The organism is Streptomyces sp. A01, assembly GCF_059026195.1.
The window spans coordinates 1-104,003 of the sequence record NZ_JBWLKN010000027.1 but is presented as its reverse complement, the minus strand read 5'-3'; the positions used below and the strand labels follow the sequence as shown (position 1 = coordinate 104,003).

At 72.4% G+C, this 104,003-nt stretch carries 81 protein-coding genes and 1 pseudogene; 42 read left to right on the top strand and 40 right to left on the bottom strand.

The annotated features are described in order from the left end of the window. Nucleotides 1–272: 272 nt before the first annotated feature. On the bottom strand, nt 273–962 hold the full coding sequence (locus AC5P1B_RS28975; protein WP_493890882.1) for a GntR family transcriptional regulator: 690 nt from the start codon (nt 960–962) through the stop codon (nt 273–275). A gap of 151 nt (nt 963–1,113) precedes the next feature. On the opposite strand from AC5P1B_RS28975, the gene AC5P1B_RS28970 reads away from it, so the two are divergent. Continuing rightward, nucleotides 1,114–1,944 (top strand): (2Fe-2S)-binding protein, encoded by an 831-nt coding sequence (locus AC5P1B_RS28970; protein WP_493890881.1) that lies wholly within the window; start codon nt 1,114–1,116, stop codon nt 1,942–1,944. 594 nt (nt 1,945–2,538) lie between these two features. Further along, nucleotides 2,539–3,618, top strand: coding sequence for a DUF2637 domain-containing protein (locus AC5P1B_RS28965; protein ID WP_493890880.1), 1,080 nt, complete (start codon nt 2,539–2,541; stop codon nt 3,616–3,618). 371 nt (nt 3,619–3,989) lie between these two features. Here the strand turns inward: AC5P1B_RS28965 and AC5P1B_RS28960 are convergent, their stop codons facing one another. From AC5P1B_RS28960 to AC5P1B_RS28950, 3 genes are all read right to left on the bottom strand, one after another. Beyond that, complete coding sequence (locus AC5P1B_RS28960; RefSeq protein WP_493890878.1) at nt 3,990–4,421, bottom strand: ATP-binding protein; 432 nt, start codon at nt 4,419–4,421, stop codon at nt 3,990–3,992. 206 nt (nt 4,422–4,627) lie between these two features. Then, nucleotides 4,628–6,370 (bottom strand): pyruvate dehydrogenase, encoded by a 1,743-nt coding sequence (locus AC5P1B_RS28955; RefSeq protein ID WP_493890877.1) that lies wholly within the window; start codon nt 6,368–6,370, stop codon nt 4,628–4,630. A gap of 97 nt (nt 6,371–6,467) precedes the next feature. Next, nucleotides 6,468–8,606, bottom strand: coding sequence for a protein phosphatase 2C domain-containing protein (locus tag AC5P1B_RS28950; RefSeq protein ID WP_493890876.1), 2,139 nt, complete (start codon nt 8,604–8,606; stop codon nt 6,468–6,470). Nucleotides 8,607–8,832: 226 nt separating this feature from the next. Between AC5P1B_RS28950 and AC5P1B_RS28945 the strand changes: the two genes are divergently transcribed. Further along, on the top strand, nt 8,833–10,032 hold the full coding sequence (locus AC5P1B_RS28945; RefSeq protein ID WP_493890875.1) for a helix-turn-helix domain-containing protein: 1,200 nt from the start codon (nt 8,833–8,835) through the stop codon (nt 10,030–10,032). A gap of 62 nt (nt 10,033–10,094) precedes the next feature. Next, on the top strand, nt 10,095–10,577 hold the full coding sequence (locus AC5P1B_RS28940; RefSeq protein WP_493890874.1) for a DUF456 domain-containing protein: 483 nt from the start codon (nt 10,095–10,097) through the stop codon (nt 10,575–10,577). A 116-nt stretch (nt 10,578–10,693) separates the two neighbouring features. Here the strand turns inward: AC5P1B_RS28940 and AC5P1B_RS28935 are convergent, their stop codons facing one another. The 4 genes from AC5P1B_RS28935 to AC5P1B_RS28920 all read right to left on the bottom strand — a co-directional run bounded on the left by AC5P1B_RS28935 (nt 10,694) and on the right by AC5P1B_RS28920 (nt 15,833). Continuing rightward, nucleotides 10,694–12,142 carry a dihydrolipoyl dehydrogenase family protein gene (locus AC5P1B_RS28935; RefSeq protein ID WP_493890873.1) on the bottom strand — a complete coding sequence of 483 codons (1,449 nt, stop codon included), beginning with the start codon at nt 12,140–12,142 and terminating at the stop codon, nt 10,694–10,696. A 363-nt stretch (nt 12,143–12,505) separates the two neighbouring features. Continuing rightward, nucleotides 12,506–13,108: an AAA family ATPase gene (locus AC5P1B_RS28930; RefSeq protein WP_493890872.1), complete on the bottom strand. Its 603-nt coding sequence runs from the start codon at nt 13,106–13,108 to the stop codon at nt 12,506–12,508. A 10-nt stretch (nt 13,109–13,118) separates the two neighbouring features. Then, on the bottom strand, nt 13,119–14,219 hold the full coding sequence (rsgA, locus tag AC5P1B_RS28925; protein WP_493890871.1) for a ribosome small subunit-dependent GTPase A: 1,101 nt from the start codon (nt 14,217–14,219) through the stop codon (nt 13,119–13,121). A 252-nt stretch (nt 14,220–14,471) separates the two neighbouring features. Then, nucleotides 14,472–15,833, bottom strand: a complete 1,362-nt coding sequence (locus AC5P1B_RS28920; protein WP_493890870.1) for a YihY/virulence factor BrkB family protein — start codon at nt 15,831–15,833, stop codon at nt 14,472–14,474. A gap of 100 nt (nt 15,834–15,933) precedes the next feature. Between AC5P1B_RS28920 and AC5P1B_RS28915 the strand changes: the two genes are divergently transcribed. From AC5P1B_RS28915 to AC5P1B_RS28860, 12 genes are all read left to right on the top strand, one after another. Beyond that, the gene (locus tag AC5P1B_RS28915) at nt 15,934–16,536 is read left to right on the top strand and encodes a GNAT family N-acetyltransferase (RefSeq protein ID WP_493890869.1); all 603 of its coding nucleotides are present in this window, start codon (nt 15,934–15,936) and stop codon (nt 16,534–16,536) included. A 206-nt stretch (nt 16,537–16,742) separates the two neighbouring features. Continuing rightward, nucleotides 16,743–16,940, top strand: coding sequence for a putative leader peptide (locus AC5P1B_RS28910; protein ID WP_493890868.1), 198 nt, complete (start codon nt 16,743–16,745; stop codon nt 16,938–16,940). A 264-nt stretch (nt 16,941–17,204) separates the two neighbouring features. Next, nucleotides 17,205–18,923, top strand: a complete 1,719-nt coding sequence (locus AC5P1B_RS28905; protein WP_493890867.1) for a nitrite/sulfite reductase — start codon at nt 17,205–17,207, stop codon at nt 18,921–18,923. Next, nucleotides 18,920–19,102 carry a hypothetical protein gene (locus tag AC5P1B_RS28900; protein WP_493890866.1) on the top strand — a complete coding sequence of 61 codons (183 nt, stop codon included), beginning with the start codon at nt 18,920–18,922 and terminating at the stop codon, nt 19,100–19,102. Before AC5P1B_RS28905 ends, AC5P1B_RS28900 begins: the two co-directional genes overlap by 4 nt. Next, entirely contained in the window at nt 19,099–19,806 is a 708-nt protein-coding gene (locus AC5P1B_RS28895) for a phosphoadenylyl-sulfate reductase (RefSeq protein WP_493890865.1), read from the top strand. Before AC5P1B_RS28900 ends, AC5P1B_RS28895 begins: the two co-directional genes overlap by 4 nt. 38 nt (nt 19,807–19,844) lie before the next feature. After that, complete coding sequence (cysC, locus tag AC5P1B_RS28890) at nt 19,845–20,447, top strand: adenylyl-sulfate kinase (protein WP_493890864.1); 603 nt, start codon at nt 19,845–19,847, stop codon at nt 20,445–20,447. Continuing rightward, entirely contained in the window at nt 20,444–21,379 is a 936-nt protein-coding gene (cysD, locus tag AC5P1B_RS28885; protein ID WP_493890863.1) for a sulfate adenylyltransferase subunit CysD, read from the top strand. Before cysC ends, cysD begins: the two co-directional genes overlap by 4 nt. A gap of 2 nt (nt 21,380–21,381) precedes the next feature. Continuing rightward, nucleotides 21,382–22,740 (top strand): sulfate adenylyltransferase subunit 1, encoded by a 1,359-nt coding sequence (locus AC5P1B_RS28880; RefSeq protein WP_493890862.1) that lies wholly within the window; start codon nt 21,382–21,384, stop codon nt 22,738–22,740. Between the two features lie 220 nt (nt 22,741–22,960). Continuing rightward, on the top strand, nt 22,961–24,091 hold the full coding sequence (locus AC5P1B_RS28875) for an aliphatic sulfonate ABC transporter substrate-binding protein (RefSeq protein ID WP_493890860.1): 1,131 nt from the start codon (nt 22,961–22,963) through the stop codon (nt 24,089–24,091). Between the two features lie 42 nt (nt 24,092–24,133). After that, complete coding sequence (locus AC5P1B_RS28870) at nt 24,134–24,928, top strand: ABC transporter ATP-binding protein (protein ID WP_493890859.1); 795 nt, start codon at nt 24,134–24,136, stop codon at nt 24,926–24,928. Then, complete coding sequence (locus AC5P1B_RS28865) at nt 24,915–25,832, top strand: ABC transporter permease (RefSeq protein ID WP_493890858.1); 918 nt, start codon at nt 24,915–24,917, stop codon at nt 25,830–25,832. Before AC5P1B_RS28870 ends, AC5P1B_RS28865 begins: the two co-directional genes overlap by 14 nt. A 13-nt stretch (nt 25,833–25,845) precedes the next feature. Beyond that, nucleotides 25,846–26,616 (top strand): sirohydrochlorin chelatase, encoded by a 771-nt coding sequence (locus tag AC5P1B_RS28860; protein ID WP_493890856.1) that lies wholly within the window; start codon nt 25,846–25,848, stop codon nt 26,614–26,616. A 68-nt stretch (nt 26,617–26,684) separates the two neighbouring features. Here the strand turns inward: AC5P1B_RS28860 and AC5P1B_RS28855 are convergent, their stop codons facing one another. Further along, on the bottom strand, nt 26,685–27,560 hold the full coding sequence (locus AC5P1B_RS28855) for a hypothetical protein (RefSeq protein WP_493890855.1): 876 nt from the start codon (nt 27,558–27,560) through the stop codon (nt 26,685–26,687). 690 nt (nt 27,561–28,250) lie between these two features. Here AC5P1B_RS28855 and AC5P1B_RS28850 point away from each other — a divergent pair. Then, on the top strand, nt 28,251–30,518 hold the full coding sequence (locus AC5P1B_RS28850) for an MMPL family transporter (RefSeq protein WP_493890854.1): 2,268 nt from the start codon (nt 28,251–28,253) through the stop codon (nt 30,516–30,518). A 215-nt stretch (nt 30,519–30,733) separates the two neighbouring features. On the opposite strand, the gene AC5P1B_RS28845 is transcribed toward AC5P1B_RS28850, so the two are convergent. The 5 genes from AC5P1B_RS28845 to AC5P1B_RS28825 form a co-directional block, all read right to left on the bottom strand. Further along, a complete protein-coding gene (locus tag AC5P1B_RS28845; protein ID WP_493890852.1) occupies nt 30,734–31,966 on the bottom strand; it encodes a CDP-alcohol phosphatidyltransferase family protein in 1,233 nt (410 codons plus the stop codon). A gap of 138 nt (nt 31,967–32,104) precedes the next feature. Continuing rightward, the gene (gene mgt, locus AC5P1B_RS28840) at nt 32,105–33,313 is read right to left on the bottom strand and encodes a macrolide-inactivating glycosyltransferase (RefSeq protein WP_493890850.1); all 1,209 of its coding nucleotides are present in this window, start codon (nt 33,311–33,313) and stop codon (nt 32,105–32,107) included. Nucleotides 33,314–33,496: 183 nt separating this feature from the next. Then, the gene (locus tag AC5P1B_RS28835) at nt 33,497–34,780 is read right to left on the bottom strand and encodes an extracellular solute-binding protein (protein WP_493890849.1); all 1,284 of its coding nucleotides are present in this window, start codon (nt 34,778–34,780) and stop codon (nt 33,497–33,499) included. Then, nucleotides 34,780–35,631: a carbohydrate ABC transporter permease gene (locus AC5P1B_RS28830; RefSeq protein WP_493890890.1), complete on the bottom strand. Its 852-nt coding sequence runs from the start codon at nt 35,629–35,631 to the stop codon at nt 34,780–34,782. Before AC5P1B_RS28830 ends, AC5P1B_RS28835 begins: the two co-directional genes overlap by 1 nt. Nucleotides 35,632–35,708: 77 nt before the next feature. Further along, nucleotides 35,709–36,677 carry a carbohydrate ABC transporter permease gene (locus AC5P1B_RS28825; RefSeq protein WP_493890847.1) on the bottom strand — a complete coding sequence of 323 codons (969 nt, stop codon included), beginning with the start codon at nt 36,675–36,677 and terminating at the stop codon, nt 35,709–35,711. A 484-nt stretch (nt 36,678–37,161) separates the two neighbouring features. Here AC5P1B_RS28825 and AC5P1B_RS28820 point away from each other — a divergent pair, with 484 nt between their 5' ends. Next, a complete protein-coding gene (locus AC5P1B_RS28820) occupies nt 37,162–38,037 on the top strand; it encodes a phosphotransferase enzyme family protein (RefSeq protein ID WP_493890846.1) in 876 nt (291 codons plus the stop codon). A 181-nt stretch (nt 38,038–38,218) separates the two neighbouring features. Here AC5P1B_RS28820 and AC5P1B_RS28815 read toward each other — a convergent pair whose 3' ends face one another. The 5 genes from AC5P1B_RS28815 to AC5P1B_RS28795 all read right to left on the bottom strand — a co-directional run bounded on the left by AC5P1B_RS28815 (nt 38,219) and on the right by AC5P1B_RS28795 (nt 43,859). Continuing rightward, on the bottom strand, nt 38,219–38,944 hold the full coding sequence (locus AC5P1B_RS28815) for a 3'-5' exonuclease (protein ID WP_493890845.1): 726 nt from the start codon (nt 38,942–38,944) through the stop codon (nt 38,219–38,221). A gap of 154 nt (nt 38,945–39,098) precedes the next feature. Beyond that, nucleotides 39,099–40,058, bottom strand: a complete 960-nt coding sequence (locus tag AC5P1B_RS28810) for a hypothetical protein (protein WP_493890844.1) — start codon at nt 40,056–40,058, stop codon at nt 39,099–39,101. Between the two features lie 128 nt (nt 40,059–40,186). After that, on the bottom strand, nt 40,187–41,428 hold the full coding sequence (locus AC5P1B_RS28805) for a DUF5919 domain-containing protein (protein ID WP_493890842.1): 1,242 nt from the start codon (nt 41,426–41,428) through the stop codon (nt 40,187–40,189). Between the two features lie 98 nt (nt 41,429–41,526). Continuing rightward, on the bottom strand, nt 41,527–42,864 hold the full coding sequence (locus AC5P1B_RS28800; RefSeq protein ID WP_493890841.1) for a copper amine oxidase: 1,338 nt from the start codon (nt 42,862–42,864) through the stop codon (nt 41,527–41,529). Nucleotides 42,865–43,061: 197 nt separating this feature from the next. Then, nucleotides 43,062–43,859 (bottom strand): Tat pathway signal sequence domain protein, encoded by a 798-nt coding sequence (locus AC5P1B_RS28795; RefSeq protein WP_493890840.1) that lies wholly within the window; start codon nt 43,857–43,859, stop codon nt 43,062–43,064. Nucleotides 43,860–44,088: 229 nt separating this feature from the next. Here AC5P1B_RS28795 and glgX point away from each other — a divergent pair, with 229 nt between their 5' ends. Beyond that, entirely contained in the window at nt 44,089–46,209 is a 2,121-nt protein-coding gene (glgX, locus tag AC5P1B_RS28790) for a glycogen debranching protein GlgX (RefSeq protein WP_493890838.1), read from the top strand. 119 nt (nt 46,210–46,328) lie between these two features. Next, the gene (treY, locus tag AC5P1B_RS28785; protein ID WP_493890836.1) at nt 46,329–49,007 is read left to right on the top strand and encodes a malto-oligosyltrehalose synthase; all 2,679 of its coding nucleotides are present in this window, start codon (nt 46,329–46,331) and stop codon (nt 49,005–49,007) included. 171 nt (nt 49,008–49,178) lie between these two features. Here treY and AC5P1B_RS28780 read toward each other — a convergent pair whose 3' ends face one another. Beyond that, nucleotides 49,179–50,057: a LysR family transcriptional regulator gene (locus AC5P1B_RS28780; protein WP_493890834.1), complete on the bottom strand. Its 879-nt coding sequence runs from the start codon at nt 50,055–50,057 to the stop codon at nt 49,179–49,181. Nucleotides 50,058–50,165: 108 nt separating this feature from the next. Here AC5P1B_RS28780 and lpdA point away from each other — a divergent pair, with 108 nt between their 5' ends. Then, nucleotides 50,166–51,692 (top strand): dihydrolipoyl dehydrogenase, encoded by a 1,527-nt coding sequence (gene lpdA / locus AC5P1B_RS28775; protein ID WP_493890832.1) that lies wholly within the window; start codon nt 50,166–50,168, stop codon nt 51,690–51,692. Here lpdA and AC5P1B_RS28770 read toward each other — a convergent pair. Then, nucleotides 51,658–51,906, bottom strand: a complete 249-nt coding sequence (locus AC5P1B_RS28770; RefSeq protein WP_493890831.1) for a hypothetical protein — start codon at nt 51,904–51,906, stop codon at nt 51,658–51,660. The two genes, lpdA and AC5P1B_RS28770, sit on opposite strands and share 35 nt — an antisense overlap. A gap of 125 nt (nt 51,907–52,031) precedes the next feature. Here AC5P1B_RS28770 and AC5P1B_RS28765 point away from each other — a divergent pair, with 125 nt between their 5' ends. From AC5P1B_RS28765 to treZ, 4 genes are all read left to right on the top strand, one after another. Beyond that, nucleotides 52,032–53,438 (top strand): sensor histidine kinase, encoded by a 1,407-nt coding sequence (locus tag AC5P1B_RS28765; RefSeq protein ID WP_493890830.1) that lies wholly within the window; start codon nt 52,032–52,034, stop codon nt 53,436–53,438. Continuing rightward, nucleotides 53,435–54,118, top strand: a complete 684-nt coding sequence (locus AC5P1B_RS28760; RefSeq protein WP_493890829.1) for a response regulator — start codon at nt 53,435–53,437, stop codon at nt 54,116–54,118. The genes AC5P1B_RS28765 and AC5P1B_RS28760 overlap by 4 nt, the downstream gene beginning before the upstream one ends. Nucleotides 54,119–54,582: 464 nt before the next feature. After that, complete coding sequence (locus AC5P1B_RS28755; RefSeq protein WP_493890828.1) at nt 54,583–55,503, top strand: GNAT family N-acetyltransferase; 921 nt, start codon at nt 54,583–54,585, stop codon at nt 55,501–55,503. A gap of 236 nt (nt 55,504–55,739) precedes the next feature. Next, the gene (gene treZ / locus AC5P1B_RS28750) at nt 55,740–57,482 is read left to right on the top strand and encodes a malto-oligosyltrehalose trehalohydrolase (RefSeq protein ID WP_493890827.1); all 1,743 of its coding nucleotides are present in this window, start codon (nt 55,740–55,742) and stop codon (nt 57,480–57,482) included. A 76-nt stretch (nt 57,483–57,558) separates the two neighbouring features. On the opposite strand, the gene msrB is transcribed toward treZ, so the two are convergent. The 4 genes from msrB to AC5P1B_RS28730 form a co-directional block, all read right to left on the bottom strand. After that, on the bottom strand, nt 57,559–57,966 hold the full coding sequence (gene msrB, locus AC5P1B_RS28745; protein ID WP_493890826.1) for a peptide-methionine (R)-S-oxide reductase MsrB: 408 nt from the start codon (nt 57,964–57,966) through the stop codon (nt 57,559–57,561). A gap of 41 nt (nt 57,967–58,007) precedes the next feature. Then, the gene (gene murC, locus AC5P1B_RS28740) at nt 58,008–59,495 is read right to left on the bottom strand and encodes a UDP-N-acetylmuramate--L-alanine ligase (RefSeq protein WP_493890825.1); all 1,488 of its coding nucleotides are present in this window, start codon (nt 59,493–59,495) and stop codon (nt 58,008–58,010) included. 759 nt (nt 59,496–60,254) lie between these two features. Further along, complete coding sequence (locus AC5P1B_RS28735; RefSeq protein ID WP_493890889.1) at nt 60,255–60,731, bottom strand: indole-3-glycerol phosphate synthase; 477 nt, start codon at nt 60,729–60,731, stop codon at nt 60,255–60,257. Nucleotides 60,732–60,878: 147 nt separating this feature from the next. Further along, on the bottom strand, nt 60,879–61,700 hold the full coding sequence (locus AC5P1B_RS28730; RefSeq protein WP_493890823.1) for a pyrimidine reductase family protein: 822 nt from the start codon (nt 61,698–61,700) through the stop codon (nt 60,879–60,881). A 61-nt stretch (nt 61,701–61,761) separates the two neighbouring features. Between AC5P1B_RS28730 and zapE the strand changes: the two genes are divergently transcribed. The 4 genes from zapE to AC5P1B_RS28710 all read left to right on the top strand — a co-directional run bounded on the left by zapE (nt 61,762) and on the right by AC5P1B_RS28710 (nt 67,877). Continuing rightward, nucleotides 61,762–62,898 (top strand): cell division protein ZapE, encoded by a 1,137-nt coding sequence (gene zapE, locus AC5P1B_RS28725; RefSeq protein ID WP_493890822.1) that lies wholly within the window; start codon nt 61,762–61,764, stop codon nt 62,896–62,898. A 361-nt stretch (nt 62,899–63,259) separates the two neighbouring features. Further along, the gene (locus tag AC5P1B_RS28720; protein WP_493890820.1) at nt 63,260–64,651 is read left to right on the top strand and encodes a PhoX family protein; all 1,392 of its coding nucleotides are present in this window, start codon (nt 63,260–63,262) and stop codon (nt 64,649–64,651) included. A 474-nt stretch (nt 64,652–65,125) separates the two neighbouring features. Continuing rightward, entirely contained in the window at nt 65,126–66,493 is a 1,368-nt protein-coding gene (locus tag AC5P1B_RS28715) for a cytochrome P450 (RefSeq protein ID WP_493890887.1), read from the top strand. A gap of 211 nt (nt 66,494–66,704) precedes the next feature. Beyond that, nucleotides 66,705–67,877, top strand: coding sequence for an acyltransferase family protein (locus tag AC5P1B_RS28710; protein WP_493890819.1), 1,173 nt, complete (start codon nt 66,705–66,707; stop codon nt 67,875–67,877). A 120-nt stretch (nt 67,878–67,997) separates the two neighbouring features. Here the strand turns inward: AC5P1B_RS28710 and AC5P1B_RS28705 are convergent, their stop codons facing one another. The 3 genes from AC5P1B_RS28705 to AC5P1B_RS28695 all read right to left on the bottom strand — a co-directional run bounded on the left by AC5P1B_RS28705 (nt 67,998) and on the right by AC5P1B_RS28695 (nt 70,168). Beyond that, nucleotides 67,998–68,180, bottom strand: coding sequence for a hypothetical protein (locus AC5P1B_RS28705; protein ID WP_493890886.1), 183 nt, complete (start codon nt 68,178–68,180; stop codon nt 67,998–68,000). Between the two features lie 273 nt (nt 68,181–68,453). Then, nucleotides 68,454–69,122: an ABC transporter gene (locus AC5P1B_RS28700; protein ID WP_493890818.1), complete on the bottom strand. Its 669-nt coding sequence runs from the start codon at nt 69,120–69,122 to the stop codon at nt 68,454–68,456. Then, entirely contained in the window at nt 69,119–70,168 is a 1,050-nt protein-coding gene (locus AC5P1B_RS28695) for an ABC transporter ATP-binding protein (RefSeq protein WP_493890817.1), read from the bottom strand. The genes AC5P1B_RS28700 and AC5P1B_RS28695 overlap by 4 nt, the downstream gene beginning before the upstream one ends. A 234-nt stretch (nt 70,169–70,402) precedes the next feature. Between AC5P1B_RS28695 and AC5P1B_RS28690 the strand changes: the two genes are divergently transcribed. Together AC5P1B_RS28690 and AC5P1B_RS28685 are read left to right on the top strand one after the other, a co-directional pair. Beyond that, nucleotides 70,403–71,215: an aminoacyl-tRNA hydrolase gene (locus tag AC5P1B_RS28690; protein WP_493890884.1), complete on the top strand. Its 813-nt coding sequence runs from the start codon at nt 70,403–70,405 to the stop codon at nt 71,213–71,215. 191 nt (nt 71,216–71,406) lie between these two features. Beyond that, entirely contained in the window at nt 71,407–72,642 is a 1,236-nt protein-coding gene (locus tag AC5P1B_RS28685) for a polysaccharide deacetylase family protein (protein ID WP_493890816.1), read from the top strand. 242 nt (nt 72,643–72,884) lie between these two features. On the opposite strand, the gene AC5P1B_RS28680 is transcribed toward AC5P1B_RS28685, so the two are convergent. Further along, nucleotides 72,885–75,041 (bottom strand): transglycosylase domain-containing protein, encoded by a 2,157-nt coding sequence (locus AC5P1B_RS28680; RefSeq protein WP_493890815.1) that lies wholly within the window; start codon nt 75,039–75,041, stop codon nt 72,885–72,887. Nucleotides 75,042–75,349: 308 nt separating this feature from the next. Between AC5P1B_RS28680 and AC5P1B_RS28675 the strand changes: the two genes are divergently transcribed. From AC5P1B_RS28675 to AC5P1B_RS28665, 3 genes are all read left to right on the top strand, one after another. Continuing rightward, the gene (locus tag AC5P1B_RS28675; protein WP_493890814.1) at nt 75,350–76,756 is read left to right on the top strand and encodes an MbnB/TglH/ChrH family RiPP precursor modification enzyme; all 1,407 of its coding nucleotides are present in this window, start codon (nt 75,350–75,352) and stop codon (nt 76,754–76,756) included. Nucleotides 76,757–77,017: 261 nt separating this feature from the next. Continuing rightward, nucleotides 77,018–77,842, top strand: a complete 825-nt coding sequence (locus AC5P1B_RS28670; protein ID WP_493890813.1) for a DUF4142 domain-containing protein — start codon at nt 77,018–77,020, stop codon at nt 77,840–77,842. Between the two features lie 57 nt (nt 77,843–77,899). Next, complete coding sequence (locus AC5P1B_RS28665; protein ID WP_493890812.1) at nt 77,900–78,841, top strand: TIGR04222 domain-containing membrane protein; 942 nt, start codon at nt 77,900–77,902, stop codon at nt 78,839–78,841. An 89-nt stretch (nt 78,842–78,930) separates the two neighbouring features. On the opposite strand, the gene hemQ is transcribed toward AC5P1B_RS28665, so the two are convergent. Beyond that, on the bottom strand, nt 78,931–79,647 hold the full coding sequence (gene hemQ, locus AC5P1B_RS28660; RefSeq protein WP_493890811.1) for a hydrogen peroxide-dependent heme synthase: 717 nt from the start codon (nt 79,645–79,647) through the stop codon (nt 78,931–78,933). A gap of 5 nt (nt 79,648–79,652) precedes the next feature. Next, entirely contained in the window at nt 79,653–81,098 is a 1,446-nt protein-coding gene (gene hemG / locus AC5P1B_RS28655; RefSeq protein ID WP_493890810.1) for a protoporphyrinogen oxidase, read from the bottom strand. Nucleotides 81,099–81,342: 244 nt separating this feature from the next. Here hemG and AC5P1B_RS28650 point away from each other — a divergent pair, with 244 nt between their 5' ends. Both AC5P1B_RS28650 and AC5P1B_RS28645 read left to right on the top strand, forming a co-directional pair. Continuing rightward, nucleotides 81,343–82,533, top strand: coding sequence for a thiolase family protein (locus AC5P1B_RS28650; RefSeq protein WP_493890809.1), 1,191 nt, complete (start codon nt 81,343–81,345; stop codon nt 82,531–82,533). A gap of 154 nt (nt 82,534–82,687) precedes the next feature. Continuing rightward, nucleotides 82,688–84,088, top strand: a complete 1,401-nt coding sequence (locus AC5P1B_RS28645; RefSeq protein ID WP_493890807.1) for an FAD-dependent oxidoreductase — start codon at nt 82,688–82,690, stop codon at nt 84,086–84,088. A 156-nt stretch (nt 84,089–84,244) separates the two neighbouring features. Here the strand turns inward: AC5P1B_RS28645 and hemE are convergent, their stop codons facing one another. After that, nucleotides 84,245–85,321 (bottom strand): uroporphyrinogen decarboxylase, encoded by a 1,077-nt coding sequence (gene hemE / locus AC5P1B_RS28640; RefSeq protein WP_493890805.1) that lies wholly within the window; start codon nt 85,319–85,321, stop codon nt 84,245–84,247. Nucleotides 85,322–85,412: 91 nt separating this feature from the next. On the opposite strand from hemE, the gene AC5P1B_RS28635 reads away from it, so the two are divergent. The 5 genes from AC5P1B_RS28635 (at nt 85,413) to AC5P1B_RS28615 (ending at nt 92,814) form a co-directional block, all read left to right on the top strand. Beyond that, complete coding sequence (locus tag AC5P1B_RS28635; protein ID WP_493890804.1) at nt 85,413–86,072, top strand: DUF3000 domain-containing protein; 660 nt, start codon at nt 85,413–85,415, stop codon at nt 86,070–86,072. A gap of 729 nt (nt 86,073–86,801) precedes the next feature. Next, nucleotides 86,802–87,464 (top strand): LuxR C-terminal-related transcriptional regulator, encoded by a 663-nt coding sequence (locus AC5P1B_RS28630; RefSeq protein WP_493890802.1) that lies wholly within the window; start codon nt 86,802–86,804, stop codon nt 87,462–87,464. Between the two features lie 419 nt (nt 87,465–87,883). Beyond that, nucleotides 87,884–89,158: a ribonuclease D gene (locus tag AC5P1B_RS28625; RefSeq protein WP_493890800.1), complete on the top strand. Its 1,275-nt coding sequence runs from the start codon at nt 87,884–87,886 to the stop codon at nt 89,156–89,158. Between the two features lie 288 nt (nt 89,159–89,446). Continuing rightward, on the top strand, nt 89,447–90,688 hold the full coding sequence (locus AC5P1B_RS28620) for a thiolase family protein (RefSeq protein WP_493890799.1): 1,242 nt from the start codon (nt 89,447–89,449) through the stop codon (nt 90,686–90,688). Further along, nucleotides 90,685–92,814, top strand: a complete 2,130-nt coding sequence (locus AC5P1B_RS28615; RefSeq protein ID WP_493890797.1) for a 3-hydroxyacyl-CoA dehydrogenase NAD-binding domain-containing protein — start codon at nt 90,685–90,687, stop codon at nt 92,812–92,814. Before AC5P1B_RS28620 ends, AC5P1B_RS28615 begins: the two co-directional genes overlap by 4 nt. 185 nt (nt 92,815–92,999) lie before the next feature. On the opposite strand, the gene AC5P1B_RS28610 is transcribed toward AC5P1B_RS28615, so the two are convergent. Continuing rightward, on the bottom strand, nt 93,000–94,046 hold the full coding sequence (locus tag AC5P1B_RS28610) for a PLL family lectin (protein ID WP_493890796.1): 1,047 nt from the start codon (nt 94,044–94,046) through the stop codon (nt 93,000–93,002). 131 nt (nt 94,047–94,177) lie between these two features. Here AC5P1B_RS28610 and AC5P1B_RS28605 point away from each other — a divergent pair, with 131 nt between their 5' ends. After that, nucleotides 94,178–94,579 carry an NTP pyrophosphohydrolase gene (locus tag AC5P1B_RS28605; RefSeq protein ID WP_493890795.1) on the top strand — a complete coding sequence of 134 codons (402 nt, stop codon included), beginning with the start codon at nt 94,178–94,180 and terminating at the stop codon, nt 94,577–94,579. A gap of 76 nt (nt 94,580–94,655) precedes the next feature. Here the strand turns inward: AC5P1B_RS28605 and AC5P1B_RS28600 are convergent, their stop codons facing one another. The 7 genes and pseudogenes from AC5P1B_RS28600 to AC5P1B_RS28570 form a co-directional block, all read right to left on the bottom strand. Continuing rightward, nucleotides 94,656–96,170: an amino acid permease gene (locus tag AC5P1B_RS28600; RefSeq protein ID WP_493890794.1), complete on the bottom strand. Its 1,515-nt coding sequence runs from the start codon at nt 96,168–96,170 to the stop codon at nt 94,656–94,658. 320 nt (nt 96,171–96,490) lie between these two features. Next, nucleotides 96,491–98,446, bottom strand: a complete 1,956-nt coding sequence (gene dxs / locus AC5P1B_RS28595) for a 1-deoxy-D-xylulose-5-phosphate synthase (protein ID WP_493890883.1) — start codon at nt 98,444–98,446, stop codon at nt 96,491–96,493. A gap of 334 nt (nt 98,447–98,780) precedes the next feature. Further along, a complete protein-coding gene (locus AC5P1B_RS28590) occupies nt 98,781–100,121 on the bottom strand; it encodes a sugar ABC transporter permease (RefSeq protein WP_493890793.1) in 1,341 nt (446 codons plus the stop codon). Continuing rightward, nucleotides 100,118–100,912, bottom strand: a complete 795-nt coding sequence (locus AC5P1B_RS28585; protein ID WP_493890791.1) for an ATP-binding cassette domain-containing protein — start codon at nt 100,910–100,912, stop codon at nt 100,118–100,120. Before AC5P1B_RS28585 ends, AC5P1B_RS28590 begins: the two co-directional genes overlap by 4 nt. A 102-nt stretch (nt 100,913–101,014) precedes the next feature. Continuing rightward, entirely contained in the window at nt 101,015–102,115 is a 1,101-nt protein-coding gene (locus AC5P1B_RS28580; protein ID WP_493890789.1) for an ABC transporter substrate-binding protein, read from the bottom strand. A gap of 171 nt (nt 102,116–102,286) precedes the next feature. Continuing rightward, nucleotides 102,287–103,486, bottom strand: a complete 1,200-nt coding sequence (locus AC5P1B_RS28575; protein WP_493890787.1) for an ROK family transcriptional regulator — start codon at nt 103,484–103,486, stop codon at nt 102,287–102,289. A gap of 403 nt (nt 103,487–103,889) precedes the next feature. Then, nucleotides 103,890–104,003: pseudogene (locus AC5P1B_RS28570) on the bottom strand (carbohydrate ABC transporter permease); the annotation flags it as partial.

Below are 104,003 nucleotides of genomic sequence, written 5' to 3'. Positions count from 1 at the left end.
TGCTCCGTGCTCCGTGCTCCGTGCTCCGTGCTCCGTGCTCCGTGCTCCGTGCTCCGTGCTCCGTGCTCCGTGCTCCGGCCATGGTCGCCGCCGGGTCTGCTCCGGCGGCGGGGGAGGGTCCCAGCCGCACGCGTCGTCGTACACCCTGCTGCCGCTCGGCGCCCCGTGCTCCGTGCTCCGCGCATGCTCGCCGCCGGACCCGCGCCCCCGGCGGGGGCAGCCCCCAACCGCACGCGCCCCGCCTATGCCTATGCCTATGCCTATGCCTATGCCTATGCCTCCGCGAAGTGTCCGCGTATCAGCGACTCCGCGGCCGGGAGGTTCCCGGCGGACAGCGCGTCCAGCAGCGCCATGTGCTCGGCCGAGTCCGTGACGAGTTCGGCGGCGCGCGGCGCCGCGCCGAGCGGCGGCCACTGCGCGCGCCGGTGCAGCTCATCCGCCACGGCCACCAGTTGCCGGTTGCCGCCGAGTTGGAGGACGGCGCCGTGGAAGGCGCGGTCCGCCTCGACGTAGGCCGCCAGGTCGCCACTGACCGCCGCGGTCACCGTGCCCTCGGCGAGCGGCCGCAGGCCGGCCCAGTGCCGCGCGGGCACCGTACGGGCGAGGTTGAGCATCGCGGGGACCTCAAGCAGCGCACGGACCTCAGCCAGCTCGGCGAGATCGCGCGGGGAGCGGCTGACGACGCGGAAGCCCCGGTTGGGGGCGACCTCCACGGCGCCCTCGCTCGCGAGCCGCTGCATCGCCTCGCGGACGGGCGTCGCCGAGACCCCGAAGCGCGCGCCGAGCGCCGGAGCGGAGTAGACCTGCCCGGGGACCAGCTCCCCGACCATGAGTGCGGCGCGCAGGGCGTCGAGGACCTGTCCGCGTACGGAGTGCCGACGGGGCGGGGTGCGCGGGGCCGGGACGGCGCCCCACGCGCGCGACGAAGGGCGCGCCGCCCCCTCCGGGGCGCACTGCTCCACTCGGGTCCTCCTGCCAACGTCCGTATTCCGCCGTCACCCGGCGTTTTCCGGGCTTCCCGCACCATAGGCGGACACCGCGCGAGTTCCTACCTCGATCATTTCGGGTAAGGTAAGGCTTACCTGTGGTAGCTCGTGATTCGGTGGCCCTCACATGACCGTGCCCCTTCTCGCCTCGCCGTCCCCCGCCCCGCTGTTCGAGGCGTATGCCCGACTGGCCGAGGTCTTCCCCACGCTGACCGTGACCGATGAGGACCCGCGCTCCGGCGACGGCTGGGTCACGGCGGCGGAACTCTCCGCCGGCGGCTCCGCCCTCGACACGTTCCTCGCCTGGGACGACGAGCAGGTGCTGCGGGACTACGGGCAGCGGGGCCGGGCCGACGTCATCGCCAGCTTCGGCCTGCACCGCTACGCCTGGCCCGCCTGCCTGCTCATCACCGTCCCCTGGCTCACCCAGCGCCGGGTGCCCCGGGTCCCGGTGGAGCGGGTGTCGTTCCAGCGCACGCTGGGCCGGATGACGGTGCGCGTCGCGGAGTTCGCCTGCCTGCCGGACGACCCCGCCGCCACGCTGCCCGGCGCGCGGGTCGTGCCGGACGAGGAGGCGCTGCGCGCCGAGGTGCGGACAGCCGTCGCCGAACACCTCGCCCCGGTCCTCGACGGCTTCCGCCCCCGCATGCGGCGCGGGTCGCGCGCGCTGTGGGGCATGGCGACGGACGAGGTCGTCGAGGGCCTGTGGTACGTCGGGCATCTGCTGGGCGAGGAGGAGCGGACGCTCGCGGAGCTGACCCGGCTGCTGCCCGGCGGCGTCGCGCCGTACGTCGGTGACGCGGCCTTCCGTGAGCTGACCGGGCGGGGCGGCGAGCCGCTGCGCACCAGGGACCGGGCGAGCTGCTGCCTGTTCTACACGCTGCGGCCCGACGAGACGTGCGTGACATGCCCGCGCACCTGCGACGCGGAACGCGTCGAGCGCCTTTCCAGCCCCTGACCGGTCCGCCCGCTCGCCCGCCCCCCCTCCGTCCGCCCCTCCGCCCGGCCGGTCTCCGGCCAACCGCCAACCAGCCGGCCTCACCGGCCTGGTGGGCCCCACCACCTGACCGGTTCCGTCGGCCTGATCAGGCGCCTGTCCGACTGGGTCTCTGTCTGACTGGTCGCCTGTCTGACTGACCGTCTGGCGGCGTGCCCCGCCTCTCCTTGCCTCCTCCGTGCGCCCATCCGCCTCGCCGCGCCGCGTATCGCGCCCGCGCTTCGCCCTCCTGAAGGCGCGCCGGAAAGACACGCGCCCTCCCAACGCGCCAGTGACTACCTGGATTCGAGATTTGAAGTCGATCAACAGGTGGCAACTGGTCCAGCGGGCCGGTCCTTTGCGATAGATTCACTCCATCGGGTCGCGCGTGTAGAACGTGACGCGGCGCCATCGTGCCCGCGTTCGACCCGTACTGCACCTATCCGGATGCTCCTGGCCTCCGTTGGCGTCCTCTTGCCCGGAAATGCCGTAGGACGAGGTCCGGTTCCGTCAAGATGACCCGCGATAGGTCGCACTGCGGCCAAAACGTCACGGAAGCGAGGCAAGGGGCACCGGATGAATATGACCGACATATCGCTTGATTGGGCGCTTCCGGTCGCCGTAGCACTCGTCGGGATCGTGGCGGCGGTGACGTTGAAGACACTCGGCCAGAAGGCGTCCGCCAAGGACGCCAAGCCCGCGGACTCCTGGGAACGCAGCGAGGAGCGGCGGCGGCGCAAGGAAGCCGTCTACGGCAGCGCCTCGTATCTGCTGCTGTTCTGCTGTGCGGCCGTCGCCGCCGCGCTCTCCTTCCACGGCCTTGTGGGATTCGGGCGCCAGAACCTCAGCCTCGATGGCGGCTGGGAGTACCTGGTGCCGTTCGGCCTCGACGGCGCGGCGATGTTCTGCTCGGTGCTCGCGGTGCGTGAGGCGAGCCACGGCGACGCCGCGCTCGGTTCGCGCCTGCTGGTGTGGACGTTCGCGGGTGCCGCGGCCTGGTTCAACTGGGTGCACGCCCCCCGGGGCATGGGTCACGCGGGCGCGCCGCAGTTCTTCGCGGGCATGTCGCTGTCGGCCGCTGTGCTCTTCGACCGCGCGCTGAAGCAGACGCGCCGTGCGGCGCTCCGTGAGCAGGGCCTGGTGCCCCGTCCGCTGCCGCAGATCAGGATCGTGCGGTGGCTGCGCGCCCCGAGGGAGACCTTCGGCGCGTGGTCGCTGATGCTGCTTGAGGGCGTACGCAGCCTGGACGAGGCTGTGGAGGAGGTCCGTGAGGACCGGCGCCAGAAGGACCAGGAGCGGCTTCGCCGTCGCGACCAGGGCAAGCTGGACCGGGCCCGCATCCGCGCGTACAACCGGCAGCACCGGGTGTGGGGCAGGAGTCGTGGGGGGCGTCAGGTGGAGTCCACCGGGCTGCCTTCGCCGACCGGACAGCTCGGTTCGGAGTCCGCTATATCCGACAAGCCAGGGTCCGATCGGCCCGGGCGGCTGCCCGGGCGCTCCCGTCCGGCTCTCCAGCCGGTGAGCGGTGACGACGGTGGGGCGGCCCTTGGCCGCCCGCACACCGTTGATCTCACCGCTGAAGACGACACGCTCACCATTCCCCGGCTGGACTCCCTGGAGGAGAAACTGGCCGAGATCGAGCGGCAGTTCGGCTGAGCCGGTCGGCGTACCGGGGTCTGGGGTACGGCGAACCGGGTCCGGGCCGCGGCCGGGTGCCAGGACGTCCGCGCCAGTCGGCCCGCCGCATGAGCGTCACGGTCGCACCGAGGTGAGGTGCCGCCAGGCAAGTCCCGCGCGCCGTAGGCCCGTACGGGACGGCCCGGCGGCCTCTTCGTTTCTCGCCCTCGCCCGTGCCGCGCGTACTGGCTCTTGTCGCTCGTCCTCGGCTGGTGCGGTCGTTCGCACATGCTCGTACGTTCTCGTGCTCGGCCGACAATCTCCTACGCTGCGTTCTCAGCAGTTCTCAGCGCTCGCGGTCGTGCCGGTAGTTCCGGGTCGTGCCGGTGTTCGCCGCGGTGCTTTCGTCGTTACCGCTCGCTTCTTCGGCGACCGCGCGCTTGAGCGGTCGCGGGTCCGCCGTCGAGCTCGAACCACACCGTCTTGCCCACGCCGTGCTCGTGTACGCCCCAGGCGTCGGCCAAAGACTCGACCAGCAACAGCCCTCGTCCCGATGTGCTCTCCCCTTCCGCGACCGTGCGCCGCTCCGGCGGCTTGGGGCCGAAATCCCGCACTTCGACGCGCAGCCGCCCCCTGACACGTACCAGGGGTCCGCCGGCAAGCCGCGCGTTGACCACCGCGCCGCTGTCGGTGTGCACGAGCGCGTTGGTGACCAGCTCGCTCGCCAACAACTCCGCTATGTGTGCCCTGTCTGGTCCACCCCAGTGCCGTAACAGATCGCGTAGCGCTCTGCGGACATCCGATACTCCGGACAGATCGGCGCGACGTAACCGCCGCGTCATATCCGGCTCCTTGTCCCCCGAGGTTCCCCCACCGACTGCCATCACCTCGGTCTCCGGCCGGCTCTCCATGCCGACCCATCGCGCAGGATGACGCTTCATACCTCCCCGCCCCGAGCGTTTCTCGACCGATCCCCGATTGTCTGATTCGAACGCGCTGTCCCGGGATGCATGCCCCGGTTACGTCACACACACTCTCGGACACACACTCAGATACGGGGCAGGTTACGCAGGTTTGAACGCGCCATCTGCACCATCTTGCCCACCCCGCCATCCAGCACGATCTTGCTCGCGGAGAGGGCGAAGCCGGTCACCATCTCTGCCCGGATCTTGGGCGGAATGGACAGGGCGTTCGGGTCGGTGACGATATCGATGAGCGCCGGGCCCTTGTGCGAGAAGGCGTCCCGCAGTGCGCTACGCAGCTGTTTGGGCTTCTCCACCCGTACGCCGTGGGCACCCGCGGCACGTGCCACGGCAGCGAAGTCCGGGTTGTGATTGCTCGTGCCATATGCCGGTAGGCCCGCTACCAGCATTTCCAACTCGACCATACCCAAGGCGGAGTTGTTGAAGAGGACGACCTTCACCGGCAGGTCGTACTGCACCAGCGTCAGGAAGTCACCCATCAGCATCGAGAATCCGCCGTCACCCGACATGGAGACAACCTGCCGCCCACGGTCGAGAAACTGCGCGCCGATCGCCTGCGGAAGTGCGTTCGCCATCGAACCATGAGTGAACGAGCCGATCACCCGACGACGCCCGTTGGGCGTCAGGTAACGGGCCGCCCACACGTTGCACATCCCTGTATCGACCGTGAAGACCGCGTTATCAGCCGCCTCTTCGTCCAGTACGGAGGCGACGAATTCCGGATGGATCGGAATGTGCTTGTCTACCTTGCGGGTGTACGCCTTGACGACACCTTCCAGCGCGTCCGCATGCTTCTTCAGCATCCGGTCGAGGAATTTGCGGCTCTTCTTGGCGCGCACCTTCGGGGTCAGACAGCGCAGCGTCTCGCGCACATCACCCCAGACGGCCAGGTCAAGGGTGGACCGGCGCCCCAGATGCTCGGGCCTGACGTCGACCTGCACGATCTTCACGTCGTCGGGGAGGAAGGCGTTATACGGAAAGTCAGTGCCGAGCAGCATCAGCAGATCGCATTCGTGCGTCGCCTCGTACGCGGCGCCGTACCCGAGCAGACCGCTCATGCCCACGTCGTAGGGATTGTCGTACTGAATCCACTCCTTGCCGCGCAGCGCGTGCCCGACCGGGGACTTCACCCGCTCGGCGAACCGCATCACCTCCTCATGGGCGCCCGCCGTGCCACTGCCGCAGAACAGGGTCACCCGCTCCGCCCCGTCCACCAGCCGCGCCAGTTCCTCGATCTCCGCGTCACCGGGGCGCACGGTGGGCCGCGAGGTCACCAGGGCGTGCTCGACGGCGCGTTCGGGGGCCTGCTGGGAGGCGATGTCGCCGGGGAGCGCGACGACGCTGACGCCGCCCCGGCCGATCGCGTGCTGTACGGCCGTCTGCAGCACGCGGGGCATCTGCCGGTTGTTGGAGATCAGCTCGCTGTAGTGGCTGCACTCCCGGAAGAGCTGGTCGGGGTGGGTCTCCTGGAAGAACCCGGTGCCGATCTCGCTGCTGGGGATCTGCGCGGCCAGCGCGAGCACCGGCGCCATGGAACGGTGCGCGTCGTACAGGCCGTTGATGAGGTGCACGTTTCCCGGGCCGCAGGAACCGGCGCAGGCCGCGAGCGAGCCGGTGAGCTGGGCCTCGGCACCGGCCGCGAAGGCGGCGGTCTCCTCGTGGCGGACCTGCACCCAGTCGATGGCCGAGTTCCTGCGGATCGCGTCGATGACCGGGTTGAGGCTGTCGCCCACGACCCCGTACAGCCGCCGCACCCCGGCCCGTACCAGGATGTCCACGAACTGCTCCGCCACCGTCTGCTTCGCCATCGCTCGCTCGCCCCTTCGGCTGGGTCTGTCGGGTCCCGGGGCCGGTCGCGGATCACCACGGACCGGCCCCGGACCCATCAACCCACGGATGGCGCCGTCACGCCTCCCAGACGGCGGCCGCCGTACGGTCGTCGGCGTAACCCTTCACCCGGAGCCGTATATCGGCCAGGTACGCCGCGAGCCCCGGTGGCTCCGCCGCGGACCACCGCTGACGCAGGGCGTCGGCGAGCCCGGGCTGGCCGCACAGCGGCTCCGCCAGGCCCGTGGAACACAGCAGCAGGGTGTCGCCCGGCCGGGCGACAGAGGCCCGGAAACGGAAGGGGTCCACGGACGGGGCACCGTACGGCTCGGCGGAGCCCGGTCCTGCCTGCGGCTCCACCGCCACCCCTGTGGGGGGTCCGCCAGGCGTCGGCTCGCCTGCCTGCGCGCTTCCGGCCGACGGCGCGTCAGCCCCCGGCGGACCGGTTGCGACCGTGCGCCCGCGGACGGGCAGCCGGGGGTCCGCCGTCGGCTCCGGCTCCGGCCCTGAAGCGGCCGCTGGTCCCGCCTCCTGCCCCGGTACGCGCGCGGGCGCCTGCGACGGCCCGCCGCCGAAGCCGAGCACGGGGCCGCCCACGCTGTCCGTGTCGTGCGCGGACGGTTCCAGGTCCTGCCATACGCCGTCCCGCAGCCGGAACAGCCCGCCCGTGCCCACACCGAAGAACACCCGCGTCCGGCAGTCGGGGGCGACGGGCAGCAGCAGGCAGCGCAGTGAGGCGGTGTACTCGGACGGGTCGAGCCCCAGCTCGGCGGCGTGGGCGCGCAGCCGCCCGTAGCCGCGGTCGGTGAGGCGCCGCAACCCCGACTTCAGCGCGCCTCTGCGCCCATCCTGTATGTCCTCCGCCAGCCGGGCGTGGCTGCGCCCGACCGCCCCGCCGATCCACTCGCACAGGTCCCGCGCGGCCCGATGCGCTCCTTGCGCGGCGCGCGCCCCGCTCGCCACGGCCACCAGCAGCAGCGCCGAGTCCCCAGCTCCGAAGCGTGCGGTCAGCAGGGCGTCCCGGCGCGGCTCACCGCGAAAGCGCGCGGAGTCGCCGCGCGAGGAGACGGCGCGCAGCGTCATCGGCCCGTAGCAGGCCCCGTCCAGCGCCGTGTCCGGTACGAGGTCGTCGAGGTGGGAGGGGTCGGCGGGCGGCAGTGCGGTCGGCTCGGCGTCGTATGTCGGCGGCCGGTCCCCGATGAACTCCGGTTCCGTACGCGGCGCGCTCACCCGCCCGGGAGCGATGCCCCGCACCCCGCGCCCACGTGGCGCCGTCCCGGAGCCGGGCGCGCCCGAAGCCCGGAGCGCGCTGGGTGCGCTGGGAGCGCTGGGTGCGGCGGCGGGCGGCCGGAGGCCGGTGGGCACTCCGGCGGGGCTGAGCCCCGGGTCCGCGCCCTCGGCCGGCGGCGGTTCCCACGGCGCCCGGGCCAACGGCACGGTACGGCCCGCCGACGGCGACGGCTTCCTGGGCGATGCGTCGGTCGAGGCGGCCGTCGAGGCGGGCTCCCCCGGCCGGGTGGGAGGCGGCGCGGCCTCCGCGGGGCGGCTCGCGGCCGGTCCGGGCTGACCCGGCTGGACGCCGGGAGGCGGGGCCTCACCCGGTCGGCTCGCGGCTGGTGCGGGCCCACTTGGCGGAGCCGGGGGCGGCGCCGCCCGCCCTGGAGCCGCCTCCTGCCGAGCCTTCTCGGCCTGCTCCGCCCGCGTCTCCGCCTGCTCCGCCCGCGCCTGCTCCCACCGCGCCGTCTCCGCCGGTGGCTCGGTGACCGGTGCGGGCGCGTCCAGCGCGGTGAAGCGCATGGTGGGCTGGTCCGGTGGGGGCGGGCCCGTTTCGGGGTGGTCCGGCGTCGCCGGGAGCCGCAGCGGGTCGTACGGCGAGCCCGGGGCCGGGGGCCACAGCGGGCCGCCCGATAAGCGTGAAGCGGGCGACGGACCGTCCGGCGAGTGGTGCCCCGCCCCTCGCGGCGATCCGTCCGGCGGGCCTGGCGGCGAGCCGCCCTCCGGGCCTGGCGCCGGGGTCCCCGGGGGTTCCGCCGCGTCTTCCGGCGGCGCGGGCGCGAAGCTGCCCGGTGGGGCGGCGACCGTGTGGGACGCCGATATGAAGCGGTCGTCCAGCGAGTCCGGGGCGACGGCCGGACCCGTATCGCCCTTGTCCTCGTCGTACAACTCCCGCCACCAGTCGTCCTCGTGGCCGTGCCGCGGCTCCCCCTGCTGGCTCATGCCCTTATTGTCCACCGCTCAGCCCGTACGGGAACAGGAAGCGCAGAACGTCCCCCTCGCGGGTCGCCCATCGGTACGGCCGTCCTTCATCCCCCGCTCCGCCCCCTCCCATCGACTGGTCATGAACGCGCCGCCCAGTGCGAGGATGATGCCCGCGAGGCGGGTTTGCGCCGTGGCGTGTTCCCGTCTCCGTCCGCCGTTGACCGGGTTTCTGGGAGGGCACCACATGCTGGGTGCGATAGGTCTGGACGAGATTCAGGAGTCGGCGTACCGCACCTTGGTGGGGCTGGGGGCGGCCGAAGCCGCCGAGCTGGCCCTCCGGTTGACCCTTCCGGAAGACGACGTCGAGCGGACACTGCGCTCCCTGGAGCGGCAGGGGCTGGCCGCCCGGTCCCCGGAACGTCCCGGCCACTGGGTCGCCGTGCCGCCCACGGCCGCGCTCGGCACGCTGCTGACCCGGCGGCGCCATGAGCTGGAGCGCGCCGAGCTGGCGGCGGCGCTGCTCGCCGAGGAGTACCGCAGCGGCGCCGCCGACCCCGCGGCGCACGACGTCGTGGAGTTCGTGTCCGGCGCCACCACGATCGGCCACCGCGCTCTGCGATTGCGCGCGGGCGCGACCGAGGAGGTCTGCGCGCTGGTCACCGGGGCGGAGCGGATACCCGTGGGGCAGCCCGCACCGCGCGGGGTGCGCCACCGGGTCGTGGTCGAGCGTGGGCAGCTGTCGGAGCCGGGCGGGCTCACAGAGCTGACCGCCGCGCTCGGTACGGGCCCCGGCGCCCAGGTACGGGCCATCGACAGGATTCCGGCGACGGTGCTGATCGCCGACCGGCGGCTCGCGATCGTCTCCCTGCGCCACCGTGCGAAGGGCCACGCCGCGGAGCGGCCGGGTCCGGCCGGTCCTGAGGCGCTGGTCGTCCACCCGAGCGGCCTGCTGGAGTCGCTGCTCGCGCTGTTCGACGCCGCCTGGCGGGAGGCGGTGCCGCTGCGGCTGGGCGCGGCGGGCCTGGTGGAGCCACCGGCGGCGGGCGGCCCGGACGGCACGGACCTGGAGATCCTGTCCCTGCTGCTGGCAGGGCTGACCGACGCCAGCGTCGCCAAACAGCTCGACCTCGGGCTCCGTACGGTGCAGCGCCGGGTCAAGGGACTGATGGAGCTGGCCGGGGTGACGACGCGGCTCCAGCTCGGCTGGCACGCTTACGAACGCTGCTGGGTGGCCAGAACGGGCAAGTCGGCCCCCGGGCTGGGCGGCGGACGCACCGGCCGCGGCCCCGGCACCGGGCCACGGACGACGGCCGCCGGCGGCGGCAGGGCTGACGGCGTCGGCACCGGGCCCGGCGGTGCGCAGGGGGCGGCGGCCGGTTCGGGCCGCCGGAGCGCGAGCGGGGCGAGCGGCGAGCACGTACCGCACGGGCACGGGGCCCGGTAGCCCACTCACCTGCACGGCCCGTCCGGGGGCGGTCCCGGCCCCGGTCCGGCAACCTGGGGCACATGAGTAGCTGGCAGCTGGTCCTGGACGGTCTGGTGCTGCTGTTCGGCCTGGTCGGCGTCGTGGTGCCCGGCATGCCAGGGCCGCTGATCGTATGGGCCGCTGTCCTGTGGTGGTCCATGGTCGAGAAGACGACCCTGGCCTGGGGCGTACTGGCCGGGGCGACAGCGGTGCTGTTGCTGAACCAGGCCGTCAAATGGCTGCTGCCCGCGCGCCGGATGCGCCGCTCCGGCATCACCCGCCGGACGCTGGCCCTCGCCGCGGCGGCCGGGGTGGCCGGTTTCGTCGTCGTACCGGTCGTCGGTGCCGTACCGGGGTTCATCGCGGGGATCTACGGCGCTGAGCGCGCCCGGCTCGGCACCCATGGCGAGGCTTGGGTCTCGACGAGGAACGCGCTGCGCACGATCGGCTTCGCGGTCCTGGTCGAACTCGTGGTGTGCCTGCTGGTGACCGGCACCTGGCTGGGCGCCGTCATCCTCGGCTGACCGGCCGACGCCGCGAAGTCCCCACCTACAGGCCCCGGGGGCGCACGCCCGAGGCCCACCAGTTCACCCGTTCACCGACTCACCCGTCCGCCCGTCTCACCCGCGGCAGACCTCCCTCACCCGCGGTAGGCCTCCAGCAACCGCAGCCACACCTCGCTGATCGTCGGGAAGGCGGGGACGGCGTGCCAGAGCCGTTCGATGGGGATCTCGGCGACCACGGCGAGGGTCGCCGAGTGCAGCAGTTCGCCCACGCCAGGGCCGACGAAGGCGACGCCGATCAGGTGACCGCGTTCCTCGTCGACGACCATCCGGGCCCGGCCCCGGTAGCCGTCGGCGAACAGCCCGGCTCCGGCGACCTGTGCCAGGTCCATGTCGATGACCCGCACCCGGCGCCCGTCAGCCTCCGCCTCCGCCGCGGTCAGCCCGACCGCGGCCACCTCCGGATCGGTGAACACCACCTGCGGGACGGCGGCGTGGTCGGCGGTCGCCACATGCGCGCCCCAGCGGTCGGTCTCCAGCAGCGGCAACCCGCGCGCCCGGCCCTCGATGGCCGCGCCCGCGACGCGTGCCTGGTATTTGCCCTGGTGGGTAAGGAGGGCACGGTGGTTGACGTCGCCCGCCGCGTACAGCCAGCCGCCCGTGATCTCCCGCACCTGGCAGGTGTCGTCGGTGCCCAGCCAGTCGCCCGGCTTCAGCCCCACCGTCTCCAGGCCGATGTCGTCGGTGCGCGGCGCGCGGCCCGTGGCGAACAGCACCTCGTCGGCTTCGAGGGTGCCGCCGCCCGTACCGCCCGAGAGGGTCAGCGTGACGGGGCCCGGCGGTCCGGCCCGCCGCACCTCGGTCACCGACGTGCCGGTGCGGAGGTCCACCCCGGCCTCGGTCAGCGCCTCGGCGACGAGTTCGCCCGCGAACGGTTCCATCCGGGGCAGCAACCCGTCACCCCGTACGAGCAGGGTCACCTCCGACCCCAGCGCCCGCCACGCGGTGGCCATTTCCACCCCGACGACGCCTCCGCCCACCACGGCCAGCCGGTCCGGGACACTCTTCGCGCTGGTCGCCTCACGGCTCGTCCAGGGCTCGGCGTCGGCGAGACCGGGCAGGTCGGGAAGGGCGGCGCGACTGCCGGTGCAGACCGCGACGGCGTGCCGCGCGGTGAGCGTCCGCACCTGCCCGTCCGGCAGCGTGACCGCCACCCGCCGGGGCCCGTCGAGCCGTCCGTGGCCCCTGACCAGGTCGATTCCGGCGGAGTCCAGCCACTCGACCTGGCTGCCGTCCTTCCAGTGCGAGGCGTACTCGTCGCGGTGGGCGAGCACGGACGGCACATCGAGCGGCCCGGCGACGGCCTCGCGCAGCCCGGGCACCCGGCGGGCGTCGGCGCGCGCGATGACGGGTCGCAGCAGGGCCTTGCTGGGCATGCACGCCCAGTAGGAGCATTCGCCGCCGATGAGCTCGTTCTCCACGATGGCTGCCGACAGACCGGCCGCGTGGGCGCGATCAGCCAGGTTCTCGCCCACTGGGCCCGCGCCCAGAACGATGACGTCGTACGCGTCCATGGCGGCGTTCATCCCAACCCGCTCTCTCTCCGGCTACGGCGTGCGGACGTGGGCGGCAGCGGTCTGGGGCCCGTCCGTCCTACCGTGCCCCGTGCCGCTGCCTCCCCTGGGCCCCATCCTTCCCCGGCACGCCGGGACAGGCCACCCGGAAGACGACCGGTGAATCCGCCCGCCGAATCCAGCCCGCCCAGCCCAGTAAAACCAGCCCGCCCGGCGCTTGAGGGCAGCAAGGCCATGGACAGGCCCACCCCCGCGCCGAAAAGGCACAAGCCAGACTGGCCCTGTCCAAGCCCGCCCGGCGCTTGAGGGCAGCACGCCCGCCCCCGCGACAACAACCGCACCAGGCCCGTCAGGGCCACCGCACGCGCCAACGGTTCAGTCGAAGCGGATGTGCCGGAGGGACACCCACCGGTGGCGCAGGAACTGGGCGACGGCGCCACCGGTCCGCGGTGTCAGCGGCGCTCCCGCCAAGCGGGCGATCTCCTCGGCGACGGCGGGGATCGTGCGGCCGTCCGTGTCGATGTGCCGCTCGTACTCCGGCTGCCGCAGCGCCGCCAGGCACCGGTCGAGCCGCTCGACCGCCCAGGCGTCCGGCTTCAGCCCGGGTACGAGGCCGCGCCCGCCGAGCCGCCGCAGGATGGCCGCGCGCGAGGCGAGCAGCGAGAAGTGGTGCGCCCTGTGCCCCGCGGCGCGCAGCCTGCCGAACATCTCCTCGTGGTACGCGGGCACGACGACCGTCATCGGGACGATGACGGTGCCATCGAAGCGGCGCAGCGCCGAGTCGACCATGTCGTGCACACCGTGCCGCCACAGCGGGAGGTCCTGGAAGTCCCCACGCAGCGGCTCGGGTTGCATGCGGCGCAGCGCGAACCCGAGGGACTCCGGGTCGCATACGAAGCTGCCCGGTATGCGCCGGTGCAGCTCGTATGCGACCTGGGTCTTGCCGACCCCGAAGGGCCCGTTGATCCACAGCAGCATGGACCGCAGGTTACGGCTTGCGGACCGGCCCCCGCTTGCGCTCCATCATGTGACGGCCGAGGGCCTGCCGCTGCTTCCAGTCCCGCCGCATCTCCGACCGCAGCCGGGCGTCGGTGCGCGCGGCGAGGCGCTCGTTCTCCCGCAGCAGCTTGCGGTAGCTGTCGAGGCGCCGCTGGGGCAGGGCGCCGGACTCCGCGGCTGCGAGGACCGCGCAGCCCGGCTCGGCGACGTGCGCGCAGTCGTGGAAGCGGCACTCCCTCGCCAGGCTCTCGATCTCGGCGAAGACCTGCGCGACGCCGCTCTCGGCGTCCCACAGGCCGACGCCGCGCAGCCCGGGGGTGTCGATGAGGACGCCGCCCGAGGGCAGCAGCAGGAGATCGCGGGTCGTCGTGGTGTGCCGGCCCTTGCCGTCGACATCGCGGGCCGCCCGCACGGACTGGTTCTCCTCGCCCAGCAGCGCGTTGGCGAGGGTGGACTTGCCCGCGCCGGACTGGCCGAGGAGCACGGCCGTGCCACCGGCGAGGGACGCCGTGAGGATGTCGAGTCCTTGCCCGTCGGCCGCGCTGACCGCGAGGACCTGCACGCCGGGCGCGGCGGCCTCGGTGTCGGCGATGAGGTGGGCGAGGGTGCTCGGCTCGATGACGAGGTCGGCCTTGGTGAGGACGACCACCGGCGTCGCACCGCTCTCCCAGGCGAGCGCCAGGAAGCGTTCGACGCGGCCCAGGTCGAGTTCGACGGCGAGGGAGACGGCGATGACGGCGTAGTCGACGTTGGCGGCGAGGACCTGGCCCTCGGAGCGCTTGGACGACGTGGACCGTACGAACGCGGTGCGGCGCGGCAGCAGGTCCCGTACGTACCCCTGGTCGAGGTCGACGGCGGCCCAGTCGCCGGTGCACATGACGTTCAGCGGGTCGCCGGTGGCGACCAGTGCGGCGTCGCCGTGGACGGTGCGTACGCCGTCGCCGTCAGGGACGACGAGGTCGCAACGGCCGCGGTCGACGCGCACGATACGACCCGGAGTCAGTCCGGAGTCGGCGTGCGGGGTGAACTCGTCGTGCCACCCGGCGTCCCAGCCATAGGCGGACAGCGGGTGTGCGGAAACGTTGTTCAACGGGGTGAACCCTTCAGGAGGGCGGTCCCGGCGAAGAGAAGTGTGGAGGAAGAGTCAGCCGGAGACCGCTGGAGTGAGGAAGACGTCCTGGTGGATGCGGGCGACGCCCGTCACGACGACAGTCATCAATGTCCTCACCTCCTGCTCCGTCACGGCTGACACGCGCGCCTCGTGGGCCGCTCAGCCTGCCGGCGGCGGATCGCCGTCGGCTGCGCAGAGCCTACGGAGTCCCTTCCCCGGCCGCCACGGGTTTTACGGGCCGGGGCGGCGGCCCCGGCCCAGACTGTCCGTCGGCCGCGGTGGTGGGCTCGGCGGGTACATGGGGCGCGGGGGTATGGCCGGTCCCTGGTCACCGGCGTCGGCCCCGCGGGTGCGGGTCGCCCCGCTCTCCCGCCGCTCACGCGTCTCCCCGCCGCCCGGCTCCCGGTCCCGGTTCCGCTCCCGCTCCCGCTCCCGCTCCCGGCGCTGCTGCCCCCGTTCGCGCTGCTCGGGCCGCTCGCGCTGTTCCGGTTCGCGTTTCGCGTGCAGCCGGGACCTGACGTCCTCCGGCGGCAGGAACTGGGCCCAGCGTTCGGGGAATTCCGAGGGCGGTTCGGAGTCCGCCCAGCTGTCGTCGCCCGCCATGGCCGCCGCCTCGGCGAGGGCGCGGGCCGCCGCCTGCCGCCGGGCCCGCTCGCGTTCCTCGCGTGCGGCCGCCGTGGCGACCGACGGCCAGACACGGTCGAGCGCCGCGTTGACCGCGGCGCCGACGAGCACGGCGAACGCGGAGACACCGATCCACAGCAGGACGGCGACGGGCGCCGCCAGGGACCCGTAGATGGTGGGGCCCTCGACGGTCTGGGTCAGGTAGATCCGGAGCAGGAAGCTGCCGAGCACCCACATCGTCAGCGCGATCAGCGCACCGGGGATGTCCTCCCGCCAGGGTGATCTGACGGGCACGGACACGTGGTAGAGCGTGGTGAGGAAGGCGATGGACAGCACGATCACCACGGGCCAGTACAGCAGGCGCACCGTGTCCTCGCTGCGCGGGAAGATCTGCACCACCGCGTCCGGGCCGACCAGCATGAGCGGCAGCGCCACCGCCCCGACGAGCAGGGCGACGAGGTAGAGGAGGAAGGCCAGCAGCCGGGTCTTGACGATGCCCCTGCGGCCTTCGAGCCCGTACATGATCGTGATGGTGTCGACAAAGACGTTCACCGCGCGCGATCCGGACCACAGGGCGATGGCGAAACCGAGCGAGATGACGTCGGGGCGACCGCCCTCGATGACGTCGTCGAGGAGGGGGCGGGCGATCTGGTTGACGCCCTTGTCGGACAGCACCGTGCCGGACGCGTCGAGGATGTTGCCCCGGATGGTGGCGACGGAATCGGTGTTGGTCCACACGTCGAGGTAGCCGAGCAGGCCGATCAGGCCGAGCAGCAGCGGCGGCAGGGAGAGCAGGGTGAAGAAGGCCGCCTCGGCCGCGAGGCCGGTGACCCGGTACTCCATGCAGGAGTTGACGGTGTCCTTCAGTAGCAGCCACGCCATCCGGCGCTTTGACACATGGCGGTACAGGGCACGGGCCCTGTGCAGTCGGCCGGACGGCCGGCCGGGGGATTCATTCGCTGGCTGCACGTCTTTACCGTATCTGCCATATCCGATATAGCCCGCCGGGCGCGGGCCGGGCCTCCGGGCCGGGCCTCCGCCACGCGACGGGGCATGGTTGGGTGACGGCATGAGCATCACTGTGACCACGTGGTCCCTGGAGCAGACCGCTGCCGACGATCTCGTCCCGGCCCGGGCGCCGTCCCCGGAGACCGGGGTGCGCATCGTGCGGGCGCAGGTCCCGAGCCCCGAGTTCAGCCGCTTCCTGTACGCCTCCGTGGGCGGGGACATCGCCTGGACGGACCGGCTGACCTGGACATACGCCCAGTGGCAGGAGTTCCTGGAGCGGCCGGGCGTGGAGACGTGGGTGGCGTACGAACACGGGACGCCCGCCGGGTACGTCGAGCTGGACCCGCAGGAGGACGGCGTGGTGGAGGTCGCCTATTTCGGGCTGATCCCGGCGTTCCGGGGGCGTCGCATCGGCGGGCATCTGCTGTCCGAGGGCATCGCCCGGGCCTGGGACCTGGCCGAGCGGTGGCCGGAGCGGATACCGACCAAGCGGGTATGGCTGCACACCTGCTCCAAGGACGGGCCGCACGCGATGGCCAACTATGAGCGGCGCGGCTTCCGGGTCTTCAAGACGGAGACGGCCGAGGAGCCCGAGCCGGAGCCGGGGCAGCCCGAGCAGCCGGGTCCGTGGCCCGGCGCGTACCCGCCGCGGCACGACGGCTGACACCCGCTCCCGAACGGGCCGCTTCCCCGCCGGAAGCGGCCCGCGAACGCTCCACGAGCGATCCACGAGCGGCTGGTGAGCGCCCCGGGGCGACCCGCGAGTGACCAGCAAGCCGTCCGTAAGCGGTCCGTAAGCGACCGAAGCGGACATGAGCAGCCCATCCAGTGGGCGGGACACGGGGCCGAACAGCCCGCGTACGAGCGGAAATGAACAGGGCGCGACACGTGACCCAGGACACGCCATCCCAGGATACGGGACGGCAGCGTCCACATTGCGGACGACGGTGGACTGTCCAGAGACCGCCATGCCACGCTTCCGTCATGTCCCGAGCTGGAATTGCCTTGGTGAGTCGACGCCACGTCGACCTCGGCCGCATGTCCAGCGCCATCTGTCCGGCGGGCTGACAGTCCCAGCGCCGCCGACCCTTTCCGCCGCCCCCACCGTTGCGGGCGAGCGCGTTCCGCTGATCCCGGGCGTCCCTCACGGGCCCGCCCCGCGTCGTCATGCACCCTGGCCGCGCGCGGATCAGCGAGGGTCGCGCCGGTCCGGCCCAGCCGCCCTCCGCAGTACGCACCACGCGCTTCGTACGGCTCAGAGCCGTTCCGTTATCTCCGCGTACGTCCCGCAATTTCCGTACGAGTCGAGCCGCTCCAGAAGGACACACCGCCATGGCCGCCAACCCGGAACGCCCCCAGTCTTCGGCCGGAGGCGCCCCCACCGCCGCATCCCCTCGCCGCAAGGCCCGCCACCGCGGCGAAGGCCAGTGGGCCGTTGGCCACTTCACGCCGCTCAACGGCAACGAGCAGTTCAAGAAGGACGACGACGGTCTCAATGTGCGGACACGCATTGAGACGATCTACTCCAAGGCCGGTTTCGACTCGATCGACCCCAACGACCTGCGCGGCCGGATGCGCTGGTGGGGCCTGTACACCCAGCGCAAGCCCGGGATCGACGGCGGCAAGACGGCGATCCTGGCGCCGGAGGAACTGGACGACGAGCACTTCATGCTCCGGGTCCGCATCGACGGCGGCCGTCTCACCACCGAGCAGCTGCGCATGGTCGGCGAGATCTCGCAGGAGTTCGCGCGCGGCACGGCGGACATCACCGACCGGCAGAACATCCAGTTCCACTGGATTCGCATCGAGGACGTCCCGGAGATCTGGCGGCGCCTTGAGTCGGTGGGCCTGTCCTCGACGGAGGCGTGCGGTGACACCCCGCGCGTCATCCTCGGCTCGCCGGTCGCCGGCATCGCCGAGGACGAGATCATCGACGGCAGCTGGGCCATCGACGAGATCCACCGGCGTTACATCGGTGACCCCGCCTACTCCAATCTCCCCCGCAAGTTCAAGAGCGCGGTGTCCGGGTCGCCCTCGCTCGACGTGGTCCACGAGATCAACGACGTCGCCTTCGTCGGCGTACGCCACCCCGAGCACGGCCCCGGTTTCGACGTGTGGGTCGGCGGCGGCCTGTCCACCAACCCCAAGCTGGGGGTGCGGCTGGGGGCGTGGGTGCCGCTGGCCGATGTGCCCGACGTGTTCGGGGGCGTCATCGGGATCTTCCGGGACTACGGCTACCGGCGGCTGCGCAACCGCGCGCGGCTGAAGTTCCTCGTCGCCGACTGGGGCCCGGAGAAGTTCCGCCAGGTGCTGGAGGACGAGTACCTGGGGCGCGAGATGGCCGACGGGCCCGCGCCCGAGCAGCCCGCCCAGCAGTGGCGCGACCACGTCGGAGTCCACCGGCAGCGGGACGGCCGCTTCTACGTCGGCTTCGCGCCGCGCGTCGGCCGGGTGGACGGCGCCACGCTGACGAAGATCGCCGAGCTGACGGAGGCCCACGGGTCTGGACGGCTGCGTACCACGGCCGAGCAGAAGATGATCGTGCTCGATGTCGCGGAAGACCAGGTCGACTCGCTGGTCGCCGGGCTTGAGGCACTGGAACTGCGGGTCAACCCCTCGCCGTTCCGGCGCGGCACCATGGCGTGCACCGGGATCGAGTTCTGCAAGCTCGCCATCGTCGAGACCAAGGCGCGCGGCGCTTCGCTGATCGACGAGCTGGAACGCCGGATGCCGGAGTTCGACGAGCCGCTCACCATCAACATCAACGGCTGCCCCAACGCGTGCGCGCGCATCCAGGTCGCCGACATCGGCCTCAAGGGCCAGCTGATCATGGACAGCGAGGGGAACCAGGTCGAGGGCTACCAGGTGCACCTGGGCGGCGCGCTGGGCCTTGAGGCCGGACTCGGCCGCAAGGTACGCGGCCTGAAGGTCAGCTCCGCCGAACTCCCCGACTACGTCGAGCGATTGCTCACCCGCTTCAAGGAACAGCGCACGGACGGCGAGCGGTTCGCCCAGTGGGTGGGCCGCGCCGCGGACGGAGACCTGGCATGAGCGAGCGCGCGGCACCGTTCTACTGCCCGTACTGCGGGGACGAGGACCTGCGCCCCTCCGAAGAGGGCCACGGCGCGTGGGAATGCGCCGCGTGCAACAGGGCGTTCCGGCTTTCATTCCTCGGGCTGCTGACCGCGGGCCTGCGGCGCGACCCCAGTGAGAGAGGCAGCACGGCATGACAACCACCGATCAGCGCACCGCGGCCGAACTCCAGGAACTGGCCGAGCGGGCGGGCCGCGACCTGGAGGACGCCTCGGCGCTCGACATCCTCCGCTGGGGCACCGACACCTTCGGCTCGCGCTTCTGCGTCACCTCCTCGATGGAGGACGCCGTCGTCGCCCACCTGGCCGCGCGGGTCTCCCCCGGCGTGGATGTCGTCTTCCTCGACACCGGCTACCACTTCCCGGAGACCATCGGCACCCGGGACGCGGTCGAGGCGGTGATGGACGTCAACCTCATCACGCTCACGCCCCGCCGGACGGTCGCCGAGCAGGACGCCGAGCACGGCCCGAAGCTGCACGACCGGGACCCCGACCTGTGCTGCGCGCTGCGCAAGGTCGCACCGCTTGAGGCGGGCCTGACCGGCTACGACGCGTGGGCGACGGGGCTGCGCCGGGACGAGTCCCCCACCCGCGCGGGCACACCCGTCGTGGGCTGGGACCCCAAGCGGAACAAGGTGAAGCTGTCGCCCATAGCCCGCTGGACGCAGGCGGACGTGGACGCGTACGTCGCCGAGCACGGAGTGCTCACCAACCCGCTGCTGATGGACGGTTACGCGTCCGTCGGCTGCGCCCCCTGCACCCGCCGGGTCCTGGCGGGCGAGGACGCGCGCGCGGGCCGCTGGGCAGGAACGGGCAAGACGGAATGCGGGCTGCACGGCTGATGACTGACGCACACATAGACGGGGGGCGGGAGCGGGGCATGAGCGCGCCACAGCGGACCGAGGACAACCAGTCGCACAGACACGCCGCGGAGGCGAGCGCGCCCCATAAGAGGGGCGCGACCGTCTGGCTTACCGGGCTGCCGAGTGCCGGGAAGACGACGATCGCCTACGCGCTCGCTGAGCGGCTGCGGGGTGAGGGGCGCCGGGTGGAGGTGCTCGACGGGGACGAGATCCGCGAGTTCCTGTCCGCCGGGCTCGGCTTCTCCCGCGAGGACCGGCACACCAACGTGCGGCGGATCGGCTTCGTCGCCGAACTCCTCGCCTCGAACGGGGTCATCGCCCTGGTGCCGGTGATCGCGCCGTTCGCCGACAGCCGGGACGCGGTACGCAAGCGCCATCAGAGCGAGGGCACCCCGTATCTGGAGGTGCATGTCGCGACGCCGGTCGAGGTGTGTTCCGAGCGCGATGTGAAGGGCCTGTACGCGAAGCAGGCGGCGGGCGAGATCTCCGGTCTGACCGGGGTGGACGACCCGTACGAGATTCCCCTCGATCCGGATCTGCGGATCGAGGCGCACCAGCAGGGTGTTCATGATTCCGCCGCGGCGCTGCACGCGTTGCTCACCAAGAGGGGACTGGCATGACGATCGCGGCCTCCGTCGGTGACGACACCGACAACCCGTACGCGCTCTCGCACCTGGACGCGCTGGAGTCCGAGGCGGTCCACATCTTCCGCGAGGTGGCGGGCGAGTTCGAGCGGCCGGTGATCCTGTTCTCCGGTGGCAAGGACTCCATCGTCATGCTGCATCTGGCGCTGAAGGCGTTCGCGCCCGCGCCGGTTCCCTTCGCGCTGCTGCATGTGGACACCGGGCACAACTTCCCCGAGGTCATCGAGTACCGGGACCGGACGGCCGAGCAGCACGGGCTGCGGCTGCATGTGGCCTCGGTGCAGGACTTCATCGACAGCGGCGAGCTGCGGGAGCGCCCGGACGGCACCCGCAACCCGCTCCAGACCGTGCCGCTGCTGGACGCCATCGAGAGCAACCGGTTCGACGCCGTGTTCGGTGGCGGGCGGCGCGATGAGGAGAAGGCGCGCGCCAAGGAGCGGGTGTTCTCGCTGCGGGACGAGTTCGGCGGCTGGGACCCCCGGCGGCAGCGGCCCGAGCTGTGGCAGCTCTACAACGGGCGGCACTCCCCCGGCGAGCACGTCCGGGTTTTCCCGCTGTCGAACTGGACCGAACTCGACGTGTGGCAGTACATCGAGCGCGAGAAGATCGAACTTCCGCGGATCTACTACGCGCACGAGCGTGAGGTCTTCGCGCGGTCCGGCATGTGGCTGGCGCCCGGCGAGTGGGGCGGCCCCGAGGACGGCGAGCGGGTGGAGCGGCGCCTGGTGCGCTACCGCACCGTGGGCGACATGTCCTGTACGGGCGCTGTCGACTCGGACGCGGAGACCATCGCCCAGGTCATCGAGGAGATCGCCGCCTCCCGGCTGACGGAGCGGGGCGCGACCCGGGCGGACGACAAGCTGTCGGAAGCCGCGATGGAAGACCGTAAGCGCGAGGGGTACTTCTAACCATGACGAGCATCACGACCGAGCATCCCGAGCAGGCCACGGCGACCACGCTGCTGCGCTTCGCGACCGCCGGTTCCGTCGACGACGGCAAGTCCACGCTGGTGGGGCGGCTGCTGCACGACTCCAAGTCGGTCCTCGCCGACCAGCTGGAGGCCGTCGAGCACGCCTCTCGCAGCCGGGGTCAGGAGACTCCCGACCTGGCGCTGCTGACGGACGGGCTGCGCGCGGAGCGGGAGCAGGGCATCACCATCGATGTCGCCTACCGCTACTTCGCCACGCCCCGGCGCCGGTTCATCCTGGCCGACACCCCCGGGCATGTGCAGTACACCCGCAACATGGTCACCGGCGCCTCGACCGCCGAGCTGGCCGTGGTGCTGGTGGACGCGCGCAACGGGGTCGTGGAGCAGACCCGCAGGCACGCGGCCGTCGCCGCGCTGCTGCGCGTCCCGCATGTGGTCCTCGCCGTCAACAAGATGGACCTCGTGGACTACGCGGAGCCGGTGTTCGCCGCCATCGCCGAGGAGTTCACGGCGTACGCCGCCTCCCTGGGCGTCCCGGAGATCACGGCCATCCCCATTTCGGCGCTCGCCGGGGACAACGTGGTGACTCCTTCGGCGAACATGGGCTGGTACGGCGGCCCGACGGTGCTGGAGCATCTGGAGAAGGTGCCGGTCGTCGCCGACCCGTCGCAGGACCCGGCCCGCTTTCCCGTGCAGTACGTGATCCGCCCGCAGACTCCCGAGCTTCCCGACTACCGGGGGTACGCGGGGCAGTTGGCGTCCGGTGTGCTGCGGGTGGGCGAACGGGTCGTGGTGCTGCCCTCCGGCCGTACGAGCGTGATCGAGGGCATCGACGCGCTGGGCGGGGCCGTGAACGTGGCGTGGGCGCCGCAGTCGGTGACGGTGCGGCTCGCCGACGACCTGGACATCTCGCGCGGTGACCTGATCGCCCCGGCCGCGAGCGCGCCGGTCGTCACCCAGGACATCGAGGCGACGGTGTGCCATGTGGCGGACCGGCCGCTGAAGGCCGGGGACCGGGTGCTGCTGAAGCACACGACGCGGACGGTCAAGGCGATCGTGAAGGACATCCCGTCCCGGCTGACGCTGGACGACCTCTCGCAGCACCCCGCCCCGGGTGAGCTGGCCGCCAACGACATCGGCCGGGTGGTGGTGCGTACGGCGCAGCCGCTCGCCCTCGACGCGTACGCCGTCTCGCGGCGCACCGGGTCGTTCCTGCTCGTCGATCCGGCCGACGGGACGACGCTGACCGCGGGCATGGCGGGCGCGGCCTTCGCGGCCGAGGCGGACGCCGCGGACGCCGCGGACGCCGCGGTCACCGACGACGAGGGCTGGGACTTCTGACATGGCCGGTGAGGTGTTCTCGACGTTCGCGAAGGAAGGCGGCCGGGTGGGCAGCGGCGCCCTCGGCAGCGGTCAGGGCGGGGTCGGGCGATGTGCGCGCTGACCCGCGCGCCGCCGGGCCCCGATGGGCCGGGCCGCTGACCCCCTTCCGACCACCCGGATCACCGCCGGGCCCGCCCAGCTAGGGCGCCGCCCGGCTCGCTGAGAGGACGTCCTCCCCGTGCCTGCCGTCCCCACCTCCCCGGCTCGCCGAGCCGCCCGCCGCCGCCTGCTGGCCGCCGTCGCCCTCGCCCCACTGCTGGCCGTCGCGCTCGGCGCCTGCGGTTACGGGTCGGAGAAGAAGGACGACGGCAAGAAGCCGGTCGCGGCCAAGGGGCCGAAGACCGACGGGCTCGACTCGGTGAGGATCGGGTACTTCGCCAACGTCACCCACGCCACTCCGCTGGTCGGCGTGCAGGAGGGGATCTTCCAGAAGGAGCTGGGCGGCACCCAGATCAAGCCGTTCGCCTTCAACGCGGGCCCCTCCGAGATCGAGGCGCTGAACGCCGGGTCGATCGACATCGGCTGGATCGGCCCCTCCCCCGCCATCAACGGCTTTACGAAGTCCGGCGGCAGGAACCTGAAGATCATCGGCGGCGCGGCCTCCGGCGGTGTCTCCCTCGTCGTCGACCCGGACGAGATCAGTGCCGTGGACGACCTCAAGGGCAAGCGGATCGCCACCCCGCAGAAGGGCAACACGCAGGACGTCGCCCTCCTCAACTACCTGTCGCAGAAGGGCTACGACGTCGACGCCCAGACCGGCAAGGGCGACGTCTCCGTGTTCCGGCAGGACAACAAGGAGATCCCGACCGCCTTCAAGCAGGGCGGCATCGACGGCGCGTGGGTGCCCGAGCCGACGGCGTCCAAGCTGGTCGCCGAGGGCGGCAAGGTCCTGCTGGACGAGAAGAAGCTGTGGAAGGGCGGGAAGTTCGTCATCACGAACATGATCGTCTCGCAGACGTTCCTCAAGGAGCACCCGAAGGTCGTCGAAGCCGTACTGCGCGCCTCGGTGAAGACCAACGACTGGATCAAGGCCCACCCGGACGCCGCGAAGAAGCAGGTCAACGCGGCACTGAAGAACCTGACCGGAAGCCAGCTGGACTCCGAGGTCCTCGACCCGGCGTTCCGGAACGTCGACGTCACCAACGACCCGCTCGCGGCGACCCTCCAGGGAGAGGCGGAACACGCGACGCAGGCAGGACTGCTCGAAGACCCGCAGCTCGACGGCATCTACGACCTCAGGCTGCTGAACAAGGTACTGAAGGCCGCGGGCAAGCCCGAGGTCGCCGACGCCGGACTCGGCAGCAAGTAGCCCACCGCACCGCAGACCCGTCTCCCCAGGAGGTGACGCACCATGACCGCCACGCTCACCAAGCAGACCGTCACGCCGGAGCGCGTGGGCACCTACGCCGCCCGTATCGACCATGTGTCGAAGTCGTTCGGCCGCCACGGCGCACAGCAGCAGGTGCTCGACGACATCGCACTCGATGTGTCGCCCGGTGAATTCGTCTGCCTCCTGGGGGCCTCGGGGTGTGGCAAGTCCACGCTCCTCAACCTCGTCGCCGGGCTCGACAAGCCGACCGCCGGGAGCATCGACGTCCCCGGCGGACGGCCCGCCCTGATGTTCCAGGAACACGCGCTGTTCCCGTGGCTGACCGCGGGCAAGAACATCGAACTCGCGCTGCGGATGCGCGGCGTGCCGCGCGCCGAACGCCGCGAGGAAGCCGAACGTCTGCTCGGCCTGGTGCGGCTGCAGGGTTCGTACGGCAAGCGGGTGCACGAGCTGTCCGGTGGCATGCGGCAGCGGGTGGCGCTGGCCAGGGCGCTCGCGCAGGACAGCCGGCTGCTGCTGATGGACGAGCCGTTCGCGGCGCTGGACGCCATCACCCGCGATGTGCTGCACGACGAGCTGACCCGGATCTGGACCGAGACCAACGTCTCCGTCCTGTTCGTCACGCACAACGTGCGGGAGGCGGTACGGCTGGCGCAGCGCGTCGTCCTGCTCTCCTCCCGGCCGGGGCGGATCGCCCGCGAGTGGCGCGTGGACATCCCCCAGCCCCGCCGTATCGAGGACACCGCCGTGGCCGACCTGTCCGTAGAGATCACCGAACAGCTCCGTGGGGAGATCCGCCGACATGGCCAGCACTGACACCCACTCCCCGAAGCCCTCCGGGGACGGTGGGGCCGAGGAGCCCGATCAGCTCGCCGGTCTTGAGGCGGGCCTGGACGCGCTGGAGACACACGCCAAGACGCGGGTGCCGCTGGGCCGGGTGCTGCTCGACAAGGTCGTGCCGCCCGTCGTCGCCGTCGCCATCGTGCTGGCCGCCTGGCAGCTCGCCTACCACTTCGAGGTCAAGCCGCACTACCAGCTGCCCAGCCCCGCCGATGTGGCGCGCGCGCTCCAGGACAAGTGGCTGGAGGGCACGCTGCTCGGCTACGTCTGGGAGAGCCTGTCGCGCGGCGCCCTGGGCTTCGCCGCCTCGCTGGTCATCGGCACGCCGCTCGGACTGCTCGTGGCCCGGGTGCGGTTCGTCCGGGCCGCCATCGGCCCGATCCTGTCGGGCCTGCAGTCGCTGCCGTCGGTGGCGTGGGTGCCCGCGGCGATCATCTGGTTCGGGCTGACCAACTCCACCATCTACGCGGTGGTGCTGCTCGGCGCTGTGCCGTCCATCGCCAACGGCCTGGTCTCGGGTGTGGACCAGATACCGCCGCTGTTCCTGCGCGCGGGCCGCACCATCGGCGCCACCGGCCTGGCGGGCGTGCGCCATGTGCTGCTCCCGGCGGCGCTGCCCGGCTATATCTCGGGGCTCAAGCAGGGCTGGGCGTTCTCCTGGCGGTCGCTGATGGCCGCCGAGCTGATCGCGACCTCGCCCGATCTCGGCACCGGCCTCGGCCAGTTGCTCGACCAGGCCCGCGTCGACTCCGACATGTCGCTGGTGCTGGCCGCGATCCTGCTCATCCTCGTCGTCGGCATCGGCATCGAGCTGCTGATCTTCGCGCCCATCGAGCGGCGGGTGCTGCGCAGCCGTGGCCTGCTCGCGAGCAACCGGTGACCGGGACGCACTGATGAACAGCCCGACTCTCCTCGTCATCGCCCACGGCAGCCGCGATCCGCGGCACGCGGCGACCGTCACCGAGCTCGTCGCCCGGGTACGGTCGCTGCGCCCCGGGCTGCGCGTCGAGGTCGGCTATCTGGACTTCTGCGCGCCGAGTGTGCCGCAGGTGCTGTCGCGGCTGGCGGCCGAGGGCGCCCGCGAGGTGGTGGCGCTGCCTCTGCTGCTGACCCGCGCCTTCCACGCGAAGGCGGATATCCCCGCCGTGCTGCGGGAGTCCACCGCCACGCTGCCGAGGCTCACGGTCCACCAGGCGGCGGTGCTCGGGCCCGCCGGGCTGCTGACCACCGCGCTGGAGCGGCGCCTCGCCGAAGCCGGGGTGCGCCCCGGCGACCGAAGCTCGACCGGGGTCGTCCTGGCCTCGGCGGGCTCCTCTGACCCGGAGGCGATCGCAGTGATCGCTGAAATCGCGCGGGAGTGGCGGCACACCGGTTGGTGCGCCGTGCGGCCTGCGTTCGCCTCCGCATCTCTGCCCACGACCGGGGAAGCGGTGCGGGCCCTGCGCGCCGAGGGCGTACGGCGGGTGGCGGTCGCCCCGTACGTCATCGCGCCGGGCTTCCTGCCCGACCGCATCGCGGACGGCGCCCGCGCGGCGGGGGCGGACGTGCTGGCCGGTGTGCTGGGCGCGGCACCGGAGTTGGCCGCGCTGCTGGTGCGGCGCTATGAGCAGGAGCGAGTGGCGCGAGCGGTCCGCACACCGTTGGGCGTACCGCTCAGCGCCTGAGCCTCGGTCGGGGCGCTCAGTCGTGGGTGAGGGTGTCCGGCCGGGGGCCGCGAGCCGCCCGGCCGTCGTCAGCGGGACACACGCCGCGTCGCGTGCCGTACGCCGCTGAACGCCAGCCGGACCTGGCGGGAGATCCGCTTGCGGGCCTGGCGTCCGGCCTCGCGGACCATGAAGGTCAGCAGCGGCCGGGCACTGGCCTTGATGATCAGTACGAAGCAGTCCGTGGCACCGATCCGGTCGGCGAAGAACGCGTCGAGCTCCGCCTCACCGCTGCGCGGCGTCTCGCCGTACAGCTGCGACAGGATGCCGTGCAGCGCGTCCTTGATGACGAGCTTTTCGGGGTCGAAGGTCTCCGGGGCGTGGCCGAGCCACTGCGCCGCCTCAGCGCCGATGCGCCGGACCTCGCCCGGCACCGGCCGCCCCGGCTGCGGGAAGACGTGGCCGGGCCCGAAGTTCTTGGTGAATCCGGCGTGTATGCCGGGGTTCTGGGTGCGCAGGATGAGATACGTGTGCCCGAACGGGTTGCGCAGCAGCACCTCGGATATCAGGAACCTCGCCTGTACCCGGGCGGTCAGCTTGGACCTGCGGTGCTCGGGGAGCAGACCGGCCGCGTCGAGGTACATCGCGCGCTTCCCGGCGAACCGCTTGCGGTGGTAGCCCGCCCAGCCGACGACCTCATCATCCGGCGCGAGGGTCAGCGTGAAGTTCGAGACGTGGTCGAAGAAGTTCTGTTCCTTGCGTGCCTTCCAGTAGCTGGAGTGGTCCGTGTCGAACGTGCGGCTGGCGACGTCGGCCACCAGGTCGTAGATGCGTTCGCGGCAGTCCTCGGCAAGCCTGGCCGGTGCTGTCCAACTGGCCGAGCGATAACCGTTGTGGAGGTTGCGCACCGTGGGAGGCGCCGAGAACCCGCGCAGGTCGGCTTCGCTCAGTCGTAACGTACCCACTGTCAGTCATCCTCGTCTCTCGTGCGGGGTGCCGGAATCGTGTAACAGTCTAAGCACGGTACGTGTCGGTAAGGTGACCACAAGACGACCGCAGGACCAGCCAAAGGCGTGCAAACGTCGCAGGTGAGTGAGCATGTGACCGACATAACTCGGGTCCCTGGCCGGTCTGTTGTGGCCTTGGCCACCACTACAGAGGGTGCGGTTCCGGTGCCGGGTCACGTGGGGCGGAGCGGCGCGCGCCGACCGCCGGGGAGGCGGGAGGCCGACCGCCGCGCCCCGTGGGGGTGGGGCACGACGGCCGGCTGAACGCGCTGCGCGAGCGGAGGGCACGGCCATCTCGGGCAGCTTGTCCGCAGGCCGCGGAGGGACGCTGGAATGGTCCACTCCGAGGTGACTCGAAACTCTGGCCGATGAGCGGGGCCCAGCACAACCGACTTCAGGTGTTGTGAGATACCCAACGCCCCTCCCGCCCCGCGAATCCCCGCGACAGCGGCGAAGCGGGCCGGTGCTCTGACAAGGCTGCCGCGATGTACCCACTCGTCACACGCAACGGTCTTTACGTGTAAGGGCCTTGAACCAGGTCCGCTAAGGGACCGGACCCGCCCCAGGCAGGATGGTCCGCCGTCAGGGCCGCCCTAGCGTCGTATCCAAGGGCGCGGCACGGTGCCGCCGGGAATTGCAGGGGACGCTGTGACGGACACGGACCGGATAGACAGACCACGCGGAATAGCCGCCCGCGCGGCGGACTGGAGCGCGCGGCACCGCTGGACCGCGGTGGGCGGCTGGCTGCTCTTCGTCGTCCTCGCGCTGGCGGTCGGCTCGATGACGGGCCGGGTCGACGTGAGCGGCAGCGACGAGGTACCGGGCGAGGCCGGGCGGGCCCACGGCATCCTGGACGAGCGGGGCATCACCAGCCCCGCCTCGGAGATGGTGCTGGTCCGCGCCAAGGACACGGGGAAGACGGCCGCTGACCCGGCCTTCCGCGAGGCGGTGGACGGCGTCATGGCCGCCGTACGCGAGACCGGCGAGGTCACCGCCGTCGAATCCCCCTACAAGGCGGACGCGATCTCCTCCGACCAGCGGGCCGCTGTCGTCCAGTTCGAGATGCGCGGTGACCCGGACGACGCGACCGAGCACATCGAGCCCGTCCTGAGCGCGGTCAAGAAGGAGGCGGGCAAGCACCCGTCGATGACCATCGAGCAGTTCGGCGACGCCAGCGGTGAGAAGGCGTTCGACGACGCGTTCGGTGACGACTTCAAGCAGGCGGAGTTCTCGGCGCTGCCCGTCGCGCTCGGCATCCTGCTCATCGCGTTCGGCGCGCTGGTCGCCGCACTGCTGCCGGTGGCCCTCGCGATGACCGCGTTCCTGGCGACCACGGGACTGGTCGCCGTCGTCAGCCACGTGGTGCACATGAGCGACACCGCCAACTCCGTGATGCTGCTCGTGGGTCTCGCCGTCGGCGTCGACTACTGCCTGTTCTACCTGCGGCGCGAGCGGGAGGAACGGGCCGCGGGGCACGACGCGCAGACCGCGTTGCGGATCGCCGCGGCCACCTCGGGCCGGGCCATCCTGATCTCCGGCGTCACCGTCATCGTGGCCATGGCGGGCATGCTCTTCACGGGCATCGCCGAGTTCCAGGCCATGGGCCTGGCCACGCTCATGGTCGTCGCCGTCGCGATGACCGGCTCCGTGACCGTGCTGCCCGCGCTGCTGTCCCTGCTCGGAGACCGGGTCGAGAAGGGCCGCATCCCCTTCCTGCGGAAGCGGAGTTCCGGCGGCAGCGGCGAGAGCCGGTTCTGGCGCGCGGTCCTGGCCCGCGTGCTGCGCCGTCCCAAGGTCTCCGTCGCCCTCGCGGGCGGTTCGCTGATCGCCCTCGCCCTGCCCGCCCTCGGTATGCACACCGCCAACCTCAACCTCGACCAGGAGTTCGGCGACTCGCTGCCGATCGTCGCCTCGTACCAGCACATCAACGAGGCGTTCCCGGGCGGGCCCGAGCCGGCCCGGGTCGTCATCAAGGCCGACGACATCAACGCGGCCCCCGTCCGCGCGGCGATCAGCGCCTTCCGCGACCAGGCCGTCGACAAGGGCGCCTCCAAGGGGCCGGTCGAGGTGACCGTCCACGACAAGGAGAACGTCGCCGTTGTCAACGTGCCGCTCATCGGGGGCACCGACGAGAACAAGAGCGAGCGGAGCCTGGACATCCTGCGGGACGAGGTGCGGCCCGCCACGCTCGGCGAGGTCGACGGGCTGTCGGCCCCGATCGGCGGCGACACCGCCTCATCCAAGGACTTCACCGACCAGCTCGGCGCCAGCGTCGCCCCGGTCTTCGGCTTCGTCGTCGTCTTCGCCTTCCTGCTGATGCTGATGTCCTTCAGGTCGCTGACGATCGCGCTGACCTCGATCGTCCTCAACCTGCTGTCGGTGGGCGCGGCGTACGGCATCCTGACCGCCGTCTTCCAGCACGGCTGGGGTGCCGGGCTCGTCGGCGCCGAGGGCGTCGGGGCGATCGTGGCCTGGCTGCCGCTGTTCCTGTTCGTGATCCTCTTCGGGCTGAGCATGGACTACCACGTCTTCGTGGTCTCCCGTATCCGTGAGGCGTGGCTGCGCGGCCGCAGCACCGAGGACGCGATCGTCCACGGCGTGGTGACCACGGCGGGCGTGGTGACGAGCGCGGCGGTCATCATGGTCGCGGTCTTCGCCATCTTCGGAACGCTGTCGATGCAGAGCATGAAGCAGATGGGGGTGGGGCTCGCGGCCGCCGTGCTCATCGACGCGACCATCATCCGCGGTGTGCTCCTCCCCGCGGTCATGTCCCTGCTCGGCGAGCGCAACTGGTATCTGCCGAAGTGGCTGCGGTGGCTCCCGGACCTCAGCCATGACGAGCCGGCCCCGGCGGCCCCGGCCGCCGCTGTCGCCGCGGGTTACAGCGATGACGAGCAGGAGCGGGTCAGGGCCTGACGGGCGGGCGGCCCCTTCCCGGCCTGCGGGCAGGAGCGTCACGTCGCCGCAGGCGGGCGGGCGGGAACCAGGCGAGCTCGATCACGCCGGGCCCCGTTCGGTACGTACGGCGGCGGGCGGACAGAAGCGAGCGGCCCGCGGGAGTCCACCCGGGGGCCGCTCGCTGGTCTGCGCTGGTCTGTCCGGTACGCGCCGGGGAAAAACCGGACGCGGTGTTACGCGTGGGTCGGAGCGGCCTGCGCCTGCGGGACCTGGGACACCGGGCCACTCTCGCCGCCGGGGACTCCAGCATCGCCGGCGTCGCTCGAAGCCACCTCGTAGGAGTTCATCGTGCGGGTGAAGTCCCGGGTGGACAGCAGCAGCTTGTAGATGATGGCGAGCTCGAAGACGAGCAGCAGCGCGCCGGAGACGACGGTCGCCCCCACCACCAGGTCCAGCGCGGGCCCGATGATGAACACGCCCATCTGGAACTCGATGCCGCTGACCAGGTGGGCCCGCACCCGGCGGCGCAGCAGGAAGGACCGGCAGCGCAGGTACCAGGGGAAGCGGCGGCGGAACTCCTGGTGCAGGTCCACGACCTCGGCCTTGCGGCGGCGCTTGGCGGGGGCGGCCCCGTCCGCGGCGGCCTCCGCCCCGTCCGCGAGCGCGGCGGCCGGCTCGCCTTCCGCGTCCAGGGCCTGCCGCACGACGACGGGCTCGCCGGTCCCGGTGGCGTACGCGGGAGTCCCAGCCGCGTCGCGGACCGGGTTGGCCCACAGGGTGGGGTCGGCCGCGCGGCGGGCTTCCTCAAGCTCTTCGGCCTCGGCGGCCTGCTCGGCCGCCAGTTCGGCGACGGTCGCCTGGTCCTGCTCGATGTCCGCTGCGGGGTTGTCGCGGAGCAGGTCCTCCATGAAGGCCAGTTCGGCCGTGTTCTCCGCCTTGCGGGCGGCACGCACCCGCGCCTTGATCTGCTTGCGCATCCCGTGCCGGATCTTGAAGATCTCCAGCGAGTCGATGTAGCGCAGCGCGTCCAGGGACGTCACCGCCAGCGCGAGCCAGATGTAGACGACGTCGTCAGTACGGGCGTACTGGCCGCCCATGAGGGCGACCGCGCAGACGATGACGCGGACGCGGTCGAAGACGAAGTCGAGCCAGGCGCCGAAGACGGACCCCTGGCCCGTGAGCCTGGCGAGCTTTCCGTCCATGCAGTCGAGGATGAAGCTCAGGTGGTAGAGCAGCGCACCGAGCAGCAGCCAGGTCCAGTCGCCCTTGAGGAAACACGCGCCGGAGGCGATGCCCAGGAGCAGCGCACCCCAGGTGATCTGGTTGGGGGTGACGCGGGTGTACTTCGCGGTCCAGCGGACCAGCGGAGTGGCCACCGGGTCCACCAGCAGCACGGTCCACCACGCGTCCCGCTTCTTCTCGGTGAGGCGGCGGACTTCGGCGAGTGGGGGTATGTCTCGGGGCATGGTCAACTTCCTGGCGTCCTGATTCGAGCTCGCCACGGTAGGTATGCCGTTCCATGAGGAACAAGACGCCAGCCGCACAACCTTTACCCGTGGTTAACCGTCGCCATGTACAGGACAGTCGACGTCTGCCCCAGCGCCTCAGCCCGGCAGCACGGCCTCGATGAGGTCGGCGGCCTGCCGGGTGCCCCCTTCGGCGGCCATCCGCTGCCGCACCCGCCGCGTCGCCGCGGCGACCTCCGGGTCGCCGACGAGGGCGAGCACCGCCTCGCGCAGCGCGCTCGCCGTGGCCTCCCCCTTGGGAAGATGCCGGGCCACGCCCAGCTCTTGCAGCATGGCGGCGTTGCCGAACTGGTCGACCGCCTGCGGCACGGCGACCATGGGCACGCCGCTCGCCAGCCCCTCCTGGCTGCCGCCCGCCCCGGCGTGGGTGATGAACGCGTCGGCCTGCCGGAGGATGGACAGCTGCGGCACCCAGCTGTGCACCTCCACGTTGCCGGGTATCGCGCCCAGCTCCGCGGCGTCGACGTGCTTGCCTATCTGAAGCACCATGTACCACCCGTCCAGGCCGCCGAACGCCTCCAGGCAGGCCCGGTAGAAGTCCGGCTCCTTGGTGTAGGAGGAGCCGAGCGAGACCAGCAGCACCTTGGTGTCCGCGCCGAGGCGCTCCGGGCGCCGCCACGTCCCCTGCTCGGCGCGGTCGCCCTGACAGGCCCCGACGAAGGTGAACACGGACTGGTCGACGCGGTCGTAGTGCGGCTGCAGCACGCTGGGGATCAGGACGATGCCGCGCTCCGGCCTGGCGACGAGGCGGTCCGGGTCGGTGTGCGTCATGTCGTTCTCGGTGAGCCAGCGCTGGAAGCGGTCGTGGTAAGCGCGGCCGCGCGGGGTCGTCTTCAGCTCCTCGTACATCTGGGCCGCCACCTCCTCCTCGTAGCCGTCCCAGGCCACCAGGTTCGGTACGAGCTGGAGGGCGGGGACCTTCCAGCGGTGGGCCAGGACGGGCGCCGGGTAGGAGGTGATGTCGTGGAGGACGAGGTCGGGCTCGTCGCCCGCGTAGGCGGCGGCCAGCTGCGGGAGCACCGCGAGGGCATCGTTCAGGAACGGCTCCAGATTGTCGATCAGCTCGGTGCCCCATGCCTCCGGGTCGTCGTCGGTCGGCAGGGTGGAGGTGTAGATCTTCGGTTCGGCACCGGTCCCGGCGACCTTCTCGGCGAAGGACTCGGGGATGGCGTAGGTCACCCGGTGGCCCCGCGCGACGAGTTCGCGGATGACTTCGAGGCTCGGGTTCACGTGGCCGTGGGCGGCGATGCTGAACATGGCGATATGGGCGCGCGGCGGTGTGGTCATGCGCCGACCATAAACGAGACGAGACGTCTCGTGCAACCTTCTTTCCTGCCGGGGTGCGGGAGCGGGCGCTCGCGTTTCCTGCCGCCTCGCGGCCGGTCCCGGCGCCTCGCGGCCAGGGCCGAAGAGAGATCCGTGCGCGGGTCGCGCGGTGGTCGTGCCCGCTTTCCCGCCGCCGTGGTGGCCTCAGCGCTGGTAGCGCGCCAGCACCAGATTGCCGTCCGCCACCAGCCGGTCCGCCAGCTCGCCCTCGCCGATCGCGCCGCTGTAGTACTCCTGGAGCGCCGGGGTGGCGATCTTGTCCTTCCACTCGGGATAGCCGCGTACCGACTGGGCGGGCGCCGACCGCAACTGCCCCGCGAGGGCCGTGCCGGTCGCCCAGCCGTGCTTCCGGGTGCGCAGCGCCGGGTCGGCCAGCGCCCGGCTGCCGGTCGGCAGCAGCCAGTCGCCGAGGGCGAGGCGGACCATGTTCGCGGGCCGGAGCAAGAAGGCGATGAAGGCCATCGCCTCCTCCTTGCGGCGGCAGTCCTCCGCGATCGACAGCGTCTGCGGGCTCACGCCCTGCCGCTGGTCGCCGCCGGGACCCGCGGGCGCGGGCAGCGCCACCCAGTCGAAGCCCCTCGGTGCCTGCTGGACGATCTGCTGCCGGTAGGAGAAACCGAGCAGCACCATCGCGTACTTGCCGCCGAAGAAACCCGGCAGCGTGTCGGCGCCGCCCATGCCGAGCGTGCTGCGGGAGGCGGACCGGTCGGTCACGGTCTGGTCGTGGATGACGCGCGGGACCAGCCGCTCGGGCTCGTCGAAGCGGATGGTGACCTTGCCGTCGCCGCCCCGGTAGAACATCCGCCCGGCCGTGGACAGCGAGAGGTTGAGCGTCGCCGAGACCGGCTCCTTGAGCGACCAGGCGACTCCGTACGCGCCGTCGCGGGTCAGCCGCTTCGCGACGCCGCGGAACTCCTCCCAGGACCAGGGGTCGTCCGCGGTGGGCAGCCGCGCCCCTGACATGGTGAGCAGCCGCCGGTTCGCCATGATCATACGCGGTTCCTGGAGGAACGGCACCCCGTACAGCCGCTGGTCGAAGGTCGCCGTCTGCCTGCTGGGCGGAGGGATGTCCCGGCGCAGCCCGGACGGCAGCAGTCCGGTCAGGTCGGCGAGGTAGCCGCCGTACGCGAAGTCGGCGAGGTCGTCCGAGGCGTCGTGGATGATGTCCGGCGCCTCGCCGCCCTCGAACGAGGTGAGCAGCTGGTCGTGCACGGTGGTCCAGCTGCCCTGGACGTACCGCACCCGGGCCTTGGGGTGGGCCGCGTTCCACTCGGCGACGAGCCGCTTGTTGATGTCCACCGACTCCTTCTGCCACGCCAGCGACAGGAAGCGCAGCTCCCCCCGGCCGTCCCCGCCGCCGGAGCAGCCGGGCAGCAGGGCGGCGGCGGTCGCCCCGGTCGCGGCGGTGAGGAAGCGGCGGCGGCGCATCAGTGCTTCACCGCCCCGGCCAGCATGCCGCCGGTGATCCGCCGCTGGATGAAAGCGAACAGCACCAGCGAGGGAACCGTCGCGAGCAGCGCGGCGGCGGCCAGGGGGCCGAGGTCGGCGACTCCCTCGGTGCCGAGGAAGTGGGTGAGGACGACCGGCATGGTCTGCTTCTCCGGGGACTTGAGGAGGACGAGCGCGAAGAAGAACTCGTTCCACGCGGTGATGAACGTGAACAGGGCGGTCGCCACGATGCCGGGCGCGAGCAGCGGAGCGGTGACGGACACCAGCGTGCGGAGCTTGCCCGCTCCGTCCACGGCCGCCGCCTCCTCCACCTCGCGGGGCACGGCCCGTACGTACCCGGTCAGCATCCACAGCGCGAACGGCAGCGACCACACCACGTACACGAGGATCAGACCGGGGACGGAGTTGATGAGCTGGAGGTCCTTCAGGACCAGGAACAGCGGGATGATCACCAGCACGAAGGGGAACGCCTGGCTGACCACCACCCAGCCGGTCGCGGCCCGGGAGAGCGCGGAGCGGTGCCTGGCCATCACGTACGCCATGGGCGTCGCCAGGACCACCGCGATGACGGAGGCGGACGTGGCGGCGATCAGGCTGTTTCCAGCGGCGCGCAGCAGGGGCTGCTCGTCGAACGCCTGCCGGAAGTTGTCCAGCGTCGGCTTCTCGGGCAGCCAGGTGGGGTGCAGGGTGGCCAGCTCCGCCGGAGGCTTGAACGCGGTGGACAGCAGCCACAGCAGCGGGAACGCCAGGAACACCAGGTAGCACACGAGCGCCAGGTACTGGCCGGTGCGGGCGGCGCGGCGGCCCCGGCGGGAACGGGCCGCGCCCAGGCCGGGACCGCCGCCGGGACCGCCGCCGGGCGCGCCGCGCCGGCCGGGGCGCCGGGCGGCGCCGGAACCGGTGGTCTTCACTCGTTGTCCCCCTTCAGGCGTCCGGCCAGATAGACGGCCAGCAGAACGGAGATGACCGCGACCATCACGCAGCCCATCGCCGCCGCGTAGCCGAACTGGCCGTAGCGGAAGGCCTCCTCGTACGCGAAGAGCATCGGCAGCCGGGTGCGTCCCCCGGGGCCGCCGCTGGTCAGCACGTAGACCAGGGCGAAGGAGTTGAAGTTCCAGATGAAGTTGAGCGCGGTGATGGCGAGGGCGACCGGTCTGATGGCGGGCCAGGTGACGGTGCGGAACCGGCGCCAGGCTCCGGCGCCGTCCACCGCCGCGGCCTCGTGGAGTTCGCGAGGCACGCTCTGCAGCCCGGCCAGCAGGGCGACGGTCGTCTGCGGCATGCCCGCCCAGACGCCGACGATGACGACGGCGGGCAGGGCGGTGGACAGACCGGTCAGCCAGTCGGTGCCGTCCCCCAGCCGCAGGTCGCGCAGCGTCTCGTTGAGGATGCCCGCGTCGGAGTGGTAGACGAGCCGCCACATGATGCCGACGACGACCTCGGGCATCGCCCAGGGCACGATCGCCAGCGCCCGTGCCAGCCAGCGCATCCGCAGATCCTGGCTGAGCAGCAGCGCGAGACCGAGGGCGAGGAGAAACTGCGGCACCGTCACCCCCAGCGCCCACACCAGGCCCACTCTGAACGACTCCCAGAAGAGTGAGTCCTCCAGCAGGTCCCGGAAGTTGAGGAGGCCGATCCACTCGGTGGGTTCGGTGCGGCCCGACTGGGAGTCGGTGAACGCCAGCGAGATGCCGTACAGCAGCGGTCCGACGCTCAGCAGGAGGATCGGGATCAGCGCGGGCAGGACGAGGAACCACGCGCCGTGACCGGTGCGCCCGCCGGTGTCCCGGAGGCCGCGCTCCCTCCCCCTCGCCGGACGGCTGTTCGCGCTGTCAGCATCGCTGGGCGACCGCTTCCGCGCGGCCTTCGGTCTCACGGCAGGGGTCTCCTTCGTGGCACGGGCACAGCATGGGACACCGCCCAGCGGCGGCTGGGGGGCCGGGGCGCCCGGTCAGGAGGCCCACGTCATCGTGCTGACGGCCCGTGACGCAGTCAAGCGTCACGCCGTACGCGGTGTCCGCGCACGGCTCCCGGCACCCGTTCAGGTCCGTCCCCGCCAGGCGGCTGCGGTGCCCGCGCCCGGTGCGAGCGGCGAGCCCGCAGGGCGCGCGCCCTGGGGGCCCTCAGCCGGTGGCGGGCTTCTCCCGGCGGACGCGGAAACCGGCCCGCGCGGGCGCGCGCCAGGCAGCCGCAGCCGGGCATTGACGCCGCCCAACCGGCCCCGCGCGGGCGCGCGCCAGGCCGGGCGGCCGGTACCCCGGGTGTGCTGCCAGACTGATCGGTGATCATCCGGGCGGCCCCGGCCTCGGTGCCGCCCGGTCCTGGCGGCGCGACGGGCGCGCGAGGAGGAAGGGGCAGGCGTGAGGGACACGGCGTTCACCGAGCAGCGGGCGCGCGAGGTGCTCGCGGACGCGGGACTCGCGCACACGGCTCCGGCCGCGTCCCTGCTCACCCTGGGCGAGAACGCCGTGTTCGGTGTCGGCGAACTGGTCGTCAGGATCGGGCGCGAACGCGGGCTGTGGGAACGGGCCGACCGGGAACCGCGCGTCGCCGCCTGGCTCGCGGCGCACGGTGTTCCCGCGGTACGCCCCGCCGAGCCCACGGCCAGGCTGGTCGACGGCCACCCGGTCACCCTCTGGCACCGGTTGCCCGCCGCCCGACGGCCCGCCGGGCCACGCGACCTCGCCGTACTCCTGCGCCGCGTGCACGCCCTGCCCGAACCGCCGTTCCCCCTTCCCCGGCGCGACCTGCTCGGTGGCGTGGAGCGCTGGCTGCGGCTGGCCGGAACGGCCATCGACCCCGCCGACGCGGCCTACCTGCGGGCCCGCCGCGACGATGTCGCCGCCGCCGTCGACGCGCTGACACCTCACCTGCCACCGGGGCCGGTGCACGGTGACGCGCTGCCGCGCAATGTGCACATCGGCCCGGACGGCCCCATCCTGGTCGACCTGGAGACCTTCGCGAGCGACCTGCGCGAACACGACCTGGTCGTCATGGACCTGACCCGCGACCGGTACGGGCTCGCGCCGGACGCGTACGACAGCTTCGTCGACGCGTACGGCTGGGACGTCCGTGACTGGGAGGGGCGCGCCGTGCTGCGCGGCGCGCGGGAGACGGCGAGCTGTGCGTGGGTCGCCCAGCACGCGCCGGGGAACCCGGCCGCGCTGGCCGAGTTCCGCCGCCGGGTGGCTTCGCTGCGTGACGAGGACCCGAGTGTGCGGTGGCACGCCTTCTAGCCGTGTCCGGCCGATCGTGCGGAGGGGCGGCGGGAGCCCCTGTCCGTGTGTCGCGAACCGCGAGTGCGTTCTCTGGTCGCGCAGTTCCCCGCGCCCTGACGGGCACGTCCCCGGCCTCCCCGGCGGGACCAGGGGCCGCGCGCACCAGCGCCAGCGCCAGGCCCGCCTTCGCCGCCCCGGCCTACCCGGCTATCGCCTCCGCCTCGCGGACCGGCCAACTGCCGTCCACCACCGCGTCCAGCGTGCCCTTGCGGCGCAGCCACGACTGGAAGTCGGCCGCCCACTCCGCATACCACCCGATCTGCTTGCGGTGCAGCTCCCACAGGTCAAGCCGCGCCACCTGCTCGTGGCGCTCGGCGACCGCGCAGGCCACCAGCGCCGCCGCCAGCGCGTCAGCCCCGGCCTCATGCGCACGGTCGAGCACGACGCCGTACTCTCCGCAGACCGCCTCCAGCGTGCGCTTGCCCCGGCGGTAGCGGTCGACGGAGCGGTCTATCGTGTACGGATCGACGACCGGGCCCACGACCGCGCCCGGGCCGAGGCGCTCCTCCAGCGACGGCAGGCCGTGCCTGCGCAACTCGGCCGCCAGCATGCTGAGATCGAACGCCGCGTTGTACGCGACGACCGGGGTGCCGGCCCGCCAATGGGCGGTCAGCGTGGCGGCTATCTCCTCGACCACCTCGCGGGCGGGCCGCCCCTCGGCCGCCGCACGCTCCGAGCTGATGCCGTGCACGGCGACCGCGCCGTCCGGGATGGGAACTCCCGGGTCGGCCAGCCACTCCCTGCCGCCCACGAGTTCCCCGCCGCGCACCTCCACGACCGCCGCCGTGACAATGCGTGCCTCGCGCGGGTCGGTGCCCGTCGTCTCCAGGTCGAAGCCGATCAGCAGCTCCCGGTGCCAGCCCATGGCGGCCCTCCTTCGCGGTGCGTCCCCCTGATGTTCATCAGCCTCCCACGCGCCACTGACAACGGGACGGAACCGGCTCTGGCGGGCGGACGCCGAAGCGGCGCGGGAGAGCTCTCCGGCGGTACGGGCATCCAGGTCACGCCGGGGGCGTGAACTAGCCGGTGGGGACCCGGACCTCGGTGCGGATGCCGTCCACGCGCGCGGCGAAGGCGTCCAGGTCGATGGATTTCGGGTCCGCCGTGACCGTGGCGGCGTCGCTCTCCATCACCGAGCCGAGCGTGCTGGAGTCGGCCCACACACAGGAGGGCAGGGAAAGCTTCTGCCCGCCCGACTTCTTGACCAGTACCTCGCAGGTCAGCGGCTCGGTAGCGCCAGGCGGGGTGATCTCGCGGCGGGGGGCGCCCACTTCGGCGTCCTCGCCGCTCTCCGTGCCGTCGAGGAAGCTGTCCTTGACGAACTCGGGGCTGGAGATGTGCCCGTAGAACCCGCTGAGGACGAGCTGGCTGGTGCCGCTCGCCGTGGAGTACTGCCCTGCCGTGCTCTTCACCTGGCGCACGCCGAGGCCCTCATCGGGCACCTGCGAGTCGAACTGGTCGCTCATGTCCTTGGCGAGCGAGTACTTACCGCTGGACAGCTTCTTGGGCAGAATGATCTTGTACGTGCCCCCATCGGCTCCGCCCGTGGGCGAGGGAGCCGCGCTGGACGCACTCGCGCTGGGGCTGGGATCGGCCGAGGGGCTCTCGCTCGTCTTGGCCTCGTCGCGCTTGCCGTCGTCGTCGCTGTCATCGCCGTTCAGCGCGAACACCGCGCCCCCGATGATGAGGGCCGCCGCGACGACGGCGCCGACGACGATCGCGACGGTCTTGCCGGAGCCGTTCCCCGGCGGCGGACCGACCGGTCCTCCACCGGGCCCCATCGGTCCCCCGCCCTGCCCTCCGCCGTACGGCGGTCCGTACGGCGCGCCGTACTGCGGCCCGTACGGGCTCTGCGGCGGATACGCCTGGCCAGGCTGGCCGGGCTGGGCCGGCTGCCCGAACTGTCCGGGCTGGCCGGGCGGCTGGCCGCCCTGCGGGGTGCCGAAACCGGGCTGCTGCGGGGGCGGGGGCATCGTCACGTCTGCGGTCTCTCTCCATCTGGCAGGTTCACGCAGCGTATCCCGCGCGCCCGCCGCCGGTCCCGGGCACCCTCATACCCGCACGGGGCGGGCCCCGGCGGCGGTCGCGACACCGGGCGTGAATCCGCTCAGGACACCGGCCGTGAGTCCGCCCAGGTGCCCTCGAACTCCTCGCGGTAGACGTCGAACAGACCGTTGTCCTCGTCCCGGCCCTCCCGGACCACTTCACGGGCCCGGCCCCCGGCCCGCAGCACCAGCACCGGCGCCTCCATCCCCCTGGCCCTGCGCAGATACGACTGGATGACACCGAGCCCGTCGGCGGAGTCGCCGTTGATGAGGTAGGCGGTCACGCGCGGCGTCTCGTCGAAGACGTGGATCTCGAAGGCGCCGGGGTCCCGCAGCCTGGCCCGCACGCGCCGCATGTGCATGATGTTCATCTCCACGGAGCGGCTCAGCTCGGTCTTCCGCAGGCCGAGTTCACGCTCCCTGCGCCGCACCGCGCTGCTCGCCGGGTTGAGGAACAGCAGCCGTATCCGGCAGCCGGTCTCGGCGAGCCGCACCAGCCGTCGGCCGGAGTAGTTCTGCACCAGGAGATTGAGACCTATCCCGAGGGCGTCCAGCCGCCGGGCGCTGCTGAACAGGTCCTCGGCGGGCAGCTGCCGCTGGAGCCTGACCCGGTCGGCGTGGACGCCCACGACGTCGGCGTAGCGGTCGCCCACGAGGTCCTCGACGGCGTCTATCGGGAGCCGGTCGCTGGACGGCGTCCCCGCGCCGCCGCCGAGGATGTCCAGGAGCCGGGCGGAGGCGCGTTCGGCCTGGTCCAGCACGGTGCGGGAGAGCGCGCGGTTGCGGGAGACGACGTTGCGGGCCACCTCCAGCTCGTCCAGGGCCAGCTCCAGCTCGCGCCGGTCGTCCAGGTAGGGCGCGAAGCACGGCCAGTGCTGGACCAGCAGCTCGCGCAGCTGCGGGAGGGTGAGGAAGCTCACCACGTTGTCGTCGGCCGGGTCGAGGAGGTAGCCCTTGCGGCGGCTGACCTCCCGTACGGCGACGGCGCGCTGCACCCACTCCTGCCCGGCGGGGCCGGCGGCGGCGACCACCCACTCGTCGCCGTGCACCGGCTCGTAGACGGGCTGGAGCACCGCGCGGACCACCGCCCGCAGCCGCTGCTCGACGAGGTTCAGCCAGATGTAGGCCCGGCCTGCCCGCCGCGCGCGCGTGCGCACCTCGGACCATTCCTCGGTGCCCCAGTCCAGTTCCGCTCCGATCTCCATCGGCCGCGCCAGGGACACCGCGCCGGGTGGTGCGTCGGTGGCGCCGCCCCCCGGGGTGCTCTCTTCCCCAGAGGGCAGCTCCAGCCCGCCCGAGCTCACCTGTGCACCGCCTTCCGCCCCCGTCCAACGATCAAGGCAGACTACTGCGATGCGGGGAGACGGTGCAGCCTACTGGGCGCAGCTTCGCATCAACCCGCCTATCGCGTATGCCCGTTGTGTCCTGAGAGCGAGGGCGGAGTGAGCGGATTCATAGCGGTCACGTCGCGCGGGGACAGCTGGAAGCCCTGCCAGTGCACGGGCATCGGCTGCTGGTCCTCATCGCGGGCGATGTGGTGGTAGCCGATGTTGACCCAGGCGACGGGGTGCTTCAGCGTCTGTCCGTTCACCCACTTGTCGACGCTTCTTTCACTTCCGGCACCGCAGTCGCGCAGGTTGTGGCTCGCGAACTGCTCACACTCGTTGTATTCCGTGAAGTAGACGTCGTGCCGCGTGTACTCGCGTCCCGGGTACTTGGTGGTGCGGCCGGGAACGATCTCGTAGCTGCGCGGGTGCCCGTCGCTGTTCTTGCCCGCCGAGCTCACCACGCGCCACCAGCGCCGGCCGACGGCGTCCCCGGCCAGTTCCTTGGTGACCTTCGTGCGGATCGTCGCGGTCTTGGGCAGCTGTCCGGAGGCCGTGGTGGTCTTCGCGTCGTACTGCTCGACGGTGCTCTCCGGTGAGCCGTCGAGGCCGAAGTTCAGGCGCCAGAAGATGTTGTGGGAGTGGCTGGTGGCGTAGTCCTTGGAGCCCTTGCCGATCGGCCAGCCCCTGCCGTCGCCCGCGTCGTAGTCCATGGGGGACAGCGTGCCGGTGGCGCCGACCTGCATGTTCATGGTGCCGTCCGCGGAGAACCGCCACTCGGTGATGTATTCGTACCAGCCGACCTTGTTGACGGTGTAGACGAGCAGGTCCTTGCCCTGCGCCTGGTAGGGCTTGTCCTGGGTGCTGTCCGCCGCCATCCGGTACGCGTGCCCGCGCGCGCGAGTGGTGGTGCACAGGCCCTCGACGGTGGAATTGGCGGGGTCCCACGCGCCGGGCACCTGAACCGTCTTGACGGTCCCGCCGGGGCATTCCTCCGGGTCCAGCCGCTGGAGCCCCTGGGCGAAGCCCTGGCCGGTCAGGTCGTCGTACTCGATTTTGCCGTCGTCGTAGGGCACATGGATCTGGGCGAGCTTGGCGGAGGTGAGCACCTTGATGGGGGCGGGTTCGCCCTGGGGCTGGTACGAGATGTCGTCGAGGGCGAGTCCGGCGTTCCCCTCGTAGTGCCAGCACATCCGCCAGACGGTGCCGCCCTCCAGCTCCTGCTCGATGCGGTAGTCGGCGGCGCACGCCGGGGGCGGCGCGGGGGCGGCCTTGGTGGCGGGCGCCGTGGCGTCGGCGGAGGTGGCGGGGCCGGCGGCGGTGGCGGCCACCGCGGCCAGCATGGTGGCGCCGACGGCGGCTGCGCCGCGGCGGCGGGTCCTGCCGCGGGCGCGGTTCGGTTCTTCGTCACGCATGGTGGAGGACTCCTGTGAAAAGTGAAGAGTGAAGAATGCGGAGTGAACGGTGAAGGTGCGCAGGGCGGGGCGAACGGGGCGCGCGGGTGGCTCGGTTTCCGCGCACCCCGGCTCGCCCGCTGTGCCGTGCTGGTGCGGTGGCTGTGCGGTGGCCGCGCTGTGCGGTGACTGTGCGGATGCGTCGCGGGCCGGTCGGCTCAGCTCAGCCGGGAGACGGTGCGTGCGCTCAGGTCGATGACCAGTTGCCTGGTGTCCAACCAGGGCCCGTTCTCGACCCGGGTGAAGAGCCGGACGCAGCGGTGCTCGCCACACGCGGCGAGCTTCGCGGGGTCGGGGTTCTCCGCGTCCACGCGGTAGACGAAGCCCGTGACGGTCAGCTGGCCGGGGCCGGTCAGCTCACGGCCGGTGGCGTCCTGGTAGTCCGCGCGCAGCCCGTCCCCAGCCGGTGCGGCCACGAGCAGGCGGGCGGCCTCCTGGACCTCGGCTCCGCTGGGGGGCGGCTGGACGCCGCGCTGCGTGGTGGTCTTCTCGACCTTCCCGGTGCCGAGGTTGACCGTTTTGGTGAGGTAGGTGTCGTCCGCGTAGTCGTAGTACGACACATGGGCGCGGCGCGGCGGGTCGGGCCGGCCCACCTCGGACGGGGCCAGTTCGACCAGGTCGGTGGTCAGCCGCTCGGGGCCGGTCTTACCCCGTACGTTCTCACTGCTGTCGCGGAAGCCCCGGCTGAGCGTGAGCCGCTCGGCCCGGCGCACCTCGTCGCGGGTCAACGGGTCGCGGCCGGTGCCCTGGCGCTGCGCGCGCGGCGCGGCTTCGACGACTCCTGCCCGCCGCTCCGATAAGTCTCCGGCCTCCCCGGCCGCGGAATTCCCCGGCCCGTCCCGACCGGATCGTGCTCCACCCGAGGCATCGTCGGGCAGCGTCACTGTGATCATCACGGCCGTCGCGGTGATCGCGATGGCCGCGCCCGCCACCCACGTGCCCAGGTGGCGGTGCATTATGGTGCGCACATCCTCCCCCAAACCCCCCGTGCCCAGTTATATGACCACACGCCAAATTCGAACCACTCACTCACTGTGATGGATCATTTACGCGCGTGGTTGCCTTATTATTCAGAAAAATCTGGCGAAATACCCATCATTTCGGGCCAGTTGGGTGAGGATTCCGGTCCGGTCGAGCCCCTCGGCGCCCTCGCGGCGCATGGTGAAGAAGTGGAAGAGTCGACTCATGCAGGTCTGGCCAGGACAGACGTATCCCCTCGGCGCCACCTACGACGGGGCGGGCACGAACTTCGCGGTGTTCTCCGAGGCCGCCGACCGGGTTGAGCTGTGCTTACTCCACGAGGACGGCTCGGAGACCGCGGTGGAGCTACGCGAGACCGACGCCTTCGTGCGGCACGCCTACCTGCCCGGGGTCATGCCCGGCCAGCGGTACGGCTTTCGTGTACACGGCCCGTACGCACCGGAGAACGGGAACCGCTGCAACTCGGCGAAGCTGCTGCTCGACCCGTACGCCAAGGCGGTCAGCGGGCAGATCGACTGGTGCGAGGCCGTCTACGGCTACCACTTCGGCCGCCCCGAGAAGCGCAACGACCTCGACTCGGCACCGCACTCCATGTCGTCGGTCGTGGTGAACCCGTACTTCGACTGGGGCGACGACCGGCCGCCCCGTACCGACTACCACCGCACCGTCATCTACGAGGCCCACGTCAAGGGCCTGACGATGCTGCACCCGAAGCTGCCCGAGGAACTGCGCGGCACCTACGCGGCGCTGGCCCATCCGGCGGTCATCGAGCATCTGACGGAGCTCGGCGTGACCACCCTGGAGCTGATGCCGGTGCACCAGTTCGTCAACGACCACCGGCTGGTGGACGCCGGCCTCGCCAACTACTGGGGTTACAACACGATCGGCTTCTTCGCCCCGCACAACACCTACGCGTCGTGGGGTGACCGGGGCCAGCAGGTGCTGGAGTTCAAGTCGGCCGTACGGGCGCTGCACCAGGCGGGCATCGAGGTCATCCTCGACGTCGTCTACAACCACACCGCCGAGGGCAACCACCTCGGGCCGACACTCTCCTTCCGCGGCCTCGACAACGCCTCGTACTACCGGCTCACCGACGACCCGCGCTACTACATGGACACCACGGGCACCGGCAACTCGCTGCTGATGCGCAACCCGCACGTGCTCCAGTTGATCATGGACTCGCTGCGCTACTGGGTGACCGAGATGCGGGTGGACGGATTCCGGTTCGATCTGGCGGCGACGCTGGCCCGGCAGTTCCACGAGGTGGACCGGCTGTCGTCGTTCTTCGACCTGGTGCAGCAGGACCCCGTGGTCAGCCAGGTGAAGCTGATCGCCGAGCCGTGGGACGTGGGCGAGGGCGGCTACCAGGTGGGCAACTTCCCGCCGCTGTGGACCGAGTGGAACGGCAAGTACCGCGACACGGTGCGCGACCTGTGGCGCGGCGAACCCCGCACCCTGGCGGAGTTCGGCTCCCGGATCACCGGTTCCTCCGACCTCTACCAGGGTGACGGCAGGCGCCCCCTGGCCTCCATCAACTTCGTCACCTGCCACGACGGCTTCACCCTGCGCGACCTGGTCTCGTACGACGAGAAGCACAACGAGGCGAACGGCGAGAACAACCAGGACGGCGAGAGCTACAACCGGTCGTGGAACTGCGGCACCGAGGGCGAGACCACCGACCCCCGGGTGAGGGCCCTGCGTGAGCGCCAGACGCGCAACTTCCTCGCCACGCTGATGCTCTCCCAGGGCGTGCCGATGCTCAGCCACGGCGACGAGTTCGCCCGCACCCAGAGCGGCAACAACAACGCCTATTGCCAGGACAACGAACTGGCCTGGGTGCACTGGCCGCAGGACGACGATGAGCGGGCGCAGCGGATGCTCGACTTCACCCGCGCGCTGGTCTGGCTCCGCCGGGACCATCCCGTCTTCCGGCGGCGGCGCTTCTTCCACGGCCGCCCCGTGGAGGGCACCCACGACGACCTGTCCGACATCGCCTGGTTCACGGCCGGGGGCGAGGAGATGCGGCAACGCGACTGGCAGGCGACGCACGCCAACTCCCTGACCGTCTTCCTCAACGGCAGCGCCATCTCGGAGCCGGGACCGCGCGGGGAGCGGATCAGCGATGACTCGTTCCTGCTGATGTTCAACGCGGACAGCGACCCGATGGACTTCACCGTGCCCGTCGACCACGGCAAGCAGTGGCAGGTGGTGGTGGACACGGCCCGCCCGGACGGGGTGGAGCCCGGCAGCGGCCCCAAGGTCCAGGCGGGCGACCGGCTGACCCTGGTGGACCGCAGCCTGGTCGTCCTCCAGCGCCCCGCTTAAGGGGCGCGGGACGGGACAGGCGGGACGGGTGGCACGAGCGGGGCGCACGCGGTCGGCAGAAGTGTGTGTACGGAACATGAAAACCGGCGGGAGGCCGCGTACTGGGTACATACGTGCCCATGACGTCTGAGCGCATCCCGCCACCCGCCTCCCCCGTCCCGCCGACCGCGACCTACCGTCTCCAGCTCCAGCCCGGCTTCCCGTTCTCAGCGGCCGAGGAAGCCGTGCCCTACCTCGCCTCGCTCGGCGTCTCGCATCTGCACCTCTCCCCGGTCCTTGAGGCCGTGCCCGGCTCCGCCCACGGCTACGACGTGGTCGACCACAGCTCCGTACGGGCGGAGCTGGGCGGCGAGGAAGGCTTACGGTCCCTCGCCCGAACGGCCCACGCGCACCGGCTCGGCCTCGTCGCCGACATCGTCCCCAACCACATGGCCGTGCCCACCCCGGAACGGCTGAACAAGCAGCTGTGGGAGGTGCTGCGGGACGGGCCCGCCTCGCCGTACGCCCGGTGGTTCGACATCGACTGGGCGGAGCACGACGGCAAGGTGCTGCTGCCCGTCCTCAGCGGGCCGCTCGGCGACGAGCTGACACACCTCACCGCGGACGAGGGCGTGCTCCGCTACCACGACCACGTCTTCCCGCTGCGCCCCGGAACCGGGCACCTGCCGCTGCCGCGGCTGCTGGACGACCAGTGGTACCGGCTCTGCTGGTGGCGGCTGGCCCGTACGGAACTCAACTACCGGCGGTTCTTCACGATCTCCGACCTGATCGCGGTGCGGGTGGAGGACCCCGAGGTGTTCGCGGCCACCCACGCGAAGCTGCTCGAACTGGTGCGGGACGGGGTGATCGAGGGGCTGCGCGTGGACCACCCGGACGGCCTCACCGACCCGCTCGGCTACCTGCGCCACCTGGACGAGGTGGTACGGGCCGCCACGGCGGGACGGCACGGGGCGGGAGCGGGGGACGGGGCACGGGGCGGGGCGGAAGCGGGAGGCGGGGCACAGGACGGGGCCGAAGCGAGGGACGGGGCACGGGGCGGCGCGGGAGGGCGGTGGACGGTCGTCGAGAAGATCCTCAGCGCCGACGAGGCGCTGCCCGCCGACTGGCCGGTGGCGGGCACGACCGGCTACGACGCCCTGCGCCACCTCGACGGCGTGTTCCTCGACCCGGAGGGCGTGTACGCCCTCACCGAGGTCTACCGCGACACCGTCGCCCCCGCCGCCGACCGGGGAGGCGACTGGCCCGCGACGGCGCGGCGCGCCGCGTACAAGGTGGTGACGTACGAACTGGCCGCCGAGGTCGACCGCCTGACCCGTGCCGCCTCCCAGCTGTGCGCCGCGTCACCGCGACTGCGCGACCACGCCCCCTGGGCGCTGCGCACCGCCGTCCGCGAACTGCTCGTCAGGCTCCCCGTGTACCGGCCCTACGCGGCCCCGCACACGCCCCCCAGCGCCGCGGACACCACCATGCTGGAGAGCGCCGCACGCGGGGCCCGTACCGCGTACGCCGTGGCCAAGGAGGCGGACGCCGTCGATGTCGTACGGGACGCGGCGCTCGGCCGCCTGGGGGACGGGCGGCGGCACCGCGAGTTCTGCGCGCGCTTCGCGCAGACGGCGTCGGCGCTGCGGGCCAAGTCCGTGGAGGACACCGCCTTCTACCGCTATGTGCCGCTGCTCTCGGCGACCGAGGTGGGCGGCGAGCCGGGGCGGGCGGCCGTCACCCCGGCGGAGTTCCACGCGTTCTGCTCCCGGCTCCAGCGTGACTGGCCGGACACGGGCACCGTGCTGTCGACGCACGACACCAAGCGCAGCGCCGACCTGCGGGCCCGCATCGCCGCTCTCACCGAGTGCCCGTCGGCCTGGGGCGACCTGCTGCGGCGGCTGTCGGGCACCGTGCCCCACGCGGCACCGGACGCCCATGTCGCGTGGGTCGCCTGGCAGACCGCGCTGGGCGGCGCCGGTGTGGCGGCGGAGCGGCTGGCTCCCGCCGTGCTGAAGGCGGTGCGGGAGGCCGGGCTGCGCACCACGTGGACGGAGCCGGACGACGCCTACGAGGAGGCGGTCACGGCCTTCACCGAGGCGGGGCCGGGCGGCCCCCCGTCGCTGGAGTGGGAGAACTTCCAGCGCGGACTCGGCCCCTGGGCCCGGTCCAACGCCCTCGGCGCTGCCCTGCTGCACCTGACCATGCCGGGTGTGCCCGACCTCTACATGGGCACCGAGAGTGCCTATCTGGCCCTCGTCGACCCGGACAACCGGCGCCCGCCGCACTTCCCGCGGGAGGCACTGGCCGCACTGGACGCAGCGAGGGGGGCTGGGACGGGGACAGGGAGGCGAACGGGGAGCCCGCCCGGGGCGGGGGGCGAACGGGGCACGGGGCGCGGGGCGCGGGGTCTGGCCGCTGAGAAGCTGGCCCTGACGGCGGCGGCGCTGCGGCTGCGGCGGGCGCACCCCGGGTGGTTCGGCTCCACGGCCTCCTACGCGCCGCTCGCGGCGCGCGGTCCGGCCGCGGAGCACTGCGTGGCGTTCGCCCGCTCCGGCGAGGTGGTGAGCGTCGCCACCCGCTTGCCACGCCGTCTCGCCGCCGGGGGCGGCTGGCGGGGCACGGTGCTGCCCGTACCCGGCGGCGGGCCCTGGCGGGACCTGCTGACGGGCCGGACGGTGCGCGCCGACGCCGGTCCCGCGGAAGCCCACGGGGCGCCGGGGGCCCCGGTCACGCGCGCGCCCGAGGACGCGGCACACGGCATCCCGCTCGGCGACCTCCTCGTGTCATGGCCGGTGGCACTGCTGGTGCGGGCCTGACCCGCCGTCACGGTCACACCGGGGCGAACCCGCTGCGGCTTCGCGCCGACCCGACCGCGTGGCCTGAACCCGAGCCGTACAGGAGGACCTGGCCGGATGGGGAGACCTGCCGGGGCCGATACGGACCAGGCGAGGGACGGACAAGCCCGTGCGGGCCCGTACGGGCGGGTCTCACGCCGCCAGGGCCTCGGTGCGGAACGCCTCCACGAACGTGGCCGCCGCTCCCGTGAGTTCGACGCGGGAGAAGGCGACCAGTTCACGGCGCAGCGGCGGGTCGAGGCGCAGCGCGGCGCAGCCCCGCACCCCGCTGATGACGTGGGCAGGCGCGGCGACCACGCCCGCGCCCGCCGCGGCCATGCGTACCGCCGTCGAGGTGTGCTCCGTGTACACCGCCGTCCGGGGCGTGAAACCCGCGTGCTCGCAGATCCAGTCCATCGCGAGCCGCCCCTCGATCACCGGCTCCAGGGCGCAGCGGACCCAGGGCCGTTCGGACAGCTCGCTCAACCGTACCGAGGCCCGGCCCGCCAGCGGGTCGTCCGCGGGCACCGCGATCACGATCTCCTCGTCACCGACCGGCACGACGGGGCCGTGCCACTGCTGCGGCCGGTGCCCGACAGCGACGTCGGCCACTCCGCGTTCCACCTGTTCGGCGAGTTCGGCGGCGGACGCGTATTCGTGCAGCGCGAGCCGCATGCCCGGATACGCGCGCTGCCACCGCGCGAACACCGCCGGCAGCACCCCCATGGCCACCGCGTGGACGCTCGCGATGTGCAACTCGCCGCCCTCGGCCCCGGCGGCGGCCTTAGCCGCGCGCCGGGCCTTCCCCGCGCTGCGCACGGCGAGTTCGGCGTGCGGCAGGAACGCGCGGCCCATCGGGGTGAGGCCCACGCCGCGCGGCAGCCGCTCCAGCAGCGGGCCGCCGACCTCCCGTTCCAGGGCCTTGATCTGATGGGACAGTGCCGACTGGGTGACGTTGAGCGTTTCGGCCGCGCGCGTGAAGGACGCTTCCCCGACCACCGCCACCAGATACTCCATCTGCCGCAGACTCATCCGCGCTCCCCCGCCCCGTGCCCGATGTCCGCCTCATGAACAGAATTCATCGGCCCCATCAAAACATTGCCTTGGACTCATGACCGCTCGGGGGCGGAGCCTTGAGCCATGTCTGATCATGACCTTGAGCGTGACCGTGTCCGCGACCTCGCCCCTGAGCGGGGCAACGACCGTGCCGGCGCCGCCGCCGGTGGCCGTGAGACGGATGTCATCGTGATCGGTGGCGGCACCGGCGGCTACAGCACCGCGCTGCGGGCGGCCGCCCTCGGCCTTGAGGTGGTGCTCGCCGAGTACGACCTGGTCGGCGGCACCTGTCTGCATCGCGGGTGCGTCCCGAGCAAGGCGATGCTGCACGCCGCCGAACTCGTCGACGGCATCGCGGAGGCGCGCGAGCGGTGGGGCGTGAAGGCGACCCTGGAAGGCGTGGACTGGTCCGCCCTGACGGCGACCCGCGATGACATCGTGACGCGCAACCACCGGGGCGTCGAAGGTCACTTGTCGCACGCGGGCGTGCGCGTGGTGCGCGGCTTCGCGACGCTGACCGGGCCCCGCACGGTCCGTACCGAGCCCGGCGGCGACTGGACGGCACGGCGCGGCATCGTGCTGGCGACCGGCTCCCGGCCGCGCACGCTCCCCGGACTCGCGCCCGACGGGCACCGCGTCGTCACCAGTGACGACGCGTTGTTCGCCCCGGGACTGCCCGGTTCCGTGCTGGTGCTCGGTGGTGGCGCGATCGGCGTCGAGTACGCCTCACTGCACCGGTCCATGGGAGCGGACGTCACTCTCGTCGAGGCGGCGGACCGGCTGCTGCCCCTGGAGGACACGGACGTCAGCCGCCAGCTGGCCCGGGGGCTGAAGAAGCGCGGCGTCGAGGTGCTGACCGGCGCGCGGCTGGACGGCGCCGAGCCGCACGAGCACGGGGTGCGGGTGAGCCTCCGTACGGCACGGGGCGAGGCCCGCGCCCTGGACGTGGAGCGGCTGCTGGTGGCCGTGGGCCGGACGCCGGTCACCGAGGGGCTCGGGCTGGCGGCCGTGGGCCTCGCGCCGGACGAGCGCGGGTACGTGGCGCCCGCCGACTGGTCGCGGCTGGAGACGGCGGTGCCCGGGGTCCACGTGGTCGGCGACCTGCTGCCGCCGCCGTCCCTCGGGCTCGCGCACGCGTCCTTCGCCGAGGGGATGCTGGTGGCGGAGACGCTGGCGGGCCGCACGCCGCGCCCTCTGGACTACGCGGCCGTGCCCCGCGTGACGTACTCAAGCCCGCAGACGGCCTCCGTCGGGCTCTCGGAGACGCAGGCGCGCGAACAGGGGTACGACGTGGTGACGAACAGCATGCCGCTGACCGCGACGGCCAAGGGGATGGTGCACGGCCAGGGCGGCGTGGTGAAGATCGTCGCCGAGCGGGTTCCTGGCGGGGCGGGCACGCGTCCGGGCGACGGCGCCGGTGCGGGGAGGGTGCTCGGGGTGCATCTCGTCGGTCCGCATGTCTCCGAGATGATCGCGGAAAGCCAGCTCATCGTCGGCTGGGAAGCCGATCCGATGGACGTCGCCCAGCACATCCATCCGCACCCCACACTGTCGGAGGCGGTCGGCGAAGCGTTCCTCACCCTCGCCGGCCGCGGTCTTCACCAGCGGTGAGGGAGCCGCCAGGCGAAGCCACCTTGTCGCTCGCGACGAGCAGCACGAGGCCGAGAACGGCGAGGACGCTGTTGGCGTAGATCTCGTACCCGTCGAGGAAGCCGAGGTGCGCCACGAGCGTCCACCACCGGAACCAGCCGACGAAGTGATGGATCAGCCCGGCGACACCCATCACCAGAAGGACCACACCCAGCGTCTCAAAGAGCTTCTTCATGGCCTCGACGCTAGGCACGGCGCGGACGGCGACCAGTCGGCTGAAGGTCTATGACCGCACGACTTTGGTAGCCGACCTGCGGCTGAGCGGTCCGGGAGGGTGAGGCGGTCAGTAGATTCGCCGGTATGAACGGCTCGCATACGCCGTCGCCGGTGGGTTCGCCGACGGCGGCGGCAGACAACGCGGTGGACGCGGTCTCCTCCCGGTCCCCGGCCGCCCGGCGCAGCGCGCGCGACTGGCTGGTGGACATCTGCCTTTTCGTCCTCGCGGCCGCGTTCTCCGCGTCGACGTCCGACTCGGTCGTCAACGATCCCGACATACCGGACTACGCTCTCGCCCTGGACGAGCTGACGGGCGTGCTGGCCTGCGCGGCGCTGTGGCTGCGCCGCCGGTGGCCGGTCCACCTCGCCGTGGTGTTGCTGCTGCTGTCGACGGTCTCGCACTTCGTGGTCGGCCCGACGCTGGTGGCCGTGTTCACGGTCGCCGTGCACCGGCCGTTCCGCACCGTCGCGCTCGTCGGCGGTCTGGCCTTCGCCTGCGGACTGGTCAACAGCTCGGTGCACCCCGACCCGACCCTGGGCTACGTCGGCTCCGTGGTCATCGGCGCGTTGATCTACAACGGCGTCATCGGCTGGGGCATGTTCGTACGCTCCCGGCGGCAGCTGCTGCTCTCGCTGCGCGAGCGGGCGCACCGGGCGGAGTCGGAGGCGGCGCTGCGTGCCGAACGCGCGCAGCGGCTCACCCGCGAACGCATCGCCCGCGAGATGCACGACGTGCTCGCGCACCGGCTGTCGCTCCTGAGCGTGCACGCGGGGGCGCTGGAGTACCGTCCCGACGCGCCACCCGAGGACGTCGCCAAGGCGGCGGGAGTCATCCGGGACAGCGCCCACCAGGCGCTGGAGGACCTGCGGGACGTGATCGGAGTGCTGCGGGCCCCGATCGGCGAACCGTCCGCGCCGGGCGGGGCGACCGCCGACCCGGGAACGAGCGCCGACGCGCTCGCCGCGGCGGCCCCGGACGCCGCGGCCGCGAGCGACACGGGCGCCGCCCCGAACCGGCCCCAGCCCACGCTGGCGGACCTGCCACGCTTGGTGGAGGAGTCCCGGCAGGCGGCGATGCGGGTGAGCCTGCGGGACGAGACCGAGGAGCGGGGCGCGGTGCCGGTGGCGACGGGGCGCACGGCCTACCGGATCGTTCAGGAGGGCCTGACCAACGCGCGGAAGCACGCGCCGGACACGGAGGTCACGGTCGCGGTGACGGGCGCGCCCGCGCGCGGGCTGACCGTCGAGGTGTCCAACGGGGCGCCGCAGCGCGCGTCCGCCACGCCGCTACGGGGCGCGGCCCGCCCCGGGCGGACTTCCGGAGCGGCCCCGGAGCGGCCTTCCGCGTCAGGCCCGGAACCGATCCCCGGAGCCGGGCAGGGGCTGATCGGACTGGCCGAGCGCGCCTCGCTGGCGGGCGGGCGCCTGGAGAGCGGGGTCACCGCCGACGGCGGCTTCCTGCTGCGCGCCTGGCTACCGTGGCCCTCATGAACGCTCCCGCCTCGCAGCCCGTACGCGTACTCCTCGTCGACGACGATCCGCTGGTCCGCACGGGGCTGCGGCTGATGCTCGGCGGCTCCCCCGACGTGGAGATCGTCGCCGAGGCCGCCGACGGAACCGAGGTCGCCCCGCTGGTGGACCGGTTCTCCCCCGACGTCGTCCTGATGGACATCAGGATGCCCACGCTGGACGGACTGGCCGCGACGGAGGAGCTGCGGAAGCGGAAAGCTCCGCCGGAGGTCATCGTGCTGACGACGTTCAACGCCGACGAACATGTCCTACGGGCGCTGCGCGCCGGGGCGGCGGGCTTCCTTCTGAAGGACACGCCGCCCGCTGAGATCGTCGCGGCCGTCCTCCGGGTCGCCGCCGGCGACCCCGTGCTCTCTCCGGCGGTGACCCAGCAGCTGATCGGGCATGTCGCCGGGTCCGGGCCGCAACTGCGGCGCAGCCGGGCGCGGGACCTGCTGGAGCAGCTGAACGACCGGGAGCGCGAGGTCGCCCTGGCCGTCGGCGAGGGCAAGTCGAACGCGGAGATCGGCGCCGCGCTGTACATGAGCGTCGCCACGGTCAAGACGCATGTCTCGCGCATCCTGACCAAGCTCGACCTCAACAACCGGGTCCAGATCGCGCTGCTGGCCCACGACGCGGGTCTGCTCGACGGCGGCTCGTAAGCGCCCGCGACGGGCCCTCGCGCGAACGAGGAGGCGGGAGCGGGGGGCGGGAGCGGGGGGCGGGAGCGGGGGGCGGAGACGGACACGCGCGCGGGCGCGCGTGGCACCCAGGCGTCGCTCCGTGCCCCGTGGCTCCGTGCTCCGTGCTCCGTGCTCCGTGCTTTGCCGTGCGATCAAGCGTCATCGACGTTCGGAACCGACCACATCGCGTCCGGGCTGCTCGACCGTCTCGCCACCGAGCGTGACCACATCGACCCGCCGATCAGTACCTGGTCAGCACCTTGGTCTTAATCCCTGGACACGCCGTCAAGAGCGTGTCTAGAGTGCGGATACGCCCTTGATCAGGAAGGAGGCCGGAGCCATGTATGTCATCACCTTCACTCAGCGCTCCCGCCCCGTCCGCAGGGCCGCCTTCGTCTGACGCCGTCTGACCGGGAGCGCACCGCTTTCCTGGAAGGACCCCCATGACCAAGTTGGTCATTCGTCAGCTCTCCGAGAACGACGCTCATCTTTTCCACACCCTGCCCGACCCCGGACTGGTCGGCCATGCCCCCTTCGACCGTGCTTACGCCACCGTCACCGCCGGTGGTGAGTACCGGCCCGAGTGGACCTGGGTCGCGCTGCGCGACGGCGTCGTGGTCGCCCGCGCCGCCTGGTGGGCGGGGCCCGGCGACGAAGCGCCCATCGCGCTCGACTGGTTCGACTTCACCGACGCCGAAGCGGCCGTGGAGCTGTTGCGTGCCGCCCCGCTGCGGGCGGACTACGCCCTGCTGATGCCGCCGCGCTGGCAGGACGATCCGGCGGTACGGGCCGCCGCGCTGGCCCGTATGGAGGCCGCTGAGGCCGCCGGGATGAGCCGGCTGGTCGACCGCTACCGCTACACCTGGACGCCCGCGTGCGGGGTGCCCGAGCAGCCGGGGCGGCTGGAGTTCAGGCCCGAGCCCGACGACGCGAAGATCCTCGCGGTGCTGCGCCGTGTCCAGCACGGCACTCTGGACGCGCACGCCCGCCGTACCATCGCCGCATCGGGGCATGACGCGGCGGCGCAGGAGGACATGGACTTCTTCCACTGGTGCCCGTCCCCCCGCGAGTGGTGGCGTACGGCGTGGACACCCGAAGGCGAACTGGTGGGACTGCACGTTCCGGCCCGTAACCAGACGGCCCCGGTGATCGGGCTGATCGGCGTGGTCCCGGAGTGGCGCGGCCACGGGTACGCGTACGACCTGCTCGCCGACTGCACCCGGGTGCTGGCCGACACGGGCGTGACGCGGATCGTGGCGGAGACCGACCACGGCAACCACCCGATGGCGGCGAACTTCGCCAAAGCCGGGTATCCGGTCACCCAGGAGCGCGCCTACTTCGAGTGGCCACAGCCGAAGAACTGACAGGCCGTCGGCCGGTAACGTCGTTCCGGCCGACGGGGTGCCGTGTCAGTGGCGCGAGCCGCTGACACGGCACCGGTGAGCACCATCAGGCGCCCGGCGAGCGCCTGATGGTCGCTGTGGCACACGCCCTGCTGCGCGGGGGCCCCGGCCTCCCGCACGATGGTCGTGCGCCACAGGCGCCGGAACCGGGGCCAGGGCGAGCCAGAACCACCAGCCAGCACGAGAAGGAGCCGCCAGTGCTGTTCGAGGTATGGGCACCCCACGCACGGCAGGTCGCGCTTCACGTGGCGGGGGACGCGTCGGCCATGGAGCGCGATCCGGACCGCGTGGGCTGGTGGCGGGCTGAGGCGGAGGCCGCGGACGGCACGCGGTACGGCTTCGCGCTCGACGGTGGGCCGGCGCTCCCCGACCCGCGCTCGCTCCGGCAGCCGGACGGCCCCGACGGGCTCAGCGCGGTGGTGGACCACTCCCTGCACGCCTGGCGGGAGTGGCCCGGCCGCCCGCTGCCCGGGGCTGTCCTGTACGAGGCGCACATCGGCACCTTCACGGAGGACGGCACCTTCGACGCCGCCGCCGAACGCCTGCCGCGGCTGGCCGATTTGGGGGTGACCCATGTGGAGCTGATGCCGGTCAACCCCTTCCCGGGAACGCACGGCTGGGGCTATGACGGCGTCTGCCCGTGGGCGGTCCACGAACCCTATGGCGGGCCGGAGGGACTGAAGCGCTTTGTCGACACGGCGCACGGTCTCGGTCTTGGTGTCGTGCTCGACGTCGTACACAACCACCTGGGGCCCTCCGGTAACCACCTGCCCGCCTACGGCCCGTACTTCACCGAGACCCACCACACGCCGTGGGGCGCCGCCGTCAATCTGGACGCCCCCGGCTCCGACGAGGTGCGCGCCTACCTGACCGGCAGCGCCCTCAGCTGGCTGCGCGACTACCACCTCGACGGGCTGCGCCTGGACGCCGTCCACGCGCTCCGCGACACCCGCCCCCGGCACTTCCTCACCGAACTGTCCGCCGCCGTCGAAGGGCTGGCGGGCCAGCTCGGGCGGCCGCTGTTCCTCATCGCCGAGTCCGACCTCAACGACCCCGCGACCACCGCCCCGCGCGCCTCCGGCGGCCAGGGTATGGACGCACAGTGGAATGACGACTTCCACCATGCCCTGCACGCCGCTTTCACCGGGGAATCCCAGGGCTACTACGCGGACTTCGCCGCCGACCGCGCGTACGCCCTCGCCAAGACGCTGCGCGGCGGCTTCTTCCACGACGGCGAATACTCCACGTTCCGGGGCCGCTCCCACGGGCTGCCCCTGGACCGCGCCACGCCCGCGTACCGGCTGCTCGGCTATGCCCAGACCCACGACCAGGTGGGCAACCGGGCGCTCGGCGACCGGCTCTCGGCCCAGCTCTCCCCGGGACTGCTGGCCTGCGTGGCGGCGCTCGTCCTGTGCTCGCCGTTCACGCCGATGCTCTTCATGGGCGAGGAATGGGGCGCCACGACGCCGTGGCAGTACTTCACCGACCATACGGACCCCGAGCTGGCCGAAGCCGTGCGCACCGGCCGCCGCCGGGAGTTCGCCGAGCACGGCTGGGCGACCGAGGACATCCCCGACCCGCAGGACCCGGCGACCCGCCTGCGGTCCTGCCTCGACTGGGCCGAGCCCGGCCGGGAACCGCACGCCGCGCTGCTCGCCTGGCACCGCCGGCTGATCGCGCTGCGCCACGCGGAGCCCGCCGTCGCCAGGGCGGACCTGTCGGCCACCACCGTGACCGTGCGCCCGGACCTGACGACCGTGCTGCGCCGGGGCCCGCTGTGCGTCGCCGTCAACCCGACCGGCGCGCCGGTCGCCCTGCCACTCGGCTCGGGCCCACGGCCCACCGAGGTCCTGGCCGCCTGGTGTCCGGTGCCGCTGCCCGGCCCTGGTGACCCGCTGCGGCTGCCCGCCGAGTCGGCGGCGGTGCTGCGGTGCGGGTGAGCCCCGAGCCGCCGTGGGCGGCGGCTGACCGGGGCAGGAAGGCCGGGGAGTCCCGCGCCTGCCGGCCCCGTCCGGCTCAGTCCTCCGCCGACTCCAGGCGCAGCGAGATGGAGTTGACGCAGTACCGCTGGTCGGTGGGGGTGGGGTAGCCCTCGCCCTCGAAGACGTGGCCCAGGTGGGAGCCGCAGCGCGCGCAGCGCACCTCGATACGGGCCATGCCGTGCGACCGGTCCTCGATCAGCTCGACGGCGGAGGAGTCCTTCGGGTCGTAGAAGCTCGGCCAGCCGCAGTGGCTCTCGAACTTCTCGGTCGACCGGAACAGCTCGGCCCCGCACGCCCGGCAGGAGTAGACCCCTGCGGTCTTGGTGTCGGTGTACTCGCCCCGGAAGGCGGGCTCGGTGCCCGCCTGGCGCAGCACCTGGTACTCCGCGAGGGACAGCTCCGCGCGCCACTGCTCGTCCGGCTTCTCGACCTCGTAGGACATCTCGCCCGCCTCTCGAAGATTCGGTACCTCGCCTGGCCCGGTCAGTGCGCCAGGCGGGCCAGGATCTGCGGACCGAGGTCCGTCACGTCGCCCGCGCCCATGGTGAGAACGAGATCACCGGGCTTCGCCATTCCCGCGATCACGTCGGGGACCGCGTCCTTGGCGTGCTCGGCCCGCGCGTCCGCGCCCTTCGCCGTCGCCGCGTCGATGATGAGCGCACTGCTGACGCCCTCGATCGGGTCTTCCCTGGCGGGGTAGATGTCGAGGACGACGGCCGCGTCGGCGAGCGTCAGTGCCTCGCCCATCTCGGTGCCCAGCTCCTGCGTCCGGCTGAACAGGTGCGGCTGGAAGACGACCAGCACCCGGCCGTCCCCGGCGCCACCCCTGATGGCCTCCAGATCGGCGGCGATCTCGGTGGGGTGGTGCGCGTAGGAGTCGATGACCTGCACGCCGCCCTCGGTGCCCCGGAGCTGGAGGCGGCGGTTGACACCGGTGTACGAGCCGAGGGCCGAGGCCAGGTTGTGCGCGGGCAGGCCCATGGCGATGCCCGCGGCGAGGGCGGCGACGGCGTTGTGCGCGTAGTGGCGGCCCGGCACGGAGACGGCGAACGTGAGCAGCTTGCCGTTGCTGAGCGAGACAGTGACCTCGCTGGTCAGACCGCGCGCCTTCACCTTGAGGACGCGGACGTCCGCGTCCTCGGCCTCGCCGTAGGTGATGACCTCGATGTCGTGGCGGCCGCTGACGCGGGCGGTCAGCTCGCGTGCCCCGGCCTGGTCGGCGGCGATGACGAGCGTGCCGCCGGGACGGACGCGGCCGACGAACGTCTCGAAGGACTCGTAGATCTCGTCCATCGACGCGTAGTTGGCGTGGTGGTCGAGCTCCACGTTGAGGACGATCGCGACCTCTGGCGCGTACTTGTGGAAGCTGCGGTCGCTCTCGTCCGCCTCGGCGACGAAGATCTCGCCGCCGCCGTGCTGGGCGTTGGAACCGGGGACGTCCAGGTCACCGCCGATGGCGTACGAGGGGTCGGCACCGAGCGTGCCGAGGGAGACCGCGAGCATCGAGGTCGTGGTGGTCTTGCCGTGGGTGCCGGCGACGGCGATCGCGCGGCGGTCCGTCATCAGCGCGGCGAGCGCGTCCGAACGGTGCACGACGGGGATGCCGCGCTCGGCGGCGGCGACGAGCTCCGGGTTGTCGTCCCTGATGGCGCTGGAGACGACCACGCTCGTGGTGCCCTCCGCCAGGTGCTCGGCGGCGTGTCCGATGTGCACGGTCGCGCCCAGCGCGCGCAGCGACGCGGCGGTGGCCGACTCGCGGGCGTCACTGCCGGCGACCTGGGCGCCGCGCATGGCCAGAATCCTGGCGATGCCGGACATCCCGGCACCGCCGATGCCGATGAAGTGCGGGCGCTCCAGGGCGGCAGGGCCGCCCCGCGCACCGGCTTCGGTCGGCGCGTCGGCCACGGCGGTCGCATGGGCCGCCGCTTCGTGCCGCGCTGCGTCTTCGGAGCCGAAGCCCGCCGGTGCCATCGCGGTTCTCCCTGGTGGTAGCTGTGAGCAGCCCCTGCGGGCCGCCGGTCGGTGCGGGGCGGCCGGTAACAGCCGTCCCCGGCCAAGATTCTCGCACCTCACACCGACACACCGGCCCGCGGCCGCACACCATGCGGCGGGCCCGCCCCACGCGCCATCCGCCGGGCAGGGCTCCGGGCCGGGCGGCGGGCGTCTGCCCCGGCTGCGGGCGAGCCGGGCGAGCCGGGCAACCCGGGCGACGCAGCCACGTACGGACCAGCGACCAGCTGACACGACGAGGCGCGCACGGAGCTCCCTCGTGCGCTGCGGAGCGCGTCAGCGGACTCGTGGGGGGCCGCGGGGCGCGCTGGGGCGGTACCGCGCGCGGGCAGACGGCCAACCGCTGGGCGCGCGGAACGCACGCCGGAGCCCAAGCTCAGGTCGTCAGCCCGGGCGCGGGCAGCGCCGCCCCGCCCCGCACTGCGAGCCCGGGCGCCGTCCCATCGCGGACACGCCCACCAAGGCACTCCCCTACGGGGGTGTACGGCGGATCATGCGTGCCCGGGCATCGGGCCGCGCATGGGCCTTCCAGGCCGCCAGGCCCAGGGGAAGCAGCCCTGGCACAGCGAAAGGGTGCGCCCCGTCAGGGGCGCGGGGAACCGCGCGGCCAGTCACGACGCACCCGCACTCCACGACACACGGACAGGGACCCCCGCGCGATCCGCCGGACACGGCGTACGGCACCGCGCGCGTCACACGCGCGCCCGCCGGGCGCGCGTGTCAGGCCTCGCCGGTCTCCGCTTCCTCGTCAGGCGCGTGCGAGAAGAGCTTGAGGACCGGGACGCCGACCTTGTGGCGGGCCCGGGAGGCCCAGTCGCGGTGGAAGAACTCCTCGACGAAGTGCGGGGCGGTCAGCACGATGACCTCGTCCGCTCCCGTCTCCTCCACGACGGACCGCAGCAGGTCGAGCGGATGCCGCTCGATGACCTGGCCGACGGCCTCATTGCCCGAGGCTCGCAGCGCTTCCAGGGAGTGCGTGAGAGCGCGCCCGGCGGGCCCTACCGCCTCCTCACCCTCCGGCTCGTCGGCCTCCTGCACGACTCTGTCCAGCTCACCGAGCGCCACGTCGTCGATCGCGCGCAGGAGCCGGTCCTGGTCACCGCGCGGCTGCATGAGGACGACGAAGGAGATGGGTTCGTCACCGTGCAGCGAGGCGACGAAGTCCACATCTACGGGCGTCAGGGGCTGCTCGATCATCAATACGCTCGTGAACACGACAGGCGCCCTTCTCCTCCACAGGCCCACAAGGCCCCAACAGAAACCATCCTGCGCGTGCCCGAACGGGGCCGCGTGACACAAGTCTGCCCAGCGGAAGCTAACCGGAACGGTAAATTCCGCTGATTGTCAGATCTGACGGTAGCGAGTGAACAGAAAACCGTCCTCCTCGATAACGGACGCGATGGAGAATCGTTCCGGCACTACGAGCGCCGGCCCGTTGACGATGCGCGCCGCATCGCCGGAGGCGATGAGCGGCGCCAGCGAGAAGCACAGTTCGTCCAGCGCCCCGGCCGCCACGAGCTGCCCCAGCAGCCTCGGCCCGCCCTCCGTCAGCAGCCGCGTCATCCCCCGCTCGGCGAGCGCGCCGGTGATCCGCCCGGGATCGACCCGCGACCCCTCCCCGGCGCGCACCACCTCAGCGCCGGCCGCCGTCGCGGCGGCGACCCGCTCGGCGGGCGCGTCCTCACCCGTGAGGATGATGGTCGGCACGAGAGGTTTGGTGAACAGCGGAAGCGAAAAGTCCAGGTCAAGGCTTGCGCTGACGACGGCGACGGCCGGGGCGGGCGGCTGGCCGAGCGCCGCTCTGCGCGCCGCGAAAGCCTCCCGCGCGCGGGCGGGCCGGTATCCCTCCTGGCGCACCGTCCCGGCGCCCACGAGCACCACGTCGGCAAGCCCGCGCAGGACCCCGAAGACACGCATGTCGGCCGTGGACGACAGCGGCTGTGAGCGGCCGTCGTGATAGGCCGCGCCGTCCAGCGAGGACACCATGTTCGCCCGGAGCCACCCGGCGCGACCGACACCGGGAGCAGCGGCCTCCCCCGCCTGGGCGGGGGGCGCGCCGTCGCCGTCCGCGCCGGGGTAGGCGTACGCGTCCGCCAGCTCCTCCAGTGACCACTCGCGGTCTTCGAGGTCCGACGGTGCGGGGGGTACGGGGAACAGGCGTCGCATGGCGGCAGTGTGACATGGGTCCCTCTACGGGCGGACCCCCCGTGCGGAGCGACTAGGCTGAATGGTCGTGTCTTCTTCCACCGCCGCCGAGTCAGCCGCGAGCTCTGGGTCCGCCGACCGAATACCGGGTACGGCGACCGACGAGGGCCCCGCGGCACTGACCTCTCGCGCACCACATGTCCCCGCCGACCGGCTGGTCGCCGAGATGGTGCCGCCACCTCGTTTCGGGGTGGTGAGCTTCGACAACTACCTCCCCGACCCGAACCAGCCGAGCCAGGCCCAGGCCGTCCACGTCCTGCGCGACTTCGCCGCCCGGCTGGGAGGCGGAGCGAGCGCGGCCGACGGCGGACGCAAGCGCTGGTTCCGGCGGGGGGCGAAGCCCGCGGCCACCGGCGGCCCGCGTGGCGTCTACCTCGACGGCGGCTACGGCGTCGGCAAGACCCACCTGCTGGCCTCGCTGTGGCACGCCACCCCGGCCGCCGCCGACCGTAAGGCGTTCGGCACCTTCGTGGAGCTGACGAACCTGGTGGGCGCCCTCGGCTTCCAGCAGACGGTGCGGACCCTGAGTGATCACCGGCTGCTGTGCATCGACGAGTTCGAACTGGACGACCCGGGCGACACCGTCCTCGTCTCCACCCTGCTCGGCAAGCTCGTGGACGCGGGTGTGGCGCTCGCCGCCACCTCCAACACGCTGCCGGGGAAGCTCGGCGAGGGACGTTTCGCCTCCGCCGACTTCCTCCGGGAGATACAGGGGCTGTCGGCACACTTCCTGCCGCTGCGGATCGACGGTGAGGACTACCGGCACCGGGGCCTGCCCGAGGCCCCGCGGCCGTACTCCGACGAGACGGTCACCAAGGCCGCCTACCGCACCCCCGGCGCCTCCCTCGACGACTTCCCCTCGCTGCTCGGCCACCTCTCGACGGTCCACCCGAGCCGGTACGGGGCCATGTGCGACGGCCTGCACGCCGTGTGCCTGACCGGTGTGAAGCCCGTACCCGACCAGTCGACCGCGCTGCGGCTGGTCGTCCTGGCCGACCGGCTCTACGACCGCGAAGTGCCGGTCCTCGCCTCCGGGGTGCCGTTCGACGAGCTGTTCAGCGACGAGATGCTGAACGGCGGCTACCGTAAGAAGTACTACCGGGCCATCTCCCGGCTGACGGCACTCGCGCGCGACGCGAAGAGCCTGACGGAGTCGTAGCGCCGGACACGGGGACGGAGCACGGGGCGGGTGCGCGACGGGACGTGGGCGCCGGGGCCGGGACGGGGCGCGGGTCGGCACGGCGCCTGACGGACCGGCGGCCCCGCGCCGGCGCCACCCGCCCGCCGCGGTCCTGCCGCCCGGCCGCGGACGGCAGCGGCGGCAGCACCGACGCCGACGGCGCCGCCGAACCATCAGTACTGGATCATCGCCGCTGGAACATCGGCACGGACCCGTCGCCGCTGGACCATCGGCACTGGACCATCGGCGGGGTCCGCGACGCGAAGAGTTCCCGAGCGCCCCCCTGCGTGGTACACACATGCGATCACTTCACACCTGTCCGCCAACAGGGAGTCACAGCATGTCTACGTCACGACGCCAGGTCCTTGCCCGTACCGGTGCGCTGGGCGCCGGGATCGCGTTCGCCGGCAGCATCTCGGAGCTCTTCGCCGGAACGGCGGCCGCCGCTCAGCCGACGGGCGGCTACGGGCCGCTGATCCCTGACCCGGACGGGCTGCTGGATCTGCCGAAAGGTTTCCGCTACCAGGTGCTCTCCCGAGAGGGAGACCCGTTGCGCTCCGGTGAGGGCGAGGTTCCCAGCAACCACGACGGCATGGCTGCCTTCCCTGGCTCCCCCGGCTACCCGGGGCCCGCGGCGAACGGCCGTGCCCATACCCGTCTCGTCCGCAACCACGAGAACCGCGTCGACGCCAAGATCCGCGTCCCCGCCGTCGAGGGGCTGACCTACGACCCTGAGGGCATGGGCGGCTGCACGGCCCTCGCGCTCGACCGGGACAACCGCGTGCTGGGCGAGCGGGTCGCCATCGCCGGGACCGCCGTCAACTGCGCGGGCGGCCCGACCCCCTGGCACACGTGGCTGACCTGCGAGGAGACCGAGGACAAGGCCGGAACGAACGGCTATACCAAGGACCACGGCTTCATCTTCGAGGTCGACCCGTACGACCCGCGCCGCACCGGCGCCGTGCCGCTCACCGCGATGGGCCGGTTCCAGCACGAGGCCATCGCCATCGACCCCGGGTGCGGCGTCGTCTACGAGACCGAGGACGCCTTCGAGCGCCCCTTCGGGCTCTTCTACCGCTTCCTTCCGCAGAAGCCCCTAGGCGGGCGCGGATCGCTGCGTGCGGGCGGCAGGCTGGAAGCGATGCGCGTTCCCGGTGTGCCGGACCTGTCCGCGATCCAGGAGACCGGCACGACGTTCCACCGTGTCGAGTGGGTGCCGGTCCCCGACCCGCTGGCCAAGGAGACGCCCATCAGGTTCCAGGACTTCGGCAAGGGCGGCATCACCCACGCGCAGAAGCTCGAAGGCTGCTACTGGGGCGGGAGCTGCGTCTACTTCGTCTCCAGCTTCGCCAAGAGCTCCGACGGCTCCGCGGCCGACCACTTCGGGCAGATCTGGCGGTACGACCCCCGCAGGGGCAGCCTCACCCTGGTGATCGTCTTCGGCCCCAGCACCGACATCCAGCTGCCCGGCGAGTCCCCGGACAACATCACCCTCGCGCCCAGCGGCGGCCTGATGGTCTGTGAGGACGGTGGCGGAGGACAGCACGTCTACGGGCTGTCGCGGCGCGGCGAGGTCTACCCGATGGCGCGCGGCCGCCAGAACATCGGCACCCCGGAGGAGCCGGAGTGGGGTGAGTTCGCGGGGGTCACCTTCTCTCCTGACCACCGGACCATGTACGTCAACTGCTACACGCCCGGTACGACCTTCGCGGTGACCGGCCCCTGGCGCTGACCCGCTCGGCGCGAGCCGCCGGTCAGGCGGCCCCGTAGCCCCGGGCCCCGGGCTCGCCGGTGACGCGGCGCGTGGTCCGGGGCGCGGGTGGCGGGGCGGATCAGCCGGAGCGGGCCGAGCGCCAGGCCACCCGGCGTAGCCCTGCCCGGTAGCCCTGCCCGTAGCCCTGCCGCCCGCGGATGCCGTGGAGAGGATCGCTCTCGCCGCGCAGTGGGCTCGCACGCCGTCCGCGCGCCGCGCGGGCGGCGTGTGACGGTCGGCGGCCCGCCCGTTCCCTCCCCCCTATCCCCGTCCCCCCTTCGCGGCCCCCTGGAGGGGGATGCCCGCTAGGGGATCTCAGGGGCGCCAGCAGAACAGCAGCCGGCGAATGAACGCTCCGCGAGGCTTCCGCACGCCGATTCCGCACGCGGTCGATCTACCCCCCACTGGGGAGAGAGAACACCCGCCCGCTGCGAGGGAGAGCGCGTGAACGACATGACGATCGCACGGCAGCAGCGACCCACCGTACCCATGGCCCCCGGCTTCACCCCGGTGCTCGGTCACGCGCTGGCGGTGGGGCGCTACCCGGTGGGCACGCTGCGCCAGTGGAGCATCGCCGACCCGGGGGTGTACGGGCTCAGTCTGGGACCCCGCCGGGGTTATCTGATCACTGATCCGCACCTCGCGCACACGGTCCTGACCACCATGGACGACTTCGACAGGAGCGGGGGCGCGGCCGAACGCATGCGGGAGATGATGGGCAACGGGCTGGCCATGTGCCCGGGCCAGGAGCACCGTCCGCACCGAAGAATGCTGCAACCGGCCTTCACTCACCAGCGGATCGGTGAGGCGGCCGCCATGATGGGCGCGGAGGCCGAGCGGCTGGCCGACTCCTGGCGACCGGGAGAGGTGCTCGACATCGCGCGGGCCATGACCCGGTTCACCCAACGAGTGATCATCCGGGCCTTGCTGCCCTCCTTCGAACTGACGCTCGTCGACAAGATGACGGGCGTTCTCGACCGCCTCACCACCAAGGGCCAGTACCAGCTGATGCTCCTGCCCGAGCGGGTCAGGCGGCTGCCCCTGCCGGCCACCCGGCGCTTCCGGGCGGACGTGGCCGCGCTCCAGGACCACTGCACGCGGGCCGTGCGGTCCGCTCGCGCCGACACCGGGTCCAAAGGACTGATGACCGCTCTGATGAAAGGCAGCAGCGACGGCGAGGACGCGCCCTTCACCGACGAGCAGCTGCGGGACCAGGTCATCACCTTTCTGTGGGCCGGGACCGAGACGACGGCTACCGCCATCATCTGGCTGTTCTACTGGCTCACCCGCCATCCGGACCACGAGAGACGCCTGCATGAGGAACTCGACACGGTGCTCGGCGGACGCACGGCCACCATGCGGGACCTGCCTCAGATGCCCTTCGCCCACGCGCTTTTCGCGGAAGCCCTGCGCCACACCCCTCCGGTGTGGCTGACGTACCGCCGCACCATTCGGGAGGTGGACCTCGGCGACCACCGCTTCCCGGCGGGCACCGACATCTTCGTCTCCCCTTACCAGCTGCAGCACGACCACAGGACATGGTCGGACCCATGGCGGTTCGACCCGGAACGGTGGGCCGGCCGCTCCACCACCGTGCCCTCCGCCGGCTACGTGCCCTTCGGCGCGGGCCCGACCATGTGCATCGGCGCGGTCTTCGCCCGTACGGAGGCTGTGATCGCCCTCTCCGCCCTGCTGAGCCGCTGGCGCCTGAAGCAGGAGCCCGGCACGGCCGTCCACCCCAGTCTGGGGCTGGTGATGAATCCGCGCGGCCTGCGGCTACGCGCCTGTCCGCGCCCGGCCCGCCGCGCGCCATCCCGCTGATACGAGCGCGCCACCCCGCGGAAGCCCCGCTCGGGTCCCTGGTAGGTCCGCGTCGCCACACCGCCGGGCGGTGACGGCCGCCTAGACGGTCACGCACCCGCGCCCGCGCCCGCGTGCGCGTGACCCGGACGCGACGGCGAGGGTGCGACCACCGGTGCCGGACGGCGCGAGGGCACTACCACCGGGCTGTGACGATCAGGAGGAGCACTGAATGAGCGAAGCACATGCCGCGGAGTCGGCGCCGGCCGCCGAGTCGCCGACACCGCCCCGGCGCGATCCCGCACCGTCGCGCCCGCATGCCCACGCCCAGTTGCCCTCACTGACCGGGCTTCGGTTCATCGCCGCCGGGGGCGTGCTCTATCTGCACGCACTGGTGGTCGCGGGCGAGATCTCCGGCTTCGTGGAAGGCGTCCCGGTCTGGGTCGGGACAAGCGCGCTGTCCCTCTTCTTCGTCCTCAGCGGCTACGTGCTGACCTACTCCGCGCGACCGGGCGACAGCGCGCGGGCGTTCTGGCGGCGGCGTGCCGCGAGGATTCTGCCCAGTCACGTGCTGACCTGGGGCACCGCTCTCCTGGTGACCGCCTGGCTCGGCACGGGCCTCCTCGCTCCGGATGCTCCCGGCACAGCGGCCAACGCGGCCGCCCTCCTCCTGGTGAACCCCTGGGTGTTCGAGGGGGAGTACATGTCCGCCGGAAATCCAGTGAGTTGGTCACTGGGCGCCGACGTCCTGTTCTATCTGCTCTTCCCCTGGCTTCAGACACTGCTCATCCGGCTGTCCCCGCGCGGGCTGCTGGCGGTCGCCGCCGGGATGCTCGGTGCGCTGTGCGTGCTGCCGGTGGTCAGCGCGCTACTCATTTCCCCGGACACGCTGGGTGAGGACCATTTCGGCTCGCACGGCTACTGGTTCCTGTACCTGCTGCCTCTCACACGTCTTCCCCAGTTCGTCCTCGGCATGGTCGCGGCGCGACTGGCCATCCTCGGCAGGAGAGTTCCTCCTGTCGGCGCCCTGCCCGCCGGGGCGCTGGTCGTCGGCACACTGACGGTCGTTCCCGAGTATCTGCACCTGCCCGACGCGTTCATGTACACCGCGGTCACCACGCTTCCGCTGGTCCTGCTGGTGTCCGCGATCGCACAACTCGACCTCACGGGGCGGGCGTCACCGCTGCGGCTGCCGGCACTGGTCTTCCTGGGGCAGATGTCGTACGCCTGCTACCTCGTCCACCTCCAGCTGCTCGTGCTCGCCCACCACATCCTCACCGAGCACGGGTTCACCACGGCGTCGGCCGTGTGGACGGCCCTCCCGATCGTGCTGCTCGCGTCATGGCTGCTCTACGCGGCGGTCGAACGGCCGTGCATGCGCCGGTTCTCGGGCCGGGCCCGCTGACACGGCACCGCGCGAGGTCCCGGCCCGAAGCGCACGAGGACGCGCGCGAATCTCGACGCGGCTGCGGAGACCCACGCCCGGGTGGCACGCGGACATCTCCGGCGCCTGTTGGCAGGCGGCTCAGCCGGAGCAGGCCGAGCGCTGCGCCTCCTGCCACTCGCAGACGGGGCACAGCGTCGCGCCCGGCCGCTCGGCCGGGTATTCGGTGGGTTCGCCGCACGCGACGCAGTCGGCGAACGGCGGGCCCACGGCGCCGGGCCCGCCGGTCGGACCGACCGCCTCGACCGGCCCGGCCGCCCCCACTGGCTCCGTGGTCCCGGCCTGGCGCGGGCCCGGGGCGGTCTCGGCCGTCTCCTGTGGCGCGGAGCAGCCGGGCGTACGTCTCGTACGGTCATCCATGCCGCGAGCCTAGCCAGCGGCCCTTCGGCACCCCGCTCCGAGGCCCGCCGCGAACCCGATGCCCCAGGCCCCGTGCCCCGTGCTCCGTGCTCCGTGCTCCGTGCTCCGTGCTCCGTGCTCCGTGCTCCGTGCTCCGTGCTCCAGCCAGGAGTACCGGTCAGGAGTACCGGTCAGCGGTCACGTCCTGCGCGAGCTGAGCGCGCAGGCGAAGGCGGTGGCCGCCGCGCAGAGGGCGGCCGCGATCAGGCAGGGCAGCACGGGCATGGGGACGGTGCCCGTACGGGAGCCGGTGACAAGGCCGGTGACGGCGGCGTTCGCGGGCGACGGGCCGAGCACGAGGACCAGCAGCGCGGCGAGCGCCGTGGAGGGCAGCGCCCATCCGGCACGGCGCAGCACCGGCCAGTTGCACAGCGCGCCCGCCGCCGTGCCCAGGAGCGCGCACGCGACGGCGGCGAGCAGCCCGGCGGCGGTCGCCTCGGCGACCGGCACGGCCACCTTGTGGTCCGCGCTGTACGGGCTGCTGATGGCCGCGATGACACCGGTGGCCAGGGTGCCGAGGACGGCCGTGCAGCCGAGCGCGGTGAGCAGGCAGGCGAGATGGACGCGGGCCGGGCTGGTCGCCGCCGCGGCGATGTGCCGGGCCGCCGGTGGGTCTCCGGCGGTGCACGCCCGTACGAGCCAGGCGGCGACCGGCAGCAGTCCGGCGGCGGAGTAGCCGAGCGAGTCCAGGATCGGCTGTCCCGACCGCACGCCCACGGCCAGGAAGATCCCGTACAGCAGGAAGGGCGGCAGCCAGCGGTGCGAGCGCAGCAGCAGGGCGGCCTGGTAGCGGAGCAGGGCGTTCATGGGAGACCGGCCCCGGGTGCGGAGGGCGGCGTCGGCGGCTGGGCGGGCGGCGACGCGGAGGGAGGCCACGGCGGTCGCGGCGATGGCGGCGATGGCGGTGGCGGCGCTGACGGTGGCTGGGGCGGTGGTGCCGTCGGGCGTGGGGCGGCCTCGTCGGCCAGCGCCGTCACCGCGCGGATGTGCCAGGGCGGGCGCGCCGTGAGCAGGGCTCGGAGCAACGCGTCGGAGTGGCTGGCGGGGACGGTCAGCAGATGGGTGCCCGCGCCGTCCGCCGCGCGCACCGCGAGCGGGGCGCCGGGCAGGCCCGCCGGCGGGTCGCCGCCCGGCGGCCCCTCGGCCTGGACCTGTACGCGCGGGCCCGCGGGGACCTGGTCGGCCGGGTGGGCGCCGGGGCCGGAGAAGGGCTCGCTGATGATGCCGAGGCCGCCGTCGCGCACCTGGCAGACCGCGTCGGCCACGCCGGTCAGCCTGCGCGGGTCGTGGTCCACGAAGACCACGGTGCCGCCATCGGCGACCCGTTCGGCGACCGCCCGGTCGAGTACGGTGCGGGCGCGCTGGTCGAGGCCGGTCCATGCCTCGTCGAGGACGAGCAGTCCGGGCTCGGCGAGCAGCGCCTGCGCTACGGCGACCTTCTGGCTGGTGCCCTTGGAGAGCTCGGCGAGCGGGGTGCGGGCGTGTCCGTCGGCTCCGAAGCGCTCCAGCCACTCCCCCGCCGCGCGGACGGCGTCGGCCCGGCCGAGGCCGTGGACCCGTCCGAGATGGGTGAGGTAACCGGCGGCGGAGAAGGGCAGCGCCGCCGGAAACCGCTCCGGCACATAGGCCGTACGGGGGCGTCCGGTGACGCGGCCCGCGCTCGGCCTGTCGATCCCCGCGAGGAGCCGCAGCAGGGTCGATTTGCCGCTGCCGTTGGCACCGTCGACCCGCAGCAGGGTGCCGGGCCGCACATCGAGGTCGACTCCGCTCAGCACCCACGGCCCTCTGAGGCCGTACCGGCGGCCCACGCCCCGGAGCGTCATCGGCGGCCTGCGCGTCCTGACCGGTCTCATGGGGGACGACCGTAGCCGATCCGCCATGGGCCGGAAGCCGGGAGGGGCTTGGGCAGCGCCGAGGCCGGCCGCTCGGCCGGCCGTGCGGTCGTGCGGCGGCGCGATCGGCGGGGGCGTTCCCGGGGGGCGGCCGCAGGGCGACGGGGTGACGGGGGGAGGGTCCCTGCTGGCAGACTGGGGCGGGTGATCAGTTCCGACTCCGGCCGCGACGCCGGTACCAGTCCCTACCCGGGCATGCGGGCGGGCGACGCCGGTGGTGGCCGCGCCGCCGCGCGTAGCGGCACCGACGGCACGAGCCCCGTTCAGCGTGCGGCCGCCGAACATGCCGACGCCGTCCCGCAGTTCGTGCTGCCGCTCGTGGTCCGTGTCGAGCGGGCCACTCCTCCCGCGCGTACCGACGCGCTGGAGACCACGGCCCGCGCGGTCCTCACCCTGCTCTCCGACGAGCGGGTGACGGCGGAGGACGGTGAGTGGGCGCAGGCGGTACGCGACTGGCAGGACGCCCGTATCCGCAAGGTGGTCCGCCGGGCGCGGGGCGCGGAGTGGCGCCGGGCGACGGAGCTGCCGGGCATCACGGTCACGGGGGCGGACGCCGAGGTGCGGGTCTTTCCGCCGGTGCCGGTGGACGGCTGGCCCAAGGAGCTGGCCAAGCTCCAGGTGTCCGGGACGGAGCTGACCGACCCGGAGTCCGGTACCTCCGGTGCCCCTGGTGCCTCCGGTGGTGAGGGCGGCTCGGTCGCGCCGGATCTCAGCGGGCCCGTGCTGTGGCTGAACCCTGAGCTGGAGATGTCGGCGGGGAAGGCGATGGCGCAGGCCGGGCACGGGGCGCAGCTGGCATGGTGGGCGCTGGATGACGCGGCGCGGGCGGCCTGGCGGGAGGCGGGGTTCGCCCTGTCCGTGCGCGTGGCGGAGCCGCGGCGCTGGGGGCCGCTGACGACGAGCGGGCTGCCCGTGGTGCGCGATGCCGGATTCACGGAGATCGCTCCCGGTTCCTGCACGGTTGTCGCCGACCACCCGGCGCTTCGGATTCGGCGGCTGGAACGATGATAGGGCGGGAACTGTGATACTTGGGCACCGGAACATCTGTACTGGTGCCCAGGGGGGCGAAGTTGAGCACGTCCCGGAAGAAGTCACATAAAGAGACACGTTCATCGGGTTCAGCACGAATATCGCAAATAGCCCGAATACCGGCGAACCTGTCGAAACGAACGCTGTACGGTGCGGCGGCGCTGGTCACGGTGTGCGCCGTGACGGCGGTGGGGATCGGCCTTTCCACCGGCGGCTCGGACGACGATGGTGAGGGTCGGCGTTCCTCCGCGGCCAGTGATGCCCGCCCGACGCCGCCCGGGGGCGTCGGCAGGGACCGCGACGAGGGCGGGAAGAAGAAGGACGAGAAGCCCTGGGACGGCAAGGTCAAAATCCTCGGGGACGGCTCCACGTCCTATACCGGACCGCAGCCGAACCAGTCGAAGTTCGAGAAGCTGAAACCTGGCGAGCGGCCGCCGCAGTTCGTGGTGTTCTCCTGGGACGGCGCGCTCCAGGGCGACGACAAGCTCTTCTCGCATTTCCGCGACGTCGCGCGGGAGAGCGACGCGCAGATGACGTTCTTCCTGAGCGGCATGTATCTGCTGCCGAAGTCCCAGCGCGATCTGTACCGCCCCCCGCAGCACAAGCCGGGCAGCGCGGCGATCTCCTTCGCGACCGACCCGCACATACGGGACACCATCGAGCAGGTGCGCGGGGCGTGGCTGGACGGCCATGAGATAGGCAGCCACTTCAACGGGCATTTCTGCGGGGCCAAGGGCGGCGGCGACTGGAGCACCGCCGACTGGAAGAGCGAGATCAAGCAGCAGTACTCCTTCGTACAGAAGTGGAAGACGAACACCGGGTTCACCGACCTGGAGCCGCTGCCCTTCGACTACGAGAAGGAGTTGGTGGGCGGCCGCGCACCCTGCCTTGAGGGGCAGAAGACGCTGATCCCGGCGGCGAAGTCGTTCGGCTGGCGCTACGACGCGAGCTCGCCGGGGGATTTCCAGATATGGCCGTCCAAGATTGACGGGCTGTGGAACTTCCCGCTGCAACTGGTGCCGTATCCGGAGAGTGAGAAGCAGGTCCTCTCCATGGACTTCAACTTCCTCTTCAACCAGTCGGGGGACAGCACCGAGGGCGACCCGTCGAAGTACGCCGAATGGGAGAGGCTCACGCGCGAGGGCTATATGAACGGCTTTCAGCGCGTATACAACGGCAGCCGGGCGCCGCTGTTCATCGGCAACCACTTCGAGGAGTGGAATGGCGGCATATACATGAACGCCATCGAGGACGTGATGCGGGACGTGTGCCCCCGGGAAGGCGTCAAGTGCGTGTCGTTCCGGCAGCTGGCCGACTGGCTCGACGCGCAGGACCCGCAGGTGCTGGCCAAGCTCCGCGGCCTGGACCCGGCACAGGCGCCGGAGTGGAAGACCTTCACCAGGTGAGCCCCGCGGGGCGACCGGAGGCCGCCCCGTAACCCCCTGGCCCCGTGCCCCGTGCTGGGCGCTCCGTGCCCCTGGCCCCGTGCCCCGCGCCGCCGCCCCGTCCCCCTGGCTCCGTGCCGGTCGGTCGGCGCCGCGGCGCGCCTGGCGTACGGGGCGTACGGGGTGTACGGGGCGTACGGGGCCGGGCGTACAGGCGCACGGCGCCCGCGGAGGTCAGCGGCCGTCAGGAGCGCCGGGAGCCGTCAGTTGAGCGCCCGCATGTAGCGGGTCCAGATCGTGAGGGGATAGTCCTCGCTCGCCTTAGCCGTCGGGTCGCCGCCGACACCCTCAAGCGACAGCAGTTCGTGCGACTTCGGGTCGAGGCGGCTGACCGAGACGGCGGTGGCCATCTCCTCCGTGTACCCGACGTACCAGGCGGAGGTGTCGTCCTGGGCGGTGCCCGTCTTGCCCGCCAGGCCGGAGCCCGCCGCCTTGGCCGCGCGCCCCGTGCCCTCCTCGACGGCGTCCCGGAGCGCGCTGTCCACCTCCTCGGCGACCTCGGGCTGGAGCGCCCGTTCGCCCTTCGGGGTGCGCAGCGGGACGGTGTCGCCGTTGCGGGTCAGCCTGGCCACCGAATACGGGTCGGTGTGCGTGCCCTGGGCCGCGAAGGTTCCGTAGGCGCTGGCCATGCGGATGGCGCTCGGCTTGGCGGTCCCCAGCGCCAGGGCGGGCACCTGGGGGCCGAAGCTGCTGGGCAGCAGCCCCGCGTCGGTGGCGGTGCGGCGTACCCGGTCCAGGCCCACGTCCATGCCCAGTTGCATCATGGGTGTGTTCACCGACCGCACGAGCGCCTGGTGCAGGCTGATAGCGCCGTACGACTTGCCGTCGTCGTTGACCGCCCGCACGATCTTCCCGGCGCGGTCCCAGTACGGGCCTTCCGGCGTCTGTACGGCGATCTTGTTGTTGCCGTCGTAGACGGTCGTCGGGGAGACCTCGACCCGGCTCTTGCCCCGCTCCCGCAGTACGCCGTCCTGGAGCGCGGCGGCGTAGACGAACGGGGTGAACGCGGTGCCCGCGGGGACGTTGGAGGCGTTGGCGTCGTTGAAGCCCTGTTTGACGTAGTCGGGGCCGCCGTAGAGCGCGACGATCCGCCCCCCTGGCTCCACCGAGGCGGCGCCGACGCGCACATGCCGGTCGGCGGGGCGCTGCTTGGGCTTGAGCTTGCCGCGCACCGTCGCCACCGCATCGGCCAGCGCGTCGACCTTCGGCTTCTCGAAGGTGGTGTGGATCTGGTAGCCGCCGAGGTCGAATTCGGCGGGCGCGATATCGGTATGGGCGGCGACATACGCCCTGGCCGTTTCCACCAGATAACCGGTCTGGCCGTCGAGTCCGACCGGCTTCGGCAGCTTCTTCGGCTCGGGGAACTTGGTGTACTTCGCCCGTTCCTCGGCGGGCAGTTTCCCGATCTCGACCATGCGGTCGAGAGTCCAGTTCCACCGCTCCACGGCCCGGTCGTGGTTGGCCTTGCTGAGAGCCGGGTCGTACAGCCCGGCGCCCTTGAGCAACGTGGCGAGGAACGCGCCCTCACTGACAGTGAGCTCGGAGACGTCCTTGCGGTAGTACGCGTAGGCGGCGCGCTGGATGCCGTACGTGCCGCGCCCGAACCAGCTGGTGTTGAGGTACCCCTCCAGAATCTCCTGCTTGCTCATCTTGTTGTCCAGCTTGATGGCGATGAACATCTCGGTGAACTTGCGGGAGAATGTCTGGCGTTGGTTGAGATAGGCGTTCTTCACATACTGCTGGGTGATGGTCGAACCGCCCTGGGTGTCGCCGCCGGACACCATGCGCGAGACCGCCCGGAACATTCCGCTGGGCGAGACGCCGCTGTCGGAGTAGAAAGACGCGTTCTCGGCGGCGAGCACCGCCCACTGCACCTTCCCCGGGACTCTCGCCAGCGCCGTGTCCTGCCGGTTGATCTGCCCCGTCCTGCCCATTTCGGTGCCGTCGGCCCAGTAATAGACGTTGTCCTGCTGGGTGGCGAAGTCATTGAGGTCGTCGGGTATCTCGGTCTGCGAGTACGCGTAACCGACAACGAGCGTCACGCTGCTCAGGAAGAACAGGAAAAGCCCGAGCACCTGCCGCCACGACGGAAGCCAGCGGCGTACGCCGCGCTTGCCGGGACGCGGATAGACCGGCCGCAGGCTCTTGGGCAGCGACACCCGGCCCGGCAGCTGCACCCGGCGGCTCGGCGCCTTGCGCCTGCGCCCGGTTCCGCCCGCGATCCTGGTCCTGCCCTGGCCGCCTGCCTGCCGCTCACCGTCGGGCCGGTCGGAAGCGGCCGCCTGGCCCGCTCCCTCCGCCCTCTTCGGCTTGCCCGCCCTGGCCGCCTTGGCCGCCGCGAACAACTCTCCGATACGCACGACTCTCCCACGTCTCGAACGCTGCGCAACGGACGCGACGCACCGCATCACTGATCCGCTCCCCCACAACCGTTCGACCCTATGCCGCCGTGTGAACTCCTGCCGCACGACAACCACACAACTTTGTAACAGTATCGACATTGATGCACCACGACTGGGGCGGTATGGAGATCCGCTGACCGGCTCCCGCCGCACGGCCTCCGCCCGGCGCGGCAACCTCAAATGAAGCTCTGAACCAGATCGGCGCGGGGTTCGTCCCTTGATGGCGGGGCCATGACTCCCGCACACGGCACAGACAGGGGGCCACCATGAATCGCCTTGGGACCGGTATCGGATGGAGGCCGGAGATAGCCGACGACATCACCGGCCTGCCCGGGCTCGACTGGGTGGAGGTGGTGGCGGAGAACATCTGCCCCGGCCACCTCCCCGACGCGCTGCGGGCCCTGCGCGAGCGCGGCACGACCGTCGTCCCGCACGGCGTGTCCCTCGGACTCGGCGGCGCCGAGCGGCCCACCGCCCAGCGCCTGGCCTCCCTCGCCGCATGCGCCGAGGCGCTGGGCGCGCCGCTGGTCAGCGAGCACATCGCGTTCGTACGCGGCGGGGGGCCGCTCACCGCTTCGCCCGGCATCGAAGCGGGCCACCTGCTGCCGGTGCCGCGCACCCGGGACGCGCTGGACGTGCTGTGCGAGAACGTACGGATCGCCCAGGACGCGCTGCCCGTGCCGCTGGCCCTGGAGAACATCGCGGCGCTGATCTCCTGGCCGGGTGAGGAGATGACCGAGGGGCAGTTCCTCACCGAGCTGGTGGAGCGGACCGGGGTCCGGCTGCTCATCGACGTCGCCAACCTGCACACCAACCACGTCAACCGGGGCGAGGACCCGGCCGTGGCGCTGGCCGGACTCCCGGTCGAGGCGATCGCCTACGTCCATGTGGCGGGCGGCGTCGAACGCGACGGAGTATGGCACGACAGCCACGCCCACCCGGTGACGCGGCCGGTGCTCGACGTCCTCGCGGAGTTGTGCGCGCGCGTGTCACCGCCGGGCGTGCTGCTCGAACGCGACGAGGCGTTCCCGCCGGTGGCCGAGCTGGCGGGCGAACTCGACGCCATCCGCGCCGTGCTCGCGGCCTCCACCGGAGTCGCGCCCGCTCCGGCGGAACCGCCCGCAGCACGGCGCGAACTGGCCACCGTGGGCGCGGGCCGGGCCACCCGCGCCGCGACCGGGGAAGCGAAGGCGACGGCCGCGCCTGAGCCCGCTCGCGGCCCCGGTGCCGGTGCCGGGCCGGACACCGGCGGCACCGAGCCACGCCGCCAACGGCTCGCCCTCGCGCAGACCGCCCTGCTGTCCTCGCTCGTCGCGGGAACGCCCGCCCCCGAGGGCTTCGACCGGCGGCGGCTGCGGGTGCAGAGCCGCGCCCTGGCCGCCAAGCGTGCCGACGTCGTGGCCAAGGTGGCCCCGGAGCTGCCCGAGATCCTCGGCGACGCGTACCGGCGTACGTTCCTCCGCTACGCCCGCACCCGCCCGATGACCGGCGGCTACCGGCGCGACGCCATGCTCTTCGTCGAGCGGCTGCTCGCGACGGACCAGCCGGCCGACGCGGCGGTACGCAAGCGGCTGACGGCCTGGTGGCAGGAGCGCTCCGGCCCCGCCCCGCTCGCGGAGAACCCCGCCGCGCGGCTGCTCCGCGCCGCACGGCAGGTGCTCGGCCGCCGCTGATCACCGCGCTGGCGCTGCTCATCAACCTGGCGGCGGGCGCCGCGGTGCTGGTCCGCCCGAAACGGCAGCCGGGCCCGGCGTCCGGGGAGCCACGCACGCGCCCGCGGCGGGGCCGGAAAACCGACAGGAGCCGAACGGGGCCACCGCAGAGCCGGAACGGGGCAACGTATCAGCCCTCGGTGCCGGACTGCCCTCCTTCCCGGAAGGCTTGGTGGGATCAGCGCGCGACGCCCTACCTTCGGTGCTCCGGGAGGAGGCACCATGCGATCCGTTACCGGCCCCGGGCTGGTTGTCACCGCGCTGGCCGCGACCCTCGCCGCCCTCGTGTTCCCGATCTGGACGTACAGCGACCCGGCGGGCGGGCGCGGCGCGGGCGGGCTCGAAGCGCAGGCCGTGTCCACCCAGTACGGGCCGCTCTCGGCCCTCGACCGTGACTTCGTCAACCGGGTGCGGCTGGCGGGGCTGTGGGAACCGCCCGCCGGGCAGCAGGCCGGGGAGCGGGGCACCACCGAGGCGGTCCGCACGGCCGGCCGGCACCTTGTGGAAGGGCACGCCGGACTCGACCGGAGAGTCCGCGAGGTGGCCCGGCAGCTGGGCGTCGGGCTGCCCAGCAGGCCCAGCGCCCAACAGCGGGACTGGCTGCGCGGGTTGAGCGGCGTGCGCGGCGCGGAATACGACCGGAGGTTCGCCAACATCCTGCGGCTCGCGCACGGCAAGGTCTTCGCTGTCGTCGCCCAGGTACGGGCCTCCACCGGCAACTCCCTCATACGCCAACTGGCCAACGACGCCAACACGACTGTCCTCGACCACATCGCCGTGCTGGAGGACACCGGTCTCGTCGACTTCGACGCCATCGCCGCCGGGACGGCCGGCTCTCCCCCAGCGTCAGCTCCCCCGCCCGCCCCGTCCACGGGGAGTACCGCCCCCGTGCCGACGCCCGCGCTCCCCTCCGCACCGAACGGGCAGGACGGGGCGCGGCCTGGCGACTCCGCTGGCGCGCCGCACGGCACCGGCGCCCCGCCCACCGTGCCCGGCACACCGTCCCGGACCTACCCGCTGCCCCTCCGCCCCGGGGCGGGAACCTGACGTCCGGATCGTGAACAAACCATGGCGGAGCGGATATCGGCCGAGTAAGAATCGGCCATGCTGTGGGTCCTGTTTCTTGTGATCGCCTGGAGCGCGGCGTTTCTCACCTGCGCCAGGCTGTGCCAAGCCGCCGTCGCCGCCGCGCGCGGACCGGACGCCGAAACGGCCTCCGGCCACGACCGCGCGCTCACGCTCTACGAGGCGGCGTTCCTGTCGGGCGGCCCGTACCGGGTGAGTGATCTGGCCCTCGTCGCCATGCACCGGCAGCGTCGGCTGCTGCTCGCGCACACCGGGTGGGTGACGGTGGTCGATCCGGTCGGCAGGGACGACCTGGAGCGTTCGCTGATCACCGCGATCGGCTCCGGCGGACAGGCACCCGTCCCACCCGTGCGTTCGGCGCTCGCCGCCGCCGACGCGGTGCGGGCCCTCGCCGACCGGCTGGTCGCCGCCGGGCTCGCGGTGCCCGACGCGGCCCGGATGGGGGTGGCTTCGGCGGTCTCGCAAGTGCGGGGTGCCTGCGTGCTGGTGCTGGTGACGGCGGCCGCCGCGCTGGTGATGGTGCCGCCGGAGACCGGCAAGGGGCCGGTCGCCGCCTGGTTCGCGCTGCCGCTCGTGCTGACGACGGGCTGTCTGGCCATAGCGCGCGTCGAGGTGCATCCGTACACCCGGTGGGCGTCGCCCGCCGGGCAGCAGCGGCTGGGCCGGATCTCCGTACCACCGCGCGAGGACCGGGTGCCCGGGGCCGCCGGGACCACGGCGGGCGCCGAAGCGGAAGCCGTGGAGCAGGGCGAGGACGGGCGCGAGCGCGAGGGGCGCGCCGTCGGCGGTGACGGCGCCGGGACCATCGGGGCGGCCGCCGCGCGGGACGCGGACGACGCGGCCGCCGACCGGGCCGCCGCGGCCGCGCTCACCGTGCTCGCGGTCCACGGCGCCGCCGCGCTGTCCGACCCGGCGCTCCGGGCGGCGCTGCGCGGCGGGCGCCGACGCGACCCCTTGTGACCACTTCTGACCTGGCCTCCGTGCCCGTGACGGGCCGGGGCCAGGCCCTGTGCGGCGTACGGTGGCTGACCGCGGCGCGGGGGTCCGGCCTAGGCCAGACCGGCCACCAGCTCGGACAGCGCCTTGCGCCGCCCGGTGTAGAAGGGCACCTCTTCGCGTACGTGCATGCGCGCCTCGGAGGCCCGCAGGTGACGCATGAGGTCGACGATGCGGTACAGCTCGTCGGCCTCGAAGGCGAGCAGCCACTCGTAGTCACCGAGGGAGAAGGCGGGGACCGTGTTGGCCCGCACGTCGGGGAAGCCGCGCGCCATCTTGCCGTGGTCGGCGAGCATCCGCCGCCGGTCCTCGTCGGGCAGCAGGTACCAGTCGTAGGAGCGGACGAAGGGGTAGACGCTGACCCACTCGCGGGGCTCCTCGTCGGCGAGGAACGCGGGGATGTGCGACTTGTTGAACTCGGCCGGGCGGTGCAGCGCCATGTTCGACCAGACCGGGTCCACGGCGCGGCCCAGCTTGGTGCGGCGGAAGCGGTTGTACGCGTCCTGGAGGGCGTCCGCGCTCTCCGCGTGCCACCAGATCATGATGTCCGCGTCGGCGCGCAGCCCCGACACGTCGTAGGTGCCGCGCACGGTGACGTCCTTGGCGGCGAGCTGCGCGTACAGCTCCTCCACCTCGTCGGCGTAGCCGGTGCGGTCGTCCGGCAGCACGTCGCGCAGCTTGAACACCGACCACAGGGTGTAGCGGATGACCTCGTTGAGGTCCTTCGCCTTCTTGCCGGCGTTCGGGGTCTTGTCAGGAGCAGCAGTCATGGTCCCTATTCTCGCTCTCGCCCGGCGGTGTCCCCCGCCAGGGTGCCCGCCATGGAGGCCAGCAGCTCGTCGGCCGCGGTGTGCGCGCTGGCGACGCACGCCGGGATGCCCACACCGTCATACACGGCGCCGCACACCCGCAGCCCCGGCAGCTTGGCGACCTGTTCGCGGACCCGGGCGACGCGGCCGAGGTGGCCGACGGGGTACTGCGGCAGGCCGCTGTCCCAGCGGGTCACGCGGGTCGCGACGGGGCGCGCGGCAAGGCCGACCGTCGTACGGAGGTCGGTGAGGGACAGCTCGACGAGTCCGGCGTCGTCGCGCTCCAGGTCGGCCTCGTCGCCGAACCGGCCGACGGAGGTGCGCAGCACGAACAGCTCGGGGTCGCCCGCGGCGACCCAGTCCCATTTGTGGCTGGAGAACGTGGACGCCTTGATGGTCAGCCCGTCCACGGACGGCACCAGGAAGCCCCTGGTCTCCGGGAGGGCGGTGACGTCCGCGCGCCGGAACGCCATGGTCACCAGGGCCATCGAGGCGTATGCGACGGTGGCGAGGTCGGCGGCGGCCGCCGGGGAGTCGGCGCCGAGCAGCCGGGAAGCGGCGGGCGCGGGCACCGCGAGCACGACGCCGTCGGCGTCCAGCGTCCCGTCGGCGGTGGCGACGGTCCAGCCGGAGCCGGTACGGGCCAGCCGCCGTACCGGGGTGTCCGTGCTGACGCGCGCGCCCTGCGCGCGTACGGCGTCGGCGACGGCGAGCGGCAGCCGCCCCACGCCGCCTTCGATGCCCATGAACACCGGGCCGCCGCTGTCCGCTCCGGCCGCGGCGCGGCGCTGGATGGCCCGTACGCCGTCGATCAGGGAACGCTCGCCGCGTGCGGCCTCGTAGAGCTGGGGGACGGCGGCGCGCATCGAGATGCGGTAGGCGTCTCCCGCGTAGACGCCGCCGAGCAGCGGCTCCACGAGCCGGTCGACGACCTCCCTGCCGAGCCGCGCCGCGACGTACTCGCCGATGCCGACGTCCTCGCCGATCTCGACGGGCGGCAGTGCGGCGTCCTCGCTGACGCGGGCGAGGCCCTGCTCGGAGAGCACGCCGGAGGCGGCGAGGGGCGCCAGGTCGCCGGGGACGCCCATCACGTGTCCGGTGGGCATGGGCCGCAGCGCGCCGCGCGTGTACAGGCCCGCGGCCGACGCCGCCGGGGGCCGCAGCCGGTCGCCGAGTCCGACGGCGCGGGCCAGGTCCACCGCCTCGGGCCGGCGGGCGAGCATCGACTCGGCGCCGAGGTCGACCGGCACGCCCGCGATGTCGCCCGCGTACAGCTTGCCGCCCAGCCGTCCGGACGCCTCAAGGACGGTGACGCGTACGCCGCCGGCCAGCAGCCGGTGCGCCGCGGCCAGTCCGGAGATTCCACCGCCGATGACGACCACATGACGGGCGCGCACGCGCGTATCGCTCATACCCCCACTCTCTCAGAGCGCGCCTTGCTGTCCGCTCCGTGCCCCCGGTACCTGGCCCCATTGACACTCCGTGCCAGGGTGCGGAGACTCGGCCACGATCACGGAATCAGCGGCACCATCCGCTCTCCCGTCCCAACCGGACGGTCGGGCGGTCGGGACGGCTGGGTTGTCCGGTAACGCTCCGGCATGTCCCGGCAGACATCAGCACGGCTTCGGCACGCATCGGATGAGGGACCATCACCGCATGAATGACCGCCTTCGCGACGTGTATATCGTTGACGCAGTCCGCACGCCGATCGGCAAGTACGGCGGCACGCTGTCCGGCGTACGGCCCGACGACCTCGCCGCGCACGTGCTGCGGTCGCTCGTGGAGCGCGCCCCCGACCTCGACCCGGCCCGCATCGACGATGTGTACTTCGGCAACGCCAACGGCGCGGGCGAGGAGAACCGGGACGTGGCGCGGATGGCGGTGCTGCTCGCGGGGCTGCCGGTGACGGTGCCCGGCGCGACGGTCAACCGGCTGTGCGCCTCCGGGCTCGAAGCCGTCGTGCAGGCGGCCCGCGCCGTCGCCGTCGGTGACGCGCGGGTGGTGGTCGCGGGTGGCGTCGAGTCGATGAGCCGGGCGCCGTATGTGCTGCCCAAGCCGGAGCGGCCGTTCCCCGCCGGCGACCAGACACTGCTCTCGACCACCCTGGGTTGGCGGATGACCAACCCGGAGATGCCACCGGAGTGGACGACGTCCCTCGGTGAGGGTGCCGAACTCATCGCCGACCAGCACGACATCTCCCGGGAGGCGCAGGACGCCTTCGCCCTCACCAGCCACGAGAAGGCCGCCCGGGCGTGGAAGGACGGCGTGTACGACGCCGAGGTCGTGCCGTACGCGGGCGCGGTGCTCCAGCAGGACGAGACCATCCGCGAGAACACCTCACTGGACGCCCCCGCCCGGCTGAAGCCGGTGTTCCGCCAGGACGGCACCGTCACCGCGGGGAACTCCTCCCCGCTCAACGACGGGGCGGCCGCGCTGCTGCTGTGCGACGAGGAGGGGCTGCGGGCGACGGGCCGCGAACCGCTCGCCCGGGTGCGGGCCTCGGCGGTCACCGGCATCGAGCCGCAGTACTTCGGGCTCGGCCCGGTCCGCGCGGTGCGGCAGGCGCTCGGCAAGGCGGGGCGCGCCTTCACCGACCTGACGACGTTCGAGCTGAACGAGGCGTTCGCCGCGCAGGTGCTCGGCTGCTTCGCGGAGTGGCCGGAACTGGACCCCGGCATCGTCAACCCGCGCGGGGGCGCCCTCGCCATCGGCCACCCGCTGGGCTGCTCCGGCGCCCGGCTCGCGGGCTCCGTGGCACACCAACTGGCCGCCGCGGGCTCCGGCGTCGGCCTGGCCGCGCTGTGCATCGGCGTCGGCCAGGGGCAGGCGCTGGTGCTGGAGCGCTGAGGCCGCCGAGCGCCCCCTGTCGATAAGAACAGCGGCCCCCTGTGGATAACAACGGGGCGCGCCACCGCCGCACCGTACGGTGGGGCGGTAACTGCGGGCCCGTGCCCGCCCGCTGGACCTGCGGGCGGGCACGCTGGTGAGAGGAGCACGCGGGATGGCGGCACGGCGGCTGGTGGTCATCGGGGGCGACGCGGCGGGCATGTCCGCCGCCTCGCAGGCCCGCAGGCTCAAGGACCCGGACCAGCTGGAGATCATCGCGTTCGAGCGCGGGCACTTCAGCTCGTACTCGGCCTGCGGCATCCCGTACTGGGTCGGCGGCGAGGTCGACGGGCCGGGGGTGCTGGTGGCCCGCACGCCCCAGGCGCACCGGGAGCGCTCCATCGACCTGCGGATGCGGACCGAGGTCACCGAGATCGACTTGGACCGGCAGCGGGTCCGCACCCGCGACCACGAGTCGCCCGGCGCCGCCGAGCGGTGGACGGGCTTCGACGACCTGGTCATCGCGACCGGTGCCCGGCCCGTGCGGCCGCCGCTGCCCGGTATCGACGCGCCGGGCGTACACGGCGTGCAGACGCTGGACGACGGGCAGGCGCTGATCGGCTCGCTGCGCGAGGCCGAGGACGACCGTCCACTGCGGGCCGTCGTCGTGGGCGCGGGCTATATCGGCGTGGAGATGGCGGAGGCGCTGATCCGGCGCGGCTACCAGGTCACGGTCGTGGACCGGGGAGAGCAGCCGATGTCCACCCTCGACCCGGACATGGGGAGCCTGGTGTACGAGGCGATGTGCGGCCTCGGCATCGAGACGGTGCGCGGCGCCGCGGTCACCGAGATCCGCACCGGCGAGGACGGCAGAGCGCGCTCCGTCGTCACCGAGGACGCGGAGTACCCGGCCGATGTCGTCGTCCTCGGCATGGGCGTCCGGCCGGAGACGGCGCTGGCGCGGGAGGCGGGGCTGCCGCTCGGCCCGTCCGGCGGGCTGCTCACCGACCTGTCGATGCGGGTGCGGGAGCGGGAGAACGTCTGGGCGGGCGGCGACTGCGTGGAGGTCCTCGACCTGGTCTCCGGCCGCACCCGGCACATCGCCCTCGGCACCCACGCCAACAAGCACGGCCAGGTCATCGGCTCCAACATCGGCGGCGGTTACGCGACGTTCCCCGGCGTCGTCGGCACGGCCGTCAGCAAGGTCTGCGATCTGGAGATCGCCCGCACCGGGCTGCTGGAACACCAGGCGCGCGCGGTGGGGCTCCAGTTCGTGTCCGTCACCATCGAGTCGACAAGCCGGGCGGGCTACTACCCGGGGACCCGCCCGATGCGGGTGAAGATGCTCGCCGAGCGCCGTACGGGGCGGCTGCTCGGCGTGCAGATCGTCGGCAGGGAGGGCGCGGGCAAGCGCGTGGACATCGCCGCCGTGGCGCTCACGGCCGGGATGACGGTGGAACAGATGACGGCGCTCGACCTCGGCTACGCCCCGCCGTTCTCCCCCGTGTGGGACCCGGTGCTGGTGGCGGCCCGCAAGGCGGCAGCGGCGGTGGCTCGCCAGGCGCGCGAGGGGTGACGGGCCGCGGCGAGGGCGGTGGCCGGGAGGGCCGGTGCGCGGGGAACACCGCTGCCGTGGGACTGCCGCCGCTGCCGCCCGGGGTGTGCCCGGGCGGCCTGGGGCGTGCGGATGCGCGGCGGGCCGGTGGGGCACGGGGCCCGGCACCGGGACCGGCTAGCGCGCGGTCTGCTCGTGGACGTACGCGACGAGGCGGGTCAGGGCCTCCGGGTCGGTGTCGGGCAGGACGCCGTGGCCGAGGTTGAAGATGTGCCCCTCCAGCCCGCTGGCGGCGTCGAGGATGTCGCGGGTGGCGCTCTCGACGGCGGCGCGCGGCGCGAAGAGCACAGCGGGGTCGAGGTTGCCCTGGAGCGCCTTGCCGGGGCCCACCCTGCGCCGCGCCTCGTCCATCGGCACCCGCCAGTCCACGCCCACGACGTCGGCGCCCGCCTCGCCGAGCAGCGGGAGGAGTTCGCCGGTGCCGACACCGAAGTGGATGCGCGGTACGCCGTAACCGGCGACGGCGTCGAAGACCTTGACGGAGGCGGGCATCACGGAGCGCCGGTAGTCGGCGGGGGCGAGCGCGCCGACCCAGGAGTCGAAGAGCTGCACGGCGCTGGCGCCCGCCTCGATCTGCACCTTCAGGAACGCGGCGGTGATGTCGGCGAGCCGGTCGAGGAGGTCGGCCCACAGCTCCGGGTCGCCGTACATGAGCGCCTTGGTGTGCTCGTGGTTGCGCGAGGGGCCGCCCTCGACGAGGTAGCTGGCGAGGGTGAACGGGGCACCGGCGAAACCGATCAGCGGGGTCGCGCCCAGCTCGGCGGTCAGCATCCCGATCGCCTCAGTGACGTACTTCACATCGTCCGGCGAGAGCGGGCGCAGCTGGTCCAGATCGGCGCGGGAGCGGATGGGCCGCTCGATCACGGGGCCGACGCCGGGCTTGATGTCGAGGTCGACGCCGATGGCCTTGAGCGGGACGACGATGTCGCTGAAGTAGATCGCCGCGTCCACGTTGTGCCGTCGCACCGGCTGCAGCGTGATCTCCGTGACCAGGTCAGGCCGCATGCACGACTCCAGCATCGCGGTGCCCTCGCGCACCTTGCGGTACTCGGGCAGCGAGCGTCCGGCCTGCCGCATGAACCACACCGGAGTGTGCGGCACCGGCTCACGCCGACACGCCCGCAGAAAAGCGGAGTCATACGCCGCGGTGCGGCCGGTCTGGTGCTGGCTCGTCGGCCGGGAGTTGGCGCTCATGTCCCAAATCTTCGCACGGGCCGAACGAGTGACCCGCCCAACCGGGTGTCCCTCCCCGAACTAGCCCCCTCTTCCGCCTAGTCTTCCGGGCATGGCTGCGGCTCAAGGACACCTCGCTGACGATGCGGACGGCGCGGACGGGGAGGGAACCCCGCTCGTTTTCCAGCATGCGGTCGCCGGGCTGCGCGACGCGCGGCTGCGGCCCGAGCTGGAGATCGACCCGACGCCTCCACCCAGGCGGCTCGCGCCGTTCTCGTACGCGCTGGAGGCCGCGGTCGTCATCGAGGATGAGGAACTGGCCGAAGGGCGGCTGATCCTGCTGCACGACCCGGCGGGGCACGACGCGTGGCACGGCACGTTCCGTATGGTCACGCTCGTGCACGCCGACCTGGAGCCGGAGATGGCGGCGGACCCGCTGCTGCCCGAGGTGTGCTGGTCATGGCTGACCGGCGCGCTGGCGGCGCGCGGCGTGTCGTACAGCGAACCCAGCGGCACCGTCACCCGGGCGGGCTCGCATTACTTCGGCGGCCTCGCCGACCGGGAGCCGACCACCCGTATCGAGATCCGCGCCTCGTGGACCCCGGCGGACTGGAGCACCCCCGGGAGCCTGGCGGACACGGTGCCCGACACGGCCGCGCATCTGTCGGCGTGGGGCGACCTGCTCTGCCAGATCGCGGGCCTCCCGCCCGTGGGCACGGCGGACGCGGGTGTCGTCACCCTGCCGCAGCGACGCGGCCCCCATTCCCGCTGAACGCCTCCGCCCTGCGGCGCGCCTTTGCCCTGCGGGGCACGCCGCCGCGTGCGGTCTGCCGCCGTGCGGCGTCCGGCCGGGCCGCCGCGGGCCCGCGCCGCGCCGCCGGGTCGGCCGCTTCCCGGGGCGTGCGACCGGCCGGTGAGCGCGCGCCCGGCACCGGACCACCCCCCGTGTTCCGGTGCGTCACTCCGCGCCGCGAGGCACGGGGAGGCGGCGCACGCCCCGGTGGGCGGCGCGGAGACCGGGTCCTCACCGCCGCGCGGGCGAGAGAGGGCGGACGGCACCGCGGCGGGCGCGGTCGGCGCGCACGCGCCAGCAGGGCACGATGGCGTGCGGGAGGCCGCCCGCACGCGGACGGACGCCGGAGCCACCGCCCGCGCGGCGGACCGCGCCGGGCCGGGCCGCGCACCGGCGGCCCGGGCCCCGGTCGGCGGCCCCGGCCCGGCCGACGGCCACCCGCGCGCGCCCACACGTCCACGCACGGCGTCAAGGTGCCGCGCCGAGCGGGGTGTTGCGCTGTTCGGCCAGGTCGGGCGGGCCATGGGCGGCGCATGATCACGGATCGAGCAACCGTCCGTATTGCACCAATTGTTACCAACTAATTCGTGATCACTCTCTAAAGGCGGGCACGTTTGGTGCCGAAGGATCACTTGACCCTTCCCGCACAGAGCGCTCCGGCTTACCCAAGTCCGGGCCGCCCTTCTCGCCACTCCCCCAGGAGGCCTGGTGTCTGTTCTTCTTGAGCAACCTTCGAGCCTGGTCGCCTACCGCCCGAACAAGCCGACGGCCATGGTCGTCGTGGCCGACCCCCGAGTCCGCTCCACCGTGACCCGCCATCTGTGGGCGCTCGGTGTGCGCGATGTCATCGAGGCGTCGTCCATCGCGGAGGCCCGCCCCCGAGTCGGTAACCCGCGCGATATCTGCGTCGCCGACGTCCATCTTCCCGACGGCTCCGGCCTGACCCTCCTCTCCGAGACCCGCGCCGCGGGCTGGCCCAACGGCCTGGCCCTCTCCGCCGCCGACGACATCGGGGCCGTACGCAACGCCCTCGCGGGCGGCGTCAAGGGCTATGTCGTCACCGGCACCCGCACCAACCTCGGCGCCCCCGGCCGCCCCGGCACCACGCCGGTCGGAGCCGCCGCCGCCCGCATGCACCGCCGCCCGCCGGGCACCCCCGGACACCCGGGTGGCTACCGCGAGCTGTCGGGGCGCGAGGTCGAGGTCCTGCGGCTGGTGGCGGAGGGCCAGTCCAACAAGGCCATCGGCGTATCGATGGGCCTGTCCGCCCTCACCGTAAAGAGCCACCTGGCCCGCATCGCGCGCAAGCTGGGCACCGGTGACCGGGCGGGCATGGTCGCCGTCGCACTGCGGACCGGCATCATCCACTGACCCAGCGGGCCACCCCCCGCGCCCCGTCCCCTCTCCCCGTTTCTCCCCGTTTCTCCCCGTTCCCCCGTTCCCCTGCTCCCCCGCCCCCACCGTTCCGCCTCCACCGCCCTGGCTTCCCGCGCCCGTCGATGGTTCACCGTCGGCGGGCGCGCGGCATGTCCGCCGCCCGACCCTGACCCCATTCAGCCCCTTCAGGCCGCATACGAGCCTTACGCGCCCTTCACTCCGGAGCAAGCCGATTGCGAAGTATCACGGGGAGTTACCGAGCGCGCCGGGCGCGTCACTTCGGGGCTTCCTGGCCCAGAGTTCACCGCTCTGTGGACCGAGAAGAGAACTACTGAGCGTGGTTGATGCAGGTCAGGGCAGTCTCTTCCTCATCAGGGCAGGTCACCGCCTCACGCGGCCTATACCCTTGACGGGTGACCGACGCCCAAGAAGCCGCAGCAGAGACGACACTGCGAACCGCCGGGGGCGACCCCCCGGACGCCCCCTCGGCACCGGTCCCGCTGCTCGAACCACGCGAGGGCATCCCCCCTGTCGTCGCCGGGCCCGACGCCCTCGCCGAGGTCGTCGCGGCCTTCGCGGCCGGGACGGGTCCCGTCGCCGTGGACGCCGAGCGCGCCTCCGGGTACCGCTACGGGCAGCGCGCCTATCTGGTCCAGCTGCGCCGGGCCGGGGCGGGAACCGCGCTGATCGACCCGGTCGGCTGCCCCGACCTGTCCGAGCTCGGCGCGGCCATCGCCGACGCCGAGTGGGTGCTGCACGCCGCCACCCAGGACCTGCCCTGCCTGCGGGACATAGGCATGATCCCGACCCGGCTGTTCGACACCGAGCTGGCGGGGCGCCTCGCCGGGTTCGCCCGTGTCGGGCTCGGCGCCATGGTCGAGAACGTCCTCGGGTACGCCCTGGAGAAGGGGCACTCCGCCGTCGACTGGTCCACCCGCCCGCTGCCCGAGCCGTGGCTGCGGTACGCCGCGCTCGACGTGGAGCTGCTGGTGGACCTGCGGGACGCGCTGGAGGAGGAGCTGACGGACCAGGGCAAGCTGGAGTGGGCGCTGCAGGAGTTCGCGGCCATCGCCGCCGCGCCGCCCGCCCCGCCCCGCAAGGACCCCTGGCGGCGTACGTCGGGCATGCACAAGGTGCGGCGTCGGCGTCAGATGGCGGTGGTGCGCGAGCTGTGGGAGGCCCGTGACCGGATCGCCCAGCGGCGTGACGTCTCGCCCGGCAAGGTGCTCGGGGACACCGCCATCGTCGAGGCGGCGCTGGCCACACCGACGACCGCACGCGCGCTGGCGGCTCTGCCCGGTTTCGGGCAGCGCATGAGCCGCCGTCAGCTGGAGCAGTGGCAGGCGGCGGTGGAACGCGCGCGGGCCCTGCCCGAGACCGAACTCCCCCAGCCGGGCCAGCCGTTGAACGGCCCGCCGCCGCCCCGCGCGTGGGCCGACAAGGACCCGGCCGCCGCGGCCAGGCTCGCGGCCGCGCGCGCGGGGGTCACCGCGCTCGCCGAGCGGCTGAACCTGCCGCAGGAGAACCTGATCACCCCGGACACGGTGCGCCGGCTGTGCTGGGAGCCCCCGGCCGAGGTGACGGTCGAGACGGTCGCGGCGGTCCTCACCGGCTACGGCGCCAGGCCCTGGCAGGTCGAGCTGGTCACACCCGCCCTCACCGCGGCTCTGGTGACGACGGCGGCCTGAGTGACACGAGGGAGCGGAAACCGAGTGTGATCTCCGCCGCTTAGGGCGTAGGGGCTGGGCAGCTTGGTTACCCGTAAGTAGCATGACGGTGTGAGCCCCGCCGCTTTCACCCGCGGTGAGCTCTGCCGGGTGATCTGCCCTAGCTATCCGGCCAGCCCCGTGAGGTGAGCGAGCCGAAGGGCACACCGGTGCCGGCAATGGGGGCACCCGCCAGCCGAAAGGCCGGCGGAGCCTGCACTGGCCGAGACCGCCCGGCGGTGAGCGAACACAATGAGAGGGAGAGCCAACGTGCCTCGTACCGCTAGGGACGTCGTCTTCGTCGACGGCGTCCGTACCCCGTTCGGCAAGGCGGGCCCGAAGGGCATCTATCACGAGACCCGCGCTGACGACCTGGTCGTCAAGTGCATCCGGGAGCTGCTGCGCCGCAACCCCGACCTGCCGCCGGAGCGGATCGACGAGGTCGCCCTGGCCGCGACCACGCAGATCGGTGACCAGGGCCTGACCCTCGGCCGCACCGCCGCGCTGCTGTCGGGCCTGCCGCAGTCCGTGCCCGGCTACTCCATCGACCGTATGTGTGCCGGCGCGATGACCGCCGTGACCGCGACGGCCGGTTCCATCGCCTTCGGCGCGTACGACGTCGTGGTCGCCGGTGGCGTCGAGCACATGGGCCGCCACCCGATGGGTGAGGGCGTCGACCCCAACCCGCGCTTCGTCTCGGAGAAGCTGGTCGACGAGTCCGCCATGTTCATGGGCATGACGGCGGAGAACCTGCACGACCGGCTCCCGCACATCACCAAGCAGCGGGCCGACGAGTACGCGGTACGCAGCCAGGAGAAGGCCGCCAAGGCGTACGCCAACGGCGACATCCAGGCCAACCTGGTGCCGGTCTCGGTGCGCCGCACCAACGCGGAAGCCGGCGAGACCGGCTGGGGCCTGGCCACCGCCGACGAGCCGATGCGCCCGGGCACCACGCTGGAGAACCTGGCGAACCTCAAGACCCCGTTCCGCCCGCACGGCCGGGTCACCGCGGGCAACGCCGCCGGGCTCAACGACGGCGCGACCGCCTCGCTGCTCGCCGCCGAGGACGTGGCGCGCGAGCTGGGGCTGCCGGTCCGGATGCGCCTGGTGTCGTACGCCTTCGTCGGCGTCGAGCCCGAGGTCATGGGCATCGGCCCGGTCCCCGCGACCGAGAAGGCGCTGGCCAAGGCGGGCCTGTCGATCGACGACATCGGCCTGTTCGAGATCAACGAGGCGTTCGCGGTGCAGGTGCTCTCGCTCCTGGACCACTACGGCATCGCCGACGACGACCCGCGCGTCAACCAGTACGGCGGCGCCATCGCCTTCGGTCACCCGCTGGCCTCCTCCGGCGTGCGGCTCATGACGCAGCTCGCGCGGCAGTTCGAGGCGCAGCCCGAGGTCCGCTACGGCATCACCACGATGTGCGTCGGCTTCGGCATGGGCGGCACCGTGATCTGGGAGAACCCGCACTGGAGCGGCGCGACCAATGGACACCGCGAGGGGAACAAGTGACTACTACCGCTGAGCTTTTGAAGGGCGCGGCCGAGCTGTTCCCGGACGAGGTCGTGACGCAGGCGCACGTACGCCACCTCGACCTCCCCGCCGGTGCCGGGCGCTTCGCGCTGATCACGCTGGACAACGGGTTCGACCACACCAAGCCGACCACGTTCGGCCCGCAGTCGCTCGCCAACCTGGACAAGGCGATCGACCAGGTCGAGAAGGAGGCCGCGGACGGCGACATCGTCGGTGTCGGCCTCACCGGCAAGCCGTTCATCTTCGCTGTCGGCGCCGACCTCAAGGGCGTCGAGCTCCTCAAGCGCCACGAGGACGCGCTGGCCATCGGCAAGGGCGGCCACGACGTCTTCAAGCGGCTGTCGTCGCTCGCCGTGCCGACCTTCGCCTACTACAACGGCGCGGCGATGGGCGGCGGTGTCGAGGCCGGTCTGCACTGCTCGTACCGCACCGTCACCAAGGCGCTGCCCGCGTTCTCCCTCCCCGAGGTCTTCCTCGGTCTGGTCCCCGGCTGGGGCGGCTGCGCCCTGCTGCCGAACCTGATCGGCGCCGACCGCGCGGTCTCGGTGATCATCGAGAACTCGCTCAACCAGAACAAGCAGCTCAAGGGCAAGCAGGTCTTCGAGCTCGGGATCGCCGACGCGATCTTCGAGGGCGCGGACTTCCTGGAGCAGTCGCTGCACTGGACCGCCTCCGTCCTCAGCGGCGAGACCGAGGTCGTACGGGCCGAGGTGGACCGCGGTGAGGCGTGGGACCAGGCCGTCGAGCGCGGCCGTGCCTTCGCCGACTCCAAGGTGCACGGCGCGGCCCCGGCCGCCTACCGGGCCCTGGACATCATCGCCGCCGCCAAGAGCGGTGACCTGCGCGTCGGCTTCGACGCCGAGGACAAGGCGCTGGCCGACCTGATCATGGGCGGCGAGCTGCGCAGCGGCATCTACTCGTTCAACCTCGTGCAGAAGCGCGCCAAGCGCCCGGCCGGGGCCCCGGACAAGTCGCTCGCCCGCCCCGTCTCCAAGGTGGGTGTGGTCGGCGCCGGTCTGATGGCGTCGCAGCTCGCGCTGCTGTTCGCGCGCCGCCTTGAGGTGCCGGTCGTGCTGACCGACATCGACCAGGAGCGCGTCGACAAGGGCGTCGGGTACGTCCACGAGCAGATCGACATGCTGCTGCTCAAGGGCCGCGTCAACCAGGACAAGGCGAACCGCCTCAAGGCCCTGGTGACGGGCTCGCTCGACAAGGCCGCCGCCTTCGGCGACGCGGACTTCGTCATCGAGGCCGTCTTCGAGGAGATGGGCGTCAAGCAGCAGGTGTTCGCCGAGGTCGAGGCGGTCGTGCCGCAGCACGCCATCCTCGCCACGAACACCTCCTCGCTGTCGGTCAGCGAGATGGCGTCGAAGCTCAAGCACCCGGAGCGGGTCGTCGGCTTCCACTTCTTCAACCCGGTCGCCGTCCTGCCGCTGCTGGAGATCGTGCGCGGCGAGCAGACCGACGACGCGTCGCTGGCCACGGCCTTCGGTGTGGCGAAGAAGCTCAAGAAGACGGCCGTCCTGGTCAAGGACGCCCCGGCCTTCGTCGTGAACCGCATCCTCACCCGCTTCATGGGTGAGATCCAGAACATCATCGACGAGGGCACCCCGGTCGCCACCGCGGAGAAGGCCATCGAGCCGCTCGGGCTGCCGATGTCCCCGCTGGTGCTGCTGGAGCTGGTGGGCCCGGCGATCGGCCTGCACGTCTCGGAGACGCTCAACCGGGCGTTCCCGGACCGCTTCACGGTCTCGCCGAACCTCAAGGCCGTCGTGGACGCGGGCAAGCGCGGCTTCTACGTCTACGACTCCGGGAAGCCGGAGCTGGACCCGGAGGTCGCCGCGCTGCTCAAGCAGGGCGACACGGTGCTGACCGAGGAGCAGGTGCGCGCCCGGGTGCTCGGCGCCGTCGCGCAGGAGATCGGTCTGATGCTCGACGAGGGCGTCGTCGCCGAGGCGCAGGACATCGACCTCTGCCTGATCACCGGCGCGGGCTGGCCCTTCCACCTGGGCGGCATCACGCCGTACCTGGACCGTGAGGGTGTCTCCGAGCGGGTCACCGGCAAGCGGTTCCTGGAGCCGGGCGTGGCGAGCGTGCCCGCGTAGCACCGCTGGGGAAGTCGCCGGGGAGCGAGCGGCCGCGCTGGGCCGCGCGCTTCCCGGGCAGGTCGGACGGGCCGTACGGGAAACCCCCGTACGGCCCGTCCGCTGTGCTGTCGCCAATCCCCGGACGCGCGCGTGCGCACGCGAGGGCAGCGGGTCACCGAGCGCCCCGCCGCCCCGTAGCGGCGCTACACGCTCGTCCACGCCTCCAGGGCGAGACCCGGCTCGGTGGTCTTCTGGCGGGCCACCCGCAGGCCGCCGTCGGGACCGAGCGCGGCGAGCACCACGCGCCCGAAGCCGTCCAGGGCCAGCGCGGGGTCGCTCAGCCCTGGCTCCCCGGTCGGCGTCCACCACACACCGGCCTTCTCGTCCTGCGTGGGATACGCGGCGACCGTCAGCCGCCCGGACGTCAGCTCACGCTGGGCGAGGACGGTGCAGTCGTAGCCGTATACCGGGGCCTGGATGACGGCGACGGAGCCCGTACCGGACTCGCCACCGAGCGAGACGGGGCCGCCGCCCTCGCCCTGGCTGGGCCGGCAGGCGAAGATCTCGCCGCTGTCCTGGTCGCGCCAGAAGTGGGTGAGTGTGTCGCGCGCGGTCTCCACGGCGGCGGCGGAGCCAGGCTGCGGGCGCACATCCAGGTCGTCGCCCCGCTTGAGGCCGCCGCCCGGCTCCGTCATGTACCAGCGCAGCGCCGCGTCCTTCGCCGGAGCGAGGAATTCCACGCGGCCCTCCTCGGTCGCCACGGCCGAAAGCCCCTCGGTGACGTCCTTGCCCTTGAAGTCGGTCCAGCCGCTCCACTTGCCCTTGGCGTCCTGCCGCCGGGCGCTGATGCCGCCTCCGGCGTTGCGTACGAAGACGTGCACGGCGCCGTCCAGGCCGACGACGGTGGCCAGCACGTCGACGCACCGCGCCTTCCGCCAGTCCTTGGGGTGCGGCGTGCCCAGCGAGTGCCATGCCGTGAGCGGCCGGCCCGTCTGGAACTGCGTGGCGTGCACGACCTCCACATCGACGCGCTCGCCCTCGCCGGGTTTCGCCCGCAGGCCCATCAGGTGGACGTAGCCGTCCGCTCCCTGGCCGACGGCGCAGGCGGTGAGGCCCGGCACGTCCAGCCGCACCGGGGCCGACCACCGAGGGCCTCCGGGGCGGGTCTCCGTCCAGCGGACGATGCCGCCTGGCGCTGGGGCGTAGGCCGTGAGCCTGCCGTCCTTGCCGCGCAGCAACCGCAACATCATGGTTCGCCGACAACCCTTCCCTCACGTGACACCGACCATAGTATTTTGCCTGGCCGGACGCTCCTTGTACGCCCCCGTCCCCGATCTGCCCCCGCGGGCCGTGCCGGGGGTGGGCATGCCAGGGTGGTGGCATGAAGGCACTCGTGGTCGTGGACGCGGCGAACGTGGTCGGTTCGGTGCCCGACGGCTGGTGGCGCGACCGGCGGGGCGCCGCCGAGCGGCTCAGGGACGCACTGGCCGCACTGGCGGACGCCGGGCTTTCGGAGCGCGCCGACGTCCCCGGCTGGGCCAGCGGCACACCGGTCGAGATGGTGCTCGTCGTCGAGGGCACGGCGCGCGGGACGGCGTCGGTGCCCGGGGTGCGCGTCGTACCGGCGGCGGGCAGCGGAGACGACCGGATCGTCGCCGAGGTGGCGGGCCGTGACCCGCGGGACCGGCCGTGTCTGGTGGTGACCGCCGACCGCGAGCTCCGGGCGCGGGTGGGCGCGCTCGGGGCGCTCGTGGCGGGGCCGCGCGCGGTGCGGCGGGGCTGAGCGGTACGCGCCCGCTTCCCGGCCTCCTCTGTCACGCCCGGCCCCTCCCCGTCTCGGGCCCCGCGCGCCGTCGTGGCTAGCCCGCGCGGTCCGGCGTGGCGCCCATCCGGCTGTGGCCGCGCCCGTACGCGAAGTAGATGACGAAGCCGAGGGCCATCCAGACCGCGAACCGCAGCCAGGTCTCCGCCGGGAGGTTGAGCATCAGCCACAGCGAGGCGAGCACGGAGAGGATGGGCAGCACGGGCACCAGCGGAGTGCGGAAGGCGCGCGGCAGGTCGGGCCGGGTGCGGCGCAGGATGATCACACCGAGGGCCACCACGACGAAGGCGAAGAGCGTGCCGATGTTCACGAGTTCCGCCAGCTCGGAGAGGCTGATGAAACCCGCGACGACGGCGACGACGCAGCCCAGCAGGACCGTCGAGCGGTAGGGCGTGCGAAAGCGCGGGTGGACCACGGAGAACGTTCTGGGCAGCAGCCCGTCCCGGCTCATCGCGAAGAACACCCGGGTCTGGCCCAGCAGCAGGATCATGCAGACCGTGGTCAGGCCGACGGCGGCGCCGAAGCTGATCAGACCGGCGTAGAACGGGTGCCCCGTCGACTTGAACGCGTCGGCCAGCGGGGCGTCCACGCTCAGCTCGGTGTACTTCTGCATGCCGGTGACCACGACCGAGACCGCGACGTACAGCACGGTGCAGATGAACAGCGAGCCGAGGATGCCGCGCGGCACGTCCCGCTGCGGGTTCCTCGTCTCCTCGGCGGCGGTCGCCACGATGTCGAAGCCGATGAAGGCGAAGAACACCACGGCGGCGGCGGTGAAGATGCCCTGGACGCCGAAGGTCGTCGGCTCGTAGCCGAACAGCAGCTGCACGAGCGGCGCGGCCATGCCGCCGCCCGTGTCCTCGGTCTCCTCGGCGGCGGGGATGAACGGCCGGTAGTTGTCGGCCTTGATGAAGAACGCCCCGGCGATGACGACCAGCAGCACCACGCCGACCTTGATCGCGACGATGAGCGAGGTGACGTGCGCGGACAGCTTCATCCCGGCGACCAGCACCCCGGTCAGCAGCAGGACCAGCACGAAGGCCAGCAGGTCGAAGCCGAAGCCCTCCGCGTCGCTGGTGCCCGACAGCCACTGCGGCAGATGCCAGCCCGCGTTGTCCATCAGCGAGCGCACATAGCCCGACCAGCCGACGGCGACCACCGCGCAGCCGAGTGCCAGCTCCAGCATCAGGTCCCAGCCGATGATCCAGGCGGGCAGCTCGCCGAGCGAGGCGTAGGAGAAGGTGTAGGCGGACCCGGCGACCGGCACGGTGGAGGCGAACTCCGCGTAGCACAGCGCCGCCAGCGCGCAGACGACGCCCGCGGCCACGAAGGCGAGCGCGACGGCCGGGCCCGCGGTCTCCCTGGCGATCTGCCCGGTGAGGACGAAGATGCCGGTGCCGATGATCACGCCGACACCGAAGACCGTCAGGTCGAGAGCGGAGAGCGACTTGCTCAGCTTGTGCTCTGGCTCCTCGGTGTCGCTGATGGACTGCTCGATCGTCTTCGTCCGGAAGTAGCTCCCGCTGCCTTTGGGGGCTCCCTGTGTGCTCACCGGCGCACCACCACACTTCCTCGTCCCACCCCAAGCTCTCGCACCACGGCGGAGGGCCGGGAGCCCACACAGCCTCAGGATGGCCGGTTCACCCGATGGGAGTCACGGGCCGGGACAGCACTGGGCCGGTCGGAGCACCCCGGGCGGGGGCTCCGACCGGCCCGGTGGCGCGATCGGCGGGGCGGCTCAGTCGGCGGGGCGTCCGGCGGATCACGCATGCCCTGTCAGGGGTGCGGGGAACTGCGCGACCAGCCACGACGCACCCGCGGTCCCCGACGCACAGACAGGGGCTCCCCCAGCCCAAGCCGCCGGACGACGGCCTAGTCGCGCGCCGGCTCCGCCGACCGCCCGACCGCCTCGCCGCCCGCACGGGCCGCCGCCGTCTCGTACTTGCCGTCGATCTTGGCGACCAGGCCGGTGACCTGGCGGGCGATGTCCGGCGCCGTGAGGCCGATCTCCGCCAGCACCTCCTTGCGGGAGGCGTGGTCGAGGAAGCGCGGCGGGATGCCGAAGTCGCGGAGCGGGACGTCCACGCCCGCGTCGCGCAGGGCCTGCGCGACGGCGGAGCCGACACCGCCGACCCGGCTGTTGTCCTCGACCGTCACCACGACGCGGTGCCGCTCGGCGACCGCGGGCAGCGCCTCGTCCACCGGCTTCACCCAGCGCGGGTCCACCACGGTCGTGGAGATGCCCTGCTTGTCGAGGAGGTCGGCGATCTCCAGGCACATCGGGGCGAGCGCGCCGACCGAGACGATCAGTACGTCGGCGCGGCCCGCGGCCCTGCCCTCGGGGGCGGGCTCACGGAGGATGTCCATGCCGCCGATCCGGTCGACGGCCTTCACCGCCGGGCCCACCGCGCCCTTGGAGTAGCGCACGACGGTGGGGGCGTCGGAGACCTCGACGGCCTCCCGCAGCTGGGCGCGGACCTGGTCGGCGTCGCGCGGGGCGGCGATCCGCAGCCCCGGCACGACCTGGAGGATGGACATGTCCCACATGCCGTTGTGCGAGGCGCCGTCGGTGCCGGTGATCCCGGCGCGGTCGAGTACGAACGTCACACCGCACTTGTGCAGCGCCACATCCATCAGGACCTGGTCGAAGGCGCGGTTGAGGAACGTGGCGTAGACGGCGAAGACCGGGTGCAGGCCGCCGGTCGCCAGGCCCGCCGCCGACACGGCCGCGTGCTGCTCGGCGATGCCCACGTCGAAGACCCGGTCGGGGAAGACCTTCGCGAACTTCTCCAGGCCGACCGGCTGGAGCATGGCCGCCGTGATCGCGACGATGTCATCGCGCTCCTTGCCGAGCTTGACCATCTCCTCGCCGAAGACCGAGGTCCAGTCGGCGCCGGAGGTGGAGATCGGCAGCCCGGTGTCGGGGTGGATCTTGCCGACCGCGTGGAAGCGGTCCGCCTCGTCCTGGAGGGCGGGCTTGTAGCCGCGGCCCTTCTCGGTCAGGCAGTGCACGATGACCGGCCCGCCGAACCGCTTGGCCCGCTCCAGCGCCGACTCCAGCGCCTCGATGTCGTGGCCGTCGATGGGGCCGACGTACTTCAGGCCGAGGTCCTCGAACATGCCCTGCGGGGCGATGAAGTCCTTCAGGCCCTTCTTCGCGCCGTGCAGCGTCTCGTAGAGCGGGCGGCCGACGACCGGGGTGCGCTCCAGGATGTCCTTGCCGCGGGCCAGGAAACGCTCGTAGCCGTCGGTGGTGCGCAGCGTGGCGAGGTGGTTGGCGAGGCCGCCGATGGTCGGCGCGTACGAGCGCTCGTTGTCGTTGACGACGATGACCAGCGGGCGGTCCTTGGCGGCGGCGATGTTGTTCAGCGCCTCCCAGGCCATGCCACCGGTCAGCGCGCCGTCGCCGATCACGGCGACCACGTGGTCCGGCTTGCGGCGCAGCTCGTTGGCCTTGGCCAGGCCCTCGGCCCAGCCCAGGACGGTCGAGGCGTGGCTGTTCTCGATGACGTCGTGCTCGGACTCGGCCCGCGAGGGGTATCCGGACAGGCCGCCCTTGCTCTTGAGCTTGGCGAAGTCCTGGCGGCCTGTGAGCAGCTTGTGCACGTAGGACTGGTGCCCGGTGTCGAACAGGACCCGGTCCTTCGGGGAGTGGAAGACGCGGTGCAGCGCGATCGTCAGCTCCACGACGCCGAGGTTGGGCCCGAGGTGTCCGCCGGTCTTGGCGACCGCGTCGACGAGGAAGGCGCGGATCTCCGCCGCCAGCCGGTCCAGCTGTGCCGGGCTGAGCCGGTCGAGATCGCGCGGACCCTTGATGCGGCTCAGCAGCCTCCACCCGTTCGTCGCCTCAGGTCGGGTGGCCTCCGAGCCCTCCACCGCCCCCGTACGCGCTGCGCGCGGCTCCTTCGGCACTGTGCCTCCTTGGTGTCGAGCTGACGGGCCTTACCGATCTGACGAGTCTAATGTTCCGCACTCGACGGCGAAGCCCGCATAATGCGATGTAACTCACGCCTCACGTCCAGATGCCGGTCATCCTCTGGGGCTGCGGGCCCTGGGCCCGCCCGCACACGGCCAGGACCGGCGTCCGCCCTTCCTGGGCGGCGCCGGTCCTGGCCGGTGCCGGACTGTGACCGGACTCTGGCGCGAACTGAGCGGTCAGCGGTCAGCCGCGGCCCGCCGTCCGCTGGGTCTTGCGGGAGACGGAGTCGATGACGACCGCGGCGAGCAGTACGCCGCCAGTGATCATGTACTGGACGGACGCCGCGATGCCGAGCAGCGCCATGCCGGACGCGATGGAGCCGATGACCAGCATGCCCAGCAGGGCCGACCAGATCTTGCCGCGGCCGCCGAAGAGGCTGGTGCCGCCGATGACCGCGGCGGCGATGGCCTCCATCAGCAGGTTGCCGGTGCCCGCGCCCTGGTTGGCGGCGGCGATCCGGGAGGCGATGAACAGGCCGCCGACCGCGGCCATGGTGCCGGAGATCGCGAAGACCGATATGCGGACGATGGCGACATTGATGCCCGCGCGGCGGGCGGCTTCGACGTTGCCGCCGACCGCGAAGACCTTGCGGCCGAAGCGGGTACGGCGCAGCAGGACGTCGTAGCCGATCAGGACGACCAGGAAGATCAGCAGCGCCAGCGGCAGGCCCTTGTACTCGTTCAGCCGCCACGCCGCCGCGAAGGCCAGCACCGCGAGGACGCCGGTGCGCACCAGGATCTCGCTGAGCGGCCGGGACGGCACGCCCGCCGCCCGCCGTCTGCGGGCGTCGAGCAGCTGGGCGCCGAGGAATCCGGCGACGGCGAGTCCGGCCACTCCGTAGGCGACCGCGATGTAGACGAAGTAGTGGCTGGTGAGGTTGACGATGAAGCTGTCGTCGTCGAGGTTGATGGTGCCCGTGGTGCCGAGCACCTCCAGCATCAGACCGTTCCAGGCGAGCAGCCCCGCCAGGGTGACGACGAACGCGGGCACCCCGATGCGGGCGAAGAAGAAGCCGTGCAGCGCTCCGGCGGCGGCCCCCGAGGCGAGGGCGATGAGGATGGCGAGCCACTCGGGCACGCCCTCGTTCACGTAGAGCACCGCGACGACGGCGGCCGCCAGACCGCTCACCGAGCCGACCGACAGGTCGATCTCGCCGAGCAGCAGCACCAGGACGATGCCGACGGAGATCATTCCGGTGCCGACGATGTAGATCGACAGGTCGGAGAGGTTCTTCGGTGAGAGGAACGCCGAGTCCTGCCACTGGAAGACGGCCCAGATGACGGCGAGACCGACGACGACGGGCACGGAGCCGAGTTCGCCGCCGCGCAGCTTGCGGCCGAACTCCTTGACGTAGCCCTTGAAGCCCTGCTCGCGTACCAGCAGCCGGGGATCGACGGCGGTGACGGCGCCGGGGGCCGCGGGGCCGCCTTCCAGGACGGCGCCGGAGGGGGCGCCGCCCGCGCCCGCCGCGTCCGTGTCGCGCGGGGCCGGGTCGTCGGCTGACTTGTTGAGGTTCGTGGTCACTTCTGGACCTCCGCATCCGTGGTCCGGGCCTTACGGCGCGTGACAGCGTTGTCTGTGGCGCCGGTGATGGCGGAGATGATGTCTTCCTGCGAGGTCGTCCTGACGTCGAACGTGCCGTTGTTACGGCCCAGCCTGAGCACGGCGACACGGTCGGCCACGGCCTTGACGTCGGCCATGTTGTGACTGATGAGGATGACGGCGAGGCCACGCTCGCGCAGCCGCTCCACCAGGTCGAGCACCTGCGCGGTCTGCTCCACGCCCAGCGCGGCGGTCGGCTCGTCGAGGATCACGAGCCCCGGCTCGCCGAGCATCGAGCGGGCGATGGCGACGGTCTGCCGCTGGCCGCCGGAGAGCGAGGCGATGGGGATACGGACGCTGGGAATACGGATCAAGAGGGTGTCGAGCAGTTCGCGGGAGCGGCGTTCCATCTCGACCTCGTCGAGGATGCCGCCCCGGACGATCTCCCGGCCGAGGAAGAGATTGCCGACCACGTCGATGTTGTCGCAGAGCGCGAGGTCCTGATAAACGGTCGCGATGCCCAGGTTCTGGGCGTCGTGGGGCCGTTCGACCCGGACGGGCCTGCCTTCCCACTCCAGCACCCCGTCATCGGCGGGGCCGACCCCGGCGATCGCCTTGACCAAGGTGGATTTGCCGGCTCCGTTGTCGCCCACGAGGGCGACCACCTCTCCGGCGTGGACCTCAAGCTCTACGTCGGTGAGCGCCTGGACGGCACCGAACCGCTTGGAGATCCCGCGCAACGCCAGTACGGGCGCAGCGGACACATGAACCATCTCCTTCACCGCCTACGGGGCGGGGGAAGCCGCACCGCCTGTGAGGCGGGCGCGTACAGAATTCGGGGGTGACCCTGTGGGGCGGCCGCAGCCACCGCGGGGCTACAGCAGACCCGCCTTCTCGCAGGCGGCCCTGTACTTGGCCGTGCAGATCTTGTCGAGCTTGTAGAGCCCGTCCTTGAGGACCGTGCCCTTGATGTTGTCGACGGTCAGCGCCACCGGCGGGATCAACGTCGCCGGGACGTCCTTCGCACTCGGGCTGTCCACCGTCGTCTCGGACTTGACCTTCTCGCCACGGCCGAGCGCCACGGCCATCTCGGCGGCGGTCTTCGCCTCGGACTTGTACGGCTTGTAGATGCTCATGAACTGGTCGCCGCTGACGATCCGCTGCACACCGGCGAGTTCGGCGTCCTGCCCGGTGACCGGGGGAAGCGGATCGAAGCCGCCGTTCTTCAGGGCGGTGATGGCGGCGCCCGCCATGCCGTCGTTGGCGGAGTAGACGCCGACGATCTTGTCCTTGCCGATGGCGGAGATCGCGCCGTTCATGTTGTTGTTCGCGACGTCGGCGAGCCACTTGTCGACGTCGTACGACTTGCCGATCTTGACCTTGCCCTTGAGGACTGAGAGCGCTCCCTTTTTGAACATGGCGGCGTTCGGGTCGGCCTCCCAGCCGTTGAGCATCACGATCTGGCCCTTGTCGGCCTTGTCGCCGAGCGCGTCGAGCAGCGACTTGCCCTGCACGCGGCCGACCTCCTCGTTGTCGAAGGAGGTGTACGCGGAGATCGGGCCCTCGGCGAGCCGGTCGTACGCGACCACCGGGATGTCCGCGGCGTGCGCCTTCCTGACCGAGCTGGCGATGGACTTCGAGTCGACGGAGTCCAGGATGATCACATCCACCTTCTTGGTGATCATCGAGTCGACCTGCTGCTGCTGTACGGAGGCGTCCGACTTGGCGTTCACGTACTTGAGTTCGCAGTCGGCGCAGAGCTCCTCGATCCGCTTCTTGATCAAGGGCCTGTCGAAGTTCTCGTAGCGTGCGGTCTGGTCTTCCGGCAGCAGCAGGCCGATGGTGAGCGGGCCGTCCTTCTTCCGGTCGCCCGACCCGTTCCCGTCCGCTTCCTTCGCCTTACCGCAGGCGGCCAGGCCGACGGTCATGCTGACCGCGGCGGTGGCTATGACGACACGACGCAGCGTCGCGTTCATGTGGGGTTACCTCCCTGACGCGGCCGCGTCACTGCGGCCGAGGTGGCTGGAAGTCAACTCGGCCACTCGGACACCGTCAAGAAGTAAATCCTTAACGAGATGGCAACGGTGCCATTCGTTATGTACGTGAACCCAGCAATCGGCGCCCAGAGCAGTGGGCGGCGGGCCTTATCAGGTGAGTGCGGGGGTTCCCGGTGACAGGGTCCCGTCAAGAAGTGTCGAGTCGCCCATCTCGCTCAGGACGAGCGCGAGCGCCCCGAGCACCTCGGCCCTGCTGCCGAGGGCGCCCGGCATCACCGAGAGCTGGCGCCCGGCGCTGGGGATCGCGTACCGCGCGACGGAGTCCCTGATCGGGCCGAGCACCAGCTCCCCCGCCTCGGCGAGGTCCCCGCCGAGCACGACCCGGCTCGGGTTCAGGAGATTGCACAGGTTGGCGACACCGCTGCCGATGTGCCGCCCGACGTCGCCGACCACCCGGCGACAGCCGGGGTCGCCGTCCCGCGCGAGCCGCACCATGCGCTCCACGGTGAGATCGGGGCCGTGGCTGGAGAACAGGAGCGGCAGTACGTACCGGGCGGCGGTGAAGGTCTCCAGACAGCCGCGGTTGCCGCACCGGCAGACCGGGCCCGACTCGTCCAGCGTGATGTGCCCGATCTCGCCCGCCGTGCCGCCGGGGCCCCGGTAGATCTGGCCGCTGATCACCAGACCGGCGCCGACACCGCTGGCGACCTTGATGTACGCGAGGTCGGAGACCCCGCGGCCGCTGCCCCACACCAGCTCGCCGAGCGCGCCGAGGTTGGCGTCGTTGTCCACGTACACCGGGACCCCGAGCCGGGCGGCGAGGTCGTCGCGCGGGTTGGTCCCGGCCCAGCCCGGCAGGATCGCGGTGGACCCGAGCGTGCCGGACGCCACGTCGATCGGCCCGGGCACGCCGAGCCCGACGCCGACCACCTTGCCCGGGGCGATGCCGGTGGCCGCGATCAGCCGCTCCACCAGGTGTTCGGCACGGTCCATGCCCTGCGCGGCGGACGCGTCCACGTCCAGCGGCTCGGTCTCCTCGGCCAGTACCTGGTGGGCGAGGTTGCCGACGGCCACGCGCAGGTGGGCGTGGCCGAAGTCCACGCCGACGACGATGCCGGCGTCCCCGCTCAGCGCGACGCTGCGGGCCCGGCGGCCGCCCGCCGAGGTCGGGGTGACCTCGACCGTGCCGCTGTCCTTCAGCTCCCGGACGATATTGGAGACGGTCGCGGCGGAGAGCCCCGTCGACCGGGCGATCTCCGCCTGCGTGAGCGATCCCGCCATGCGCACCGCGCGTACGACCCGCTCAAGATTGGCCCGGTGCAGCGATGACTGCGATCCCGGTGTCTCCACGCCCATCCACTCCCGCCTCGGCGAACGGCACGACGGCCGGCCACCCACCAGGCCACAGCGGTGGGGCCCGGCACTGTCTCCAACATGTGAACTCTAAGCTGAGCTGCCCAGGTTGCCCCCCGTCAAGTCCTTGACGTGTCGAGGCCGCTCCTGGGCCTGGCGGCCCGAGGGGGACGAGCCCCCCTGGCCGCGCGTCGGGGACTGCGGGTGTGTGGTGGCTGGGCGCGCCGTTCCCCGTGCCCCTGACGGGGCGCTCCCCCTGGGCTGGGCGCGGTCGCGCATACCGCCACGACGGCCCTGGTCCCGCCGGGAGGGCGGGGCCAGGGCCGGTGTCGGTGAGCGTAGTGCGTAGGACGGGGCGTACAGCACGTACGGCCTCAGCGCGCCCACGCGCGCGTGCGGATTACTTCAGCGCGCCCGCGGTGAGTCCGGCCTGGACCTGGCGCTGGAAGATGATGTAGACCGCGAGGACGGGCAGCATGGCGATCAGCAGGCCGGAGAACAGCACCGCCCAGTT

Coding starts and splice junctions, on each gene's coding strand:
- AC5P1B_RS28970 (WP_493890881.1), top strand. CDS start 1,114: ATGACCGTGCCCCTTCTCGCCTCGCCGTCCCCCGCCCCGCTGTTCGAG.
- AC5P1B_RS28965 (WP_493890880.1), top strand. CDS start 2,539: ATGAATATGACCGACATATCGCTTGATTGGGCGCTTCCGGTCGCCGTA.
- AC5P1B_RS28960 (WP_493890878.1), bottom strand. CDS start 4,421: ATGACGCGGCGGTTACGTCGCGCCGATCTGTCCGGAGTATCGGATGTC.
- AC5P1B_RS28955 (WP_493890877.1), bottom strand. CDS start 6,370: ATGGCGAAGCAGACGGTGGCGGAGCAGTTCGTGGACATCCTGGTACGG.
- AC5P1B_RS28950 (WP_493890876.1), bottom strand. CDS start 8,606: ATGAGCCAGCAGGGGGAGCCGCGGCACGGCCACGAGGACGACTGGTGG.
- AC5P1B_RS28945 (WP_493890875.1), top strand. CDS start 8,833: ATGCTGGGTGCGATAGGTCTGGACGAGATTCAGGAGTCGGCGTACCGC.
- AC5P1B_RS28940 (WP_493890874.1), top strand. CDS start 10,095: ATGAGTAGCTGGCAGCTGGTCCTGGACGGTCTGGTGCTGCTGTTCGGC.
- AC5P1B_RS28935 (WP_493890873.1), bottom strand. CDS start 12,142: ATGAACGCCGCCATGGACGCGTACGACGTCATCGTTCTGGGCGCGGGC.
- AC5P1B_RS28930 (WP_493890872.1), bottom strand. CDS start 13,108: ATGCTGCTGTGGATCAACGGGCCCTTCGGGGTCGGCAAGACCCAGGTC.
- AC5P1B_RS28915 (WP_493890869.1), top strand. CDS start 15,934: ATGAGCATCACTGTGACCACGTGGTCCCTGGAGCAGACCGCTGCCGAC.
- AC5P1B_RS28910 (WP_493890868.1), top strand. CDS start 16,743: ATGAACAGGGCGCGACACGTGACCCAGGACACGCCATCCCAGGATACG.
- AC5P1B_RS28905 (WP_493890867.1), top strand. CDS start 17,205: ATGGCCGCCAACCCGGAACGCCCCCAGTCTTCGGCCGGAGGCGCCCCC.
- AC5P1B_RS28900 (WP_493890866.1), top strand. CDS start 18,920: ATGAGCGAGCGCGCGGCACCGTTCTACTGCCCGTACTGCGGGGACGAG.
- AC5P1B_RS28895 (WP_493890865.1), top strand. CDS start 19,099: ATGACAACCACCGATCAGCGCACCGCGGCCGAACTCCAGGAACTGGCC.
- cysC (WP_493890864.1), top strand. CDS start 19,845: ATGAGCGCGCCACAGCGGACCGAGGACAACCAGTCGCACAGACACGCC.
- cysD (WP_493890863.1), top strand. CDS start 20,444: ATGACGATCGCGGCCTCCGTCGGTGACGACACCGACAACCCGTACGCG.
- AC5P1B_RS28880 (WP_493890862.1), top strand. CDS start 21,382: ATGACGAGCATCACGACCGAGCATCCCGAGCAGGCCACGGCGACCACG.
- AC5P1B_RS28870 (WP_493890859.1), top strand. CDS start 24,134: ATGACCGCCACGCTCACCAAGCAGACCGTCACGCCGGAGCGCGTGGGC.
- AC5P1B_RS28865 (WP_493890858.1), top strand. CDS start 24,915: ATGGCCAGCACTGACACCCACTCCCCGAAGCCCTCCGGGGACGGTGGG.
- AC5P1B_RS28860 (WP_493890856.1), top strand. CDS start 25,846: ATGAACAGCCCGACTCTCCTCGTCATCGCCCACGGCAGCCGCGATCCG.
- AC5P1B_RS28845 (WP_493890852.1), bottom strand. CDS start 31,966: ATGCCCCGAGACATACCCCCACTCGCCGAAGTCCGCCGCCTCACCGAG.
- mgt (WP_493890850.1), bottom strand. CDS start 33,313: ATGACCACACCGCCGCGCGCCCATATCGCCATGTTCAGCATCGCCGCC.
- AC5P1B_RS28835 (WP_493890849.1), bottom strand. CDS start 34,780: ATGCGCCGCCGCCGCTTCCTCACCGCCGCGACCGGGGCGACCGCCGCC.
- AC5P1B_RS28815 (WP_493890845.1), bottom strand. CDS start 38,944: ATGGGCTGGCACCGGGAGCTGCTGATCGGCTTCGACCTGGAGACGACG.
- AC5P1B_RS28800 (WP_493890841.1), bottom strand. CDS start 42,864: ATGCGTGACGAAGAACCGAACCGCGCCCGCGGCAGGACCCGCCGCCGC.
- AC5P1B_RS28795 (WP_493890840.1), bottom strand. CDS start 43,859: ATGCACCGCCACCTGGGCACGTGGGTGGCGGGCGCGGCCATCGCGATC.
- glgX (WP_493890838.1), top strand. CDS start 44,089: ATGCAGGTCTGGCCAGGACAGACGTATCCCCTCGGCGCCACCTACGAC.
- treY (WP_493890836.1), top strand. CDS start 46,329: ATGACGTCTGAGCGCATCCCGCCACCCGCCTCCCCCGTCCCGCCGACC.
- AC5P1B_RS28780 (WP_493890834.1), bottom strand. CDS start 50,057: ATGAGTCTGCGGCAGATGGAGTATCTGGTGGCGGTGGTCGGGGAAGCG.
- lpdA (WP_493890832.1), top strand. CDS start 50,166: ATGTCTGATCATGACCTTGAGCGTGACCGTGTCCGCGACCTCGCCCCT.
- AC5P1B_RS28770 (WP_493890831.1), bottom strand. CDS start 51,906: ATGAAGAAGCTCTTTGAGACGCTGGGTGTGGTCCTTCTGGTGATGGGT.
- AC5P1B_RS28765 (WP_493890830.1), top strand. CDS start 52,032: ATGAACGGCTCGCATACGCCGTCGCCGGTGGGTTCGCCGACGGCGGCG.
- AC5P1B_RS28760 (WP_493890829.1), top strand. CDS start 53,435: ATGAACGCTCCCGCCTCGCAGCCCGTACGCGTACTCCTCGTCGACGAC.
- AC5P1B_RS28755 (WP_493890828.1), top strand. CDS start 54,583: ATGACCAAGTTGGTCATTCGTCAGCTCTCCGAGAACGACGCTCATCTT.
- msrB (WP_493890826.1), bottom strand. CDS start 57,966: ATGTCCTACGAGGTCGAGAAGCCGGACGAGCAGTGGCGCGCGGAGCTG.
- murC (WP_493890825.1), bottom strand. CDS start 59,495: ATGGCACCGGCGGGCTTCGGCTCCGAAGACGCAGCGCGGCACGAAGCG.
- AC5P1B_RS28735 (WP_493890889.1), bottom strand. CDS start 60,731: ATGATCGAGCAGCCCCTGACGCCCGTAGATGTGGACTTCGTCGCCTCG.
- AC5P1B_RS28730 (WP_493890823.1), bottom strand. CDS start 61,700: ATGCGACGCCTGTTCCCCGTACCCCCCGCACCGTCGGACCTCGAAGAC.
- zapE (WP_493890822.1), top strand. CDS start 61,762: ATGGTCGTGTCTTCTTCCACCGCCGCCGAGTCAGCCGCGAGCTCTGGG.
- AC5P1B_RS28720 (WP_493890820.1), top strand. CDS start 63,260: ATGTCTACGTCACGACGCCAGGTCCTTGCCCGTACCGGTGCGCTGGGC.
- AC5P1B_RS28715 (WP_493890887.1), top strand. CDS start 65,126: ATGACGATCGCACGGCAGCAGCGACCCACCGTACCCATGGCCCCCGGC.
- AC5P1B_RS28710 (WP_493890819.1), top strand. CDS start 66,705: ATGAGCGAAGCACATGCCGCGGAGTCGGCGCCGGCCGCCGAGTCGCCG.
- AC5P1B_RS28700 (WP_493890818.1), bottom strand. CDS start 69,122: ATGAACGCCCTGCTCCGCTACCAGGCCGCCCTGCTGCTGCGCTCGCAC.
- AC5P1B_RS28695 (WP_493890817.1), bottom strand. CDS start 70,168: ATGAGACCGGTCAGGACGCGCAGGCCGCCGATGACGCTCCGGGGCGTG.
- AC5P1B_RS28690 (WP_493890884.1), top strand. CDS start 70,403: ATGCGGGCGGGCGACGCCGGTGGTGGCCGCGCCGCCGCGCGTAGCGGC.
- AC5P1B_RS28675 (WP_493890814.1), top strand. CDS start 75,350: ATGAATCGCCTTGGGACCGGTATCGGATGGAGGCCGGAGATAGCCGAC.
- AC5P1B_RS28670 (WP_493890813.1), top strand. CDS start 77,018: ATGCGATCCGTTACCGGCCCCGGGCTGGTTGTCACCGCGCTGGCCGCG.
- AC5P1B_RS28665 (WP_493890812.1), top strand. CDS start 77,900: ATGCTGTGGGTCCTGTTTCTTGTGATCGCCTGGAGCGCGGCGTTTCTC.
- hemQ (WP_493890811.1), bottom strand. CDS start 79,647: ATGACTGCTGCTCCTGACAAGACCCCGAACGCCGGCAAGAAGGCGAAG.
- hemG (WP_493890810.1), bottom strand. CDS start 81,098: ATGAGCGATACGCGCGTGCGCGCCCGTCATGTGGTCGTCATCGGCGGT.
- AC5P1B_RS28650 (WP_493890809.1), top strand. CDS start 81,343: ATGAATGACCGCCTTCGCGACGTGTATATCGTTGACGCAGTCCGCACG.
- AC5P1B_RS28645 (WP_493890807.1), top strand. CDS start 82,688: ATGGCGGCACGGCGGCTGGTGGTCATCGGGGGCGACGCGGCGGGCATG.
- hemE (WP_493890805.1), bottom strand. CDS start 85,321: ATGAGCGCCAACTCCCGGCCGACGAGCCAGCACCAGACCGGCCGCACC.
- AC5P1B_RS28635 (WP_493890804.1), top strand. CDS start 85,413: ATGGCTGCGGCTCAAGGACACCTCGCTGACGATGCGGACGGCGCGGAC.
- AC5P1B_RS28610 (WP_493890796.1), bottom strand. CDS start 94,046: ATGATGTTGCGGTTGCTGCGCGGCAAGGACGGCAGGCTCACGGCCTAC.
- AC5P1B_RS28605 (WP_493890795.1), top strand. CDS start 94,178: ATGAAGGCACTCGTGGTCGTGGACGCGGCGAACGTGGTCGGTTCGGTG.
- AC5P1B_RS28585 (WP_493890791.1), bottom strand. CDS start 100,912: ATGGTTCATGTGTCCGCTGCGCCCGTACTGGCGTTGCGCGGGATCTCC.
- AC5P1B_RS28580 (WP_493890789.1), bottom strand. CDS start 102,115: ATGAACGCGACGCTGCGTCGTGTCGTCATAGCCACCGCCGCGGTCAGC.